Source organism: Candidatus Poseidoniia archaeon, from assembly GCA_030748895.1.
GTDB lineage: Archaea > Thermoplasmatota > Poseidoniia > MGIII > CG-Epi1 > UBA8886.
In genome coordinates this window covers 1-112167 of record JASMLC010000003.1, presented here as the reverse complement: position 1 = coordinate 112167, position 112167 = coordinate 1, and the positions used below count along the sequence as shown (strand labels likewise).

Here is a 112167-nt window from a genome sequence, read left to right as displayed (position 1 = left end):
CCCTTGCCCTCACCGGCATAATAGCCGTAGACTGCCGATACCAGGCCATCACTGACAGTGTTGCCCTGGATGTCCAGCAGGTACCAGTGGACCGAGTTCACCGAGACTTGCGGGTTCAGCTTGATCATTTCTACGATCCAGACGTTCCCTGAGGTCTTGGTTGCCATGGTGCTGCCGGTCGGCGCGTTCTTAGTGGTGCCACCCAGGAAGCTGGAGGCCCACACATACAGCACAGCGGCTAGCACGACCGTAATTGCGACCATCAGGATGACCGCAATCACAGGTGAAACCGCCTGCTCATCGTTCACAATTCTGCGTTTCATGGTTATGTCCTCTGCCCGTAGGCAGGTATCAGGGACGTTTGTCGCCCGATATATACGTTGCGCCCGCGTCTCCGACGATAGCCGCTTCAGCCGCGCCGCAGCACGAATGCCGCAGCCAGTGCCAGGATCCCAGTCAGCGCGACGCCGCCCCATGCCAGTTGCAGCGCCCAAACGGGCGTCGCTTCCTCATCCTCGGCGTGGATTGGCGGCGGCCGCACGACCGTTTCGTAGCTGGCCCAGGTCGAGTCATCCTCGCCGGCGAAAGTGACGCTGAATTCCGCCTCGCCCTTGCCCAGTTCGTGTACGTCGGCGGGCGCCTGCCAGAAGAAGCTCCAGCCGTCGTCCGCGCCGAATTGCAGGTCGTGTGCCTCGCCTTCGCCGAACTCATCCGCGGCGGAGAGCGAGCCGTTAGTGGTCGTGATTGTGACCCCCGTCACCGCGTCGGGGTCGCTCACCGTCAGCGTGACCTCGTAGGTCGCGCCGAGGGCGTAGTCGAGCGGCAGTCCGTCGACGCGGTAGGTTGCCTCGCCGTGGGCCGCCGTGGCGACGAGTAACAGCACCAGCGTGCCGTAGAGAATTCGCATCATCCGTCGATTTAGTTCCCCTATTTAATGTTCAGCGGGCGAGCCCGCGCTGCTCTAGCCCCGTCAGCAGCAGCCGTACCTCGGCTTCGCGCAGCCCCAGCGCGGCGGCAGCGCCCTCGATGGTGTAGCTCGGGTTCTGGAGCATGTGGTGCAGCATCCGCCGCTCGTCGTAGCTGCAGTCCGCCTTGCGGCTGCAGCGCCCCACTTCGCGGTTCAACTCGCTGATTAGCGCCAGCAGCTGCTGCCGCTCCTGCTCGTGGGCATGCAGCGAGTGGCGCAAATCCTCGCCGACGCGCGCCAGCAGGTCCATGCGGGCGCTCGGCTCCATATTGCGCGCCTCGGAGATAGCGCTGCGGATGCGCAGCTGCTCGGCGCTCAGTTTGGCATCCTCGGCCATCGGTGCCGCCTGCTCACGGAAAGTCGTCGGCCCAACGTCGATATGCAGCGAGACCGAGCGCGAAGCGCGGTAGACGCGCCGGTTGGGCCCCCTGTCGCTCGGTTCGTCGCGCGAAGCGACCATGCCGTGCTCCTCGAGGATGCGCAGGTGCTTGACCACCGCCTGCTGGCTGACGTCAATTTCGCGCGACAGCTGCAGCGGGTAGAGCCGCTCGCGGGAGAGCAGCTTCAGGATGCGCCGCCGCGTCGGGTTTTCGAGTAGGTAGAACAGGTCATCGATTTCTTCCAGCGACATATCAACCTCCGGTTGTCTACCGTATGTTGTAATGCGCTTTATAAGATTGCGTCAGCGCTTCAGGAAGGGGGTGGCCCGACCTGCCCGCAGCCGGGGCAGTGTAGCGTCTCCCCCTCGTCGGGGGCGAAGACGGTTCCGCATCCGTCGCACGCCAGTTCTGCCCCGGCGGCGGTGAAAGGCGACGCGACACTCGTCAGCACCGGCGCGATGGCCACGGGCGGCGGCCGGGTGAACCACCAGGCCGCCGCTCCACCGCCCAGCACCAGCGCCGCGCCCGCCAGCAGCGTCATCAGCGGCAGCCCCGCTTCATCGTCGCCGTCCGTCAGTGGCTGCACCGCTGGTGTCAGATCGACCGTCGCCTCGACCGCTGGCGAGAGCTGCCCCCTGCGGTCGACCGCTATGACACGGTAAATCCAGAGCTGTTCGCCCGGCGGCTGGTCGACGTACGTCAGGTACCCCTCGCTGTGGGCGAGTGTCGTGAGCAGGTCGCCGGTAGCGTTGGGCGAATCCTTGCGGATGATGCGATACTCGACCACGTCGTCCGAGGCTGAATAGAGGAACCGCAGCTGCGCCGTCGTCCCCCCGACCGCCAGCGTCAGCTCGAAGCTGCGCGGGGCGGAGGGCGGGGTGCGGTCAACCAGCGTCGCGGCGTCGTAGCCGCTCCAGGCGATGGTAATAGACTCCCCCTCGGTCGGCAGGTAGCCGCTCGCGCCGTTCCCGAATTGGATGGTGGCGGTCGCCGTGTCGTAGTAGAATTGGTTGCTGAGAACCATCCCCGGCGCGTTGCTGCGCGCCAGTTCCGTCAGGCCAGCGTGCACGGTGAGTTGCAGGTCGCCCTGCTGGATGATAGCGGGGAGCAGCAGTGGGAACGACTGGCCCGGGTTTCCGTCGCCGCTGTAAGTTGCGCTGAGGGAGTCGCGGTCGGCGACGTTGCCCGCCGCGTCGACCGGCGTGTAGCGGAAGTAGTAGGCGTAGCCGTCGACGACGTCGAAGTCGTGCGACTGCGTTGCGTTCCAGCTGCCGAGCTCCTGCCACGCCCAGATGGCGGTCAGCAGCTGTTCCTCGGCAATCCGCGCGTAGCTCAGGTTGTAGCTGCTGGCGTTGTCCTGCGATGGCAGCAACGTCACCGCCAGCGCGCCGGTCAGCGGCTCCAGCGACGCGAGCCTCCCCGTCGGGGCTGCGGTGTCGATGACCATGCTGATTTGGGGCGTGTCGGGCACGTCGCGGTTGCCCGCGTCATCGCTCGCGATGACGCGGAAGGCGTGGCTACCGTCGGCCGTGACGTAGTAGTCGTAGCGCGTCGCGAGCGAGTCGGCCAGCAGCGTTTCCCACGCGCCGCCGTCAAACGAATGTTGCAGGTCGTAGCCAGCAAGGTCGCTGGTGCTGCTCTCCCAGCTCAGCTCGAGATAGTCGGTGCTGAGCAGCGCGCCGGCCGGGTCGCTAGAAACGGCGACCGTCGGCGGGGTCGTGTCGACCAGCGTCTCGGTGTCATTGCGTCCCGTCTTGTCCTCCAGCAGCCCGTCGTCGTCGAGGCCGGTTGCCCGGAACTGGAAGCTGCGGCCGTCCTCACCCAGCGAGAAGGTTCCGCTCCCGCTGCCGAGCGGATTGTCCTCGTCCTCGGCCGTGAAGACCTGCCACACCTGCCACTCCTCCCAGCCGCCGCTGCCGTTGTCGCGCCGGTATTCGACGGTTACCACCAAGGTGTCGTTGCCGAGCACCTCATCGAGGCGATACCATTCGGCTACTTCCCACCCTACCTGGAACGAGGTCGAGTTGACGAGTGGATCTGTTATAGCCTCCGTAACAGGACGCAGTGTGTCAGGCACGATATAGAGCCTTGCAGTCAGCTCAATCCATTTAGTGAGTTGTTCGGTCGAGTTGCGCGAAATTACAGTAACATTGAAACCGCCACGCGCGTCTTCCTCGATAAGGTCGCGCATGGTGACATTAATGTAACCTATTGCCCCCTCTCCAACAACGCTGTGCATTTCAGTGGTGGTGTAGTTAAGAATTGTGAAGTTGTAGGTGTCGTTTAGTGTGACTACCATCTCATAGGTATCTCCGATGTTTCCCAGATTGGTAATCCAGACTTGAAAGGTGTAGTTAGTGTCGTCCGGAATCTGCTTGTTGCTAATGGGAGCCGAGAGCGAGAAATTATAGGTCGGCAGTACCTCCATTTCCAGTTCCAGTGGTAGCGGAACGAAATCCCAGGCTGCGGATTGGGAGAAAACAGCCACCACTTCCTCATCAAACCACTGGGTGTTTCCAGTTTCCCGGACTACTGACGCCAGGATATTTTCGCCCTCCTGCAGGAGTTCGGGTCCAAACAGGGTTTCATCGTTCCAGTAATTCGCGGTGTGTCCCTGACCCTGCCGCATGTCATTGAACACTATCTGGCTGTTCAGGTAGTAGGTCCCGTAGTTGTTTGCCGCAGTATTCAGGCTCAGGCTGCCCCCTTCGTAAGCCGAGATATTATCGATAGTGAATATATGGCGGAAGTAGGCGTAACTGTTGCCTTGCCAGACCGTGTTGTTGTCTACATTGCCTATGTCGGTATCTCCGAAGGGTGCCGGGTCAAGGGTCCAGTTGTCATCATAGTCGAAGTCCAGTTCGGTCCAGCTGATATCGCATTCATAATCTGGGTCGTCGGGTTCATCATTGTCCGTGCAATAGTAGAGTCGCGTGTTACTGCTATTGGAATGGGCCCACCACCATTCTGTCTCGTTATCCCGGCCACTCAGGACTACGCTCTCCCTGAATTCACTATAGTACTGAGACCTGGCACTCATGAACACGGAGTAATTCCCAGCCAACGTCTCTCTGTCCGGAACTATTTCAAGAGTCGCATTCCCGCCCTCTCCGGGTTGCAGGTGAAGTACGCTGGGCGTAAGGGTCCAATCCCAATTGTAGAAAATACCTGAGGCTGAGAGGGTGAAATTGTCTTCCACGTCGCCTTCGTTAGTGACAGTTAGATTGTACCTGAAAATCTCTGTAACATTTCCTACAACATGGTTTGATTCCACAGTAAGATTGTACGCATAGAACCCAATATGTATTGTGCGATTCAGGGTATTGTTGTTCTCATCGCTTTCCCCAACATCTTGCCCAGCATCAGCAAAAGCCATGAGATTAAAGTCTCCGAGCGCCTCCGGAGTCCAGTAGAACACACTTTCAGCCGTAGCATTAGGTGCCAGTTCAGTTATGGTAGTATTCCCCAGCTCCTCACCCTCGATTTCCAGCGTGACACTGAAGTTCTCAGCGGTTTCGTTTCCCACGTTGGAAGTAATCACCCTCAGCCACAGGTCATCACCGAGGATAATCGGTTTTTCCCTCCAGGACTGGACGTTGACCACGAGTTCGACATCAAGCCACTGATCAGGGTCCCCACCCCAAGTACTATCTCTCCCTAGTATGGCAAGTACGTTGTCACCTTCGACTAGCCAATCTTGATTAGGCCCTGACTGGGAGCCTCCGTCATAGGTCAGTTCATTGTTCCAGTATGCAGCGTCGCCTTGATAACAATTGTTGTTGTTTTGGTAAGAATAGCAGTCTCGAATAAGGTTCCCGTTCAGGTAGGCGACATAGTAGTTATTGTAGGCCAGGTTCAGGGTTGCACTGATTGCATCATACTCATCATTGTAAGTAAAGTGATGGCGAATTATGACGTGGTCATTCAGATCATCCTCTGTTTGCCACATCGTGCCCGGACTGGCGCCGGCCTGATCATTATTGCCGAATGGTGCGGCTCCTGAATCCCAGATTGCGTCGTCAAAATTCTTCGCATACCAGTTCTCGGGGATACACCGCTGCTCACCACAGTTATCATCATCATCGTCGTAAAAATTGTATTTGTATACAGTGCCAGCATCCCGCCCGCTCTGGACGATGGTAACGGGATCTCCCGTCTCAAAGTCGTTCGTGTAGTCCAGGGAAGTAATTGTCAGGTCCACCCCCTCGCCCGTTACGGTCGTGGCCGCCAGTGAAAACAGGATTACAGACGCAAGTACGGCGAGTGCATTTCTGAGATGTTGGCGCATGATAATCCTCTTCCCGGGGAGCGCGGTAGGGCGCATGGGGATATAAGCAAGTTCTATCCCGCCGGTTTTGCCGGCGCAGCATCCTGATATCACCCCCTCGCCTGCGGGGCCGGTGAAGCCGCTCCACATCCTGATGCTGACGATGTTCATCGACCTTGCGGGGTTCGCGATGTTCATCCCGTTGCTGAATTACATCGTGGCCGAACTGGGCGGTACAATCCTCACCGTCGGCCTGCTGATTACCGCCTTCTCGCTGGCGCAGTTCGTCTGCCTTCCGGCGTGGGGGCGGCTGAGCGACCGTATCGGCCGCCGGCCGGTCATCATGCTCGGCCTCGGTGGTGCGGCGGTCGCCTACGCGGTGTTCGGGCTGGCCGACCCGGCGCTGGGATTGAGCGACGACAACCGCCTCCTGCTGGGGGTGCTGTTCCTGTCGCGCATCATGCTGGGGGTGATGAGCGCCAACTACGCCGCCGCGTACGCCTACGTGGCGGACGTGACGCCGCCCGAGGAGCGCGCGCAGGGGATGGGGATGCTCGGCGTCGCCTTCGGGCTGGGTTTTGTCTGCGGGCCGGCGCTGGGCGGGCTGCTGGGGCAGTGGGGCTTCTGGCTGCCGGCGTTTTTCGGGTCGGGGCTGGCGCTGCTGAACCTCTTCTGCGCCTGGCGCTGGCTGCCCGAGTCGCTCCCGTCAGACCACATGGTGCGGCCGCGCGTCTCGCCGGGGGAAGCGCTGCGCGAGACGCTCGCCTACCTGCGCCAGCCGCGGCTGGGACTGCTGCTGGTTATCTTCACGCTCTACCTGCTGGCGTTCTCAATCATCTTCGGCACCTTCGTCGAGTTCTCGAAGGAGCGCATCGGGCTGCCGGTGCGGCTATCCGGGGTATTGTTCGCCTACATGGGCGGCGTCAGCATCGTGACGCAGGGCGGCCTCGTCGGCCCCGCGGTGCGCCGCTGCGGCGAAGCATGGACCTCGCGCGCGGGGGCGTTGTTGATGCTGCTCGGTATGGGCTATATTCCCTACACGACGACGCTCGAAGGCGTTGCGCTGGCAACGACGATTTTCTCGCTCGGCAGTGGCTTCATCCAGCCGACGCTCAACGCGCTGATTTCGCGCGCGGTGGGGCCGCAGGAGCAGGGGACAGTGCTGGGACTGAGCCAGTCGCTGGGCGCACTGTCGCGTGCCATCGGGCCGCTGCTCGGCACCAGCCTCTGGACGCTGCTCGGCTACGCGGCGCCGTTCCGCCTCGCGTCGCTCACTTTCACGCTGGTGCTGGTGCTGATGCTGCAGGTGGGACAGTCGCGCCGCGCCGTGGTGCAGCAGAGCGCGCTGCTCTTCGCCGGCTTCAGCCTCGCGCTCTGGGCCATCTCGCCCTCACCAGGACTGGACCGGCTGGCGCTGGTCGCGGCCGCGGCGGCGTTGCTGGGCGCGCTACTAACGCGGAAGCAATAATTCCAGCAAACCGTCGAGTGACTCGTCGGGCAGGTGGTGCGTCGCCGCCGCGATGACCTGCTCGTCGTCGGTGTTGACTGCGACGCTGGTCCCCGCGAGTGCGAACAGGTCCAGGTCAACCACCGTGTCGCCGACCGCCGCTACCTCGTCGCGCGCGGCGTGATGGCGCGCCATCACGCCGCGCATCACCGGCGCCTTGGCGTGGCCGCTGACGCGAATATCGCCCTGCAGCCCCGCGGGCGAGTCAAACAGCGGGTTGGCGTGCGCTTCCGCCATGCCCCACTCCGCCGCCAGCTTTTGGGCGAGATAATCGATGCCGCCCGAGATAATCGCAGTCGCGATTCCCGTCGTGTGCAGGCCGGCGACCGCCTCGGCAGCGCCCGGCAGCAGTTCGGCGCGGTCGAGCGCGGCGTTGACCGTCGCCGCATCAACCGGGCCGCCGTTGGCGGCGGCCCAGAGCGCAAGGTCGGTGGCGACGAACTCGGTGTCGCTCACCTCGTGCCGCAGGTAGCGCGCGAGCATCTCGGAATTGTCGGTGCCGAAATGGTCGTGCAGCAGCCCCCACGACGACTTGGGGCGCAGCAGCGTTCCGTCCATGTCGAAGACGACGAGCTTCAGCGCCATGGCTACCCGAAGCTGGAGCTGAAGCGGTCGCCCTGCCCCGACTCGCGCTCGAACATCTGCTTCATCTGCTCGCGCGAGACCGAGTGCGCCTTCTCGGCCATCTCGAACGACTCCTTGGCGCCTTTCTCGTCCATCTCGATGCGGAAGCTCAGGCCGGAGAAGACCAGCGCCTCCTTGCCTTCGCCGGGGAAAACCGCCAGCACCCCCACCTCGGGGTTCGACTGGAACTTCACTTTCTCGAAGACCTGCGTCTCGCCGTCGCCCGGCAGGAACACGGTAATCCTCTTCGCCCTGAACACGGAGCGCGGCAGCCTCCATGCTAAATTAGGGTTTGCGCCTCGCCCCTCATGCGAGCCGGCCTCTGCGCCGAGTGTGGCGCGCCCGCCCTCACCGCTTGCCGCGGCTGTTCAGCGATGCTTTGCCGTGATTGCCGCAGCGCCCACAGCTGTAGCGCGAAGCTGGGCTGAACCGCGAATCCCCGTCAGGCGACCCGCCGCCCCTGATGGATAGCCGCATCTTTTAGCGCTGCGCGCTTGCGCGGGCGATGGAGCGGCTCAAGCTGGGCGACTGCGCGCTCGCCATCTTCCCGACCGTCAAGGGGCTCGCGAGCGAGCTGCCGGAGCTGGAGGCGGCGTGGGCCTCTGCGAAGCCAGAGGCGCTGGCGCTGGCCGTCAGCCCCGGCGAAGTGGCGGGGCTGCGCGAGTGGGACGGCGAGCCGTTCGACATCTCGGGCTGGGAGGAATTATATGGCTTGGCGCTGCGCCAGGTGGCGGGCGCCGCCGGCGTGCGCCTTCCGCCGCCCGCCCTCCGCCGCGCACTATCGCTGGCCGATGACGCCGGCGTCCCCGTGGAGCCACTCGACCTGCCCGAGGAGGAGTTCACAGCGCTGTTCACGGAATCGGTCTCGACCTGGCAGTGGTTCCGCTGCGACCGGCTCGAGAAGCGGCTCCGCAAACGCGGCTTCGAAGCCGGGACGCCGCAGGAACTCGCGCTCGAAATGGACCGCCACCTGTGCGGCCTCAGCGGCTACGCCGCCGTCGAGCGCGGCCGCGAGACGGAGATGGCGCAACGACTGCGCGAGGCGTGCGCGGAGCGGCAGCGCGTGCTGGCGGTCATTGAGCTGCCGCGCGTCGCGGGGGTCGTGGCGCGCCTCCCCCAAGCCTAAAGCACCCCCCATAATCCGCGCCCGGGCCCGTGAGGTAGTCCGGAATCCTGCTGGGCTTCGGACCCAGATACGGGGGTTCAAATCCCCCCGGGCCCGCCAGCGACTATAGAAGTTTAATTTTCTGCGCGGCCGAACTCCGGCTCGCGCTTCTCGAGGAAGGCGGTGATGCCCTCGACCGCGTCGCCTTCGTTGCCTGAATCGCGGTTGCGCTCGCTCTCCAGCTCGAGCTGCTCCTCGGCGGTGAGGTTGTCGGCCGCCGCCAGCAGCCGCTTGGTTTCGCCCATCGCCTGCGTCGGCCCGGCGGCGAGCCGCTGCGCCTCCGCCATCGCGAACTCCGCCAGCTCCCCGTCGGGGACTAGGTGGTGCACCAGCCCCCACTCGCGCATCTCGGCGCTGGTGAGGGTGCGCCCGCCGAAGAAGAGCGCCTGCGTGCGGCTGAGGCCGATGAGACGCGGCAGCAGGTAGGTCGCGCCGCCCGCCGGGACGAAGCCGCGCTTGAGGTGCGCCGAGAGCAACTGCGCCGACTCGGCGGCGATGCGCACATCGCCCGCCAGCGCTATGCCGATAGCGCCGCCGGCGACGATGCCGTTGATGGCGGTGACGACCGGCTTTCGCATCGTCAGCATCGCGCTGACAGTGTCGTGCAGCTGGTCGGTCAGCTGGTAGAACAGCTCGCCCGCGCGCGGCAGGTGCTCGCCCATCTCGTCGACGTCACCGCCGCTCGAGAAGGCGCGGCCGCTGCCGGTCAGCAGCAGGCAGCGCACCGACGCGTCGGCCGCCGCGGCTTCGACCGCGTTGCAGATATCAATCGCCATTTCCAGTGTCAGCGCGTTCAGCTTCGCGGGCCGGTTGAGCGTGATGACTCGCACCGTCCCTTCGTCGCGTGTCTCGATAGGCATGCAGCGGCCGCAGGGCAGGGGGTCAAAAAGGCTGACGGCGCGCTGCGCTAACGTCGCCGCCGCCAGCGCAGTCAGCAACCGCTGGCCGAGCAGGGCGAGGCCAGAGAGGTTGCGCTATCGCCGCCGCCCCGCGGCGGCGAGCCCGACCGCCGCCAGCGCGGTCAGCAGCGAGACCGCCGGCGCCGGCTGGTTCGGGATATCTGGAAGCGGCGTGCCGACTTCGAGCAGCACCACCCCGTCGGCGTCCACGTCGCGCTCCGCGCTGCGCAGGATGCGCTCGTAGCGCAGCTGCGAGTCGTGCCAGTCGACCGTGGCGGTCTCGCCCGGCTCCAGTCGCGCAAGGATAATGCCGCCGGCCGAGAGATTGTAGGCGGCGCCCCAGCCGTCGTTGCGCACCGTGATTTCACCGGGGCCGGTGGCGACGACCACCGGGCGGCCGCCCAGTTTCAGCAGATTTTCCCACGCCATGTCGTACATCAGCAGCTCGTTCGCCAGCTCCTGCCGCAGCGTCGAATCCTCGATGGGCGACCACTGCAGGGTGGTAACTTCGACAATCAGGCTGATGGCGCCGCGGGCGCCGTAGCCCCACGCAATCGATTCGCCGGCGCCCGACGGGTCGCGGTAGGAGAGCCCCGAGACGTTGGCCGACTCGTTCAGGAAGCGTTCGTAGAGCGCCCAGTCGGCAATTGGCACCGCGAAATCGCCGGTAATCTTCCACGGCAGCACGATGTCGTTGGAGCCGGTGTGGCCCGAGAAGTAGGCGTAGACGTTCAGGCTGCGCATCAGCGCCATGTTGTCCTGCGTCTCACCCTCGCTCCCGGCGCTGGGACCACGGTAGGTGCCCGACGCGGGGCAGGAGCCGCGGGTGTCGCTGGTGCCGTAGGCGCCCCACATCCAGGGGTAGTTGCGGTTCAGGTCGACGCCGTTCCAGTTGTTGCGGCAGTCCTGCAGGTGGCCGTCGGTATTCATGATAGGCGTCACCACCAGCCGCTTGCCCGCCAGGTAGGCGGGGTCGGCCGTCGACCGCTCGAGCACGTCCTGCAGGAACAGGAACGCCGCTTCGGAGGACATGCCTTCATTGCCGTGGTGCGCGCCGTCGATGTAGAAGGTCGGCAGCGCCGCCAGCTCCGCCTCGGGGAGCGTGGTAATGTTCAGCGCGACGTCGACCGAAAAGATGGCGAGCCCGAGCGGCCCGGCGCTGCTGCCGTGCTCGCTGTAGACTGCCAGTTCAGGGTACTGCGCCGCCAGCGCCTCGGTGTCGTCGCGCAGCTCGTAGTAGCTGTGCAGCCGCTCGAGCGCCTCGGCCTGCGGCGCGAGCGCCAGCAGCGCCAGCCCGAGCAGCGTTGCCAACAGCAGGAATCGCACACTCCGCCAGCCTGCGCCGGGGATTAACCTTGTCCCGCACGGCGGTGCGGCGAGTTCGCCGCGCCGCCTTTATGACAGGGCGCGCTGGCGCAGCATGGGCGGAACGCTCGACGGCAAGGTCGCGCTCGTGACCGGCGGCGGCACCGGCATCGGCCGCGCCATCGCCGAGCGGTTCGCCGCGGAAGGCGCGCGCGTCGCCATCTGCGGCCGGCGCGACGCGCCACTGCGCGAAACCGTGGCCGCCTGCGGGGCGCAGTGGATGGTCGCCGACGTCTCTGACCGCGACAGCGTCGCGACGCTGGCGAAATGGCTCGAAGCGGAGTTCGAGCGGGTCGATATAGTCGTCAACAACGCTGGGCTGTTCCTGCCGGGCTCTGCCACGACGACCAGCGAAGCGGACTGGGACACGGTTGTCGACACCAACCTGAAGGGGCCGTGGCTCGTATCGCGGGCGCTGCTGCCGCTGGTGCCGGACGGCGGCTGCATCCTGAACATCGGCTCGACGCTCGGCCTGCGCGGCATCCCCGACGCGGCCGCCTACTGCGCCGCTAAGGGCGGGCTCGTGAACCTGACGCGCGCGATGGCGCTTGAGCTGGCGCCGCGCGTGCGTGTCAACTGCATCTGCCCCGCGGTGGTCGAGACGCCGATGGCGACCGACCGCATTGACGCCGGGACCGAAGACCGCGCCGAAATGGAGGGCGTGCAGCCGATGGGGTGCATGGGCCAGCCGGCAGAAATCGCCGCGATGGCGCTGCACCTTTGCGGCCCGGAAGCGGGCTGGACCACCGGGTCGATTGTCGCGGTCGATGGCGGCGTGACGGCCGAATAGTTCTCGACGACCGCTATAAAAGTAGAACTGGTCCCGCCTCCCGGATTTGAACCGGGGACCTGCCGGTATCTGCGGCCTCCCGTTCTCACGGGACTTCAGGTTTAACCCCTACAGCCGGCCGCTCTAGCCAGTCTGAGCTAAGGCGGGCTGGGCTGCATTTACCGGCACTATATCAGGGTTCAGGCTGCGGCGGCTGCGGCTCGTCATACGCCAGCCCGCGGCGGAGCAGCTCGCGCACCAGCAGCAGGCAGGCGACCAGTACCAGCCCCAGCGCGACCCACGAGTTGGTCGCCATCTGCGGGTCGTCGGGGAAGATGAACGGCAGCGTCGCGGCGCCGTTCCAGGCGCCGTGGATGATGACACCGCCGAGATAGGCGGCCGGCACGACCCGGTTCGCCGGCCAGTCGCCGTTGCGCGACAGCGCCAGCGCGAAGCCGACCAGCGCCGGGCCGACCGCGTGCAGCACGGTCGAGCCGACGCCGCGCGCGAAGGCGTTGATGGTCCAGGCGTCGGCGCCGTACCATATCAGCACCAGCAGGTCGTACAGCATGTTCTCCATCATCGCGAACCCCATCCCGCACGCGGCGCCGTAGAGCACCCCCTCGTACGGCGTCCGCAGCCGGCTCATCACGAACAGCAGGCCGAGCGGCTTTAGCGCCTCCTCGACCAGCGGCGCGACTACCGTCACCAGCAGGATTTCGGCCCGGCCGAGCGCGCCGCCCTCGAGCATCAGCATCGGGTCGGCGCCCAGCAGCCGCCCGCCGGCATCGTTCAGCAGGCTCGCCGGCAGCGTCGCGAACATGCCCCACGAGAGCGCAATCAGCACCATCCGCTGCGGCTCGGGCCCGCTGTGCGTGCGGCGGTAGATATAGCTCACCCAGAGTAGCGCCGGGAAGGAGAAGGCGGCGACGAACGCCAGCGGAAAGAGCAACAGGAATTCGCCCTTTTCGGCCAGCACCGCGACCCCCAGCGCAATCGCCATCAGGAAGCCGAGCAGCAGCCATTTCGCCGCCGGCAGCTCGAGTGGCTGGCTCGGGACGGGCTGAATCCAGGGCGGCTCCGCCAGCTCCTCGGGCGGCGCCATCTCGGGCAGTGGCAGGTCGTCCTCGGGGAGTTCGCGATGGTAGTAGCGCTCGCCCTGCCCCGGCAGGAAGTAGCCGCGGAAGGGCGGCAGCCCGCCGCCCTTCCGCGACGGGATGAAGAGCAGCGGCCGCGGCATCTTCTGTAGCAGCGCCCCGACGATGAGCGCGCCCGAGCAGAGCATGATGAGCATGAAGTAGGGCAGCAGCGGCACCGCGGGCAGCAGCAGCGGCGTGCCGTCCTGCTCCAGCGGGACGAAATAGAGATACGCCAGCTGCCCCCCCATCAGCAGCAGCAGGTTGCCCAGCACGAGACCGTAGATGCGGAATAGTCCTCGCGGCAGCACCCTGCGCCAGCTGCCCCCCGGTTAAGCGCCTTCGGCTAGCGATTTCAGCTGCGCGATGCACTCTCGCCGCGCCATCGCCAGCAGCGCGTCGGGGTCGCCCCGCGCCTGGAAGCCGGCCGCCCCCGGATGGCCACCAGCCGAGCCGGACTGCTCGTCGGCCAGCGCCTCGAGCAGCTGCGCCAGGTTCAGCCCCGCCTCGATGGCCGCGCTCGACGCACGGCTCGAAATTCGCACCTGCCCTTTCCTGTTGCCCGAAGCGGCGAGCGCGACGTCGGCGCCCAGCGCCACCATCAGCCGCGCCGTCCCCGACTCGAACGAGCCGGTGCGGGTCGTCGCCAGCAGCCACTTGCCCTCTTGCGAAAACTTGAGCCGTTGCGCCGCCTTCAGGAACGTCGTGCGCTGCTGCTGCGGCCGCACGCGGTCGAGCAGCACCATCGCCTGACGGGGCTCCCCGCCGGCGGCGGTGAGCGCCTGCGCCGCCGCGAAGCTGTCGTGCGTCGCGTGGCGGAAGTGGCCGGTATCGGCGTAGACGCCGGCGAGTAACGGCAACGCCATCTGCGGCGTCAGCTCGATGCCCAGCTCCGGAATCAGGCGCGTCACGATTTCGGCGGTGCTCTTCGCCTCCGGCTCGTGTATTAGCAACGTTCCCGCAGGCCATTCGCCCGCGGTCTGGTGATGGTCAATCACCACTACGCTGCGGCAGGTGGGCAGCGGCGCGCAGTGCTCCGGGCTGGATGTATCGATGACGACCACGGTGCCGTCCCAGCTCGCGGGCGGTCCGGGCTCGATTTCGACCTCGAGCCGCTCTGCCATCACCTTGCCGGCGGCGCTCAGCCCGTCGGTGGCGGAGATGCGCGCGCCGGGGAACGCTTCCGCGAGCGCGATGGCGCAGCCGACCGAGTCGGCGTCACCGTGGTGGTGGACCAGCAGCAGCAGCTCGCGCGCGAGCGCCGCCTCCAGCGCGGCAGGGTCAGGAGCCGGCACCGGGACCACCCGGACCCTGCAGCCGCTGTAGCACCGGCGTCAGCCGTGTCTGCATCTCCTGCAACTGGGTATTCAGCTTATCGATTTGCGTTTTGAGCGTTTTCGTCCGCAGCTCGAGCGTCTCCTGCTCTTCCTTCAGGTCGCTCTTCAGCTTCTTCAGGTCGTCGACGCGCACCATGATGGCGCCGCTGGCGCGGTAGAGCGGCGTATCGGCCGCGACCTCATCCAGCTCCTCGAGCGTGCGCACCGCCTCGCGCACCGCCATCTCGACCTGCGACTGCTGCTGTGCCAGCGCCTGCGCCTGCTGCCGCAGCTGCTCGAACTGCTCCAGCTGCTGCCGCACGTCGTCGGGAATCGGGTCAGTCGCCATTTTCAGCCACCTGCTGCGCGCAGGCGGCCCAGCCTAAAAAGGAATTGAGCGCGGCGCGCAGGCTGACAAGGTCTTCGGCCTCGAGCTCGAGCCGCAGTCGCTCGCCGGCGCTGCTCATCTCCAGCTTGACTTTGGGGACGCCCGCCTCGACTTCGGGAGCGAGCGCAGCCGCGACCGCCGCCGTGCGGGGGCCGGTGCGCAGGTCGAGCGACGCGCGCATCAGTCAGATATGACTGTCTTCTTGGTCGAAGGGCGCTTCTTGTAGAAAATCTTGTTGCCGCACTTGCGACAGGTCAGCCCGAGCGTCTCAAGGTCCATCTCGAGCGAAGTGCCGCAGACCGAGCATTTGTAGTTGACCATTACTTCTCCACCGGAGTCGGGTAGTAGGCGCCGCTGGCGAACTCGAGTCCGCAGCTGCGGCAGCGATAGATGCCAGTCGAGACGCGCCGCACGCGCGGTTTGGTGCACTCGGGGCAGTCGTGCCATTTGCGTTGCTTTGCCTCGACCGAGCCGATGCGTCGCCTGACGGAGACGCCGTAGCGCGGGCCGAAGCGGCCGGTGCTGCCAACCTTACGGGTTCCCTGACTCATTTCGTGGCCTCTTTCAGCGCCTTGCGTAAAACCTTATCGGCGGTACGCGCGGTCTTGACTGAAGCCTTGATTTCATCGGGGGTGAAGGCGCCGCTGTAGCCCTTCTGCATCGCCCGCAGGTTGCCGTTCTCATCGTGCGCCACGGTCAGCCGTGCGCTCATCACCGTCTCCTCGTCGTGGTTCGGGTCGAGCACGATGGCTTCCCCGAGCTTGGCGAAGGTGCAGGAGATGGGCCAGCAACTGATGGGCAGGTCGACGTCCTTGTCGGCGATGCCGTGCTGGACGTTGGGGATTTTCGCGTTCGAAAGCGCTGACGCGGCGGCAAGCGTGCAGCAGTCGAACAGGTTGCCGCCGTGGTCCAGGATGTGCATGTCGATGAAGACAATCCACACCTTTGCACCATGCTCGATGCAGAGACCCTCGAAGTCAATCATCTGCGACTCGCGGATGCCACGGTCGACGACGCGTGCCAGCTCGATAGCGGGCTCACGCGGCGGCCCGGGCTCGAACTGCTCCGAAGCGAGGCACGCCAGCTCGGCGGTGGTGGTCATGCTGCCGCGTCCCGGGGAATCGGGGTAGGGCGTGCCGACCAGCAGCTTGACGCCGCACATCACCGTGGTATCGCCCAGGCTGACGCGCGAAGACCCCTCGGCGGTGCCGATGAGTCCGGTCTCGATGCTGACGCCGCGGAACTCGTTGGTCTCGCGTCCGTCGGTGCGCTTGCCGTCTGCGGCGAGCTTCTCGATGTGCCCGCGCATCAGGTTGGCTACGGTAGCAGAGCTCATGCGTTGCCTCCGTAGCGGTTGGCAAGTGCAGCCCGCTGGATTTCGTAAAGGTCCATACAGCCGTTATACGCCATGTCGAGCGCCTGCTCGAACTCCTCGGGAGTCAGGTGGCCGTCCAGCTGGAGCAGCACCACTTCGCCCGTCGAAGGCACGATGGCGAGCGGAAGGTCCGCCTGCCCGTAGTTATCTTCTTCCTTGTTCAGGTCGAGCACGACGGTGTCGCTCACCTTGCCCGCCGCGCAGGACGGGATGATGTCGCGCATCGGGATGCCGGCGTCAGCCAGCGCGACCGATGCCGCCGTCAGCGCCGCGCAGCGGGTGCCGGCGTGCGCCTCGACGACCTGCATGTCCACCCGGATGGCGGCACGCGGGAACTGCTCGACCATCACGACGCGCTCCAGCGCCTGCGAAACGATGTAGGAAATCTCGCTCGAGCGGCGGTCGTAGCCGGGCCGCTTGCGGTCGTTGACGCTGAAAGGCGCCATGGTGTAGCGCGCCTGAACGATGGCGCGGTCCTGCTGCTGCTTGTGGCGCGGGTGGCACTCGATGGGGCCGAAAACCCCGGCGTACACCTTGTTGTTGCCCCACTCCAGGTAGCATGACCCGTCGGCGCGGTTCAGCACGCCGGCCTCGATGCGTACGTCGCGCAACTCGTCTGGCTTACGACCGTCGAGCCGCTTGCCTTTCTTGTTGATAAATTCGATATCGCTGTCTCCGCCTGCCATGTTTTCACTCCAGTAGTTTTTCGATTTTCTCCGTCAGCCCGCTGCTAGTTGCCTCGCGGGAAATAGTCTCGACTGCCTGCTGGGCGCGGGCAATCTGGTCGGGTTCGCCATCTATCCAGATTAAGCCGTTCTGGCCGGCCTGGATGCGGCATCCCGTCTTTTCGCGAATTAGTGTAATCATCGATCCCTGCTTGCCAATCACGCGGTTCACGCACGTGGGCGCAACATGGACGATGGTACCGGCATAGAGTTTGCGGCAGTCGTTCTTCTTCAGGGTGACCTGGTGGCTGCCGCTGCCGTCGACCATGTATACCTCGGCCAGCGCCGCGTCACCGATGCCGATGAAGCTGGCGGTATCGCCGAAGTCCACCTTCCAGTCAGTCTCGCTGTGGTGCAGCATCGAGTTCTGGAACGCGCCGATGTCCATGCGCCAGAGCGAAGGGCCGGTCTCGACACAGACCGCGACGACCTTGTCGCCGACGCGCGGGCTGTAGCGCCCCGCTATCGGCTGGACGTTGGTGTAGCCGGAACTCTCGCTCGAAAAGCCGAGCACGGCGGTGTGCGCCTCTCCGTCGCGGCGGAAGGTTCCGGAACCGGCCTTCTGGTCGGCTTCCAGCTTGTCGCCCGGCAGCAGGACAGACCTGCCGCTGGCTTGTTTAGATGAAGATTTTGTCATAAGAAATCACTCCTTTCTTTGCCTTGCGTGTGTCGGCGCGGACTTCGTGCGGTATTTGAAGCTTGGCCTGTTGCGCCGTCCCCGTCGCCCGCGCCTCGCGCTAAAGCTGCTTCGTCTCGGCGGTGCCGTGCGTCAGCGAGCCGAGCCGGTCGAGCAGGTCGGCGTGCGCGCCAGCCGCCAGTTCAAGCACCGCAATCCAGCTGCCGTCCGACTGGTATTCCTCCTGCGTGATGCTGGCGAGCGCCTTCATCTCGCCGTAGCAGCGGCCGACGTGCTGCGCCGGAATCCGCACGGCGACACGCATCTTCTCGAACGAAATCGGCAGCAGCGGCCGCAGTGCCTTCACCGCGCGCTCGACCTGCCGCTCGAGCGCTTCGAGCGGGTCGACCGCGAACTTTGCTTCGGCCAAGGCATTTTCGATGCGCTGCGGCGGGTGTGGCGCGCCGGTCTGCGGATTCATCGCTGCCGAGGCGATGTGCGCCACTAGCTGCCTGTGCCGCCGCTCGACCATTTCCTTGCGCTGCGCCGCGGTGAGCTGGATGTCGCCTCGCTCGAGGATGGCAGTGCAGACCGCCTCAAGCTCGAGCGTGCCGAACACTTCCTGCACCGCTTCGTCGCCAGCGTGTTCGCCCTTGGCCGAGTCGCTCCAGACGCCTTCGGTCGCGAGCGCGTCGTCCCAGTCAATTTCGCCATTTTCGCGGAACGCCTGCGCCGCTTCGGGGTCAATCAGGATTTCGAACTTGTGGCCGCCGGATTCGAGGCGCGCAATTACCGCCTCGTCCAGCGATACCATTACTTGGTTTTGGAGACTGCCTTCTTCACGTCAGCCTTGGAAAGGGTGTGGAATTCCTGCTTGGCGGAGACCACCGCAATCTCGATGATTTCGGGCTTCAGCTTATGTTCGTTGGCTGCTGCCAGCGCCTTCAGGCCGAGGGCGATTGCCTGCGCCTGCGTCATCCCTTCCTTGTAGTTATCCTCGAAGACTTCCATGACTTCGTTGCGCCCGGCACCGATGCCGCCCGCCTTGTACGCCATCATCGCGCCCGAGGGGTCGGTTTCGTAGAGGTGCGGTCCCGTCTCATCGACGCCCGCCATCAGCAGCGCAGTCCCGAAAGGCCGCACGCCGCCGTACTGGGTGTAGCTCTGCTTGAAGTCACAGAGCTTCTTGACCAGCGCCTCGACTGGGATTTTCTCCTCGTAGTTGAAGGCGTTAACCTGACACTCGACCCGCGCGCGGTCGACCAGCGCCCGCGCGTCGGCGACCAGCCCCGAAGTGGCGCAGCCGACATGGTTGTCAATCTTGAACATTTTCTCAATCGAGTCGGGCTCGATGAGCTTCGAGCTGAGCCGTTTGTCGACAATCAGTACTACTCCATCCTTGAACTTGATACCAACGGTCGTGGTACCGCGCTTGACCGCTTCGCGGGCGTATTCGACCTGGAAGAGCCGCCCGTCGGGCGAGAATACGGTGATGGCGCGGTCATACGCCATGTGGCCTGCCTGCATTGAAATCGGCGCGCCACCGCCGCTGGAGTGCTAAATAGGTATGGTCGCGCACAATCCTTTAACGCCATGCGGCTGCGCCCGCGTGCGCCCTGCCCTGCTGCTCGCTGCCCTCCTGCTCGCCGCCGGCTGCCTCGACGCCGGACCGGGGACGCTGGAGGACGTCGAGATTATGGTGCCGGAAGGTGTTATCGAGGGCGACCCGGCGCAATTCAGTCTGCTCGGCCCGCAGCCATCCGGCACGAAATATTACTGGGAATTCGGCGACGGCAACGGTATTGTTGGTGCGGCGCCAGCCCACACCTACGCTGGCGAAGGCACCTACGCGGTGCGGCTGACTGCCGTCGCCCCGGATGGCGCGACCGGCGCGGCGAGCGCCAGCGTCGAAATCCTGCACCGCAACCTGCCGCCGACCGCCGACGCCGGCCCCGGACTGGCGGCACGCGTGCACGAGCAGCTGCGGTTCGACGGCTCCAACTCGAGCGACCCCGAAGGCGTCCTCGCCTGGGCGTGGGACTTCGGCGACGGCGCGCTTGGTTCGGGGGCGCGACCGTTCCACAACTACTCGGCACCCGGCAACTACTCGGTCACGCTGGTCGTCACCGATGCCGAAGGGCTGAACGCCACGGCATCGACCTGGGCCGAGGTGCGGCTGCGCAACTACAGCATCGGCTTCACCGAGACCACCCGCACGGTGAACGTCCCGGGCTACACCGCGGAGGGCGACATGACCGAATGGCTCGAGACGCTGCCCTACAACGTCACCAGCGTCACACTCCGCCTCGAGTGGAGCGAGGACGAAGCGGCGGATGCGCTGGGGCTCTTCCCCGATGATTTCGAGCTGCGGGGCAACAGCGCCTGGGGCGCCCGCGAGACGGCGCGCTCGACTAGCGGCGACCTCTCGGTCAACTTCACGGTCCTCGACTCAATCCCAGCCGCGCGCGAGATAGAGGGTGAATCGGGCGCCGATGTCTACGCGCAGCTGCTGGCGGGAGGCGACTTCAGCGCCAAGGGCCGCGGCGACTGGACGCTGGCGGTAACCTGCCATAACGCCCCCTCCGTCGGCCTGATACTGGATCTGGACGGCGGCAACGACTGGGTACTGACGCTCCAGTACAGCTACTACTTCGCGACCGTGGTCGAGCTGACCTGAAATTACTTGCTATCTTCTTCCAGCTTCAGCAGCTCGGCAAAATACTCAAGTGTCGCGAGCGCCGGCCCGTACTGTGTATTGCTACGGTTGGCGCTGCGCAGCGGCTCGTAAGCCTGCCGTACCGCTCCCTCGATGTCGTCCGGGTTGGACTTGCGCGCGAGGTAGTAGCGGCAGACCGCCAGATTGTGCCAGCCGCGCGGCTCGTCCGGCGCGACCTGCGTCGCCCGCTCGTAATGCTCGGCCGCGCGCGCGAAGCGGCCCCCCCGCCAGGCGACGTTCCCGAGCCGCAGGTAGTTGCGTACATCCTCCTTGACCATCTCGGCGGCGAATTCACGGAATTCGCCGCCTTCACCCGCGGTGCCGATTGCCGGTGGCGTGGCGGCGGTGCCGGGCACGTAGTCGCCCAGCCCGCTGGTGTCGGGCTCGATGTCGCCGAACATCCCGAAGCCGAACAGGTTGTCCTCCTCGGGCTGCGCCGCCGGGGCTGGCGCCGCTGCCGGCGCGGCCGTGTCAGCCGCGTCCATACTGTAGGCGACGACGTCGGTGCCGGTGCCGGCGACTGCCAGTGCGAGGCTGGCGCTACAGCCCACCGAGGTCAGCTCGCCGCCCGGCCTCCGCACCGCCAGCGCGTCGCCGGCCGGTGAGAGCCGGTAGATGCAACCGTCGTGCGAGGCGGCCAGCACCCCGCCGTCGGCGGTCGGGCAGACTGCGCGCACGTAACCGTCGGTAAGGTATTCCCAGCGCTCATCGCCGCTACCATCAAGGCAGTGCACCTTGCGGTCCCAGCCGCCGAGGAAGACGCGACCGCCATCCTCGCTGATGGCGGCGTCCCAGAGCGAGTCGCCGCGCTTCTTCTGCCACAGCAACGCCCCATCGCCATCGAGGCAGAAGAGCTGCTCATCTCCGCAGGCGATAATCCGCGACCCGGCCCGCGAGATGCTGACGCCGACCATCGCGCGCGCGGTCTCGTATTCCCACACGAGTATGCCGCCGTCGGTGTAGAACGCGACCGAGTCGCCGGTACCTGTGGCGAGGAAGCTGCCGCCGGGGTCCATCGCTAAAGACCAGACCGACTTGCCGAGCGGCTGCTCCCACTCGAGCTCGCCCGCGCGGGTGAACATCCGTAGCTGGCAATCCTTGCTGCCGCAGACAATCCGCTGCCCGTCGCGCGAGACTGCGACGCCGTGGATGCCTTCGCCCAGCTTGCGCTGCCACAGCAGCGCCCCATCCCCGTCGGAGACGGTGAGGTTTCCATTGCGGTCCCCCGCAACGATGGTCGAGCCATCGGCGGCGACCGCCAGGCTGAGGGCCGGACCGGGCAGGACCAGCCGGAATCGGGACGTTTCGGGCATGGCGGCGGCGCAAGCCCTGAGCTATTTATCCGCTTGCCCCGCCACCTGTTTCCTGCGCGCCGGGAAGACGCTTTACCGAACAAGTAAATTTAAATAAAGTCCTTGGGTATGAAGGCGCTACGAGAGAGGTCAGTCCGCCCATTACGGAGGACTTCCGTCTCACGCAAAAAAGGTGTAAATATGCTGACACGTCGGCCGGAACAACTATTGGCAGGTATCATGATTGTGACGGTGATAGTCATCATCGCTGCAGGTTATGTGCAGGGACATCAGGGCGGAGATCTTGACCCAGGCTATTCCAGCGCGCCGGGCGATGGTGACTGCACGTCGTCCGCATGCCACACCGACGCTAATCCCAACGATGGTGAGAGTTCGCTGGACGTAACGCTCAGCGTTGAAGAGTACGTGCCCGGCGAGGACGTAGACATCGACGTAGTTGTGAGTGGCAGCGGTCACGACAAGTTCGGTTTTGAGATGGTGGTTATCAACGGTAATGGCGACTCAGTCGGCAATTTCTCGATTGAGGTGGGTGATACAACCCTCGTTACCGCTTCGGATGGTTACGACTACATCATGAGCAACTCCGAAGATGACGGAGACGAATCTTTGTCGTGGGAATTTGCTTGGGCACCCTCAGAGCACCATGGGGACGTCACCTTCTACATAGCCAGCATGAGCTGTATCTGGCTCGTCGGCCCCACCGAGGAGTGTCAGGTCGGAGACGAGGAAGCATGGGACCTGAGCCTTCCGCTGGTCCAGCAGAACCGCGCCCCGACTCTCACGGGCGGCCAGGTTTCTCCGGGAGAGTCCAACTGGCCCATCTCCGCGAGTGACTCGGTGGGCTTCCAGGTCACTTACACCGACCTTGACGGCGACGCTCCTTCAGGTGATGAGGTGATTTTGCACATTGACGGCGAGACTCCGGCTTACGTAATGTCCTCCTCCAGCAGTAACGATGGAGATTTCACTAATGGTGAGGTTTACGAGCATTCGTTCACTCAGGCAGACGACCTTGGCTTGGGGATGCATAGCTTCTACTTCACTAGTTCTGACGGGGAGGCCGACGCAACCTCCGATACCTACGATGGCCCTCGCGTTAATGACGAACCGGTCCTGAGCTCCATTGCGGCGACGCCTTCAACGGTGCAGCTGCCGATTAATCCAGCTACGGTGACCGTTACTTACACCGATGTCAATGGTCAGGCGCCCAGCTCGATTACGCTCTGTGTCGGTGACGATGACCTGAGTGATGGCTGTAGCGGGACCGAGGTCACCATGACGGCTTCCGCAGGTGGTGATGGTGACTATACCAACGGTGAGCAGTACGAGCACAGCCAGGTATTCGCAGCTGGTAAGACGGTGTTCGCTGCCAGTTCGAACGACAGCATGGACGCCTCTAACGTGGAGACGGGCTCGGTTTGGGTACGCACAGATGTTCCGTGGCTGACTGACTCTTCGGTTTCCCCGACGAGTGCCGGTGAGAACAATGACTTCAACTTCTCGGTCCGCTACCACGAGTACAACGGCACTAACGCCTCGACCATTACCGTCACTGTCGGTGGCAGCTCCTTCTCGCTCTCGCGGACCAACGACTCGGAGAGCCCGGCTGACGCTGCTGGCGCCGAGTACGCCTACAATGGCACTATGGCATGGGGCTCCCACAGCGTGGCTTTCGACGCCAACAATGGTGCCAACGACGCCGCACAGCTTTCGGGCGGCTCGATTGCGGTCAACGACGCGCCGGCCTTCACGGCCAACGGGACTGCAGAACGTGCCGGTGACACCTACACCTTCACTGCCAGCGCCAGTGACATTAACGAGGACGATGGGGATTCACTTACAGTTTCGGCCGACCTCCAGCACTATGGAATCCTCACGCTCAACGACAACAGTGATGGTACCTATTCAGCCACGCTTGACCTGGCAGACCTCATTGACCGTGGTGGCACTCGCACTGTTACCTTCAGTGCCACCGATAGTTTCGGTGTGCCCGCAACCGGCGATGCCGGCACTGCGAGCTTCTTCGTCGACTATGTGGGTGGCGCCGATATGGATGAGCCGGCTGACACCTCAGGCGCGCCGGGTGACCGCACCGTTACCTTCACGATTACTAACAGCGGCAATGCCGATGACATTTACACCATCGGCGCCAGCAACTTTGCAAGCTGGGACCTTAGCTTCCCGGCGACGGTTGATGTTGCCTACAACAGCTCGGCCACCTTCGACGTCACTATCACCGTCCCCTTCCTGACCTACGGCGTTATGAACCAGCTTGACGTCGATATCGCCTCGCAGAACGACGGCACCGCGACCGATTCGCACAGCATGGGCTACTCAGTCGGGCTAGTGCAGGGTGTCGCAGTTACCGCAGTCTCCAGCGCGCAGGAAGGTGCACCGGGCAGTTCGACGACCCACACCTTCACGGTGCAGAATACTGGCAACTATGACAATACTTACTCAATCTCGACCAGCAGCAGCTGGGCTTCAGATGCTTCCTCCAGCGGGATGAGCCTCGGCATGGGCGAGGTGCGGCTAGTTACGGTCACGCACGACGTCCCCGCAGGCGCAGCGCACGGTGCGGGCGACACGGTAACGCTCACCGCGACCGGCGGCGCTTCCGACAGCGACTCGGCCGACAGCAGCGCCGGGCTGGTGACTGGCTCGAGCATCTCGCTCGGTGCAGTTTCAGCAGCGTATCCCGGTGATTCTTTCCAGATTTCGGGCACCGTCACCAGCACCGGTAACGGCGACGCGAGCTACAGCTTCGACATCAGCGGCAACAGCGAGGCCAATGGCTGGGCGACGCTGAATACCACCTCTACCGGTGTAATCGCCGCGGGAGCCAGCTTCGACTTCCGCGTCTGGATTAGCGTCCCCGAAGATACTCCGGCTGGCAGCAGCTACTCAATATCGGTTGCCACCGACGATGACAGCGCGAGCGCGACGCTCGACATCGCCAGCGACGCGCGTAGCGCGGGCGTGAGCGCGGCTGACGACAGCTTCCTGCTCAACCCCGGCACCTCGGCGACCACGGTCGTCACGGTGACCAACACCGGCAGCGTCGCGACCAACTACGCCATCGTGGTCACCACCGGCCACGACAACCTGCGCTTCTCGACGACCAGCTTCCGCATCGCCAAGGGCGGCTTCCAGACGGTCCAGATGACGGTCATGGTCCCGGCTGGCGCGACCGCGGCGAGCTCCGCTGGCTTCACGGTCACGCCGTCGATTGACGGCACCGGCGCTTCGCAGGCGATTTCGATTACTCCCAACCTGCCGCAGGACACCTCAGGCTGGTCGCTCAGCACGGGCGGCACCCTGGCTGGCTCCGCGCACACCTTTACGCTGAGCGGCGCCGACGGCGCGCTAACGATTGACTGGGACTTTGGCGACGGCAGCAGCATGGCTGACGGCGGCGCCTCGCAGGACTACACCTATGCGGCGGCAGGTGACTACACAATCTCGCTAACCGCCACCGATGGCCTCGGGCAGGTCACGAGCTTTAGCGCGGCGGTAACTGCAGCCAACAGCGCGCCTTTGGTCCCGGCACCGTCGGTGAGCGAGGATGAGGGCATCACGATTGACGGCAACACCGTCAGCGTGGTCGAGGAGCACACAGTCGAGTTTGTTCTGGCAGTCCCGAGCGATGACGACGGCAGCATCGCGATGCTGGTGGTTGACTTCGGCGATGGCTCGCAAATTTCCTTCAGCGGCAGTGACCTGACTGGTCAGAGCACGCTGAACCTGAAGCACGCCTATGCGGCGCCCGGGACCTATCAGGTGCAGGTCACCGCAGTTGACAACTCTGGCGCGGTGACTACCACTGTGGCTCAGGAAGTGGTGGTGGCGGAAGCCCAGAGTGTGATGGTGGCAGATAATTGGAACCGCAGTTTCATCGTCCTGGTGGGCGGACTGGTTCTCGGCCTCCTGATGGCTGCTGCAGCGTATAACGTCCGCACGAGCGGATTTACTGGTGAAAGTATGAACAAGCAAGAAAGAGCCCGTCTGTCAGATGTCGAACAGCGCCTTGAGACCTCCAAGGGTCGCGAGGAACTGCTCGAGGTAGCAGCTTACGACGCATCCCGCGTCGCGACCAAGCTGGAGGCCCACCTTTCGGCCTTCAACGAAATCCTGGTCAAGGCCCAGCAGATTGCCGCCACAGAGCGGCTAGCCGAACTCGAGGCTGCCGAGGCAGCCGAAACTGCGGCAGAGGAACAGCTCAAGCTTGACCTGGCTGAGCCAGACATGGAGCTCCTCGCCAACCGGTTCCACGGCACGCTGACCCGACTGGTCGACACTCGCACCGAACTGGGGCAGATTGAGGAACAGCTGGCGTACGTGCTCAAGATGGAGCGCGACGAGCAGTTCTCCAAGCTGACTGAGATTACCGAGGCATACGAGTCAACCCAGCGCAAGATTGAGGCTATCGAGTCTGTCCGCACCGCGCGCGAGGAGGCGCGGGAGGAGAGCAGCCTGATGGACCTCCTGAGCGGTAGCGGTGCCGCGGCTTCCACTGATGAGGACTTCGGCTTTACTGACGACTACGATGACGAGCTGGGCGATGACGAAGAGGAGTACGAGGTCGAAATCTACGAGGACGAGGATGGCTCGTTCTATTACATCGACCCCGACTCGGGCGAAGAAGTTCCCTGCGACGAAGACGGCAACCCGCTCTGAACCTGGAGTGGTGGTGGCCGCTGCAGGCGCGCCTTGAACGTGAGTTCGGTCACGACCCGCGACGCGAAACGGTAGCGCTGCGGCTGCTGCAGCGGCTGGGACGCCCGTCAGGCGAGCTGCCGCGATTCGGGGGCCGCAGCGTGGTCGTCGTGGGCGCGGGGCTGCGCCCGGGCGAGGCGCTTCCGCGCGGCGCGCTGGTCGCCGCCGATGGCGCAGTGCGCGCCTGCCGCGAGCGCGACCGCGTGCCGGCGCTGGTGGTGAGCGACCTCGACGGCTACCGCGACGACCTGCGCTGGGCCGTCGCTGGCGGCGCGGCGCTGGTGGTCCACGGCCACGGCGACAACCTCGCCGCGCTGGGTGAATGGCTGCCGCGGCTGCGTCCGGCGGCGCTGACCGCGGTGCGCCCTGCCCCGGGCGTCGCGTGCTGGGGTGGTTTCACCGATGGTGACCGCGCCGCGCTGGCGGCGCTCGCCCTCGGCGCGCGCCGCGTGCGGCTGGCGGGCTTCAGCTTCGACACCGTCGGCCCCTACTCGGGGCGCAGCCGGGGGCGGCTCAAGCGACGCAAGCTGGCGTGGGCGCAGCGTATCCTGCGCGTAGCTGCGCGGGAATACCCGGCGCTGGAGTTCTAGCCCACCAGCCGGATGAAAGCATCCTCGAGCGTGGCGCTGGAGGTCGAGCTTAGCAGCTCTGGCACCGTCCCGACCGAGAGCAGCCGCCCATGGTCGATGACCGCGATGCGGTCGCAGAGCGACGCCGCCATCTCGGTAATGTGGGTCGAGAGCAGCACCGTATGGCCGCCCTGCGAGAGGTTGCGCACCCACTCCTTCAGCAGCCGCGTGTAGCGCGGGTCGAGCCCGGCGGCCGGCTCGTCGAGCAGCACCGCCTCGGGGTCGTGCACCAGCGTCATCGCAATCGCCAGCTTCTGCCGCATCCCCTTGGAGTAGGTGCCGACCTCGGACTGCATCTGGCCGCCCAGCCCCAGCGCCTCGCCGTAGTATTTCGCACGCTGCGCCAGTAGCTTGGGCGAGAGCTTGCGCAGCGCCCCCACCAGTTCGAGCATTTCCATCCCGGTCAGTCGGTCGTAGAGCACCGGATTTTCGGGGAGGTACCCCAGCATCGCCTTGGCCTGCAGCGGTTTGCGTGCCATGTCCACCCCCGCGATGCTGACGCTGCCGCGGGTCGGCTTGAGCAGCCCGCAGAGCATCTTGATGGTGGTCGACTTCCCGGCGCCATTGCTCCCGAGCAGCCCGAAGACTTCACCGCGGTGGACCTCGAAGCTGACGTCGCGCACCGCACACAATTTTCCATAATAGCGCGTAAGGCCCCGGACCTGAATCACCGCAGCCCATTCCTGCCCGGCTAAATAGGCGCGGCCCATTCAGGACCAATGGCCGGGGCTGCGCTCCAGGCGATTGAGGGTGGGACGCTGCTCACGCTGCGCGTGGTCCCCGGCGCCAGCCGCGACGCCCTCGGGGAATTCGACGAGTGGCGCGGGGCATTCACCGTCGCGGTCAGCGCGCCCGCCCACAGCGGGCGCGCCAACGTGGCGCTGCTGGCGCTGCTGGAGCACGAACTGGAGCTGGAGCCCGGCAGCGCCGAACTGCTGCGCGGTCACCGCTCGCGCTCGAAGCAGGTTGCCATCCCGCTCGAGCGTGACGCGCTGCTGGCACGGCTGGAGGCACGATAGCGATGATGCACGACCGGGAGGCGCGGCTCGCCGCGCTGGAGCAGTGGTTCGAAAAAATCGTGGAGTTCCCGGGACCGGTAATCATCGAGGGCCAGCGCGACATCGCCGCGCTGGCCCAGTTCTGCGAATTGCAACTGGTTTCGCTCAACAGCGGCAACTCGGTGCTACAGACTGTCGAGGCGCTGGTTACGCAACTGGGGTCGCGCGGCCGCTTCGCTATCCTGACCGACTGGGACCGCACCGGCGGCCGGCTGGCGCGCAAGCTCGCCGACCTCGGCCGCGCCAGCGACTTGCGGCCCGACCTGGAACTGCGGCGCGAGCTGGCGCTGATTTCGCGCGGTGATATCAGCTGCGTCGAGGAGCTGCCGGCGCTGGCGCGCAAGCTGCGCAGCCGTCAGGCTTAAACCGTATCAGGCCTCCGCCGGGCCGGTCCCAATGGAAGCGTCCTCATCTGGAGCAGCCACGACAGTTGCGCACGGTATCGCGGCGACCGACGTCCACGAAGTGCTGCGGCGGTACCAGCTGGTTGACGGCTACGACGTCGTGCTTGACCTGGAGCGCTCGCACGGTGCCTGGCTCTACGACGCCCGCACCGAGTCGGAGTTCCTGGACTGCTTCACCTGCTTCGCCTCATGGCCGGTCGGGTACAACCACCCGATGCTACAGGCGCCGGAATTCCTCGCGAAAGTGCGCGCGGTCGGCACCGCCAACCCGGCCAACTCCGACATCTACACCCGGGAAATGGCCGGCTTCGTCGAGGCGTTCGCAACCCGCGCCACTCCCCCGGGCTTTCCGTACCACTTCTGGGTTGCTGGCGGCGCGCTGGCAGTCGAGAACGCGCTGAAGGTAGCGTTCGACTGGAAGGCGCGCAAGCTGGGGCGCACCGACCTCGAGGCGGACGTAAACGACCTCGTAATACTGCACCTGCGCGACGCGTTCCACGGCCGCAGCGGCTACACCCTCTCGCTCACCAACACCGTGCCCGACAAGATTGGCCTCTTCCCCAAGTTCGACTGGCCGCGGGTCCACAACCCGACCATCGAGTTCGGCCCTGACGGCGGAATTGCGAACGACATCGCCGCCGAGGAGGCGCGCGCCTGCGCTGAAATCGAGGCCGCTTTCGCGCAGCACGACGACCGCATTGCCGCCATAATCCTCGAGCCACTACAGGGCGAGGGCGGCGACAACCACTTTCGCCCCGAGTTCTTCGAGGCGTTGCGGGGCTACGCCGACTCCCGCGAGGCGCTGCTGATTTACGACGAGGTGCAGACCGGCTTCTGGGGCTCGGGCAAGCCGTGGTTCTGGCAGCACCACGGTGTTGCCCCGGATATCGTCGCCTTCGGCAAGAAGACGCAGGTTTGCGGTATCTACTGCTCCGAGCGCATCGACGAGGTCGCTGACAACGTCTTCCAGATGTCGGGCCGTATCAACTCGACCTTCGGTGGCAACTTGATGGACATGGTGCGCTGCCACCGTTTCCTCGACATCATCGAAGCCGAAAGCCTCGGTGAGAACGCCGCCGTGCGGGGCGCCGAACTGCTGGCAGGGCTGCGTGCTCTCGCGCGCGAGACTGGCGGCTTCAGCAACGTGCGCGGCGTCGGCAGCCTCATCGCCTTCACGCTGCCTTCGGCAGCGGAGCGCGACGCGCTGATGGCGGCGCTGGCGGCGCAGAAGGTGATGGCGCTCAAATCGGGCTCCAGCTCAATTCGCTTCCGGCTGCCGCTGGTGATTGCGGCCGACGAGATTGCGGAGCTGCTCTCGCGCGTTCGCGCCGCGCTCTAGGCCAGTTTACCGACGGCCGCCTCGACCGCGCTGGTGATATCGGGCGAGCGCAGCAGCGGCACCAGCCGGTTGTGGTCGCGGTAGAGCGGCCGGTCCTCGTCCAGATGCGATACGTGCTCGCGGATTACGCCGCGTGCGGCAGCGGTGCCGGCCGCCGGCTCGTCGCCACGCAGGTCGAGCGCCTGCGCGGCGGCCATCATCTCGATGGCGAGCACGCCGAAGCAGTTATCCAGAATCTGCTGCGTCTTCTGCATAGTCGTCAGCCCCATCGAGACGAAGTCCTCCTGGTCGGCGGCAGCGGGGATGGACTGGTTGACGGCGGGGTGCGACAGGATGCGCGCCTCGGCAATCAGCGCGTCGGCGGTGTACTGCGCCAGCATCATCCCCGAGTGGAGCCCCGGCTTCTCGGCCAGGAAGGGCGGCAGCCCCGCCGAGAGCGCCGGGTTGGTGAGCCGGTTCAGGCGCCGCTCGCTCAGTACGGCAATCATGCTGAGCCCGGTCGCGACCATCTCCAGCGGCAGCGCGACCGGCGTGCCCTGGAAGTTGGCGCCGGTGAGCACCTCCTTCTCCTCGGTAAGGAATATGGGATTGTCGCCGACGCCGTTCAATTCGGTCTCCACTTCGCCGACGGCGTGGCGCACTGCGTCGCGCAGTGCGCCCGCTACCTGCGGTGTCGAGCGCATCGAGTAGGCGTCCTGTACCTTCTCGCCGTGCGCCGCCAGGATGGGGCTGTCTGCCATTAGCTTGCGCAAGTTGGCCGCCACTTCCTGTGCGCCGCGGAAGCCGCGCAGTTCGTGCAGCCGCGCGTCGTACGGCTTCTGGTTAGCGAGCAACGCCTCGAGAGTCATTGCTGCGGCGATGTCGTGCAGCCTGAACCAGTGCTGCGCATCGTGGAGCAGCAGCGCCGCCCACGCAGTCAGCACGTTGGAGCCGTTAATCAGCGCCAGTCCGTCGCGTGCCTCGAGCGCCAGCGGCTCGAGCCCCGCCTTCGCCAGCGCTGCCGCGGCGTCCATCCGCTCTCCGCGGTAGAACGCCTCTCCCTCGCCCATCAGGCAGAGCGCCACCTGCGACATCGGCGCCAGGTCGCCGCACGCGCCGACCGAGCCTTTCTCGCACGCGACCGGCGTCACCCCCGCGTTGAGCGCACCGACCAGCGCGTCGGTCACCGCCGGGCGCCCCCCGGAATGGCCGTGGCAGTGGACGTTGGCGCGGCCGCACATCGCGCCGCGCACGACCGCCGCCGGCAGCGGCTCGCCGATACCGGCGGCGTGCGAGTAGACCAGGAAGCGCTGGAAGTCGCGCAACTCCCTGGGGGAAAGCGTATGTTCGGAGAACTCGCCGATGCCGGTGGTAATGCCGTACATGATTTCATGCGCGGCGATTTTCTCTTCCAGCATGGCGCGGCTGGCAGCGATGCGCTTCCGGGCCGCGGGCGCCAGCGCAACGCTCGCCTCGTCGCACGCGACTCCCGCAAGTAGCCCAATCGTGAGCGAACTGCCGTCAAGCTCGACTTTCACGCGCGGCCACCTCGCCCGGATTATAAAGCGCTGTTCGGCGCAGCGGATTTTAACTGCCCCCCGCTGGCGGGCCGTGCCTATCGACGACAGCAACCACGCCGACGAGCTGCGCGCGGAAGGGCTGGCCGAGCTCAAGCTGGGCCACTACCGCCGTGCCCGCCGCACGCTCGAGAAGGCGCTGGCCGCCAAGCCGGAGAGCAAGCGGCTACGACACGACCTCGGCAAAGTGCACCTCGCGGCCGGCCGGCCAGAGGCGGCGCTGGAAGAGCTGGAGCAGATTCACGACGGCGTCTCGCACTCGGAAATCATGTGGAAGGACCGCGCGCTGGCGCAGCTTCTGCTCGGCGACCCTGAAGAAGCATTGGCTTGCGCCGGGCGGTCGCTCGAAATCCGGCCGCGCTACATTGCGGCGCACGTGCTGAAGGCGCGTGCCCAACAGGCGCTCGGTGACGGCGAGGCGGCGTTGGCGACGCTCAACGCTGCCGACGGGCGCGGGAAACCGGACCGCGAGCTGCTCTACCGCCGCGGCAAGCTGCTCCACGCGCTGGGGCGCTACAACGACGCTTTGCAGGATTTTGACGCTATCCTCGCCCGGCGTCCGCGCGATACGGCGGCGCTCGAGGCGAAGGGGCTGGCGCACGACCAGCTCGACGAGCCGGGCGCCGCGGCAGAGGCGCTGCAGCAGAGCCTCGAAGCCGAGGATGAGGTGGTCTACAACGACCGCGGCGTCGCGCTCTCGCGGCTCGGCTACAACCATCGCGCCATCGAGAGCTACCGACGGGCCTTGGCGGCCAACCCGCGCTACGCCACCTGCTGGTTCAACCTCGGCAAGGGACTATTCCGCGTCGGGAACCTGAAGGAGGCGTTGCAGGCGTTCACCCGCGCGACCGAGCTCAACCCCAAAAACCGCTCGGCGTGGAACAACCGCGGCGTGACGCTGCGACAGCTCAACCGTATCGAGGAGACCATTCCGTGCTACGAGCGCGCCATCGAGCTGAAGGCGGATTACGCCTGGGCGTGGCACAACAAGGGCTACGCGCTCGAGCTGCTCGACCGTCCCCGCGAGGCGCTCGAATGCTACCAGAACACGCTGGCACACGAGTCGGGCCACGAACACCACGACGGCTCTGAGTGGGAGCGGCTGATGAAGGATACCCATAAGGCGATAGCGCGCATCGAGCTAATCCTGGAACGTTAATGCCCGACGTCAACGAACTGGTGGAACAGGGCGAGGCACTGGTCCGCGAAAGGAAGCTCCGCAAGGCGATTAGTTGCTTCCGCAGGGCGGTGGACCTGGCGCCGGAGGACCCTTCGCTCCACAACAGCATCGGCATGGCCGAGATGGCGCGTCGCAACCCCGCCCGGGCGCTGCACGCCTTCCAGCAGGCGTGCGAGCTGGCGCCCGATATCGCGCGCTACCACGTACGCCGCGGCGACGCGCTGCAACGGATGGAGCGCTACGCGCAGGCGGTCGAGTCGTACGCGCGAGCGCTGGAGCTGGAGCCGCGCAACGCGCCAGCGTGGAACAACCGCGGCTTCGCCAACTTCATGCTCGACCGCTGGAACGAAGCGCTGCGCTGCTACGACGAGTCAATGCGTGCCGACCCGACTTACGCGGTGGCGTGGTATAACTACGGCTACACGCTACAGCTCTCGGGGCGGCTGGCGGATGCCAAGGATTACTACCAGCGCGCAGTCGAACTGGACCCGCGCGACAAGATTGCGTGGAACAACCTGGCCAACGTGCAGTATAACCAGGGCGAATACGAGCTATCCATCGAGTTCTACCAGAAGTCGCTCGATATCGACCCGGAATACGTCATCGCCATCAACAACATCGGCAACGCGCTGGACCACCTGGACCGCTACGAGGAGGCCATCGAGTACCACGAGCAGGCGCTCGAAATGAATCCCACATTCCACTACGCCTGGATGGCTAAGGGCCGTGCGCTGGCGCGGCTCGGCCGTCCCGAGGAGGGGCTCGAGTTCCTGGAGACTGCGCTCGAGCTCGAGGACGGAGACTCCGATTACCACGAGGCGCTGGCGCGCTGCCTGCTGGCGCTCGGCCGCCCCGACGAGGCGCGCCGCATCCTGAACCTTGGTCTGGCGGCCGACGGCCAGCACGTTCTCTGCTGGGTCGCGCTGGGCGACAGCAGCCGCGCGCGCGGCGACAGCCGGCACGCGCTGCAGTGCTACGACGAGGCGGTGCGCGCGATGGACAATCAGGCGCGCAACCGCATGCGTGACCTGGACTGGATGGAGAAAGGCAAAATCCTGGTCAACGCCGGGATGACGGGCGAGGCGGAGCGGCAGTACACCAACGCGCTGGTCGCGCATCCCGAGTCGGCGCGCGCGCGCTTCAAGCTGGCGGAGTCGCTGCTCGAGCTGGACCGCAACGAGCAGGCGCTGCCGCTCATCGAACATGGGCTCGAGCTGCAGCCCGGCTCCCGCGCCGGCCGGCTGTTGCTGGCGCGCGCACAGGAGTGGGACGCAGCACGCGAAACGCTCGCTGATTTGCAGGCGGAGTTTCCCGACGACAAGAATATAAAGCGCCAGCTGGGGCTGCACCTTGCCCCACGCGAGCCGGAAGCGGCGCTCGCGCACCTGTCGCTCGATGACCCCGACTCGGCGCTGGCGCGCTGCGGCTGCCTGCGCGCGCTCGACCGCAGTCGCGAAGCACAGGCGTCCGCGGAAGCCGCGACAGCGCTCGCGCCGTCGCGGCTTGAAGCGTGGCTGGCGCTGGGCTGGTCCGCGCTCGAAGCGGGCGATGCGGAGCGCGCCGGCGAAGCATTCGACGGCGCGCTTGGCTGTGGGGAAGCCGACCCGGAAGCGCTGGCGGGCAAGGCGGCGACGCTCGAAGCAGTGGGTAAGCCAGCCGACGAACTGCGGCGCTTATTGGCCGAGACGGAACCGGAACTGGCCTAGCCCAGGGCGGCTTCCAGCACCTGCTCGACCTTCTCCGCGACACGCGGCCACGCGAATTCACGCTCGGCGCGCTCGCGTCCGCGTGCGCCCATCTGCCGCGCGCGCTCGGGGTAATCCCAGATGTCTTCCAGCGCGCCAGCGAGTGCGTCGGGGTCGAGCGGCTCGACGATGTGCCCCTCTTCGCCGGTGATGACGTCGCGCACGCCGGGGATGTCGCTCAGTACGAGCGGCTTGCCCGACGCCATGCCTTCAAGGCCGACGATGCCGAACGCCTCGAGTCGCGACGTCGACGGCAGCACGACGGTGTCGCAGGCGGCGTAGTAGGCGGGCAGCCATGCGTCGCCGATGGGGCCGGTGAAAACCACCCGCTCCCCGAGCCCCTTGCTGCGCACCAGCCCCTCGAGCCAGCCGCGATAGGGGCCGTCGCCCACCACCACCAGCCGCCCCCGCTCGAGCCGCGACAGCGCCCTGACCAGGATGCCGACTCCCTTGTGCGGCACCAGCCGCCCGACGAAGAGCGCCAGCGGCTCGCCTGCGGGCGAGAGCCGGCTGCGGATGTGCTCGCCGTTATTCGAAGGGTGGAAGCGGTCGGTGTCGACGGCGTTGGGCACCACATCCACCTCCCGGTTCCAGAGCGCGCGCGAAGTGGCGGCGTAGCTCTCGGTGGTCGAGATAATGCGCTTCGCAGCCTGTAGCGGCCGCTGCCCGGCGTAGCGCTGGTAGCCGCGCACCATCAGCGAGCCGAGCCGCCCGCGCAATTCCAGGTCGCAGTGGTAGGTGATGACCAGCGGCTTCCCCGCCTTGCGGGCGCCGCGTGCGGCGAACAGTTCGGTGAAGGGCGGCGGCGAGTGGACATGCACCATGTCTGCCCCGCTCGCGGCGACATGTCCGCCAAAATCGGGGGCGACCGGGGTGTTGAACAGGTTCAGCCACTGCGTCACCCGGTTCACCGGCAGGCCACGCACCGTCTCGCGCTCGGGCATGCGCGCGTAGCGCGCGGTAAGCACCTCGATAGTGTGGCCGCGCTGTTGCAGGTGTTGCGCCAGCCCCAGCACGTGAGATTCGACGCCACCGTAGTGGGGGTGGAAGTAGGGCGTCACTTCGAGAATTCGCATCAGAGTATCCGGGAGCCGGCCGCCCAGCTGCCGGAGACGACGCGTCCGGGGCCGACTATGGTCCCTTCGCCCAGAATGGTACCGACGTTCAGCGAAGCGTTGATGCCGGTCTTCACGTCATCGCCCAGGATGACTCCCAGCTTGCGCAGCCCGCTGTCGACCCGCTCGCCGCGGATGATGGCGTAGACGTTAGCGCTGTCGTGCCGCAGGTTGGCAACCTTGGTCCCCGAGCCAAGGTTGCAGTTGCGCCCCAGGATGGAATCGCCGACGTAGTTGTGGTGCGGCGCTTTCGCACCGTCCATCAGGATTGAATTCTTCACTTCCGAAGCACCGCCCACCTTCGCCCCGGCGCCCAGCATGGTTGCGCCGCGAATACAGGCGTTAGGCCCGACGGTCGCGCCGGGGCCAATCCAGACCGGGCCTTCGATGCGGCTGCCCGCCTTGACTATCGCGCCAGTGGCGACGTGAACTGCGCCCTCCAGCACCACGCCCTCCTCAACGGTCCCCTCGATAGCGGGCTCCATGCGGGCGAGCAATAGCGCATTGGCAGCGAGCAAATCCCACGGCCGCCCCAGGTCGAGCCAGTTGCCCTCAACGTCGACGACAGCGACGTCTGGCGCGACCGCCTCGAGTGCGGCGGTCAGCTCGAATTCACCACGCGGCGACCGCTCCAGCGCCTCCAGCGCCTCGAAGATGGAAGGTGCGAAACGGTAGATGCCGGCGTTGATACCACCCGCTCCTTCAGCGCCTTTCTCGATGATACTCGCCAGCTTGCCCTTGCGTGCCTCAACCAGTCCGTAGCTGCTGCAATCTGCGACCTGCGCGACCGCCATCGCATGCTCGCTGCGGGCCGTGGCCAGCGCGCGCAGCGTTCCGGTCGTGACGAGCGTATCACCATTCAGGCAGAAGAAATCGCCATCCAGCTTCCCGGCCGCCTGCGCCACCGCATGGCCAGTGCCGAGCTGCTCTTCCTGCACCAGGAATTCCAGCGTGAGCCCGAAGCGCTCGCCGCCGCCGAGCGCTTCGTGCACCTCGCGCATGCGGTAGCCCACCAGCACCGCCACGCGCTTGACGCCAGTCTCGGCCAGCGCGCGCAGCTGGTGCTCCAGGAACGGTGCACCGCCGGCCGGCAGCAGCGGCTTCGGCAGCCGCGCGGTCAGTGGCCGCATGCGGGTGCCCCGGCCAGCGGCGAGAATCAGCGCCTGTTCAGCCAAGGAATTCCCCCAGCTTCACCCGCAGCCGCTCGCTCACCAGCGCGCCGTCGACCCGGCCGCGGAATTCGCCCATCACGGCTCCCATCAGTGGTCCCACTGCCTCCATCCCGCGCTGCTGCACAAAGTCCTTGCGCTCCGCAAGCAGCGCGTCGATAAACGTGTCCAGCTCCTCCGCACCGCCCGCCGCCTGCTCCGGCAGCGGCTCGCCGCGCGCCAGCGCCGCCAGCGCGTCCTCGACGCCTTCCTTCGCTAGCTCTCCGCTAGCCACAGCCGCGAGCAATTCCTCGAGCGCCGCCTCGCCCGGCACCGGCAGCCCTGCCTTGCACAGCTCGGGCAGCTGGTGCAGCAGCAGTCGCGCCACCGCCTTCGGCGGGCCACCCGCCGCGACGAGCGCGTGGAAGCGTGCGTCAAGTCTGGCGCGCACCAGCTGTTCCGCCTGCTGCGCCCCCAGCGGCAGCGTCGCGGTGCGCTCCTCAAGCGTTGGCGGCAGCTCAACTTCGCTCCCGGCCAGCCGCAGCGGTGGAATGTCGGTCTCGGGATACATTCGTGCCGCTCCCGGCATGGGGCGCAGGTAGCGGCTGCCGCCTTCGGCCAGCACTCGCCGCACCTCGTGTGGCACGCCGCCCTGCCGGGCGCGGCTGGCAGCGCGCTCCAGCGCCGCTATAGCAACCTCTTTTTTCTCGAAGACCAGTATAAAAGCGTCCGCTCCCCCGCAACCGAGCTCCGCGGCAATCGCCGCCGCCTCTTTTTCCGAGACGCCGTGCGCCGGTAGTTCGTCGCTCTGCAGCAGCCCCGCCACGCCGGCGCGGCGTGCGTGGTCGGCCAGCTCGCGCCCCAGCCGCGGGTGGCCTGCCGGGGATTCGGGTGAGCCGAGCAGCCCCGCCCAGCCCGGCAGCCGGCAGCCCCATGCCTCGCGCGGTTTCTTTAGAAGCGAAGTGACCTCAGCGACGGGGCCGGGCTCGCACGCTTCGATGGCGGCTAGCGTCGCCTGCCGCTCCATCTCGCGCTCGACGACCTGCGGCATTGTGCCAAGATCCTGAAAGCCCTTCAGCTCGACCCGCACGCCCTGGGGAATCGAGACGTTCACGTCCTGCCGGATGGTGCCGAGCCCGCGCCGGACGCGGCAGGCACGCAGCAGCTGCCCCAGCGCACGCGCTGCCACCTGCACCGCCTCGGGGGAGTGGAGCTGCGGCGCGGTCGTGATTTCGAGCAGCGGCACCCCCAGCCGGTCGAGCAGGAACTGGTCGTTACCGTCGCCCCGCCGGCAGGAGTCCTCCTCCAGGCAGAGCTGTTCTATATCGACGCTGCCGCCGTCGTATTCGAGCCGGCCGCCGGTGGCGACCAGCGCAGTGCGCTGGAAGCCGGTGGTGTTGGAGCCATCGACGACCACCTTACGCATGAAATGCACCTCCTCGAGCGGCTGCGCGCCGAGCAGCCCGGCGACCTGCAGTGCAACCTCGACCGCCGCGGGGTTGGGGCCGCGCGGCGGCTCCTCGTCCGCCTCGACCAGGCAGTTGCCGTCGCCCTGATGGTAGCCGAAATCGCGCACGTTTTCGGCCGCGGCCGCCGCATCGACCTGCCCCATCTCGCTGGCGGTCGCGTGCAGCCGCCGGCTGAAGCCGGGGTCGGGGCTGCCGTCGGTGGCGGGGCAGCTACAGAAGAGCTTGCCGCAGTCGAGCTGCTGGTGCACCTCAAGGCCTGCCGTCAGCGTCACGGTGGCGGATGCTCGCCCGTTTTAAAGGAAAAGGCGTGCTTCTGTCGCTGCAGGAGTATAAGCGCCGCCAGTCCCAGAATGGGTCCTATCAGCAGGAAGCCGAGCGCGAGCGCGCTGAAGAGCGCCCCGAGTTGCGCCGCCAGGAACGAAGTGCGCTGCCACGCCGCCCACGCACCGCCGAGCCCGATGAGCGAGAAGGCGAGCATCAGGAACGGGCACCAGGAAAACATACTGCGCCAGAGCCCCTGCACCGGCTGCTCCTGCTCAGTCGCGCTGCCCTCGCCCTCGAGCAGTTTGAAGCTGAACAGATTCACGCCGGGGGTGGGGTCCATTCCGGGGTCCTGCTCAGCGATGAACACCTCGCTGGTGGCATTGCGATACCCCGCCGCCGCGACCTCGAGTGAGCGCATGCCGCTGCTCACCACGGTCGTGTAAACCCCCGGCTCGCCCGCCGTAAGGTTGGCGGGCGCGCCGTCGACCAGCAGCGTCGCGTTCGCCAGCGGGCTGGTGGAGTTAGTGACCTCGACCGTGATTTCGACCTGCTGGATCCCATCATATTCCTCTGGCATGACGTGGATGCCCCATGCGGTCGCCAGCCCGGTGAGCGACGCCACCAGGATGAGCAGCGCAATCGCGACGGTGCTGCCCCGCGCCGGTGGCGCGCGCAGCGGCGGCCCGCGGTAGGGCGGATAATCGTCCGGCACCGCTGCGGGCGCGGTGTCTGTTGCGGGCGCGCCCGGCGATTCGCCAGCCGCGCCCGGTCGCCGTGCAGATGGCTGGCGTCCGCCGGCCGGGACCACCCTGACCGCGTCGCCATCCGGCAGGAACTCGAGCTCGCTGCGGCATTCGCGGCAGCTGCTGGTCGCGCCGGTGTCGCCGTCGGGCAGCAGGATTGATTGCTCGCTCTGGCAGACCGGGCATTCGAAAGCGTGGCGGTGCATCTACGCCACTTCGGGGCCGGCGGTGCTTCCGCTGGTCTTGCCCTTGCCCTTCTGGAACTTGACCTGCGGCACCTCGACCTTGACCGGCGGCGGCAGGCCGAGCTTGCGCGCCAGCACGAAAACCTCGAACGAGCCCTGCGACAGGACGGCGTTGTGCACCTCTTCGGCGGCAGCGTCGGGCATCTTGTGCTCGCGCTCCCAGAGCTTCTGCACTTCCCGCGCGCTCCCGCTGTCGCCGCTGGCGTAGGTGATTTCACCGTCGAGCTGGACCATTCCCAGCCCGCCATAGGTCACGCTGTAGCGATATTCGACCGTCACGCGCTCCTTGCCAGCGTCGCGAATAATCGAGAGCACGGTGGTGTTGTGGTCAATGCGCACCTGTTTTGGTCGTCCGCTGCGGCGATGGCGCCGCGCCTCGATGCCGGTGATGCGGAAGCCGCTGACGCCCATGCGGGCGCCACCCGCACCGGTTTAATCACCTTTGCGCCGCCAGCCACCTTTTTTTTAAGCCGTACCCGTCCGCCGCGTATGGACCCGCGCCTCGTGGCGGTCAGCCTGCTGCTGCTGACCGCGACGCCGAGCTGTCAGGAACCAAACCCGGCACGCACCATCGTCAGCCTGCAGCTGGACTGGGATGGCGAGCAGGCGTGGGTCTATCTCTACTCGACACCGCGGGTGCGGATGGACAACCTGACTATCGCCTTCGGGAACGATACGCTGCGCGAGCCTGGGGTCTATACGCTCCAGCGTGCGACCGACGCTGTCGAGTTCAGCCTGACGGTCGAGGCGGAGCTCTTGGGCGTCTTCTGGGGCTTCAGCGGTAACATCATACTCGAGGATCAGGGGCTTGAGGAACCGGAGTATCACGCGCTGGTCGAAATCCCGGTTGAAGACTCCGAACCACGCGAAGAGGACTGGGGGCTGCCACGCAGCCGCCCGCTGGAGCGACTGCCATGAACCTGCTGCGCGCGCCGCTCAGCTTCCAGCTCACGATTGCCGCCGTGGTTTCCTTCCTGATTTATCTGGTGCTGTTCCAGCTCGGTTTCATCAATTACTCAGTCGGTTGGCTACTCACGTTTTACACCTTCGAGGTGTTCACTGTCGCACTCTTCGCGGTGCTGGGCGGCGTGCTGCTGGGGATGTTCATCGCCACGCGCGCGCTCTCGAGTCAGGGCTTCACGCCGTTCGAGGTTTCGATGCTCAAGCTGCGCGATGACGTGCACAACCTGCGCGAGGAGGTCCGTGCGTTGCGGGAGCCGGAACAGGCGGAATCTGAAGAGGAATCTTCGGAGTAACCATTTTATAAAAATCGCGGGGGGTGGCCGCGCATGTCTCACGCGACTCTGTCTGGCGTCATCTTCATTCTGGCGCTGATGCTGCTCTCACCCCTGGCTGGCCTCAGCCTGCCCGGTTCCGACAGCGGACTGCACCCGACCAGCAACCCGGACGCAGGCCGTGACCACGGTTCGTACAGCGTCGATATCTACCCGGTCGGCGAAATCGGCCCCGGCGATAACCAGCTGACGCGTAACCAGAGCCGCACTTTCGAGTTCACGGTCGAAAACACCGGTGGCGATGCAGATACCTATGAAATCACGGTGGTCTGGACCGACAATAACAATCTGGGCTGGGAATGCGTAGCCGACGTAGATTCGGTTTCGCTCGCGGCTGGCGCGACCGCGTCGGTCGAGTTCACTTTCTCGACCCCGCGCGCCGGCGTTTACGACGGCGCCGAGAAGCAGTTCAAGCTGAATGCCACTTCCACCAATGAAACCACGGTGAGCGACAGCGAGGATTTCAACATCCTTATTGACATGAGCCATGCGGTCGACCTCACCATCCGCGGCGACGAATCCCAGTCGGCCGAACGCGGCGACATGGTGCGTTTCCAGCTCGACCTGACCAATGTTGGCGACAATAGCGACAGCTACCGCGTCTCGCTGACCCACGTACCGTGGGACTGGGTCGCAGACCCAGACACGGTCAACATCAACAATGTTGCGGTCGACGAGATGCGCAGTTTCTACGTCGATGTCAACGTTCCCGATTCGGCCGAGGAAGACGAGTATGCGCTCATTACCGTGCTAGTAACCTCCAAGGCGACCGGCTTCGACCATATTGACGCCGTCCAGCAGGTCAACACCACCGTTACCGACGGCCGCACCTACGGGCTGACGCTCACGATTGATACAGGCTCGCAGGAGACCATCCCCGGCAAGGCAGCCAGCTACTCGCTGACGCTACGCAACGACGGCAACGAGCCGGACAGCTTCGCGCTGGACGCGTCTGCCCTGCCGGCTGGCTGGAGTGGCTCGGTAAACCCCGATTCGGTCGCCGACCTCGGCCCGGGCGTCACCGCTGATATTTCCTTCAGTGTCACGCCTCCCGCGGATGCCGAGGAGGACGACTGGGCGGCCGCTGACGTCAGTGCGTGGTCGACAGGCCGTAACCACCACCGCGACTCGGTCGCGACCAACACTACGGTCCGCATCCCGGTGCGCGACGTCGACCTGACTAGCGATGCGGCGGGCAAGGGCGGCACCCCTGGCACGACAGTCAGCTTCACGCTTACGCTGGAGAACACCGGCAGCGACCCCGACAGCTACGACCTCTCGCTCACCAAGCCGCCCACCTGGGACATCTCGCTTTCGCAGGTTTCAGTTGAGGACCTGGCCGACGGCGGCAGCGCCACTATTATCCTCGCGGGAGTCATTCCCGGCTTCGCGCACGATACCGATTCGGCTGACGCGACCGTTACCGCCACTTCGCGCGGCAACAGCTCGGTCTCGCAGGCGATTACGGCAACATTCACAGTCGACACGGTTTACTCCATGTCGCTCTCGGTCGACGGCTGGCAGCGCACCGTCAACCCCGGCAATAGCACCACTTTCACCTTCACGGTTACCAACCTCGGTAACGGCGTCGAGGACTTCACGATAGACCATACTACTCTGCCGGTGGGCTGGGACGTCGACGGCCTGCCGCATGGTGACCTCGCTGGCGTCAGTGCGTACGGCGGTACCGCCTCCTTCCAGGCTATCCTGACTGTCCCAAATGACGAAACCCCGGGCTGGAACAATTTCACGGTCAGTGTCGCCGTCAAGGATAGTTCCTCTATCGAGCAGCTGCAGTCAATTGCCATCGAGGTCGAGAACTTCGCCGCGATGACTGTCGCGGTCGACCCTGCCGCCGCCAGCGGCGACCCGGGCGCGACCGCCAGCTACGCTTTCAGCATCACCAATATCGGCAATTCGGACGACACCTTCAGCTTCTACATCGATGACCTGCCGCCCAGCTGGCAGGTGCAGTACCGGCTTCCGGACGGGGGCGCCTACATCAGCCAGCTTTCGGTCCCGGTCGGCGCGACAGGGTCGGTCGACGTCTTCGTGACCACGCTTACTACCGACAGTCCGGGCGAGCGCAGCCTGACGCTCACCGTGCGCTCCGGGCTGAACCAGCGCATCACCCGCGATTCAACGCTTACGCTGACGATTGCCGAGACGTACGGCCTCGAAGTCACGACCGGCACCACGGCCAAGGATGGCGGCTCCAACGAGGCGATTCCGTTCTCCTTCACGGTCAGGAACAACGGCAACGCACTGGACTATGTTTCGCTGCCCATTCCGACCCCGCCGCTGAACTGGGAGGCGACGCTTTCGGACACACAGTTCACCCTCAACCCCGGCGCGAGCAAGACTATCTACTTGAATCTCCGCACCCCTGAAGGAGTGTGGGGCGGCAGCCACACCGTCATGGTCACCATTAACTCTGACGAGACCGGCGAGAAGCACACGCTGAATTTCACGGTCACGATTCCGGCCAGCCCCGGCCTGACGGTAACGCTGGTGCAGAAGAACGACGACATCAAGGCGGGTGAGGATGGCAGTTTCACCTTCAACCTCTCCAACACCGGCAACACCTTCGAGCAGGTTTCGCTGAAGGTGCAGGGCAAGTACTCCAGCTGGTTCAACCTCCCGCAGGCGTCGGTCGACATGGCCCCGGGCGATACGCGCGAGATAACAGTCATCGCGAGCCCGCCCGGCAACACCCCCTCGATGGATACCACCGCCAGTTTCAACGTCACGCTCAGCAGCAACGGCGAGTCGATTCTCAAGTCAATGACCCTCAGCGTCGAGGGCGCCCCGCCTCCGCCGCCGCCCGAGAATGGCGATGACGGTGGCTTCTCGATTCCGGGCCCCGGCCTGCTGGCCGCTTTCGGTGTGGCTGGCGCGGTCGCGCTGCTGCGCCGAAGGCGGTGAGGTCCCCGCCCGGCGAACTGGCAGCGCTGCGCGAAGCGACGCTCGAGCAGGCTCGCGCTGCGCTGGCGGAAGCGGTGACGCCCGACCGCGGGCTGCTACAGGGGGTCAGGGCGCTCGACGAGGCGCTTGAAGCTGAAAACAGGCTCGCCGAACGGCTGGCGCGCTGGGCGGCGGAGGCGGCTGGCGCGGCGCGGCAGCCGCCCACCGCGGAGCTGCCGCCCGACGCGCCGGAGCCGCTGCGCGAGCTGCAGGTCGCCTGGCGGGAGTCCGTCGCCCGGGGGGAGCGGCTGCGCGACTGGCTCGAGGCGCAAGCGCCCGATGTGGCGCCGTCGCTGGCGGTGCTGCTGGGGCCGCTGCTGGCGGCGCGCGTGATTGCCGCGGCGGGGTCGCTGCCACGGCTGGCGCGGCTGCCTGGCTCGACTATCCAGACGTTGGGGGCAGAGCGGGCGCTCTTCGCGCATCGGGGCGGCGGCGCGCCACCGCCGAAGCACGGGCTGCTGCTGGCGCATCCGCTGGTGCGCGACGGACCGCGCCGGGAGCGCGGCCGCATGGCGCGGAGGCTGGCGGCCAAGGCGGCGATTGCGGCGCGCGTCGACTGCTACGGCGGGGAGCCGTGCGGGGCTGAATTGCTGGCAGCCCTGCAAGCAGGTGGCTGCTGACGCGCCACGAGTGGCCCGACGACCCGGTTAAATAACGGCGGTACTCGGCGCGCGTGCGGATTCCCCCTTTCGCCGCCGGGCTGCTGATGGGCTCGGCCGACGCGGTGCCCGGCATCAGTGGCGGTACGGTCGCGCTGGTGATTGGCCTCTATCGCCGACTGATTGACGCGATTGCGACCGTGCTGGAATACCCGCGCCGGCGCGATTTTGAGGCATTGCGCGCGCCGCTGGCCTTCCTGCTGCCGCTCGGCCTCGGGATGGCGACCGCCTACTGGCTGGTGTCGCGGCTGCTCATCGGCCCCGAGGGCAGCCCCGGAATCCTGCTGCGCCCGGAGACGGCGCCGCTCTGCTACGGCCTATTCAGCGGGCTCGTGGCGGTCTCGCTACGCGAGCCGTGGCGTCGCATCGACGCGCCGGGGCGCGAGCATCTGGCGTTCGCCGGGGCCGGCGCGGTCGCGACCTTCGTCGTGCTGGGACTGCCGTTCGCGACGAGCGCGCCGGCCGACTGGATGCTGCCCGTCGGCGGTGCGCTGGCGCTGACGGCGATGCTACTGCCGGGGGTGAGCGGCTCGCTGGTGCTGGTAATGCTGGGGCAGTACGCCGCGATTGCCGGTGCGGTACACGATTTGCGGCTGGCGCCGCTGCTCTGGTTCGGCAGCGGCGGCCTCGTCGCGGCGCTGGTGGTGGTACCGCGGCTGCAGCGGCTGCTCGCCGAGCGGCCGGGGCGCACGCTCGCCGTGCTCACGGGCGTCATGGCCGGCTCGCTGCGCGCGCTCTGGCCGTGGAAGGCGAGCTACGACGTGCGCGCGGGCGACCTTTCGCCGCTGGGAGTGGGCGCAAACTGGCCTGAAGTGGCGCTGGCGGCGCTGCTCGGGGGCGCGCTGGTACTGGCACTGGAAAGGCTTTCTCGTCGATAGACAAACCGCAGCGCTTAAATCGCGCCTTCGGTGAAGGCGCAAAATGCGCGTGGTCATAGCGGGCGCGGGTGACGTAGGTTACCGGGTGGCCCGGGACCTGATCAATCGCGGCCACGGCGTCAGCATGATAGACTCCAACCCAGCCGCTGTCAAGCGAGCGCAGGGGCTCGACGCACAGGTGCTGCACGGTCACGCTGCGGCGCCGAAGCTGCTCGTCGAGCAGCTGACGGGGGCTGACCTGTTCATTGGCGTGACCGGCAATGACATGGTCAACATCATCGGTTGCACCTTCGCCAAGGCGATGGGCTGCCGCACGATTGCGCGTATCAATGCGCCTGAGTTGCTCGACTGGCCGCTCGAGCCAGACCCGCAGCAGGTTTACGGGATTGACGCCTGCATCAGCCCCGACGAGCTGGCGATGCACCGCATCTGGCAAATCCTGTCGCGGCCAGCGCTGACGCGGCTCGAGCATTTCTCGGTCGGCAAGCTACGTATCCTCGAAGTCAGGCTGGACGACAGCTCGCCCGCGGTGGGCCGCACGCTCGACAGCGTCGAGCTGCCGCCGCACTGCCGCGTCGTGCTGGTTTCGCGCGATGAGGGCGTGATTATCCCGCGCAGCGAGGAAGTCTTGCTGCCACGCGACCGGCTACTGGTGCTGCTGAGCGACGTCAATGAACTCGAGGAGCTTTCAGAGTCGCTTGGCGCGCCGAAGGAAGTTACGGGCGAGGGGAACATCAAGCGGCTCATGATTGCCGGCAGCACGCAGGTTGCCTTGCGGCTGGCCGAACAGGTTTCGCGCCGCTACGACGGGGTGCAGGTCTATCTAGTCGAGCCGGACCGCGCACGCGCCGAGGAGGTCAGCGAGCAACTACCCGACGACGTTACTGTGCTGGTGGGGTCGCCGACCGACCGCCATTTCCTGCGCGAGGAAGGTATTCGCCACGAAGATTTATTCGTCGCGGCGACCGAGCGCGAGGACCTGAACATGCTCAGTTGCCTGCTCGCCAAGCGCGAGGGGGCGCGTCGCACGGTGGCGCTGGTCTACCAGACCGAGCTGGAGCACGTCGTGCAGAACACCGGCGTTGACACGCTCATCAACCCCAAGCGGGTCGCGGTGACCGCTATCCTCAACCGCGCCACGGCGACCGAGGAAATCGAGGCGCTGGAGGAATTGCAGGGTGGCGAGGCGTCGATTCGCGAGTTCCTGGTCAAGGCTGACAATGGCCTGGCGGAGAAGTCCATCGCGAAGCTCGGGCTCCCCGAAGGGAGCATGGTGGCACTCATCAACCGCGGCGGCGAGCCGCTCTTCCCCGACGAGGACGAAGTCCTGCAGGGAGGCGACCACTTGCTGGTATTCACGCTCAAGGGGCAGCTACCGGCGCTGGAGAAGCTCTTCCGCTGACATGCGCGGACGCCTGTTGCTGAGCCTGCTGGGAGTGCTGCTGGCGCTGTTCGGCAGCACCTTCCTGCTGCCGCTGTTCGCGGGACTGCTGCTGGGCGAACCGCGCGAACAGGTGGCGTGGCTCTACGGGCTGCCGCTGCTGCTCTCGGTCGGTGGGGGACTTCTGCTCTACTACCGCTTCCGCAGTGACGAGGAGCTGCGCGACCGTGAGGCGTTCGCGCTGGTGAGCGCGGCGTGGTTGCTCTTCGCGGTGTTTGGCGCGATTCCTTACGTGATGGCGGGCGACATGGCGGGCAGTGACGGCGAGCCGCTGCTGGCGTACGACCTGACGCTGGCCGAGGCGTACTTCGAGTCAATCTCGGGGCTGACGACGACCGGTGCAACCGTCTTCGACGCCTCGGTCGCCAACGGCACCACTGACGACGGCTACTTCGCAGCGCCCAAGTCGCTGCTGCTGTGGCGCTCGCAGTCGCAGTGGCTGGGTGGTATGGGGATTATCGTGCTCGCGACGGTGGTGCTGTCGCGGCTGCTCGGTGGCGGCATCCAGGTGCTGCGCGCCGAGATGCCCGGCACCGGCGTCACGCGCGTCAAGCCGCAGATGGCGCAGACGGCGCGGCTGCTGTGGGGGCTCTACGCCGGCCTAACGGTCGCTGAGATGCTGCTGCTGCGCTTCGTCGGCGAGCTGCCGCTCTACGACGCGGTCTGCACCGCTTTCTCCAATCTCTCGACCGGCGGTTTCTCGCCGCAAGCGGGCTCGATTGGCGCCTACGATAGTGGCCTTGTCGAAGGCATCGTCATCGCCTTCATGCTGCTGGCGGGAATCAATTTCGTGCTGCTCTACGGCTTTTTCATCAGCTTGCGCCGCAACGACGAGCAACGGCTTTTGCGGGGGTGGCAGCACCTCTGGACCAGCGGCGAGTTCCGCTACTACCTCAGTTTCGTGGGTATCGCGATTGCGCTGGTGGTCGTCGGCCTCTGGGCGCCGCTACGGGGCAACGGCTGGGCCTTTGGCGAGGCGCTGCGGCCGGCGCTGTTTCAGGTGGTCTCCATCCTGACCGGCACCGGCTTCACCTCGCAGGACTACGGTAGCTGGGCGGTGGCGGCGCAGTTCGTGCTGCTGCTGCTGATGTTCATTGGCGGCTGCGCCGGCTCGACCACCGGCGGCCTCAAGGTCATCCGCATCGAAATCCTGCTCAAGGCGCTCTGGCGCGAACTGTTCCTCGTGGTCCACCCGCGCGCGGTGCGCAAGCTGCGGCTGGGCGCCAAGGTGCTCGACGAGACGCTGGTGCGCAACGTCGCCGTCTTCTTCTTCATCTACATAATCCTGTTCCTGACCGGCGCGCTGGTGCTGCTCTACCTCGAGCCGGGCTGGGGGCTGGTTGATGCGATGGCCGCCTCGATTGCGTGCCTCAGCAATGTCGGCCCCGGCCTCGGCGCGGTCGGCCCCGGCGCCAGCTACGCCGGCCTCTCGAACGGCACGCTTAGCGTGCTATCGCTGCTGATGTGGCTCGGCAGGCTGGAGATTATCACCGGCCTGCTGCTATTCTTCCCCGGGACTTACCGCGATTAGGTCCCGCCAGCCGCACCTGATTTAGCCGCTGTCCGCTGCCGCGTCGTGGGCAAGCAGGCGTGGGCGCGCTACGGGATGAACAAGGCGCGCGGCATGGCGCAGAAGCAGGCGCGCTTCGACGAGGGCGAGGCGGACGGCCGTGCGGCGGCGCTCGCGGCCGAGGTGGGGGCGGACCGCGACGCGCTTCAGCGGGCGGCGACCGGCGCCGCATGGCGCGAGGCCGAGGCGGCGACCGACGCCGCACGCGGGGAGGCGGAGCGACTGGCCGCGCTGGTCACGCCGCAGCCGCGTTCGCGCACGCTGCCGTGGCTGGCGCTGGCGTGCGCGCTGCTACTTGCGCTGGCGGCGTGGCTCGCCGCTTCTGCGATGGTCGCCGTGCTGGCGGCGCTCGGCGGTGTCGGCGCGCTGCTGGTCGCCATCCACGGCTTGCGGCAGCCGACGCGGCTGCCGCAAGTATCACGCGAGCAGCGCGACAAAATATTGCAGCAGGCGCAGGCGGCCGCACGCGAGGCGGGGATGAAGGCAGCGTGGGTTGCCGGCTGGGAGCAGGGCTGGGCCGCGGGCTGGAAAGAGCGCGACTGAAGCGCTACATCAGCCGTAGCTGCGGCTGCGCGAAGTGGCCGTCGGCGGCGAGGTCGAGCGCGCTCGACATGAAAGAGTCGTCGCTGATAATCGGCTGGAGTTCGCTGAATGGCACCGCGGTCGAGATGAAACGGGTGCGGCCGTGGCGACCGAGGCTGGCGACGCGCGCCGAGATGACGCCCTGCATGTCCAGCTCGGAAATGATGCCGCCGATGCGGCGCTGCGTCAGCGCGTCGAGTTCGAAGCGGTTGCACATGCGGTAGTAGGTATCGTAGACGTCGCCGGTGGTCTGCCGGTCGAGCCGCGACTGCGACTCGTTGGCGAGTATCGATGCGAGCACCGCCTTGTGCTGCAACGGCAGCTGGAGCACCATCTTGCGCACCTGGTCCTGCTCCATCATGCTCTCGGCGCGGTCGACATAGTCGACCGTCACCGGCCGCGAGCCGTCGCGTTCGGCCATCTCGGCCGCGATGCGCAGCAGGTCGAGCGCCTTGCGGGCGTCGCCGTGCTCCTGCGCGGCACGGCCGGCGCAGAGCGAGAGGACCTGCGGGTCGAGCGCTCCTTCGTGGAATGCCTGCCCGGTGCGCTGTTCGAGGATGTCGCGCAGCTGTAGCGCGTTGTAGGGCGGAAAAGTCAGCGATTCCTCGCCGAGGCGCGACTTGACGCGCGGGTCGAGGAAGGTGGTGAACTTGGTGTCGTTGGAGATGCCGATGAGCGACATACGGGCGTTCCCGAGGTCGGCGTTGATGCCGGTGAGGTGGTAGAGCACCTCGTCGCCCGATTTCTTCACCAGTGCGTCGACTTCATCGAGCACCACCAGCGCGATGCCGCCCGCCTCCTCCGCCTTGCGGCAGAGCGCCGCGTAGACCTGCTCCAGTCGCCAGCCGGTGTGCGGAATCGAGTCCTCCCAGTTGGTGGTGTAGGTCTGCCCGATATTGGCGAGGATGCCATAGGGCGTGTTGACCCGCTTGCAGTTGATGTGCGCGGTGTGGATAGCCCCCCCGTTAGCGGTGACCTTGTCCTTCAGCTGGTCGCAGATATACCTGGCGACCGCGGTCTTGCCGGTGCCGGTCTGCCCGTAAATCAGGATGTTGCTCGGCCGCGAACCTTCTAGCGCCGGGCGCAGGATATGCGCCACCTGGTCTATCTCGTCGTTACGGTGCGGGAAGTCCTTCGGAATGTAGTCTGAGGAGAGCACGCCGCGGTTGCGGAATATGCGTCCTTCGCCCGCGAGGGCGTCGAAAACGTTACGGGAAGCTTGCGCTGACTGCATTAGTGGGAACCCGCTCAACCGCGGGACCGCAGGTATAGCAGTCCGCGTATAAACGCTGTGGACCGGCGCGGCGCGGGGTGCTGATTTTTAACCCCCCTCTCGCCGCCGCGGCCGGCTGTCCGGGGCGCAGGTGGAGCGCGACTAAATACCGGCCGCCGCGCGTTCTCGAGGGCTTCAGCGAGGGAGGTTGACGCGGAGCAATTTCCAGCGCACGCGCCCCTCCGCGACAAGCGCCTCGAGCCGCCGCTGGACCGCGGTCGGCCGTGCGTTGCCTGACTTGACCTCGACAAAGACGATTTCGCGCGGATTGCCTTCCGCGAGCCCGGGGAAGACGACCAGGTCGACCGGGCTGCCGAGGAAGCGCGCTTCCGTGGGGTCGGCGGGGAAGTCGGGCAGGAACGGCGCCAGCTGCTCGGCGAACTTGCCGCCCAGCACGCTGCGCGAGCGGCTGATGGCCACCTGCTCTAGCTGCCGCTTCCGCAGCCGCCACACCACTTCGCGCCACGCTGCGCCAGCAAACAGCGCTAGCAGCAGCAGGCCAGCGATTTCGAGGGGAGTCATGGCGCGCCAGCCGTGGAGGGGAAAAAGGGACAACTGTTTTGCCGACTCCCCCATTGGGGCTGAACTTGGCCGCGGACGAGCAGGAGGTGGTAGCATGGCTTTCGCAGCGCAACATGCTGCCGTCGCCGGAATTGGTTGAGCGCGTCGTCGCGCATCCCAACGGCCTCGGCTGGCTCGAGCAGTCGCTACTGGCGCTCGATTCGCCGCAGCTTTTCCTCGGCCTCGGCGACCTGCTCCCTGAGCCGGAAGAGCCGACGCCGATTGTCCGCGAGGCGACCGGTGCGCTGCCGCCGGTCATCATCCAGCGGCAAATCGGGCGCACCCGCGCCGACGGCCAATTACAGAGCTATGTCGCGCTCTTCAACGACCGCTTCCGCACGCTGGCGCGGCTGGTGCGACGCGACCCGGCGATGCGCGACGCGAGCGGGCTGCGGCAGGTCGACCCCGACGGCGAGAGCACGGTGGTCGGGATGGTCGCCGAGGTGCGACAGCTGCAGGGCGGCCGCGTGCATGCGGTGCTGGAGGACCCGGACGGCCGCCTGGCGGTGATGTTTGGCGAGGCGGACGAGGCGAGCCACAACCTGCTGCACGACGAGGTTATCGGGATTTCGGGCCGCCTGAGCCGCCGCGGTGACATGCTGTTCGCCAACGGCCCCATCGTACGCCCCTACCAGGGTCGCGCCCGCGAGCCGGGGCGCGCGGCGGAGCCGTGGACCGCGCTCTTCATCTCCGACCTGCATATCGGCAGCAACACCTTCCAGCAGGCGCAGTGGGACCGCTTCGTGGCGTGGCTGAATGGTGACGTCGACTACCACCGCGAGTGGATTCCACGCCCGGGCTACCTGGTGCTGGCGGGCGACGTGGTTGACGGCATCGATGCCTACCCCGGGCAGGAGGCGGAGCTGGAGATTACCGACGTCTGGGAGCAGTATGCGGTGATGCAGCGCGAGCTGGAGAAGCTGCCGCCCGACATTCAGGTCATCGTCCTGCCGGGCAACCACGACGCCGTGCGGCTGATGGAGCCGCAGCTACCGCTGCCGGAGCGCGTGCAGGAGCGCTACCCGCCCGGCGTCACCTTCACCGCCAACCCGGCTCTGCTCGACCTGGCCGGGGTCAATGTGCTCTGCTACCATGGCAAGTCGTTCGACGACCTCGTGAGCCTGCGCGACCTGACCTACGACAAGCCCATCCTGATGATGAAGGAGCTGCTGCTGCGCCGCCACCTGGCGCCGATTTACGGCGGCAAGACCCCGCTCGCGCCGGAGGATCAGGACCACATGCTGATTCGTGAAATGCCCGACATCTTTGTCACCGGCCACGTCCATTCGTGCGGGGTCGAGCGGCATCAGGGGATGCTGCTGCTCAACCCGGGAACCTGGCAGTCGCAGACCGACTTCCAGCGCATGATGGGCTTCCAGCCCGACCCCAACCGCGCCATCGCGGTCAACTTGCAGAGCTTCGAGACGCAGGTATTGGACTTCAACACTTAATACCGGCCCAAGCGTGCACGGCCGATGAAGATCCTGGTCACCGGCATCGGCGGAAATATCGGCATGGACCTCGCGCGCAGCCTGCGCCAGGCGGGGCACGCGGTCGTCGGTACCGACATGGACCCGCGCAACCTGCTCATCGGCAAGCAGGTCGCCGACGCGGTGCACCCCGCACCGCCGGCGCGCGACCCCGGCTACTACGATGCGCTCAACGCGATTATCGCCGACGAGGGCATCGGGCTGGTGCTCTGCAACCCGGACGGCGAGCTGGGGCTGGTTTCGCCGCAGCGCGACCGCCTTGCGGCGCCGCTCTTCGCGCTGCCGGAGAGCCTCGTTGCGACTTTCCTCGACAAGGGGCGCACGGTCAAGTTCCTCGACGGGCTGGTGGCGACTCCGCGCACGCTCGCAGTGCGCACCGCAGCGGACCTCGCGCACGCCTTCGACGAGCTGGAGCCGCCGCTCTGGCTGCGCGCCGCGTCGGGCGCGGGCGGCCGCGGGTCAATCCTGGTGCGCGAGCTGGACGAGGCGACGGCGTGGCTGCATTACTGGCGCGAGCGGCGCTGGAAGTGGCTGGTGCAGGAATACCTGCCGTGCCGCAATTTCAACTGGACCGGCATCCTGTGGGAAGGCGAGCTGGTTACCTCCGGTTCGTCGGAGCGGCTCGACTACCTGATGGCAGCCGCGGCGGTCTCCGGCATCACCGGCAACATTCGCACCGGCCGCACGCTCCACGACGAGCGGCTCAATACCATCGGCGCCGCAATCTGCGAACGACTCGACGGCTCGGGCACGGTCTCGGTTGACCTGCGCGAGGACCGCGACGGCCGACCACTCGTTACCGAAATCAACGCTCGCTTCGCGGCGCGCCCCTGGCTCTACACCGGCGCCGGCGCCAACTTTGCCGCCGCGATTGTCGACCTTGTTGAGGGGCGCCGGCCGCAAATGCCGCAATTCGACGCGCCGCGGGCCGGTATGCTCGAAATCCGGCAGGTCGATGCCGAGCCGGTCATCGTCCCCGAAGCGGAGCTGGATGACTACCGTTTCAGCACCGAGTCATAGAGCCGCGCCAGCCGCTCGGCAGCCGCGTCCCAGTGGAATCCCGACTCAGCCAGCGCGCGGCCGCGGCGTCCCATCGCGTCGCGCGTGGCAGGGGAGTCGCGCAGCTCGCGGGCGCTGCGGCGCAGCGCCCGCCAGTCGCCCCACGCGAAGGTGGCGCCGATTTGTTCGTCGGCGACAAAATGCCCCATCAGCAGCTCGCTGCAGGTAATGACCGGTACGCCGGCGCACATCGCTTCGAACAGCTTGTTGGGTGCGCTGAGCCGGCTGTTGAGGTTGGCTGGGTCGAGCGCCATCAGCACCGCGTCCGCTTCCAGCGTCAACCGTGCCACATCGCCGGGCGGGACCGGGCCGAGGTAGCGGCTGTGGCGCAGCCGCCGGCAGAGCCGTTCGAGCTGCGGCACCAGCGTTCCGAAGCCGCCAATCTGAAACTCGACGTCGCGCAGCCCTTCGATAGCGAGCGCGGTTTCGAGGATTCCGCGCGACGGCCGTTTCTCGAGGACACCTATATAAAGAACTTTTAGCTGTTTTCCGGGTTTCCGTGCCGCGATCGTCGCGGCTGGATAATCCTCCAGCCGTTTCAGGTTGCCGACCAGCGCAACCCCGTCGCGAACCAGCTCCGGCTGCGGCAGTTTCAGGACTGCGAGCGCTTCCTCCAGCGGCGCGCTGAACGGCGCGCCGCCCCCCTCGTGTCGCATCGCGGTCAGCCGTGCGAAGCCCTGCGGTCCCGCTGCCAGCACGCCATCGCAGCGGCGCAGCAGCCGCGCCTCGAGCTGGTGCAGCCGCAGCGCCGCACGGTGCGATACGGCGCCTTCGACCAGCGCCGGATAATTCTCGTGGCAGTCGTAGACCAGCGGCGCGCGCAGCAGTCGCGCCGCAAACAGACCGAGCGGCAGCGTGTCGAGGTCGTGCGCGTGAATTACGAGATCACCTCCCCGCAAGGCAATAATCCGCCGCAGACACCAGCACCAGAAGCGCGGCAGCTCGCGCACGAACGCCAGCGGTGCGTTGAGCGAGCAGGCGCGCCGGTAGCGCACGAGGCGCCCCCACCCGGCCTGCGCTTCGCAGTCGCTATCACCGTCGCGGTCCCATGCCAGCAGCGTCACTTCGTGGTCCAGCGCAGCGAGCGAAGCGGCGGTGTCGGCGACGACCGGCTCGGGCTGCGCGCCGCTGGTGAGGCGGGTGCGCAGCATCACGACATGGGCCACGCCGCGGGAGCCTGCGCCGGTTAAAGAGCGCGTTGCTACGGGCGAGCGAGTTCAGCGGCGACGAACTTTTCGCGCGTTTCATCGTCGGTGGCGAGCACGATGCGATGCAGCGCGGCTACCATCTGTGCGATGCCGGCGACGCCTTCACGGTAGTTCTGTACAGGCGACCGCGCTCCCGACTCGATAATCGCCTCGGCCGCCAACTGTCCGCTCTCGATGGCCAGCCGGATGCCCTCCCCCGAGAGTGGGTTGCAGAGCCCTGCCGCGTCGCCGACGAGCAGCGCACCCGCAGCGTCGAGCCGCGGTTCCCCGAAGGGGATTGCCCAGCCCTCCTGCTGGACCACTTCGCCGAGCTTGGCTATGCCGTTCTGCTCGAGCCATTCGCTGAAGCGGTCGAGCGATGGCATCAGGTCGGTCCGTTCCTCCTCAGTCATCCCGCTCCCGATCTTGAGCAGCCCGCCCTTCGGTACGGTGTAGGCGTAGAACGGGCTGAGCATCCCGGCGAAAACGCAGTGGAAGTCGGCCGGCAATTCACCAGCGACCCGCACCAGCCGCTGGCCGACGAGCATTTTCGGCGCGGCCGCGTCTGGCGCGAGCCTGCGCCGAACCAGTGAGTGGACTCCGTCACCGCCCACCAGCTGTGCAGCCGTTGCTTGCCGCTCCTTGCCACGCTGGCTGTAGCTGATGCTGAATCCGCCGTTCGCTTCCACGTCCGAAACCCGCGCGTCATGCTGCACGGTCGCGCCCGCGAGCGCCGCGCGGTCGCGCAGCCACTGGTCGAAATGGTCTCGCTTCACGTTGAGCAGGCGACTCTCCCGCACGCGTCCGCCGTTCGCCTCGCCGCTCGGGGGGGTGTAGCGCAGGCGAAGCTCCCCCTGCTCCGCCAGCACCTCGGGCGGCAGCGGGGCGCCAAACACTTCCTCGATGAGTTCCTCGGTGATTTCGGGCAGGATTCCGCCGCATGGCTTGTGCCGCAACGTCCCGCCGCGCTCGAGTAACAGCGTCTCCAGTCCCGCCACGGCCGCAACGGCGGCCGCGGCGGCGCCCCCGGGGCCGCCACCGACCACGATTAGGTCCCACTCCAGGGGCATCAGTGCCTCATACGCTGAAATTCCGCTCGGCGCTGGCATGCTGGTCGGCGGTCGTAGTAGGCGTCGTGGGTTGAATGAACCTGGCGTTGAATTCCGGGTTGACGTTGTCCATTACCGCCTCCAGCAGCGGCAGCTTCAGGTCCGCCTGCGCCTCGAAGGTGCCAGCGTACGCCTCGCCCTCCTCGCCCAGCTGGTAGCAAGTCTTGCCAACGATATCCAGCACCACGCCGGGAATCCCGGCGTCACGGAACGCCTCGTTGCGCTTGATGAAGAACGCCTCGCAAGCGCAACCAATCCAGGACTTGACGCCTTGCGCCTTCATTTCAGCGAGTGTTGCCTTGAGATGCTTGAACTTGACGATGGTGACCGCTTCCAGCCCATTCTCCCGCGCCATGCGGTAGGCATCACCCATACTACAGAGACCGCACTCGTCGCATCCCTGCTTGAAGCGGTAGTCGCAATCAGGCAGCTTTGCGCAATAGGGGAGCAACATGACGGTCGCGTCCGACATAACCTGCTCGATGCTCTTGCCTTCGGGGACGTTTACGGGATAGACCGAGCTCGAGTCCGCCTCCGCAATCCCGATGCCACTGTAGGTGGTCTGCTCCAGCGCAAGCTTGACCGCGTCGCAGAAATCCCCCGGGGTGAGCCCGACCAGATCCACCTTGTGCTTTTCGAAGAAGCGCATGATGACCGGGCGCACCTGGGGAAACGGGGTGTTCATCAACTCCGCCTCCAGGTCCATGATTGCCCGGCGGGGATTGATGAAGAAGTCGCCCGTAATCAGGACCTGCCGCAGCCACGAGCGCTTGACGTCGACCGCGGCGTGAATGCGCAGCATCCCTCCCGGTCGCTTGTGGATTGAAGTGTAGATTTGCTTGTCCTCGGCCGGCGCCGTGATGGCGTTTATCCAGTCGTCCGACTCGATTTCAGGCAGTTTTGACGCAAATCGCTCCTGCTCCCATGCCGTCAGCTCGCCGGTTTCGAACTCGATTTCGAAGGCGTGCGCGAAGGCGCTGGCGAGCGCCGCCTGGATTTGCTCCCTCGCGGGAACCTGCGACAGCAGGTCCGAAAGGCAGGAGACCCGCTCGCGAGCGGTCTCGAGCCCTCGCGGCGTGAGTTTCTCGTTCGGAATGCGTAGCGCCAGCAGCATCGCCTCGATGTCGAACTCGACCAGCACCGTCCCCTGGTAGAGGAAGACCCCGTCGTCGGCGACCCCGCCGGTGCCCGAGATTTTGCGTCCCTCGACCTCAATGTCGTTGCGCGGCCTGAACTCCGCCGCCACTCCGAGTTCCTGCAGGCCGGCGGCGGCCGCCTCGCAGATGGTACGGGTCAGCCCGGTCATGTCCCGGCCCGTAAAATCGTCGAGGGAGCCGACCAGTTCCCACCCAATCTGGGTCGCGTCAAAGTAAATCGCGCCGCCGCCAGTCAATCGCCGGTTGATATCGACACTGTGCTTCGCGCACCAGTCAACCCGTGCCTCTTGGGCAACTACTTGGTGGTGGCCAACGAGCACCGCCGAAGGTGAGAATTGCATGAAGCGCAGCGTGTTCGGGACCTCGCCGGCAACGCGCGCGTCGAAGAGTGCCTGGTCCAGCGCCATGTTCTCGGCGGCGGTGTGGACGCCGGTGTCGAGCAACCGCCACTTTCCCGCTTCGCGGCTCAATTGCAGCAGCCTCCCTTCGCTTCGTCATCCATCAGGCAGCAGCAGCCCGACGAGACCGAGATGTCGAGCCCCAGCTCGCGCGCAAAGTCGTGCCCTTCCTCGGAAGGGTACGCCATCCCGTTCACCCCGGCCCGGATGACCAGTCGGTCGGTCTCGACCTTGTGCTCCCCCGGCGGGCGCGCGCAGCCCATGATGACCGTCGTATCCGGCATCGCCAGCCGGCAGGCGAGCACTACGCGGGCAATCTCCAGCGGGGTGCTGGTGGGCGAGTTCTCCATCGGTGTCCCGAGCAGTGGCTTGAACGCGACTACCATCACCCGCTCCGGGTTGTGGCGGGCAATCATGCGCACTGCTTCGGCTTCGCCCCGCAACTCACCGCGCTGCAGCCCGACCACGATGTGCGGCATCAGCGGCACTCCGTACCTGTTGAGCAGCTCCATCGAATGCTCGAACGCCTCCTTCATGAGGTCGAGGTGGTAGATTTCGCGGATGGTGTCGTTCGAGCCCATGATATCGAGCATCGCCCCGTCGATACCTGCTTCTCCCAGCGCGGCGGCCACCTCCTCGTAGACGACGCCCGTATGGACGACAATCGCGAGCCCCAGCTCCTGCTTGGCGCGCTTGATGGTCGGGATGAACCGCAGTAGCGGCACATCGCCCGCGAGGGTCGAGCCACCGCTCACAAGGCAGCCGGTGCCCCCCCGCTCGACGGTTTTGAGAAACATATCCCAGAGCGCCTCCGGAGTGGTGGCTGGTATCATGGTCTCAACCATCTTCGCATCGCAATGCTCGCAGCCGAGGGAGCAGGCGGGGCCGGTAATCGAAATCGAGGGGAACCGGAAGGGGTCGTCTTCGGCAATGTGCTCAGTCTCGTACGAGACCATTCCGGGAACATTGAGTGAGATGCTGTTGCCAAAACGCTGGCGGGACTGCGTCCACGCCTGCTCGAAAAGCGGCTCGAGCTCCGCCTCGGGGGCAGTCATACAGAAATCGATGATATCCTGGCGAGTTTCAGTCATCGTCAAAGGGATCAATTTCCTCATCCTCCTTTCCGTCGTAGTCCAGCAGCTGCCGCCGCGCGTGGACGATATCGGATTCCTCGGGTGGAATCGGGAAGTTGCGCCAGCGTCCCTGCGCCGCCTGGTAGGGCGTGCAGTTCCCGAACGGTCGATTGCAGGCGCAATCGACCGTTTTCCCGGCACAGCCCGATGTCATGAACGCCTTCCCCTCGTCAATGAGCTGCTTGAGCAGTTCCGACTCGAGGTCGAAGTCCACGATATTCCCCTTGTCATCAAAGGCCATCGCGTCGCCGCGGCCGAAATGCTCGTTGATGATGTAGCGCGCGAGCTGTATGCGGCGGTAGGAACCGATTGGCGGCTGCGGCCACTCGCCGAGGGCCGTTCCAGGCTCGGGGTTGAACGAGAAAAGGTGCGTCAGCGCGCCCATGTCGTACGCCTCCTGCATGGTCGCCACCATCTCCTGCTCGGTCTCGCCCAGCCCTGCGACAAGGTGGATGCCGGCGTTGCGCGGGCCGAAGACCTCGATGGTGTCGACGACGATTTCCCAGTACTGATCCCAGTCCAGCGGCCCCTGCACGTCCTTGCCGCGCACGGAGTTGAACACCTTACGGGTCGCCGCGTCAAGCGCAGTGGCGACCATGTCGGCCCCTGCCTCTTTCGCCCGGATTAGCCATTCCTTGTCAATTACCGTTGGCATCAGCAGGATTGAGATGCGTGAGGTGGATTCCGAGAGCTTGCGGACCGCGTCAATCGTATCCTCCCGCGCCCCGCGATTGAGTACCATCGAGACGCAGACGCGTTCGATGTCCGGCACCGAGCCGCTGCTGATGGACTCGTTTACCTGATCGAGAGAGACCAGCGGCCAGTTGACCCGGATGAATGAGCGGTCGGTCCAGTCATCCTCCGATTCGCGCGACTTGGCCAGGCCGCAGTAGCCGCACCGCGCATGGCAGCCATCCTCATAGTCGAGCAGGACGTTAATCGAGTGCAGTTTCGCCCCGCGGTAGAACTGCCCCTTCTCGGCCCCCATCACCAGCGCTGCTGCCTGACTCGTGCGCACATGCGTTATCGTCCCTCCCGCATCGCTTTCGCAATTCTTCCCGGCCGCGGCTGCTATCGGCAGTTCAATCATCGCAGCTCCATCGACCGTTTTCCATTCTCCACCACATCATTCCTCCCGGCTATTTAGCCAGAACTGCCCTTTGGCGGGCGTCAGCGGGCGCCCCATCCAGAGCGGCCTGCGCAAGCCGTCGGGATGCGTTTCGGTATCCTTGGCCCACTGGTTCCACTCCTTGAAGTATGCGAATGACCGGTCGGTATCGACCTCGATATCACCGTATTCGTCGTCGAGGCCCGGTTTCGTGAGCTTAACTTTCTGGAGCCAGCAGTGCGCCCCAGAAATGGGGTCGGGCTGCACCGCGTGCGTCAGGTTCTGGTGGACGCCACCGTCACGCCACCACACGCGTCGGGTGTCGGCGTCCTTCGATTTCCACGGGCGGATACCAGCGAGCGTGCGCATGCGCCAGCGCCCCGGCTCCGGGTTCGTGATGTCGACCCTGGCCGACATGTAGCGGTTGCCGGCGTCCTGCTGCCGCCGCCACCTCCCGATGTGGTGCGAGCAGCCGACGATGCCGGGCTTGATGGATTCGGTGACCCACACCTTGTCGACGAAATGCCCAATTTCGGTCTCGATTTTCAGCAGGTCCCCGTCGCTGACGCCCAGTTCGCGGGCGTCCTGCGGATGGAGCCAGACCGGGTTGCGGTGCGCAATCTCGGCCAGCCATTTCGAGTTGGCCGAGCGCGAGTGGATGTGCGTCGGCAGCCGGAAATTGGGCAGCAGCACATACTCGCCCGCCTCGTGGTTGAGACGCTCGGGGTGGATGTGCGAGCGGATGCGATAGTCGGGGATTGCGTGCTCGGGATGGCCGAAGTCTACCATCGTCTGCGAGTAGAACTCCTGCTTGCGGCTCGGCGTCGGGAAGCCGAGCCGCTGAGTGCCTTCGATTTCAACGCCTCCGTCGGCAACTTCAGTCTCGTGCTTGTCGTAGACCGCCGGCTCGACCAGGAAGGCGCCATGCTTGCGCATGTAGTCCAGCGGCGACAACTCCTCTTCCGCGGCCGCCTCGGGCAAGCCCTTGACGTGCTCGAAGATGTAGCGGTAGTATTCGTCGACGGTGATACACTCGCCCGCCCGGTACGGCGACTCGAAGTGCTTGCGGATGCCGAGCGAGCCGTCATGGTCGATGTGCCAGGAGAGCTCAATCCAGAACTCGTCCTCCTCCCACACTTCGCCCGGGTTGGCCTCGTGGGTGAAGCGCACCGGCTTCCCCTGCCGACGGGCGAACTCGCGCAGTACCGGCTGGCGGAACGCTATCCACATCCCGGCGTGCGTTTCGTAGGAGTTGATGTCGTGCCGCTCGCTGGCGTGCCCCATTGGGAGCACGTAGTCGGCGAAGAAGGCGGTCTCGTTCCAGGTCGGGGTGAGCGCGATGTGACAGCCGACCGCCTCCGCATTCGAGAGCATCTCAATCCAGGAGAAGCCGTCGGGGAATGTCCAGACCGGGTTGAAGACCCGCGTGAAGTAGACGTCCATGCTGCCGCGCCCGTCCTTGATCAGGTGCGGCAGTATCTGGCTCATCTCGTAGTGGGAGAGTGTGTATTCGGGCGGCCAGATGAGTTCGTTCCACGCCTCCTGCGGCGGCGGTACGTCGAAGAAGGTGGGGTGGAACTTGGTCCAGGCGCTGGGCGAGGTCCCCCCTTCGGTGCCGACCGAGCCGGTGAGCACGTTCAGGAAATGCAGCGTGCGTGCCACCTGCCAGCCGCCGAGGTTGCCGATGGCGCCCGCCCGCCAGACATGGGTCGAGAGTCGGCTGCCGGCGCTGGCGACCACCTTTGCGACTTCGGCGACCTGCTCGACCGGCACCTGGCATTCCGCGGCGGCGAACTCGAAGGTGTATTCCGCGTATTGCTCAATCAGCCGCGTGACGAAGTGCTCGAACGTCGCGTCGTCATCGGGGTGTGCGGCTGCCATCCACTCCGGCCAGTTGACCCATTCCTCGAGGAAACGACGGTCGTAGAGCTCCTCGACGAGTATATAACGAGCGATGGCGAGGAACAGCGCCGGCTCGGAGCCGGGATAGACCGGCAGCCAGTGGTCGGCCATCGAAGCGGTGTTCGAGAGCCGCGGGTCGAGCACGATGAGCTTGGCGCCGTTCATCATGCCTTCGACGATGCGCTGTGCGTGCGGATTGAAGTAGTGGCCGGTCTCGAGATGTGAGCTGACGAGCAGGATGACCTTCGCGCTGGAATGGTCGGGGCTCGGCCGGTCGAACTTATGCCACAGCGCGTAGCCGCAGCGGGCTCCCGCCGAGCAGATGGTGGTGTGCGAGTTATGGCCATCGACGCCCCATGCCTTCAGCACCCGCTCGGCGTAGCCTTCGTGCCCGGGGCGGCCGACGTGGTAGACCACCCGCTCGCGTGCGCCGGTGTTGAGCGAGTCGCGAATTTTCGTCGAGATTTCGTCCAGCGCCTGCTCCCACGAGATGCGCTCCCACTCTCCCGCGCCACGGTCGCCCTTGCGCTTCAGCGGGTGCAGGATGCGTTCGGTATCGTTAATCTGGTTGATGGTCGCCGGCCCCTTAGCGCAGTTGCGGCCGCGGCTGGCGGGATGCGCCGGGTTGCCCTCGAACTTGCGCACCCGGCCGGTCTCCTTGTCAACCCAGGCGAGCATCCCGCAGGCTGATTCGCAGTTGAAGCAGGTGGTTGGCACTAGCGAGTAGCGATGCTCGACACGCTCCGGCCAGGCGTTGGCGTCGAGTTCGATATGGTCGTCCCACTCTTCCGGGCCGGGGTAGTGGCGCAAGGGGCGCGTCGCCCCTTGCGCCTCTTCGCGGTCGATGCGGGGAATGATACCAATTCCCTCGGCCATCCGCTCGATAAACGTCTTTTCGGACTTCATATCAGGCTCTCCAGTTGCGGCTCCTGCACCACTTTCCGGCCGTGCAGCAGGGCTGCCGCCAGTACTGCCAGTGCCGCCAGGATGTAGAGCGGCGCGGGGCTGGTAAGTATCAGCAGCGTGGCGGAGCCGATGACAATAGTCTCGAGCATGAACTTCGCCGGCAGCGCGGCGTCGCGCGACCACGAGCGTCCCTTCGCCTGCTGGAACAGCCACGCCGTGTAGACGGCGGTGAGCGCGGAGAGCGGGATGCCGGCGTAGGCGAGCCAGCGCAGGAGCGATTCGTCAAGTTCGAAGAACAGCACCGCGGTGGTGGCGGCCAGGATTCCACCGAAGCTCGCCAGCAGGTAGGCGCCCCTGACGAGCCACGAGCTCCAGTTGGGCCGCAGCATGATGTAAAGAAAGCGGTCGGGCCGGTCAAGGTCGAGCACGAGCAGCGCGCCGGTGATGCCCAGGAATGCAAGCCCGGTTCCCACCACCAGCCACCAGAGCTGTGTTTCCATCTCGAGATAGTCGCCGAGCCAGAGCAGCGTCGCGACCAGATAGGTCCCTGACGCAATCGCCTTGGTCCAGATGTAGGCGGAGACTTCCCAGCCCCAAAGGACGCCTTTCGACGGCGCGTCGTAGGCGCGTTTAGCCTGCGGGGATTCGTCGGCCAGCTTGGCGGCGACGTCGCAGATGATGGCGCGGTCGCGCGGCGGCGCCTCGCTCGCCTTCTTTTCCAGCGCGAGCTGGATTAGCAGCGAGTTGTTGTCGGCAGCTTCGAGCCGCTGCTCGGCGTATTTCGCGAAATGGCCGACGCCGGCGACCTGCTCGCTCCACATCCCGGTCCCGGTGCGCGCGGTGGCGGTGGGGTCGAGCATCTCCTCGCTCGCATCGATGTAGAAGACATTTGGTTTCGCTCCCGAATCGGGCTTGCGCACCGTCGTCTCATGGATGGCAACAAGCTGCGCTATCCTCGAGCCGGGGTCGTCAAGGTCGCCCGAGATGATGGCCTCGGTGGGGCAGACGATAACGCAGGCTGGCTCGTAGGAATTCTCGAGCCGGTGGACGCAGTAGTTGCACTTCGCCGCGGTGCCCTGATTGGGGTCTATGTAGAGCGCGTCGTAGGGGCACGCCTGCATGCAGGACTTGCAGCCGATGCAGCGGGCATCGTCGAAATCGACGATGCCGTCATCGCGGGTGAAGAGTGCGGTGGTGGGGCAGAGGGTGGTGCAGGGCGCGTCCTCGCAATGGTTGCAGCGGTGGACGCTGAATTCGCGGCTGCTGTTTGGGAAGGTCCCTTTCTCGATGTACTTGACGTGGGTACGGTTCACCCCGATGGGGACATCGTGCTCCGACTTGCAGGCGACCGTGCAGGCGTGGCAGCCGATGCAGGACCGGTTGTCGATGACGAAGCCGTAGTTGGTCATGCGGCAACACCCTCGATTCCCATTGCCGAGTGGACCAGGTCGATGATATCCTCGACGGCAATTTCCTCCTCGTGTCCGCTAGTCTTGGCCGCGTCGGAATACATGGTCATATCCTTGGGGCAGGCGACCAGGAAGCGCGAGACACCGACCGAAAGCGCTTCCTCGATGCGCATCTCCGAAGGGCGCTGCGTCATGTCGTCATGGTCGTTGAGCCAGATTTGCCCGCCGCCAGCGCCGCAGCAGAACGAGTTCTCGCGGTTGCGCGGCATCTCGACCAGCTTTAGCCCGCATCCCTCGATGACCTGCCGCGGTGCGTCGTAGATGTTGTTGTAGCGCCCGAGATAGCAAGGGTCATGGAAGGTAGCGTTGCCTGCCAGCGGCTGCTCCAGCCGGATGGCCCCAGCCTCGATGAGTTCGACCAGCAGGGTCGAGTAGTGCACCACCTCGTATTCGCCGCCGAGCGCCGGATACTCGTTCTTGAGCGCGTTGTAGGTGTGCGGGTCAGTGGTCATGATGCGGTTGAATTCGCACTTCGCGAGCAGCTCGATATTCTGTTCCGCGAGCGACTCGAAGAGTCCCTCCTCACCCACCCGCCGCACGTCGTTGCCGGCGCTGCGCTCGCCCTTGCGGATGACGCCAAAGTCGACTCCGGCGGCGGCCAGTACTTCGGCCACCTTGCGGGTAGTGGCGGTGCAGGACTGGTTGAACGAAGCGAAGTCGCCGACGAACCAGAGCAAGTCGACCGGCTCCTTGCGGGCGTCCTTGAGCTCGAGCTTCTTCGCCCACTTGCTCCGCTTGCGGTTCGATTCGCCGAAGGAGTTGCCCTGCTCGTCAAGGCTGCGCAGCACCTCGCCCAGCTCGTCGGGCATCTTGCCGTCGAAAACCAGGTTGCGGCGCAACTCCAGAATGTCGTGCATCGGTTCGTTGCCGACCGGGCAGACCTGCACGCAGGCGTAGCAGGCGGTGCAGGACCAGGTCGCGTCGGGCGAGATAGCGTAATCCAGCAGGCTCTCCCGCGCACCGCCCGCCGCCACTTCCGCCGCATTGGCGTTGATGTGGTAGCGCTTGTTAATTTCCAGTGCTGACGGCGAGAGCGGTGTGCCGCTCTCGTGCGCCGGGCAGACTTCGTGGCAGCGGGTGCACATGATGCAGGCGAACGGGTCGAGCACCTGCGGCCACGGCAGCCCCGTCAGCGTCGTGCTGCCCGGCTGCGCGGGGTCCTGCACAGCGTCGAGCGCACCGCGCGGAGTCTCGCGCCGCAGCGCCAGGTTCACCGGCGCCACCATCAGGTGGATGTGCTTGCTGCGCGGGAAGTAGGGAATGAACAGCAGGATGAGCCCCAGCGCCAGCCACCACGTGGCGCGAATCGCCTGCTCCAGCAGCCCCGGCTCCATTCCAGTGAAGAGCGGCAGCAGCAGGCTGGCGGTCGGCATCCAGGGGTCGGGGCCGCCCGCTTCCGCCAGCCGCAGCGCGCTGCCCACCCAGCGCGAGCCGACGTGCAGCAGGATGAAGCCGCCGACGATGAGTGAGTCGCGCCGCACACCGCCCGCGGCGACGCCGGGGTGCAGCAGCACGTTGGAGTTGAACCCCAGCACCTTTGGTTTCGTGATGAAGCGGCGGTGCAGGAAGAAGAGCATCCCCACCAGCACGAAGACGCTGAAGAGGTCGGTCAGCAGATTGAAGCCGTCCGCCACCGACCCCTGCCAGACCGTTTCCCAGTCGGGGACGAACGCTTCCAGCACGTCTACCACGTTAACCAGCAGGTAGAAGCTGAAGCCGAAGAAGATGAAGGCGTGGAAGATGTTCACCAGCGGCCGCGCGCTCGCGAGTGGCTTCTGCATCGCCACTTCCAGCAACGCCCGCGCGAAGCGGCCCGGCAGGTTGTCCGACCGGTCCGCCGGCTGCCCTTGCCTCACCGTCGCGAAAATCCGCGCGAAGCCCGGCCACGCCAGCGCCAGGCAGGCGCCCAGCAGCGCCAGGAACGCCAGCCGGTCAGCGAGCGGGAGCAGCGCGGCCGCCCTCCCGGCTCATTCCAGCTCCTCGACCAGTTCTTCGCAGACGTCGAACAGGTCCTCGGCGAGGCCGTAGTGGGCGACGTCGAAGATAGGCGCGTCCTCGTCGCTGTTGATGGCGATAATCGTCGCTGAATCCTTCATCCCTTCGATGTGCTCCGGCGCGCCGGAGATACCGAGGGCGATGTAGACACGTGGCTTGACCTTGAAGCCCGATTTACCAATCTGCCGTGATTTTTCCATCCAGCCGGCGTCGACGATGGGCCGCGAGCAGGCGAGGTCGGCGTCGAGCAGCTCGGCCAGCTCTTCCGCCAGCTCGATATCGTCCTTGCTCCCGATTCCGCGGCCGACCGCCACCAGCACTCCCGACTGGGTGATGTCAACGTCCCCCGCCTCGGGCTCGATGAGCCGGCTGAAGCGCACCTTCCCGGCCAACTCCGGGACGGCGAGCTCGCTCACCGAAGGCGACCCGGTAACGCGACCCGTGTCCCCGTCGCAGGCGCCCGGCAGTAGCATCGCCACTGCCGGGCTGGAGACCTGCGAGCTGACGCCCAGCTTGCCGCCGTAGAGCGAACTGCTGCAGGCGAACCCCCCGTTGGCGCCCTCGACGGCGGTGCAGTAGGCGACCAGCGGCAGCCCGCGCGCGGCGGCGACCGGGCCGGCAATATCCATCCCCATCGAGGTCGAGCCGACCAGCAGCAGGTCGGGCGAGTACGCCTCGACCGCCGCACTGACGGCTGCTGCGTAGCCCTCCGGGTTGTAGTCGTCGTCGCCACCAGCGTCGATGACGCTGCCGGCGGCGCCCAGTTCGCCCGCCTTGCCCGCCATGGAGCCGAAGGTGACCGCGCTCACCTCGCCCGCCCCGAGACCAGCGGCGAGCCCGAGTAGCTCGAAAGTAATATCGGCGAACTCGCCCGAGAGATGCTCGCAGACGACCATCACGCCGCCCATTACGCCACCCCCTCGCCGCGCAGTACTTCCAGCAGCGCGGTCGCGTCGTCGAGCATCTTCGCCCCCGCACCGGTCTCGGGCGGCGCCATCGCGGTGATTTGGCTGCCCGTTCCGGCTTCGCCAGCGTTAACCGCCAGCGTCTCGAGCGTCGCCGATTGCTGCACCTGCCGCACCTTGCTGACCGGCGCGTAGCGCGGCGGCTGCCGCGCCGCCTGGATGCCGAGCACCGCCGGGAGCGTGACCTCGAACTCGGCCATCACGCCGTCGGAATACTCCTTGTTTACCGTCGCGACGCCATCGGCGACAGATACGCCGGTGACGACCGAAACGCACGGAAGTCCCATTTGCGCCGCTAGCAGCGGCCCCAGCTGCCCTTCGCGGTCATCGACCGACTGGACGCCGGTCAGGATCAAATCGAAGCTGCTTTCTGCTAGCGCAGCGGCGAAGGCTGTCGCCTGTTCGCCCGAGCCCCCCGGCTGCACGCCGGTGAGTTGCACTGCACGGTTGGCTCCCTTTGCGAGCGCGGTGAAAAGCAGCTTTTCGTTTTCCTCACCCTCCAGCGCAAGGGCAACGACCTCGTCTTCCTCGCCACCGAGCAGCAGTGCCTCTTCCAGCGCGTGGTCGTCGAATTCGTTAAGCTTGAACTTTAGCTCATCTGTGTCGAGCGCCTTCCCCGAAGCGTCAACCTCGAGTTCCTCGACCAGGTCGGGCACCATTTTCAGCAGGACTGCGATTTTCATATTTGCTCCTTCAGCCGTCTCCAAGGCAGCTGGCAATGATTTCGATGATATCGAGCACCTCCAGCTTGCCATCGTTCCCGGTCGATTTCACCGCGTCCTCGAAGCGCGAGACCTCGTAGGGACAGCAGACTACCAGCACCTCGGCGCCGACCTCGACCGCCTCCCGGACCCGGTTCTCGGACAGCCGCTCGGTGGTGTGGTCGGCGACCATCCCGTCGAGCCACATCCCGCCTCCGCCACCGCCGCAGCAGTAGCCCTGCTGCTTGCAGCAGAACATCTCGACGAACTCGATGCCGGGGACCGCCTCGATGAGCGTGCGGGGAGCTTCGTATTCGTTGTTGTGCCGCCCGAGGTAGCAGGGGTCGTGGAAGGTGACTTTGCGGGCAAACTCGCCGGTGAACATTTCCGTCAGCTGCTCCACCTTTTCGGCCAGGAACTGCGTGTAGTGCTGGACGTTGTATTCGGTCCCGGTCAGCTTCGGGTACTCGTTCCGGAAGGCGTTGTAGGCGTGCGGGTCGCTCACCACCAGCCGCTCGTGCGGGTTCTGCTCGAACAGCGCGTGGTTGTGCTCCGCCAGCTCCTCGAAAAGCCCGCTCTCGCCGCAGAGCCGCTGCGAATCCCCGTCGCAGCGCTCGTCGCGCCCGAGGATGCCGAAATCGACCCCCAGCCGGTTGAAGACGCGCACCATCGCCTTCGCGGCGTCGTTGCCGCGCGGGTGGTAGCTGAAGTAGTCGCTGACGTACCAGAGCACATCCACCTCGCCCGGCTCCTTCGAGAGGTCGCGCACCGGCTCGTCGAACTTCTTCAACCAGCGCATCCGCTTGCGCGCTGACTCGCCCATCGGGTTGCCGTACTCGGCGACGTTCTGTAGCATCTCCTGCAATTCACCGGGGACGTTGCCGTCGAGTATCGCCTGCTCGCGTACAGCCGGCATAATCTGCATCATGTCCACCTCCTTGGGGCAGACCCGCAGGCAGTTGTTGCAGGTGGTGCAGAGCCAGAGGTCGGGGTGGTTGAACAGGTCCAGCCCGGTCTGCAGCTTGCGGTAGAGCTTGCGCGGGCCATACGAGCCGACGTTGTCCACCGGGCAGACGCCGATGCACTCGGCGCACTGGTAGCACCAGCCCATAGACTCGCCGCCCGACAGGTCGGTGACCCGGTCGAGGAAAGTAAAATCATACTCGGTCAGTTCGCGCGGCACCCACATCCGGTTCCAGGCGCCGGAGACGTCGATACCTTCGATGACAGCCTCCTCTTTCTCGACGAATTCCTGATACTTGTGGTCACCCACGTGCAGCCACCTCCAGCCCGCGCACGCCGAGCACCCGCTCGACAAGCTCGGGGAGTTCCGGCAGGATGCGGTTGAATTCGTCCGAAAGCTTGAGCCGGAAGACGGTGTACATGTAGACGGCGTGGACGCAGGCGAGGAGCAGGTTGGTGCCCAGCATGCCGGCGGCGTTCCCGGAGAGGTTCCGCGCCTGCCCGACCTCGTTCACCAGCCGCACTGCGGCGCCGACGTTGCGGTACCGCTCCGCGGGGCTTGCACCGCCGATTTCGACCCCTTCCTGCACGACCATCGGCAGCGCGCCCGAGCCGGTGGCGGGGTCCCAGACCCAGCTGGTCCAGAGGCAGTACTGCTCGGGGTCGTGGAAGTGGAGCAGTTCGCTGGCGAGGTTGATGGACCGGCGCTCATCGAGCTTCCCCTCGAACGCGGTCAGGAAGCGCTCGAAGCGGTCGCCCACGTCGCCCTCGCCGTAGAGCAGCTCCTGCGTTTGTTGGCGGAAGGGCTCGACGCCGACCAGCCGCAGCAGCCTGCGTGCCTTGCGCCGGATTGAGAAGACGTGGCTCAGCAGCAGGACGAAGTCCGCCTTCGCCAAAGCTGCGAGCCGTTTAGGGGCGAGCAGCTCTGCGAACAGCTCCTGTTTCGCCTCCAGTCGCTGGGCGATGTTTTCGAGCTCGCGCAAAGTGGCGAGCTTGGTCGCCTCCTTCAGGAATTCTGCCGAAGATTCGGAGTCGACCACTTCCTGGACGGTCAACGAATCGTAGAGCATGTTATTCGACTACCGGCAGCTGGATGCGGCGCACGAACGCGCATGCCTTGAGCGCTGCGGCACCCCCCATTGAGATGGAATCCTCGAGGTCGGCCGGTCCCGCGGCCGCGCCGGCGACGAAAATTCCGTCGACCGGGGTCTGCACTGTGTTCAGCGCACCACCCACGGTCTCTATCCAGCCGTGACATTCGAGCGGCAGGTTGAACATTTCGGCCATCGCGATGGTGCCGTCGCTGGGCTCCATCCCGACGGACAGGATGACGACGTCCATCAACACCTCCATCGGCCGCCCCATAGTGGTATCCTCGCCCTTGACCATGACCGAGTCCCCCCGCATGGTGACTTCGCTGACGATACCGCGGATGAAGGCGACTTTCTCCTCCTCCTGCGCCTTCCAGTAGAGTTCATCCTCCCAGAAGCCGTACATGCGCATGTCGATGTAGAATACGATTACTTTGCAGTCCGGCAGCAGCTGCCGGATTTCAATGGCCTCTTTGGTGGCGATACCGCAGCAGACCTTCGAGCACCACTTGTTCCCCAGCTGGCGGTCGCGGCTGCCGACGCACTGGATGAAGCAGACCTGCTTCGGCGGCTCCCCTGTCGACGGCCGGACAAACTTGCCCGCCTTGAGCATCTTCTCGGCGTCGACCAGCGTGATTACGTCGTCGTACTCGTAGTAACCGTAGCGCTGCGTCTCCTTGCCGGGGTCGAAGTGCTTGAATCCGGTGGCGACGACCACGGCGCCGACCTCGACCACTTCGGACCCGCCCTCCGTCTCGAGCGTAACGCTCAGGTCGGGCGCGGTCCCCTCGACGGCCGTAATAGTGCTGTCGAGCCGGATGTCCGCGAGCGAATCGTTCGTGACGGCGTTAACCATGCGCGCCATTGCCACTTCGGTATCTTCCATGTCGGGCGTCAGCGCCGCGTAGCTGGCCGAGATGGGGGTGCCGCCCAATTCGTTCCGTTGCTCCACCAGCACCAGCTCGTATCCCAGCTCGACGACGCCACGCGCCGCTTCAAGGCCGGCCGGCCCGCCGCCGATGACCATTATTCTGTTATTGCTCATCCAGGCATTCCTCCCAGGTAAGGTACTCTTCTGGATTGTCCTTCAGGTGGTCCGCAATTCCTTCGAACTCCTTCCACGCCTTTACGTGGTCAATCCCCATCAGTTCCAGCAGCGGCTTCATGTCGACGCCATGCCAGTGCAGCTGGCAGACCAGGTAGGGGTGCGCCCCCATCGAGAGCGCGGCGAACTGTGCGTCGGACATCACCGGGATGCCGACGTTGCGGCCGTGCGCCTGCGTCGAGAACTGGCTTTTGTCGAGCGTTGTGACGCAGCCGGTATCGTGGGTCAGCGTGACATCCGGGTCGGCCTCTATCTTCATGCGTTCAATCTTGCGGATGGTCGCGAACGAGCGGGAGAAGTCGCGGCTGACCAGAATGTGCCGGAAACCGAAGCCGCAGCAGTCGTGCCAGGTCGAGTAGTCCGCTACCTTGGCGCCCAGCGCCTTGACCAGCCCGGAGACGATGGCGGTACGCTGTCCATCATACAGGTCGCGGTCGTAGATGGCGTCCTCGACAACCAGCTTGTGGTAGTGGCAGGCGGGATGCACGGTCGCGGTGATTCTGGAGAAGTCGTAAACCTGTTTTTTGGCGATATCGTCCCGCATAACATGCACCCATTCGGAGTAGTGCACAATCTCCTCCGGGAAGACGAAGGGCAGCCCGAGTCGTTCCAGGATTTGTCGCACCTGCGCGCGCAGCTCGGGGTGGTGCAGCAGCTCGTTGCGCACCTCCTTGTAATGGCCGTAACTGGTGCCGCAGTGGATGAGCGGGAAGTAGCCGTCCAGCTTCGCCTGCGCGAAGTTGCGGCAGGCGACCGCCGCCTGCGCGGCCGGGTTCGAGGTGGAGGAGGCGTAGTAGTTCCAGGCGGTGCAGGAGGTCTGGTCACGCGGGTCGTGGTAGTCGAGGCCGAACTGGCGATTCAGCCAGAATATGGAGGTCGAGTAGCCGGGGATGTGCCCGCACTGGCCGCACGACTTGTGGTGCCAGGTGTTCTCGATGGGGATTTTCTTCTTGCGGCCATATTTCGTATCGACCTCCACGTAGGGTTCGGGGACTCGCTGCACCTCCAGTTCGCCCGCCGCCTCCAGCTCGAACAGCAGTTCCCGCAGGTCCTCGGTTGGCGGCTCCGCAGGCCGCTCGAATTCGCGCTCCGCCGCCTTGAGGGGGACGGATTTGTCAGCCATCTCCAGCTGGACCTGTGCGCTTGCCATCCTCAGTCAGCCCTCCAGTATGTTGTCAAAATCATCGATATCATAGCCGTGCTCCTCCAGCAATTCCTCCATGACCTCCTCCAGAATCATGAAGAGCCCCTCGTCGATATTCTCAATCATCTCGAGGTTGCCGGTCAGCTTCCAGATCATGTAGAGCTCCAGCCGGGTCTTCTCGCTGACGTCCCAAGCCAGCTCGACAGTGTGCATTGTCTCCGGGGGTATCGCCCGGCGCCAGATATCGAGGTTCTCCGAGACGTCGCGCACGTCCGGCCCCCAGTCCGGGAAGAAGTCAGGTTGCAACATATCGGGCGAGACCTGGGTACCGGTCGACATCACCTTGAAGATAATGCGGGAGTAGGCCTGGAGCGCCTCCTTGGCGGAAGCGAGCCCGTTGTTCACCGCCACTTCGCGCATGATGGTGATGATGGCTCCGGGATTGTTCTCGCGCGGACAGCAGGTGCAGGAGAAGCACTGCGAGCAGTCCCAGACCGAGTCGTTGAGCAACTCGTAGAAGGTGTGGACATCCTCGCGCGCCATCACCTGTGCGAAGACGCGCGGGCTGAAATCGTAGAAACGCGCTGAGGGGCAGGCAGCGACACAGATACCGCATTCGTAGCAGCCGTAGAGCTCGTGCGGATAGCGCATGTCCTGCGCCACTTGGTCAAAAAGTGCCTGTTTCTCCCCGACCAGCACGTCCTGGTATCCAGCATCCTTGTAGAGTGAGAGCACGCGTTATTCCTCGAAGCCCTCGCAGTGGATGCAGCTCGCCAGCTCCTTTTCCTGCATGTAATCCTCGTAGAGCGTAATCGCCTCCTCGACGCCGACCAGCCCCGCCCGGCCCCCCTCCAGGTCGGCGGGCGCAATGCGCACAATCCAGCCTTCCCCGTAGGGACTGCGATTCAGGATGGTGGCGTCGTCGGCGACCGCGTCGTTGCGCTCTGCGATATTGCCGGCGAAGGGCGAGCGCACCGGGCCGACCCACTTACCGCTCTCGACGGTCGCCACGCTTTTGCCTTTCTTGACTTTCTTGCCCACCTTCTTGGGGCGGCAGTGGATAATTGACCCTGCCAGCGTCTGCGCGATATCGGTCATCCCGATTTCGACCGTGCCGTCATCCAGTTCCCGTACCCAGATGTTGGTCGGCACGTCGTATAACAGGTCCGACGGCAGCAGGCAGTTCCGGACCAGCGCCATCAGTAAGTCAGCACCATGTCGCTCTCCAGCCCCGCCTCGGTCATGTAGGCTGCACCCACCACGTCGTCGCACTCCTCGATGAGGTCCTCCTTGGTCATGCCGTGCAACGCCAGCGAAGCGGAGCAGACGTACATTTCCACGCCCATCTCCTTCGCCTCGCGGATGAAATCAATAATCTTCTTGCCTCCTTCCACGGCGTCGAGGTTTTCGGCGACGCCTCTCTTCAGCAGCAGGGTACCATCAATCTGGAACACCATCTGCGCTTCACTGTCCATCGCTGCTGCCATGGTCGCCATATAGAATGGCGTCGCGCAGCGCTGCGGCGTGGCGGGGCCGGTAGTCATGAAAATTATTACACTACCATCGTCGTCGTCCATGTTTGCCTCGTGCGTTAATTCCCTTTCAGGAATGAATCTGTCCCCCCTCCCCGGTTTTCTGGTGCACGACGCCAAAGTCAAAATCCCATTCTCCCGAATCCAGTTTCTCCTGTACCTCGGCCATGCAATCCAGAATCTTGATGATGAAATTGTTAGCCAGGGAGTAATAGTACCGGGTTCCCTCCTGCCGGAAGGTGACGATATCCCTCTCGAACAGTATCCTGAGGTGCTGGCTGGTCACCGGCTGGAGCAGGTCGAATTTCCGCTGAATCTGCCCCACGGTCTTCTCCCCATGCTCGAGGAACTCGACTATTTTCAACCGGTCGGGATGGCCAAGGGTCTTCAGGATACGGGCAGCAGTCTGGATGAATTCAGTCGAAATTGTAGTTGCCACGGTTCACCGCTCAATCTTTGGCCGGCCACTATATACAAAAACCTGTATATAATATAATCTGCATATTCCGGACACTGCCAGTTCCGATGCCGTGCAGCCCGTAGTCAGGCTCAGACGAACAGCTGGATGTCGGCGTCCGCCGCGAACTCGAGGAAGGTCGCCGCGCCGCCGATATCGACGCCATCGATGAATTCTTCCTTCTTGAAGCCGAAGACGTCCATCGTCATCTGGCAGCCAATCAGCTTCACGCCGCTCTCGAGGCAGATATCGCGCAGCTCCTCGACGGTTGCAACGCCCTTGTTCTTGAAGGTCTTCTTCATCAGCGAAGTGGCGACCGTCTCGAAGCCGGGGACGTTGCCGCTCACGATGTTGGGGATGGGCCAGCTGAGGTTCTGGAACCCTTCCGGGCCGAAAGGCATCTTCATCGGCATCGCAGGGTTGCCCGCTGGCGAAACGCCCGCCTTGATTTTTTTCTTGAGCAGCGTCAGTCCGTAGAAGGTGAAGAAGACCGCCACCTCCATCTCCATCGCCACTGCGGTCGAGGCGAGGATGAAGGGGGGGTAGGCCCAGTCCAGCGTGCCCTTGGAGGCAATCAGTGCCATGCGCTTGGTTCCGTTTCCACTCATTTTTCTACTCGATGTATATTTAAGTTAGTTATTTCTTGCGGATGAAGAAAATGTAATCGCCGTCGTCCTCCGCTGTATCGAGCAGTGGATTGCCGGTGCGGTTGGTCCAGGCGGTGACGTCGCTAAGGGAACCGGGGTCGGTCGAGACCATCCGGAGCACCTCCCCGCTCCCGAGGCCATCCATGGTTTTCTTGGTCTTCAGGATTGGTAGCGGACAGCTGAGGCCGCTGCAATCCAGCTGGTGGTCCGCCTGCAAATCAGTCATTGCAGCCCACCCCTGAATCGGCTGCAAAAGTTTCGCCCCGCATCATACGTATCGGCCGCGGGATGGCTACAACTGTATTAATCTTTTCCAGCCCCAGCTCCGGCCGGGTGCTAGCGGCGCCGCTGCATGTACGCCGCCGCCGCTCGCGTTGCAGAGCAGCTCGCCGTGCAGTCATCCGCTCACGAAGCCTTTAAGCAAGGGGTGAAAAGGGGGGCGACGGTGCCGTCGTAGCTCAGTTGGCCAGAGCACCCGGCTGTTAACCGGGCGGTCAGCGGTTCGAATCCGCTCGACGGCGCCACGGCGCGCCACGCTCGCCAGCACGCACGCACGGGCCCGTAGCTTAGTCCGGTTAGAGCGCTCGGCTCATAACCGAGTGGTCGCCAGTTCGAATCTGGTCGGGCCCACCATTTACAGCGCCGCCCGCCGCCGCGCTGCTTCCTCCGCCGAGAGCGCCAGCAGCGCGGTCGTGCCAAGCCCCTCGACCGTCGCTGACGCGAGCGCCGAGCCGTGGTGCAGCGCCTCGACCAGCGTTTCGGCGTCGAGGGTGCGTTCCGCCAGCCAGCCGCACGCGGCGCCGGCGAAGGTGTCGCCGGCGCCGGTCGGGTCGATGAACTGCGCGGCGGGGTGCGCCGGGATGGTCGCGTCACCGCCGGCGTGGTAGAGCGTCGCGCCGGCCGCGCCGCGCTTGATGACGACGAAGCGCGGCCCCGCGTCGAGCAGCGCCACGCCCGCCGCGTCGAGTGAGGCGGCGCCGCTGTATGCCAGCGCCTCGGCGTCGTTCAGGAACAGCAGGTCGGTCTGCGCGACAACCTGTTCGAGCGCGTCGCGCTGAATCTCAATCCATAGGTTCATCGAGTCGGTAGCGACCCAGTCTGCTTGCACCTGCTCGAGGAGGCGCAACTGGATGGAGGGGTCGTTGTTGCAGAGCAACAGCGCCGCTGGCTGGCGCCACTCCGCGGGAACGTCCCAGCTGAAGGCGGCGAGGATTTCGACACGCGTCTGGTGGGTAATCGCCTGCGCCATGTCGCCGCGGTATTCTCCCGACCAGTGGAAGCTGCGCTCGCGCAGCCGCGGCACGCCGTCGAGCGCGACGCCGCGCTCGCGCAGCGTCGCCAGCGTATGCGGCGGGAAGTCGATGCCGGCGGGGCCGACCAGCCCCGGCTGCGTGAAGAAGCTCGCCGCGACCGAGGCGTAGATTCCGGCGCCGCCCACGATGGCTTCGCCGCTGGCGTGCGGCGTCCGCAAGTCGTCGAGCGCCAGGATGCCGCCAACCAGCAGCTTCAATCGATGACCACCTTCGCGCCCTCGACGTGCACCTGAAGCAGGATTTCAATTTCCACTCCCAGTTCGGCCGAAAGCTCGACCGGGTCAACCTTGCTGAAGACAATCAGCACCCGGTCAATCAGCGCTCCCGCTGCGGTGAGTGCGCTGCACATCGCGCGCAATGTCCCCCCGGTCGAGAGTACGTCGTCGACGATGGTGACGTGCCGCCCCTCGACTGGCGCATTCAGGTGAAGTTCGGCGCCGCCGTAGCCGGTCTTCTGCGTCACGACCCGCTCTCCCGGCAGGCCGTAGGCGCGCTTGCGCAGCGTCGTGTAGGGCAGCCCGGTGCGCAGCGTCACGGCGGCCGCCAGCGGCAGCCCGATCGCCTCGGCGGTGACGAGGATTTCGCTCTCCGGCGGCACTCGCGCGGCGAGTGCCGCCGCCGCCTCATCCAGGATGGCGGCCTCGACCAGCGGCACCCCGTCGGAGAGCGGATGCACGAAGTACTGGTACTCGCCCTTGGAGACAATCAGCGACTCCGCCAGCGAGGCGCGCAACAGCTCGAGTTCGGCCATGGGCGCGCCATGCCGCAACCGTATTTGCGTCTGGTGCCGCTTTAAACCGGCACGGCCGTCGCGCAGCGTGGCGACCTCCCGCAAGGTGATGCTGCTCTTCACGGTCGAGAACCTCAATGCCATCCTGGGGTGGGCCGCCATCATGCTGGTCGCGCGCCGCATGGGTGCTGGCGCGCTGGGGGAACTCGGCTACGCGCTCTCGCTCGTCGGGGGCTTCACCTTCATCGCCTTCCTCGGCTTCCGCATGGCGCACGTCAAGCGCGTCTCCGAGGGGATGGACCTCGGCAAGTGCACCGGCACCTTCCTCGCCGTGCGGGTGGGCCTGCTGGCGCTGATGCTGGCAGTTTTCGGCCTCGCGTACTGGGCCTGGACCGGACTGCTCGGCAAGCAGCTCTACGACATCCAGACCGAGGGCATGCTCGGGACCATCCTCGCCTACTACGTCGTGTTCCTGCTGACGGGGGTGATGGTTGCGACCTTTACCGGCCGGCAGGAAGGCGCGCGCGTGGCGGTGCCGAACCTGCTCGGCACTTCGCTGCGGTCGCTGCTGATGATTTTCGCCGCGCTCTCGGGGCTGGGCGTAATCTGGCTGGCGCGCTCGTACCTGCTCGGCGCGCTGGTGATTGCGCTGGTCTCGCTCTGGTACTTTCGCGACTACCCGGTTTCGCGCCCCGACCGCGAAACCTTCCGCTCCTACTCGACCTACGCGCTGCCGGTCGCCATCACCTCTATCTTCGCGGTGCTGCGGACGCACCTCGACAAGCTGCTGATTGGTATCTTCTGGGCCGCCGAGGACGTTGGGCTCTATTTCGGCGTCCAGCGCATCGCGCTCTTCATCGGGGCGCTGGCGCTCTCGCTAGAGGGGATGCTGCTGCCGTCGGTCTCGCAGCTCCACGCTCGCGGCGGGACGCGGGCGGCCGCCAGCAGCATCATCCGCGCCGAGCGGTATACTGCGCTGGTCGCGATTCCGGTCGTGCTGCTGACCGTCATCTGGGCCGAGGAAGTCATCCTGGTCTTCATCAGCCGCGAGTTCCTCCCCGCGACGCGCGTCCTGCAATTGCTGGCGCTGGTGGCGCTGATGCGCATCCTGAACCGCCCGTGGTCGATTGCGCTACGCGGCGCCGACCGCCCAGCCCTGACAACGCGCGTCAACCTCGCCACCGGTATGCTCTCGGTGCTGCTGATGCTCCTGCTCGTCCCGCGGAGCATTCCGCAGCTCGGCCTCGATGACCTGCCGGGGCTGGGCGGCGAAGGCGCGGCGCTGGCGCTGCTCGGGCCGGAGCTGCTGGCGGGCGTCTGGCTGCGCTGGTATTGCTACCGCGAGCTGGCGCTGCCGCCCTCACGGCAGGTGCTGCGGCAGCTGGCGGCGGCGCTGCTGGTGGCGGCGCTATTCTGGCAGCTCGACCCGTTGCTGGCGGTCGAGCGCTGGTTCGAGCTTTTCGGCCTCGTAGCGTTGGGCGGGCTGCTCTACTACTGCCTGCTGGCGGTCATCGGCGGACTGAAGTGGGCGGACATCCACTTCGCGTGGGACGTACTCAACCCCGGCGCGATGGGGCGCTACCTGCGCGACGAGCTAAGGCGCTAGCGCCGCGAGCAGCTCTGCCATGCGTGGCCGTGCGCTGAGCCGCTCCAGCAGCGCCTCGCGCTCTCCGGTCGCCTGGCGGGTGCGCGTCTTCTCGCCGCGCGCGTAGTGTTCGACAAGTCGCTGGCGAAACTCTGTTGCGGAGCTGAAGACCCCGTCGGGCGGCACCACTTCCTCCGCGCCAGCCCAGCCGCGGCTCAGCGCGCGACAGCCGCTGGCGACTCCTTCGACCAGCGAGGTCTGTAGCCCCTCGGCCCGCGAGTTGGAGACGATGAGGTCGAGCGAATGGTACCACGCCTGGAGGTCGGGGACGAATCCCTCCAGCGTCACTCGCCCTTCGAGACCGGCCGCCGCGATGGCCTGCTCGACGCGCTGCCGGTAGCGCGCGTCGGGCGTCCCGCCTGCAATCGAGAGGCTCAGCGCCGGCAGCTCTTCGGCAACCGCTGCAAAGAATTCGACCGCTTCGCGGACGCCCTTGCGCGGGATGACCTGCCCCAGCATCCCCAGCCGGTGGGTCGCGCCGCGTTCGCGGGGGCTGAATTTCGCGAAGTCGATATTTTCGTAAACGACCGCGGTCTGCCCGCCGTAGTCGGGGACTGCGGTGCGGAAGGCGCGCTCCATCGCCTCGCTGACGAAAAGCACCAGCGCAACGTTGTCCCAGTTGACGCGGCTGGCGTGCCGCTCGAGCTCGTAGCGGTGCATGCGCGTCGCCAGCTTCGCGCGTCCGGGGTGGTGGCTCAGCCACTCGAGGTAGTGGGTGGCCCACTCGCAGAAGACGACGTCAGCCCACTCGGCCAGCGGCGGCAGTTCGCGGCTGCGCAACCGGCGGTTGCGCAGCCCCGCCAGCAGGTCGCGCGGGCCACGGATGCGCGGCGGCGGCTTGGGCGGGTTGAGGACGCGCAGGTCGAATTGCTGTTCCCATGCGGGGAGCAGGTGCTGCAGGAAGTGGAGGTCGTCGGAGACCAGCGCCAGCCGCGCCATCAACCGCTCCCGTAAGTTATCTTTCCGGCATTCGCGAGCGCGTCGGCAATCAGCCGCTCCTCGGCGTCGCCTCCCTCGAACAGCGACGCCGCGCCATGCAGGAAGTCGGCCGCCGGCTGCATCCGCTTCTGGAGGAAATCCTCCTCGTCGTTCACCGACCGCAGCCGCCGCGCGAGGTCGTCCAGTTCAAGCTCCGGCAGCGGCGCCAGCACGTGGAACGTGCCGAGCGGCACCGGCGCGTCGGCGACCGGGATTTCCAGTTCCTCAGGGCGGTAGCGGTTGTGGAGGCCGGTCTTGGTCACGTATTCGACTGACTCCCAGCCGCCGCGCAGCGGCCCCTTGTTCCAGGGGCGGCGCAGTGCGCCCTGCGCGCGGCGGTTCCACCAGCTGAGCCAGTGGTAGCGCGCCGGCCGGAACGCGCGCTTCACCAGCCAGGGGTGCTGCTCGAAGTTGTAGCCGAAGAGGTTGAGCCGCAGCAGGCAGGGATGGATGCGTCCTTCGCGGTCGATGACGACCTTGTCGTCGCCGAGGTAGCGCCCCCCGTCACGCAGCATGCCGAGCAGCGAGCTGGTCTTGCCGGCGTGTGCCCAGCCGCAGTAAACTTCCGCCCGCCCGTCGACCTCGGCCGCCGAGGCGTGGAGCAGCGCCTTCCCCTCGCGGCGCAGGTGGCGGCGCAGCAGCGGCGGGAAGAGCGTGTTGAAGAGGAACGCCAGCGGCATTTCCGGCTCGAACTCGACTACCGTGCGGTCGCCCATCGCCAGCGGCAGCGAGGCGCGGGTGCCGTTCCACGCGCGCACCAGCATGCGGTCGCCGTCGAGAGTGAATTGCGGTGCGCCCTTGACGAATTTGAGCCGGGCGCGGTCGGGCGACCCGACCGCGCCGCCCCCGCCGCTGAGCACGGCGGTCTCGCGAAAGAAAATCTCCTGTCGCTCGCCACCGGCGTCGGCGCCGTGCGGGAGCAGTTCGGCGTCGAAGTGCGCGGCAGCGGCAGCGCTTTCGGACTCGAGGGCGACCCGGAGTCCGTCGAAAAGCGTGTAGGATTTCAACTGTTTTGCATTCGCTCCGATTATAAAGGGCTGTGGCCCTGAAACATCGTGCTGCCAAATCTGTTCCTCGCCGGCTTCCCCAAGGCGGGCACGACCTCGCTCTTCAGCTGGCTCGCTGCGCATCCCGAAGTATGCGGCGCGCGCCCCAAGGAGCCAGGTCACTTCCTGCCGCTGCGCTGGGGCGACCCGCTCCCGCCGCCGGATTACGCGCGCAACTTCGCGCACGCGCGAAGTGAGCGGTGGCGGCTCGACGGCACCCCCGGCTACGGCTACGGCGGCGCGGCTGTCGCGGAGGCGATTCGCGCCGTGGCGCCCGACGCGCACGTCATCCTGCTGCTGCGCGAGCCGGTCGGCCGCGCCTTCTCGTACTACCGCTACCGGCAGTCGCAGGGTCGCCTGACGGGGGTCGCCTTCAGCGACTACGTCGACCGCTGCCTCGCGCTCCCGGAGGCGGAGCTGGAGCGGCGCGAAAATCAGGATTTGTTCGGCGTCGCCGGCGGCTGCTACGCGCGCTGGCTGCCGGAGTGGCAGGCCACCTGCGTCGACGCGCTGCGGGTCGAGTTCTTCGACACGCTGGTCGCCGACCGCGACGCGCTGCTCGCGGGCATCTGTAACTGGCTCGACCTTGACGCCGGAGGGATTCCGCTGGCGCAAACGGGCGCCGAGAACGTCTCGCTGCTCTACCGCAGCCGCGCGGTGCAGCGGCTGGCGATTGCGGTCGACCACGGCTGCGCGCCGCTCTGGCGCTGGGCACCGTGGAGCAAGCGGCTGCTGTCGGGCGCGCACCGGCTGCTGAACGCGAAACCGCACCCCGCCGTACTCGACGACGCGAGCCGGCGCCAGCTCGAGGAGTATTACGCGCCGCACAACCGCGCGCTGGCGCAATTGTTGGGCGACCGCGAGCTGCCGGGGTGGCTCGCATGACCCACTACGACGTCTTCAACGGCGACGCCGACGGCATCTGCGCGCTGCAACAGCTGCGGCTGGCGCGCCCCCGCACGGCGACACTCGTGACGGGAGTCAAGCGCGACAACGCGCTGCTCGCCCGCGTCGACGCGGGCGCGGGCGATACGGTGACGGTGCTCGACGTCTCCTACCGCCGCAACGGCGACGACGTCGAGCGGCTGCTCGCGGCCGGCGCGCGCATCCGCTACATCGACCACCACGACCCGGGCGCGGTCGCCGAGCATCCGCGTCTCGAAACGCACATCGACACCGCGCCGCGAATGTCCACCGGGCTGATTGTCGACCGGCTGCTGGGCGGCGCGCACCATCGCTGGGCCATCGTCTCGGCGTTCGGTGACAACCACCTGCGGCTCGCGACGCGGCTCTGCGCCGACGCGGGGCTGTCGGACGACGAAACCGGGGCGCTGCGGCGGCTCGGCATCGCGCTCAACTACAACAGCTACGGCCTGCGCGTCGTCGACCTGCACGTCGCACCCGACGCGCTCTACCGCGCGCTGGCGCCGTTCGCCGACCCGCTGGAGTTCGCGCGCCAGCCGCTCCCCGGCGAGTTGTGGGAGCGCTACCGCGCTGACATCGCCCACGCCGAAAGAACCGAACCCTTGCTTGATACGCAGACCGTAGCTGCGTGGCAGCTGCCCGCCGAAAAATGGGCGCAGCGCATCGCCGGCCCGCTGGGAAACCGGCTGGCGCAGGCGCAGCGCGGCCGTGCGCACGCGGTGCTGGTCGCGAACGGCGACGGCAGCTTGCGCGTTTCGCTGCGCGCGCCGCTCGCGGCGCCGGAGGGCGCCGGCACACTCTGCGCGCGCTTCGGCGGCGGCGGGAGGCCCAAGGCGGCCGGCATCGACGCGCTGCCCGACGGGGAGCTCGCGGGATTCCTCGCGGCGTTCAGCGCCGCTTATCGCTAAAACAGGGTGTCCCCCGGTCGTAACGGGCACCATCATTAGTCCGGGCCCTGACCCTGACCGGGCGACGTGTGCGACGCCTGGGTTGTCCCGTCCATCACGAATCCGGCGGGGACCCTAGAGGCGTCATTTGCGCGGCCGTTTGCACTCCACTTCATGTGTCGGCAGAGCCTTCGACAGCCGCCCGTTTCCATTGGCTGCCGCATATAATGGCTTCGGCCGCAGACGGCCGTTGACTGCGCTCCGCCGTTCGGCGTCGCTTCGTCAAGCGCAGCCTGGCGTGCCTCGCCCTACTCGACACGCGGCTGCTTCGGTTCGGCGTCCCGCCGCCGAGCGCGACGCCGACGTCGCGCTTTAATCCGGGGGTGGATGGCGCCGCGTGTCCGAGGACGAGGATGAGCTGAAGCAGCTCGTGGATACGCTGGCGCAGGTCGAGCAGCAGGTGCGCGCGTGGGAGGCGCAGCTCGAGACGCTCGCCGCGGTGCGCGCCGAAATCTGGCAGGCGCGCACGACGCTCGACGGCCTACAGGAGGAGCCGGAAGGGCGCGAGATGCTGGTCCCCGTCGGCTACAACACTTCGCTCTTTGCGAGCCTCGGCTCGCAGGAGCGGGTGCTGACTGGGCTCGGCTCGCGCGTCTACATGGAGGCGCCGCTCGAGCAGGCGCTCGAGCGGCTCCAGTCGCGGCTGGACGAGGTCGAGAAGGCGACACGCGACTACCGCGAGTCGCTGGCGCAGCTCCAGCAGCAGCACGCGCAGCTGCGCGAACGCGCCGAGGCACTCTATGCGCAGGCCGAGGCGGCGAAGGAGGTCGGCTCCGACTTCCTGCTCCCGGGAGGCAGGTGATGTTCAAGTCGCTGCGCGACCGCTTCCGGCGCGCTGGCAAGCAGGCGGAAGCCGAAATCGAGCCGCAGCTCGATTTGAGCTACGAAGCGTATCGCCCCGAGGAGCGCGAGAAGGGCGCCGTGGTGCAGGAAAAGCATCTCGAGAACGTGATGTGGGAGCTGGAGCTAGCACTGCTCGAGAGCGACGTCGCGATGGAGGCGGTCGAGGCGCTGAAGGCGAAGCTACGCGAGCGACTGGTCGGCCTGCGCGTCGCCTCGCGGGGCGAAATCGCGCCGACCATCGAGAAGGCGCTCAAGGCGAGCCTCGTCGAGCTGCTCTCGCTCGAGAGCTTCGACCCGCAGCGGCTGCTCGCCCGCGCCGACGGACCGCTGGTAATCGCCTTTGTCGGAGTGAACGGCACCGGCAAGACCACCACCATCGCGCGGCTGGCGCACTGGCTGCAGGCGCAGGGGCGCAGCGTCGTCCTCGCGGCGGCCGACACGTTCCGCGCCGGCGCTATCGAACAGCTGGAGATTCACGCCAACAAGCTGGGATGCAAGTTCATCGCGCACCAGGCGGGCGGCGACCCGGCGGCGGTCGCGTTCGACGCAGTCGCGCACGCCAGGGCGAAGCACCGCGACGTGGTGCTGATTGATACTGCCGGCCGGATGCAGACCAATACCAACCTGATGGACGAGATGGCCAAGATACAGCGCGTCGCGAAGCCCGATATGGTCATGTTCGTCGGCGATGCGCTCGCCGGCAACGACGCGGTCGAGCAGGCGCGCAAGTTCCACGCCACGGTCGGCATCGACGCGGTCATCCTGACCAAGTTGGACGTCGATGCCAAGGGGGGCGCCGCGCTCTCGATTGCGAGCGCCATCGGTCGCCCCATCGCGTTCGTCGGCATCGGGCAGGACTACGAAGATTTGATGCCGTTCGACGCGGCGTGGATTGTCGAGCGCATATTCGCCGCATGATAATCTACGAAGTCAACCTCACCGTCGACCCCGACATTGCTGACGAATACGCGGCGTGGCTGAAGCCACATATTGCGCACATCCTCGAAATCGACGGCTTCCTCGGCGCCGAGTGGTTCGAGCGCGATGCGGCGGCCGATGGCGCCACATCGCGCGGTGGCGACAAAGTACGCTGGACCATCCAGTACCGGCTGCGCGACCGCGTCGCGCTCGAAGCCTATCAGCGCGACCACGCGCCGACGCTCATCCACGAAGGGCAGGCGCGCTTCGGCGGCCGCTTCCGCGCCAGCCGGCGAGTGCTGGAGCCGATGAAAATATTCAGCCCCAGCCGAAATACGGGTAGCGGATGACGTTGCGCAGGGCGCGGGCGACCGGCTTGCGCTTGCCGAGTCCGCCGGGGGTCACGCCGAGAAACAGGTCGGCGAAGATTTCGCACATCTTCGGGTCGCGGGTGCCGTAGTAGACCATCCGTTCGGGGAACTTCAGCGCCAGTTTGGCGAAGAACGACAGGTCGCGCAGCTCCTGCCCGAAAGCGTGCTGCCACGCGCGGTGGTAGCTGTCGAGCGCCCGCTGCGAGAAGTCACCGCTCGCGAGCGCCTGCTGGATGGTCTCGACCGCCAGCTTGCCGGCGTGCATGCCGTAGTAGATGCCTTCGCCCGAGAGCGGCGAGACCATCCCGGCCGAGTCGCCGACAATCAGCGTCCGCTCGGCGGTTGTCGCGCGCAGTGGACCGCCAAGCGGCAGCGGCGCGCCCTTCACCGGCGGGTCCGGGTCGCCTGCGGGGAAGTAGCCGTCGTTGCGCAGCAGCTCAAGGTAGTCCTTCCAGATTTCGCGCACGTTGATGGATTTGATGGTGCGGTTGTAGCCGCCAAAGCCGATGTTCAGGATGGTGTCCTTGGGGAAGACCCAGCCGTAGCCCTCGATGCCGGCCGGCCGGAAGTGGACCAGCAGCGACCGCTTGTCGCCGAAGGCGTGCTCCATGAAGTCGCGACCCACCTCGGGCTCCCACATCAGCGCGGTCCCGATTTCCCCGTCGTGCCACGGCGCCACCCCGCGCGCCTCGCGCACGCGCTGTGCCAGTGCGTCGTTGGCCCCCATCGCGCCGACCACTACCTGCGCACTCAGGTCGCCTTGCGGGGTCGCGACGGTGACGCCGCCGTTGAAGTCGAAGCTGCTGGCGCGGGTTCCGGTGAACACCTCCGCGCCGGCTTCGCGCGCCGCCTCGAGCAGCGCGTTGTCGAAGATTTCGCGCCGGATATTCCACGGCGTGTACGGGCCGAAGTCGAAGTCGATGCGGTATTTCAGCGACGGCGAATAGAGTCGCACGTCGTGTGAAGCGCACTCGATAACCGGCTCGATGAACGGCGCCAGTTCTGGCAGCTCGCTGAGCACACGCGGCGTCAGCAGTCCGCCGCACGCCTTGTCGCGCGGGAACTTCGCGCGGTCGACCAGCGCGACGCGCAGCCCCGCTCGCGCGGCGTAGAAGGCGGTCGTCGTCCCGCTCGGCCCGCCGCCACAGACGACGACGTCGTAGTCGCTCATGCCCCCTCGACCCAGTCGCGGAACGGCGCGTGCGCTGCTTCCCACGGCAGCGCGACGATGGCGGGCAGCGAATAGGGGTGGTTTTCCTTGATGAACTGCTCCAGCTGCTCCCATTTCTCGCGCCCGCACTTTAGCAGCAGCAACTGCTCAGCGTCGTCGCGCAGCTCGCCCTCCCAGCGATACATCGTCCGCACCGGCCAGAAATTGACGCACGCCGCAAGGCCCGCCTCGAGTGCACCGCGCGCCAGCTTTTCGGCGGTCTCCTCGTCGGGAGCAGTGGTGTAGACGGTGAGCGCCACGCGCGGCGCATCCGGGGATGCTTAAATAGGCCCCGTTTCGTGGCGCGCAGCCCCCGTGAATAATGAGGACTTCGGTCCGAAGGAGGAAATATGGCAAACCCGATTTACGTAACGTATGAGGCTCCCAAGGAGTTGAGCGAGAAGGCGTATCTGGCCGTCGAGGCCGCACGCGACACCGGCAAGGTCCACAAGGGCGCCAATGAAGTCACGAAGCGCGTCGAGCGCAGCCAGGCCAAGCTGGTCGTGATGGCGCTCGACATCAGCCCGCCCGAAATCATGGCGCACATGCCGATGCTCTGCGCTGAGAAGCAGATACCCTACACCTACGTCCCCTCCCGCGAGGAGCTGGGCAAGGCGTCCGGCCTCAAGGTTCCGACCGCTGCGGTAGCGATTTCCGATGTCGGCAAGAAGAAGGCGTCGCTGACCGAAGTCACGAAGGCGATTAGCGAAGCGCAGAAGGCATGATAGAGGGCGTTCCGGCGCAGGTTGTCGAGGTGCTGGGCCGCACCGGCATGCGTGGCGAGGCGAGTTCCGTCAAGGTGCGCGTGCTCGACGGCGATGACCGCGGCCGCATTATCCGGCGCAACGTGCTGGGACCGATCGAGGTCGGTGACATGCTGCTGCTGATGGACTCATCGCGAGAAGCGAAGGCGCTGGACCGCAAGAGGTAATCATGGCTGAGCTGCGAAACTGTTCTTTCTGCGATAAGCGCATACTGCCCGGAACGGGAATGATCTACGTCCGCAAGACCGGCCAGACCTTCGATTTCTGCAGCTCCAAGTGCCGCCGGAACCTGATTGAGCTGAAGCGGGTTCCGGGGCGCACCGAGTGGACCGGGAAGGCCCGCAAGGCGAAGAAATGAGCGAGCGGACCTACGTGATGCTCAAGCCGGACGCGGTGCGACGCGGCTTTGCCGGGCGCATCCTGCAACGCTTCGAGGACGCCGGCCTGCGCATGGCCGCCATGCAGCGGCTCGACGTAAGCGAGGCGCAATCGCAGGCGCTTTACGCTGAACACGAGGGCAAGCCGTTCTACGACAGCTTGCTCACCTACATCCACTCCGGGCCGGTCGTCGCGACCGTTTGGGAAGGGACCGGCGCGGTCGCGCTGGCGCGCAAGCTGATTGGCGCAACCGACCCCGCGCAGGCGGCGCCGGGGACCATCCGCGGCGATTTCGGGTTGGTTATGGACGAGAACGTAGTCCACGGCTCCGACTCGGTGCAGAGCGCGGAGCGCGAAATCCCGATTTTCTTTCCCGGGCTGGACTAGCTTTTTACGGCTGCCACCATCGGCCGCCGATGACTTCCCCGCAGGAGCTCAACGTCGCGGTGCTGCGCATCGAGGGCACCAACTGCGAAGACGAGGCGGCGGCGGCATTCAGCCAGCTCGGCTGCAACGCCGAACAGGTACACCTGAAGCAGCTGCTGGGCGAGGCGCAGCCGCACCGGAAACTGGCAGACTATGACGCGCTTTTCCTGCCGGGCGGATTCTCCGCCGGGGACTACGTCCGCGCCGGCGCAATCTTCGCCGCGCGGCTGCGGGCGGGCTTGCGCGATTCACTCGATGAGTATATAAATTCCGGCGCCCCGGTCCTGGGGGTCTGCAACGGCTTCCAGATACTGGTCGAGACCGGCGCGCTGCCGGGCACCCTGAACGGCCTGAGCGAAGGCCCGGAGGCGGTGTTGCACACCAACGACTCAAACCGTTTCGAAGCCCGCACGGTGATGCTGAAGGTTGAGGGCAACGGCGGCTCTCCCTTCACTTCACGCTACGCGCGCGGGCAGGTTATCGCGGTCCCCAACGCGCACGCCGAGGGGAAGCTGCAGCTGCCCGACGAGCGGCTCGCGGCGCTGGAGACGTCGGGGCAAGTGGCGTTCCGTTACTGTGACCCGGAAGGCAGCACCGGCGCCGGCTACCCCTGGAATCCCAATGGCGCGCCGGGCGATATCGCCGGCATCACCAACCCGCGTGGCAACGTGCTGGGAATGATGCCGCACCCCGAGCGGGTGTTCCACGGCTGGCAGCACTCTGACTGGGCCAGCAACGGCCGTGACCCCGACGGGCCGGGCGACGGGCGGCCGCTCTTTCAGGGCATAGTCGAGCACCTGTGCCGCTGAGCGACATGGAGGTTGCCGCCGCCGCCGCGCAAGCCGGCGCGGAGGCCATCCGCGCCGGCTTCGGCCGCCCGCAGCAGGTCGAGATGAAGGGGCCGGTCGACCTTGTGACGGAGACCGACCGCGCTGCCGAGGCGGTGATGGTGGCGCTGCTCGAGCGCGAGCGGCCGCAGGATGGCATCCATGCCGAGGAGGGTACGCAGCGCGATGGCCGTGCGGGTGACCGCACCTGGGTCGTCGACCCGATTGACGGGACGACCAACTTTGCGCACGCGGTTCCGCACTGCTGTAGCACGCTGGCGCTGCTGGAGGGCGGTGAAGTCACCGCCGGCGCAATTGCGAATCCCTTCACCGACGAGCTTTGCATTGCTGCTCGCGGGGAGGGCGCCTGGCTCGAGTCGGGCGGCAAGCGACGCCGGCTGGCGGTAACAGCGAACGCGGAATTCGTGAACGGGCTCTTTGCGACCGGCTTTCCCTACGACCGTGACGGAGCCGATTACCGGCTGGTTAGCTCGGTGTGGGACAAGCTCTGCCGCGTTTCCCGTGCAACGCGACGTACCGGCTCCGCCGCGCTCGATATCGCCTACGTTGGTGCGGGCAGGTATGACGGCTACGTAGTATCGGGCGCGAAAGTGTGGGACATCGCGGCCGGAATCATACTAGTCACGGAGGCGGGCGGCCGCGTCAGCGACCTGACGGGCGAGCCGTGGACGCCCGACAGCGTGGGGTGCGTCGCGAGCAATGGCGTGCTGCACGACGCGCTGCTGGCGCTGGTTTCGGAATAGCGGGCTGCCAGCACTCACTGCGGCGCGCGTCGGCTCAATTTGCTCGACGAGAACCATCACATTAGCCGGAATTAGTCTGACTCGTCCTATTTCTGTATGCATATTGCATAATAATACATATTGCATACATTTTTATACGGTGCTGCCCAGTGTGGCTCATGCCCGACTACACGTCGATACGCGTCACGAAAGAGGTGCACCAGCAGTTGCAGGGCTATGCCGAGTCGTGCTACGACGGCCTTTCGCTCACGGCTGCGCTGGGCCAGCTGCTCGCCGACCTGGGCGAGGGGCACGTCCGGTTTCCGGAATACGGGCTGTTCCAGTGTCCGGCCCACCGCCGCGAGCGGCTGCGCGCCGTAGTCGGCGCGCAGCCGGCGACCGGAGCCGTGCCGGATGTTGCCGCAGGCGCGGGGGCGCTGCCGGCCGACCCCTACACGCGCGTCGAGCAGGACACGATGGGCGAGATGGAGGTACCGGCCGACGCCCTGTGGGGGGCTTCGACGCAACGCGCGGTGCTGAACTTCCCGGTCAGTGGCCTGCGCATGGGCCGCAGCTTCATCCGCGCGCTGGGCTGCATCAAGGTCGCCGCCGCGCGCGCCAACCGGCAGCTGGGGCTGCTCGACAGCGGGATTGCGGAAGCGGTCGAGCAGGTGGCGCTGGCCGTGGCTGAGGGGGAGCACGACGCGCATTTCCCGGTCGACGTTTTCCAGACCGGGTCGGGGACGTCGAGCAACATGAACGCTAACGAGGTCATCGCGCGGCTGGCGAGCGAGTCGCTCGGCAGCAAGGTGCACCCCAACGATCACGTTAATCTGGGGCAGAGTTCCAACGATGTCGTCCCGACCGCGCTGCACGTCGCTGCGCTCCTTGAGCTGCACGGCCAGTTGCTGCCAGCGCTGCTGGCGCTGCAGGCGGCGCTCGAAGCCAAGGCGCAGGAGTTCCACGACGTCATCAAGACCGGCCGCACCCACTTGATGGACGCCACCCCCATCCGGCTGGGGCAGGAATTCCAGGGCTACGCGGGGCTCGTCGAGCGGGCGCTCGACCGACTGCTGGTGGCGCAGGATGAGCTGGCGCCGCTGGCGCTGGGCGGCACAGCGGTCGGCACCGGCGTCAACACCCACCCCGAGTTTGCCGGGCTGGCGTGCGAAGAGCTCTCGCAACTGGTCGGAATAGATGTCCATGAAACCGACAACCACTTCCTGGCGCAGTCGTCGCTCGACGGGGTACTGGCGCTGGGCGGCGCGCTGCGCTGCCTGGCGGTGGCTTTGCAGAAGGTCGCCAATGACATCCGCTGGCTCGGCTCGGGGCCGCGCTGCGGGCTGGCCGAACTCAGGCTGCCGTCGGTGCAGCCCGGCTCGTCCATCATGCCGGGCAAGGTCAACCCCGTGATTCCCGAAGCGGTCATCCAGGCGTCCGCGCAGGCGATTGCGTGCGACACCGCGCTGCTGCACGCGGCGCAGGGCGGCTACCTCGAGCTGAACACGATGCTGCCGCTCGCCGCCCACAACCTGCTACAGGCAATCCAGCTGCTCGCCGCTTCCGCGACCATCTTCGGCGAGAAGTGCATCGCCGGGCTGGAAGCGACCGGCCGCGGTCCCGAGCTGCTCCAGTCGGGGCTGATGCTCGCCACGGCGCTCGCCCCCGCGGTCGGCTACGAGCAGGCCGCCAAGATTGCCAAGGCGGCGCACGCGTCCGGGCGCACCGTGCTGGAAGAAGCGCTGGAGCTCACCGACCTGTCCGAGCAGGAGCTGCGCGAACTGCTCGACCCGGCAGGAATGGTCGCGCCGGCGGGCTAAACCCGCCCCGCGACCAGGCTCTCAACGACTGCCGGGTCTGCCAGCGTGCTGGTATCGCCCAGGTCGCTCACGTCGCCGCTGGCGATGCTGCGCAGGATGCGGCGCATAATCTTGCCGCTGCGCGTCTTCGGCAGTCCGTCGGTGAACTGGATTTTTCCGGGCGCCGCGTGTGGCCCGATATCGGCGCGCACTTGCTTCACGATTTCCACCTGCGTCGTATCGGTGGGCGTCTGCCCGGTGCGCAGCGTCACGAAGGCGTAGATGCCCTGGCCCTTGATGTCGTGCGGATAGCCGACGACGGCCGCCTCGGCGACCGCCGGGTGGCCGCCGATGGCGCCCTCGATTTCGGCCGTGCCAAGGTTGTGGCCACTGACGATGATTACGTCGTCGACGCGGCCGGTAATCCAGTAGTAGCCGTCCTCGTCGCGGCGGCAGCCGTCGCCCGAAAAGTACTTGCCGGGGAACCGCGCGAAATAGGTTTCGAAAAATCGCTCCGCGTCGCCGTAGATGGTACGCATCTGCCCCGGCCACGACTCCGCGATGCAGAGATTGCCGGCGACGTTGTTGCCCTCGAGCAGGTTGCCGTCGTCGTCGACCAGCGCCGGCTGTACGCCGAAGAACGGTAGCGTGGCGCTGCCGGGTTTCGTGGGAGTGGCGCCCGGCAGCGGCGTAATCAGGATGCCGCCGGTCTCGGTCTGCCACCAGGTGTCGACGATGGGGCAGTGCCCTTCGCCAATGGTTTCGCGATACCAGTTCCACTCCGGCTCCTTGATGGGCTCGCCGACGGTGCCGAGCAGCCGCAGGCTCGAGCGGTCGTGCTGCTGCGGCCACGCGTCGCCCTCCTTCATCAGCGCGCGCAGCGCGGTCGGTGCGGTGTAGAATATGTTGACGCGATGCTTGGCGACCACTTGCCAGAAGCGGCCGAAGTCCGGGAAATTTGGAACGCCTTCGAACATCAGCGTCACGGCGCGGTTGGCGAGCGGCCCGTAAATAATGTAGGAGTGGCCGGTAACCCAGCCGATGTCGGCGGTGCACCAGTAGACGTCGCCCGGGCGGTAGTCGAAGATGTAGTGGTGTGTCGTCGCGACGTAGACGAGATAGCCGCCGGTGGTGTGCAGCACCCCCTTCGGCTTACCAGTGCTGCCGGAAGTATAGAGAATGAACAGCGGGGCCTCGGCGTCCATCTCCGCTGGCGGGCACTCGGCGCCGGCGGCGCCGAGTGCGTCGTGCCACCAGACGTCGCGCCCCGACTCCATGACGACTGTGCCGCCGGTGCGCCGCACCACCAGCATGTGCTCGACGCTCGGCGTCTGCGCAATCGCCGTGTCGGCGTTTGCCTTCATCGAGATATCGGCCTTGGAACCGCGCACGCCGGTGTCCTGCGTGATAATCAGCTTGCACTCGGAATCGTTGATGCGCGAGACCAGGCTGTCGGCCGAGAACGCGCCGAAGACGATGGAATGCACCGCACCAATCCGCGTGCACGCCAGCATCGCAATCGCCAGTTCCGGGACCATCTGCAGGTAGATGCAGACGCGGTCGCCCTTGCCGACGCCGAGCGCCTTCAGCGCATTGGCGGCCTTCTGCACTTCGGTGTGCAGTTCCGCGTAGGTGAAGCTTTGGCTCTCGTCGGGGTCGTTGCCCTCCCAGATGATGGCGATCGCGTCGCCGTGCCCCGCCTCGACGTGGCGGTCGACGCAGTTGTAGCAGGCGTTGAGCTTCCCGCCCTCGAACCATGCGATTCTGGCCGTGCGGTAGTCGCAGTCGCGTACGCGGTCCCACTTGCGCGACCAGCTGATGCGCTCCGCTTCCCCGGCCCAGAATCCTTCGGGGTCGGCGACCGAGCGGTCGTAGAGCTGCTGATATTCCGCAAGGCTCGAAATGTGTGCCTGTTCCGATGCTGCCTTCGACGGGGGGAATACTTGCACCATTGCTCTCACCGCGAAGCAGCGCAGCTTCGCGCTGCTTAAGAAGCGTGCGTCGCGCAAATAGCATAACCGGCCGTCGCTGCCGCGCCGTGCAGCAATGCCTGAAATGCGGCGCTCCGCCGCCGCTCGCGCGCAGCGTGTGCCATGCCTGCTTCAGCGCCGCCCATAGCCCGGCCGAGTTCCCGCAGGCGGTGCAGGCCATCTGCTGCCGCCACTGCGCGGCGCGCGAAGTGCCGGGCGGCTGGGAGCTGCACGACTCGCCGGCGGACGCGGCTGGCGCGGCGCTGCGCGGGGCGCTGGCGTGGGCGGATGGCCTGACGGGGAACCAGCTTGACTTCGAGCTGCGCGAGCTCGACCCGCACCGCTTCCGCGCCGACGGCAGCGCGAGCGGCAGTCTCGACGGCGTCGCGCTCGAGCAGCGCTTCGAGCGCGATATCCTGCTCGAGTTCCGCGCCTGCACCAGCTGCTCGCGGCAGGCGGGCGGCTACTACGAGGCGACGCTCCAGCTGCGGACCCCCCGCGAGGCGGTGCTCGCGGCGGCGGTTACGCGCGTCAATGCCGCGCTGGAGGAAGGCGCGCCGCAATTCTTTGCGACCGAGGACGGGCCGGTGCGCGGTGGCTACGACTTCCAGCTTTCGTCGACCGACCGCGCGCGGGCGCTAGCGCGGGCGCTGCTGCTGGTGATGGGCGGCGAAGTCAAGGAGACGTCGTCGCTGGTCGGCCGCCGCGAGGGGCGCGACGTGCTACGGCACACCTTCGGCGTGCGGCTGCCGCCGGTGCTGGCGGACGACGTCGTGCTCCACGATAGCGCAGCGTGGCGCGTCGCCGCCATCGAGCAGCGACGCGCCCGCCTTCGCTGCGCGTCGGAAACGCGGCCGGACTGGAAGCCGAAGCTCTCCGGGCTGGAGGCGGCGCGCCGGCTGGGCGAGGAGCGCGAGGTGCAGGTGGTGAGCCGGCGCGGACGCGAACTGCAGCTGCTCGACCCATTCACGCTGCGCACGGTCGAGGCGCGCGCGCCCGATGCGTGGGGCGGCAACGTGAGCGCGGTGCGCGACGGTGGCGACACCTGGTTTTTGTGGGAATAGGCGACGCAACAGGCGACACGCAAAATTCTGTACCAGCCCCCTAATATAGCTTGTAGGGCTTGAAACGGTGGTGAAAACCATGAATTCCCGCTACGCACAGGGCTCCAGCATCCTGCTGGCGCTGATGCTTGCCGTCGGCCTGCTCCCCGCAGTGCTCGGTGGTGAAGGCAGCTCGGACAACGGCTACCTGGAAATCCGGGTCGAGAGCGACTTCGACGACCAGTGGGGCGACCTCTACATTGGCGACGACTTCATCGACGAATACTGGGTCGAGGCGTCCGACGAGGCGTACTTGCTCGACACGCTCGAGCTGTACGCGGGCGACTATGTCGTCACGCTTGAGCTGGAGAACGACGCCAGCTGCCAGGAGGAGGCGACGGTCATGGCCAACCACACCAGCGAGGTGCTGCTGGTGCCCGTGCTGGAGAACCGCGCACCAACGCTCCACGAGCCGTGGGTAACACCGCAGGAAGGCAGCTCGGAGACCGAATTCACTTTCAAGGTCTACTACCGTGACGCCGACAACGACGCGCCGGAGTATGTCAAGCTGCGGCTGGACAGCGCCTACAACGAATACCACATGGAGCAGTCTGGCGATTCGGACGACTACGTCGAGGGTGTCTGGTACGTGCGCACCCTCTCCGAGCTGGAGGAGGGCGAGCATTCCTACCAGTACATCGCCAGCGACGGCGACGCGATGGCCGAGACCGAGTGGCAGGAAGGCCCCTGGGTCGATAACGGCGACGACGGCTATGGCTCGCTCGAAGTGTGGGTCGAAAGCAGCTTCGAGGACCAGTGGGGCTGGCTCAAGCTGGATGGCGAAGTAGTCGGAGAATACGAGGTAGAGCAGACCGAGCATGCCTACCTGCTCGATACAATTTACGAAATCGAGGCGGGCGGCCACTCGGTCAAGCTCATCCTCGAGAACGACGCCTGGAGCGAGAAGGAGGTCGAAATCCACGACGGCGAGACCAGCGAGGTGTTGCTCACGCCCGAGCAGGATGACGACGACTACGGCTGGCTAAAGGTCTGGAGTATCAACGACTTCGACGGGCAGTGGGGTGCGCTCTACATCAGCGATGACCTGCTCGGCGAATACGAGGTCCCGCACGGCGACCACCTGCTCGATGAGTTTGAGCTCGAGGAAGGCTGGTACTACATCGGCCTCTCGCTGGAGAACGAGGCATGGGACGGTGACGAAATATACGTCGAGGCGGGCGAAACGACTGGCGTCGAGCTGCGTCCCGAGCACGACGAGGAAGAGCACGGCGACCCGTGGTTCCGAATGGTCGAGCTTTACGTGCTCGACACCGACGAGGACGGCAAGGACGACACCGCGCGCATCTGGTTCAACGGTGATACGGAACATGAGGCGCTGGATGTGTGGGTGATGCTGCGCGTATGGCAGGGTGACCACAAGGTTGGCCACATATTCGAGGAATTCGTGCTCTACGGCGAATCGGGGGAAGACACCCACTACTTTGACTGGTCGCCCGAGGAAGCGGGCCACTATGCTCTTGACCTGCTAATCGGCCCCGAAGAGGGCGATGATGGCGGCGATGGCGGCGATGGTGGAGATGGTGGAGATGGTGGAGATGGCGGAGATGGTGGCGACGGTGGCGATGGCGACCGTTCGGGTGACCGTGAAGCGACCGACTGGTGGGAGCACGAGGCAGTCGCGCTCTACCCGCGCGGTGGCGGCGAGAACCACGCGCCGGAGCTCCGCGACGGCATGGTCGAGCCGGAATCGGGCAGTCCCGAAACCGAGTTCACCTTCAGCGTAATCTACAGCGACGCCGACGGCGATGCACCGCATTACGTCAAGCTGCGACTCGATGACGCCAAGCACGTCATGTCGCGCGACTCCGACGGCGACGGCGGCTTCGGCGAGGGCGTGCGCTACGCCGTCGCGGTGGATGGCCTGGCGGTGGGCAGCCACGAATACAGCTTCCTCGCCAGCGACGGCAAGCAGGCGGTCGATACCGACTGGCGTGACGGCCCCGTAGTTTACTCCGGCGCATACGGCGTCGCGGTCTCGATGGAACCGCTGGTGCGCGCAGTCGCGCCGGGCGAAAACGCCAGCTTCAGCGTGACGGTGCTCAACACCGGCGGGCAGGAAGATACCTTCGACCTGCTGGCGCAGATGGTCTACACCAATTCCAGCGCCGACGGATGGTCGGTGACGCTCTCCGAGGATTCAGTGACGCTCGGCGCGGGCGACTTCACGACCGTAACTGCGACCGTAACTGTCCCGGCCGACGCGGCCGAGAAGGACACGCTCGTGTTCTCGGTAAGTGCCGCCTCGCGCGGCGACAGCACGGTCGCAGGCCAGGCAGTGGCATCGGTCATCGCGACCGAGGATGGCGGCAGCTTCCTGCCCGGGCCGAGCGCGGCGATGGTCATCGCCACACTGGGCGGAACGGGGGTGGTCGCCTCCTTTCGCCGCCGTCTACGCGACTGACAGAGGTCGGTCATGGCTCTGGCTGCTCTGCCTTCCGCTCTACGTCAGGCTCCGCAAGGACGAAGTGCTGGACCAGTTCGTGCGCGGGCAGATTTACGGCTACGTGCGCGCTAACCCGGGCGACTGCTACTCATCCATTCGCGACAACCTCGAGCTCTCGAACGGCGTCGTGACCTACCATCTCGATATCCTCGAGACCGAAGGATTCCTTCGCACCGAAATCGAAGGGACGCACAAGCGCTTCTTCCCGGTCGGCGTCAAGGTGGAGCCGGGGCCGCTGCTGCACCGGCTCCAGCAGCAAATCCTGGCGCTGCTGACCGACCGCAGCGGGCTGAGTCAGAAGGAGATTGCCGAGAACCTGGAGGTAAGCCGGCAGCTGGCCAGTTACCACCTCGGGGAACTGGAGCGACGCGGAGAACTGGAGTCGCGTTTCTGGGGTCGCTTCAAGCGCTACTATCTGGTCGCGCTCTAACCTACGCCTCGAACTCTTCCAGTGTTGCCTGTCCGCGTATCCGCTCACCCGGGATCGGGACCGGGTATTCCTCGCTGATGCAGCCGAGGCAGAGCTCGTCGTGCGGCTTGCCGACTGCACGCACCAGCCCGTCGATAGATATATAAGCGACAGAGTCGGCGCCGACGTCGCGCGTGATTTCGGCCGCGCTCTTGCCGGGGGCGATGAATTCCTCGCGGCTGGGCATGTCGATGCCGAGGTAGCAGGGGGCAATTATTGGCGGGCAGCCGACCCGCAGGTGCACCTCGCGCGCGCCCGCCTCGCGGACGCGCGCAACGATGCGGCGCGAAGTGTTGCCGCGCACGATGGAGTCGTCGATGAGTACCACTCGCTGCCCCTCGAGGAACTCGCGCATCGGGTTCAGCTTCTCGTTGATGGTCGCCTTGCGCTGCGCGTCATGCGGCTGGATGAACGAGCGCCAGACGTAGCGGTTCTTGATGAGCCCCTCGCGGTACGGAATTCCAGCCGCCTCGGCGAAGCCCAGTGCGTGCGCGATGCCGGAGTCGGGCACCGGCACCACGACGTCGGCCTCGACCGGGTGCTCGCGCCAGAGCTGGCGCCCCAGTTCCTGTCGCACGGAGTAGGCCAGCGTCCCGTCCATGCGCGAGTCGGGTCGCGCGAAGTAGACGTATTCGAACATGCAGAACGCCCGCTCGCCCCCGGCGGGGGGCGGATGCGAAACGACGCTGTCGGGCGTCAGCTGGACAATCTCGCCCGGCGTAATGTCGCGCACGAAAGTGGCGCCCATCGCGTCGAGTGCGACGCTCTCGGAGGCGACGACATGGCCGTCGGGCAGCTCGCCGAGGCAGAGCGGCTTGATGCCGAGCGGGTCGCGGAAGGCGAAGAGCTCGTCGTTGTGCAGCAACGTAATCGAATAGCTGCCGACCATGCGCCCCATAGCCTCGCGGATGGCGCCGACCATCGAGCCGGCGTGCGGCAGCCGGTGCGCGATGAGCCGCACGATGATTTCCGAGTCGGTGTCGGACATGAAGGCGGAGCCCTCGGCTTCCCACTGCTCGCGCAGCTCCTGCTGGTTGGAGATGGTGCCGTTGTGCGCCAGGCTCAGCTCGCCGGTCGCGAAGCTGGCGGTAATCGGCTGCGCGTTACGCAGCGAGGAGCCGCCGGCGGTCGAGTAGCGCACGTGGCCGATGCCGGTCGCGGCGTCGTGGAAGCGCGTCTCGAAGTTGGTGAGCGCTTCCGACACCAGCCCCATCCCGCGCCGCGTCAGGTGCTCGCCGTCGAAGAGCGCGACGCCGGCTGATTCCTGCCCGCGGTGCTGCAACGCCCGGAGGCCGACGAGCAGGTTGTGGAGTACCGGCGTCGCGGTGGTGATGCCGACGACGCCGCACGCCTCCCGGAGGGGCATCAGTGCGACTTGGCCCAGCTGTAGCTGCGCTGGCGCGCGGAGGCGCCGAAGCCGCAGGCGGCGCAGCGCTTCTTGCGAACGTGGTAAGCGTGACGACCGCAGCGCCGGCAGATGATGTGGGTCTTCTTCTGCCGCTTTCCGAATGATGCCGTGCCTTTGGTCATGGTGTTTCACCAGATTCCGCAGTCCACGGACCGCGGGGAGACGGCGGACTTGGGTGGCATATTAAAGAATTTACTCGCTCCCGCCGAGCCCGATAGCGCGATACTCGACGCCCGCTTCGCGCATCGCCGCCGCGTCGCAGGCGCGGCGGCCGTCGAGCAGCAGCGGTCGCGCCATACGCTCCGCGAAGACGGCTGGCGGCAGCGCCGCGTACTCGGGCCACTCGGTCATCAGGATGGCGCAGTCGGCGCCCGCGAGCGCCGCCTCTGCGGAAGGCGCAATCTCGATGTCGCACAGTGCGCCGAAGTTGGCGGCCGCCTGCGGGTCGCAGCCCACCACGGCGGCGCCGGCTTCGAGCAGGGCGCGCGCCACCACGGCGGCGCGCGCCTCGCGCACGTCGTCGGTGTCGGGCTTGAACGCCAGGCCGAGCAGCGCGACGCGCTTGCCGCGCAGCGAGCCGAGCGCGTCGCGGGCCCACGCGACCAGCAGCAGCGGCTGCGAGTCGTTCACGGCGAGCGTCGCGTCGAGCATCGCCGCCGGCAAGTCTTCTGCGGCGGCGGCGGCGCGCAATGCCTTGACGTCCTTGGGGAAGCAGGAGCCGCCGTAGCCGGCGCCGGCGCGCAGGAAGCGGGGCGAGATGCGGTCGTCGAGCCCCATCCCCTCCGCGACCGTAACGAAATCAATACCCCATGCCTCGCACAGGTTCGCGACCTCGTTGGCGTAGGAGACCTTGGCGGCGAGGAACGCGTTGCTGGCATACTTGACCATCTCCGCCGTGCGGGGGTCGCACTCGAGCACCGGGCACTCCGCGCCCGCGTAAAGTTCGCGCAGCTTCGCCAGCGCCAGCCCGTCGGCAGCGCCGATGACGATGCGGTCCGGCTGCAGGGCATCGGCGACCGCCGTGCCTTCGCGCAGGAACTCGGGGTTCATCGCGAAGCCCACGGCCTTTCGGTCGCGGCCGCTGCGCTCGAGCACGCGGGGCAGCACCAGTTCCTCGGTCGTCCGCGGCAGAACCGTTGATTTCACGACGACGACATGCTCGCGCTCGCCAGCGGCGAGCGCGTCGCCGATGGCCGCTGCAGCCGACTCGACCTGTGCCATGTCCATCGAGCCGTCGTCGCGCGACGGGGTGCCGACGCAGATGAAGGTCAGGTCGGCCGCCGCGATTTCAGCGTCCATCTCGCCCGAGCCGCGCAGCTTCCCCGACGCGAGGCCGGCGGCGAGCAGCTCGGGGAGCCCCGGCTCGAAAATCGGGCAGTCGCCGGCGTTGAGCGCTGCGACCCGCTCGGGGAGGATATCGAGGCACGCCACGTCGTGGCCGCCGGCCGCGAAAGTGGCTCCCGTGACGAGTCCGACGTAGCCAGTTCCCATGACTGCGATGCGCATCGCGCGCCCAGCGCGGTCCGCTAAAAGACCCCCTGTCCTGCGGCCGCATGGCGCAGTTCAACCTCCGTCGCCGCCACCCGGTCAACAAGCGCGAGGCGCGCACGCTGAACGCGGCGCTGGGCGAGGCGCACGGGCTGGAATTCAGCTACCGCCCCGGCGAGGTCGAGCTGGCGCAGTCCCCGACGGGGCAGGCGCTGTTGCGCGACGGCCGCGTGATTGCGCTTGAGCGCGGCGACCGCTGGCACCTCGCGGTGCGCGGCCTGCTGGTGGTGACACCGCCGGGCGGCTGGGTGCAGGTGGACATGGGCGCGGTGCCATTCCTGCGCAACGGCGCCAACGTGATGGCGGCCGGAATCAACGCTGTCGCAGAGGCGGTCGCGAAGGGCGACCTGGTCTGGGTGCGCGAGGAAAATCACCAGCGGCCGCTGGCAGTGGGCGAGGCGAGCATGGATGGCGCGGAGATGGTCGCCGCCACTCGCGGCAAGGCGGTGAAGACGCTCCATTTTATCGGTGACAGCATCTGGGATTTCGGCGGCGACGATTAACGCAAGTTAAATATGGAAACAGATATCGCCGTTGCCTGATGCACCTCTCCCGTTCACTGCTGTTGCTGGGTAGCCTGGCACTGCTGCTGCTGCTGCCGGCGCTCCCCGCTGAGGAGGCTCCCGTCGCGTTCTACATGGACGAAGACGCCTCTACCGAAGCCCCGGGCGCCCTGGATGTCGACCGCCCGCCCGACGCCAGCCCGCACACGGCGCAGGTCGACTCGAACCCGACCGGCAACAGCTACGTCCATGTCGCCGACTGGGAGTCATCCAGCCTCGGCTTCTCGATTAACGCCTCGGGTGAATGGAGTGGTAAGGTGACGGTCCACTCGTCGCATGATATCAACATCAAGTTGCAGTTCAGCATCGTTGTCGCCGACGAGGTGCAGGGCAGCTTCGAGACTGCTACCGAGATGGTCAACGACGGCGAGACGCTCCTCGAGGGGAGCGGGACGCTGGCGCACACCGCGCTGCCGACCGCCGGTTTCACGCTGCGTGTCGAGGCGCAGTGGAACCTCAACGTGGGCCAGCAGCCGCCCGGCAACGCCACTATCGAGCTGCGCTATGGCTCGCGCGCCTCGCCCGATCTCGAAGGCGGTATCATCCTGCCGGTGGGCCACGCCCGCGCCACCGCTGACGGGGCAGCCAACCACGACGAGACCGGCCGCAAGGTGACAGTCTATGCCCGTGTTGAGGACGCCTTCAGCAACGACTACCTGCCCGGCGGCAAGGCGGGCTACACGATGCGCATGGGCCCGCAGGGCGACCCGCCCTGGGAAGGCAGCTGCGAGCTGGTGACCAGCAAGGGTACCTGGATGCAGGCGCGCTTCGACTGGTCCTACGAGGGCCATACGCTGCCGGCGGGCAACAACGCCTACTCGGTCGAGGTGACCTTCACCGACACGCTCAGCGACCACGAATGGAGCGCCGATTTCACGGTCTGGGTCGACATCCCGGCCAAGCCCGAGCTGGAGGTCGATGCCGGCACCACTTCGCGTAACGTCAACCCCGGCAAGTCGTATACCTACACGCTGACGGTCTACAACAGCGGCAGCGGCGACGACAACGTCCTGCTCTCGACCGCCGCCACGATTGATGGCTGGACCGCCGAACTGGGTGATGACGATTTCTTCCTTGCCGCTGGCGACAGCAAGTCGGTCCAGCTGACGATTACCGCCCCCTCCAGCGCGGGCGACGGCGAGGAGGATAACACCGTCGTTACTGCGCGCGCCGAGAGCGATGCTGGCATCCACGACAGTCAGGTCTTCTCGACGACCGCGCGTATTCCTGACCCTGACTGGAGCTTCCGGCTCGACCTGCTCGGCAGCCCTGATATTAGCATCCGCGACCGCGGGGAAGTGCAGTTCCAGGTTGCAGTCACCAACAAGGGCAACCAGGATGCGAGCTACACATTCAGCTCAGTCTCCAACCCCTCCGGGGCGTTCACGGCCAGCTTCAGCCCCAGTATGGTGAGCGGCCTCGCGCCGGACGAGGCGCAACAGGTGCAGGTGACCCTCTCGGTCAGCCCCAGTTACGGCGGTGGCACCGGGACCGCCACCATCAGTGCGTCACTCACGGGCGGCGGCAGTGGCAGCGAGAGCGCGACGGTCGACATCGAGCTGGTGCAGTCCGGCTTAATCGACCTGCGCCACTCCAACCTGCAACTGAGCGCAGAGCAGGGGGGCTCGGTGAGCCACCAGTTCGAGGTGCGCAACACCAACTCCGAAGAGCCAATCCGGATTTATTTCGCTTCAGAATCATTGACCGACCCCGCCGCCTCGAGCTGGCTCAGCTTCAGCGACCGCGACGGTCAGCCGGTCTCGGCGCAGTCGCTAATCCTGATTCCGCCCGGCGGCACGCAGACAGTGACGCTGCGCGTCAGCGTTCCCGGCAGCGCAGCTACTGGTCACTACACCATGGAAGTCTGGATTTCGAACGACCAGCACGCGCGCATCTCCGAAAAGCGCGCTTTCTCGGTCGAGGCGGTGACAGCGGCCGAAGAAACCAGTTCCAGCCTGCTGCTCTACGGAGTCGCGGCGGTACTCTTCGCCGGGATTGCCGGCGGCGGCTACTGGTATGTCTCGCGCGACGATGAGGATTACGATGACGAGGAAGAGGAAGGCGACCCTGACGAGCCACCCGCGGTTGCCGCTGCGGAGGGGCTGCCGGTCGCCTCTGCCGAGGCGCCCCCGGTAGCGGCAGCCGAAGCGGCGCCGCCCGCCGCGATTACTGCGCCCGTGCCGGAACCTGCGCCGGTGCAGCCGGTAGCGGCCGCGCTAGCCGTAACGCCAGCCCCCGTCGCCGCGCAGCCAGTAGTGGCGCAACCAGTTGCGGCCGAACCGGTAGCCGTGCAGCCGGTCGTAGCGGCGCCAGTCGTGGCGCAGCCTGTGGAGGCGACACCGGTCGAGGCAGTCGCGGTCGAGCCGGTCGCAGTGCAGCCCGTGGAGGCAACGCCGGTCGAAGCTGTAGCGGTACAACCGGTCGAGGCCGGGGCAGTCGAAGCGACGCCAGTCGTGGTGAAGGCACAAGTTGTCGAGGACGAAGACGAGATGGAGTTCAGCTGATTTGTCGCCCGGGCCAATAATTATATATAGCAGTAAGCAACATGAGGTTTACAACTTAAAGTTGTATACTGATACGAGGTAATTATGAACTGGAAACGAGACGAGAAAGATGACTGGTTCAGTCAGGACTGGAACCTGGACGACCTGTTCGGCAGCCTGGACGCCGAGTTCAGGCGCATGCGCAAGACGATGGACGAAATGATGCGCGACGCTGCCGAAGGCAATATGCCCGAGGCGGACGGCAAGTCTCCCTTCGTCTGGGGCTTCAGCATGCGCTCCGGCCCCGACGGCCGTCCGCAGTTCGAGGAGTTCGGCAACACCAGCCACGGGCTGTTTGGCCCGGCTGGCCAGAAGGCGACGGTGGAAGCCGGCAGCCGCGAGCCGCTAACCGACACCAACGAGACAGAGGAGGAGGTCGCCATTACGGTCGAGCTTCCCGGCGTCTCGAAAGCCGATATTGACATCGACGCCAGCGAGCAGGAAGTCGTAATCAAGGTCGAGACCGACGCGCGCAACTACTACAAGCGGCTGCCGCTGCGCTGCAAGGTCATTCCCGACTCGGCCAAGGCAACTTACACCAACGGTATCCTCGACCTCGTGCTCAAGAAGCAGGAGTCGGAAAAACCGCAGGGCACTCGAGTCAAGGTCGACTGAAACGGGCCCTGCCTTAGTTTATATGCATATCTTTGAGAGCCACGAGGCTGTTCGCAGCGCTATCCCGGCGCCAGCGCGCGCAGCCGTTCCGGGCCGCCATAGCCGCGTACCAGCGCTGCCACTTCGGGCTGCAGCGCCGCTTCCCATGCCCCCGCCGCGGCCAAAGCCTGACGGATGGCGGCGCCCTCCCACGCCCGGCGGTTCTGTAGCTCCGGCGCGATAACGGGGTAGCCTGCCGCGCCGAAAAGCCGTTGCACTAGTGTGTTGGCGGAATAGACGCAGTCGAACGGCCCCAGCCGCGCGACGACGTGGGCGACCCAGCGGTCGTAGTCGTTGAGGTCCTCGACCGCCATGATTGCGCGTGGCGCGAGGCCGGCCGCCGCCATTCCGGCTGCGACCATTTCGCGCCGCTCGTCGGCCGAGAAGGGGTTCTCCCAAGTTCCCGCCTCCTGCGCCGAGCCAATCATCACCAGCAGTTCGTGGCCGTCGGCGACTGCGGCTTGCGCGATGGCGACATGGCCGCGGTGGAAGGGCTGGAAGCGCCCCGGCAGCAGCGCGACGCTCATGCCGGCGTCAGCGCTTCCGCGTCGCCCATCCACTTGCGCAACGGTTCGGGAATGGCGACCGAGCCGTCGGCTCGCTGGCAGTTCTCGAGGATGGCGGCCAGCGTGCGCGTGGTGGCGATGCCGGTCGCATTGAGTGTGTGCGGCGTCGCGGTCCCGTCGGGGGTGCGGTAGCGCATGTTCAGCCGCAGGGACTGGTAGGCGGTGCAGTTGCTGGCGCTGACGACCTCCTTCCACTCTCCCACGCTGGGCATCCACGCCTCGAGGTCGAACTTGCGTGCGGCGACGGTACCAATGTCACCGGTGCAGATATCGATGACGCGGAACGGCACTTCCAGCCCAGCGAGGAGGTCGACCGCGTTCTGCAGCAGCTCCTCGTGCAGCGCGGCCGAATCCTCGGGTTTGCAGATGGCGACCTGCTCGACCTTGGCGAACTGGTGGACGCGCCAGATGCCGCGGTCGGAGAGGCCGTGCGCGCCCACCTCGCGCCGGAAGTTGGTCGAGAGTCCGCAGAACTTTAGTGGTAGCGATTTCGGCTCGAGGATTTCGTCGCGGAACCGCGCAGTCAGAGGATGTTCCGAGGTGGCAATCAGGTAGAGGTCGTGGTCCTCGATTTTGTACATTACCTCCTCGAAGTCGCCCAAATCGACGACACCTTCGTACGCCTCGCGGTTCATCACGAAAGGCGGCACCACCGGCTCGTAGCCGCGTTCCGCCAGCAGCTCGACCGCGTAGTTCACCAGCGCCAGCTCGAGCCGCGCCAGTCCCCCGGTAAGGAAGTAGAAGCGGCGCCCGGCGACCTTCGCGGCGCGCTCTAGGTCGGCGCCCGCCAGCGTTTCGAGCAGCTCGTTGTGCGATTTCGGCTCGAAGCCGAAATCGCCCCGTTCGCCATGCTGCGCCAGCTCGACGTTGCCGTCGGGGCCGTTGCCTTGCGGTACCGCCTCGTCGAGCAGGTTGGGGACGCGCATGCGTGCTGTATCGCGCTCCGCCAGCGCGGCGGCAGTCTCCTGCTCGAGTTGCGGCAGCCGCTGCTTCAGCGTTTGCATCTGCTCGAGCAGCGGCTGCGTATCGCCGCCCGCCTTTTTGGCGGTGCCAATTTCGCGCGAGATGCGGTTGCGGTCGCTGCGCAGCTTGTTGCCTTCGTCGATGAGGCTGCGCCAGCGTTCGTCAGCGGCGATGACCGTCTCAGCCGCGGCGCGGTCAAGCCCGCGCCACTCGAGGTCGGCGAATATCGCTGCGGGCGAGTCGCGGAACCGCGCCATCTCGAGCATCAAGTCGGCAACGCCAGCGGGCTTTATGGCTTCGCGCTCTGGGCGCCCATGCTGTTGCTGAAGGGTGCGACGCAGGTCGCTTCGCCCCCCGCATCGGAATCGCCGCTGGCGGGCGACGCAATGGGACGTATCGAACTGCACACCCGTAGCGACGTCGCGATTCGCAACGGCCGCATCGTCGAGGTGGGGCGCAAGCTGGACTACCCTGAGGCTGAAGTCATCGACGCGCGCGGCAAGGTGGTGGTGCCCGGTTTCGTTGACCCGCACACCCATCTTGTCTGGGCCGGCTCGCGCGAGCACGAGCTGGAGTGGAAGCTGCAGGGGCGCAGCTACCAGGACATCCTGGCTGACGGCGGCGGCATCCTGCGCACCGTCCGCGAGACCCGCGCCGCCAACGAGGAGGAGCTGCGCGAGCAGTCGCTGAAGCGGTTGCACAACGCGACCCGCACCGGAACGACGACCATCGAGATAAAATCGGGCTACGGACTCCAGCGCGAGGAGGAGCTGAAGCAGCTGCGCGTCGCGCGCTGGCTCGGCGAGCAGGGGCTGGCCGAGGTGGTTTCGACCTTCATGGGCGCGCACGCGCTCCCCGACGACGCGAGCCGCGGCGAATACCTGGAGCAGCTGGAGCAGATGCTGCCCGAGGCGGCGGCGCTGGCCGAATACTGCGACGTCTTCTGCGAGGAGGGCGCTTTCACCGTCGACGAGTCGCGCCGCCTGCTGGAGGCGGCGCGCGAGGCGGGGATGGGCTTGCGCATCCACGCCGACGAGTTCGGTGACAGCGGCGGCGGCGCGCTCGGCGCCGAGTTGCGCGTCGCGTCGGCCGACCATCTCGCCGGCTCGACGCTCGAGGCCATCGAGGCGCTGCGCGATTCGGGGGCGACCGGCATCCTGCTGCCGGGAACGCCGCTGGCGCTGCTCTCGTCGGAGTTCGCGCCGGCGCGCAAGATGGTCGCCGCCGGCCTTCCGCTCGCATTGGCGACCGACTGCAATCCCAACTGCTACACTGAGTCGATGCAGATGGTGATGCAGCTCGCCGTTTTCCGCATGGGGCTGACGCCGGGCGAGGCGCTGACCGCCGCGACGCTCAACGGCGCGCTGGCGCTGGGGCGCAGTAACCGCGGTGCGATTGCGCCGGGCTGGCGCGCCGACCTGCTGGTGTGCGACGTCCCCGACTACCGCCATTTGACCTACCATTTTGGTATCAACCACGTCGAGACCGTGATTATCGGCGGCCGGGTTGTCAATGCCTGAACCGCTGCGGCGCGCCGGCGAGGCGCTCTGGGAGGGGGCGCTCTACACCATCTCGCTGCCGGAGCGCTACCTGCGCGGCCTTACGGCGCTGCTGGGCGGGATGCTGAAGGAGACTACCGACCTGCTGGTACCGGACTTCGTCAAGGACACCACCAGCTACAACCTGTTCGTCGGCAACATCCTGCGCTTCGCGGTCGAGAACGTCGGCGGCGTCGAGGGCGTCTACGAGGACGAAGGCCTTACGGGCGACTACGCGACGCGCAAGCTGCTCGGCAACGCCATCGAGGGCATCGGCGTCGCAACGGTGCATCTCTCGCCGCTGTGGGTCTTCGCCTTCTTCGCCGACTCGGTCAAGGGCGGGCAGGTGTATCTCGACCGGCTCCACGGCGAGCTGGTCGCCAAGGGCTATCTCGACGAGGCGAGCGAGCCCGGCTCGCTCGCCGAACTCCTTGAAGGCCTTGAACGCACCACCGCCAGCTTCGCGCAGAACATCGACACGCCGCCGCTCTCGCACGAGCAGGTGCGCGAGAACATCGACGAAATCCGCGACTCCATCGGCGAGCTCTTCTCGACCACCGGCCGCGCCGCCGGCGACGTCACCGACGAAGTGACGACCGTCATGCAGGATTTCCTTGACACGGCGACCGACGAGGGGCAGTCGCTGCTCGAGCTGGGGGGCGTGATGACGCTACAGGCGACCGCGCGCGCCCGGCAGGCGGCGGGGCTCGCAGTCGCCGCGCCGCAAGTCGCGGGCGAGATGCTCTACGAAAACATCCTGGGCTACTACGGCGACACGCTGGCCGAGATTCACGAGCACGGCTACGCGACGGTCGCGAGCGAGACCATCGAGCCCTACGGCCACGCCATCATGAAGCAGTTCAGCGGCGAGCAGGAGACCTGGACCGGCAAGCTGTTTCGCGGCTCGGCGCGCGGCCTGAAGCGGGTTTTCGGCATGCAAAGCTCCAAATAGCTGCCCTGACGAAAGGGAGGGCTGAGCTTGGCCGGGGAGCTAGACGTACCCTGTGACCCCCAACCGCCTTCAGGGGGGGCGACAGCCGGCGGCGGCGCACCCAGTGGGTCGCCCAATCCGCAATCCGACCGTGAAGTCCTGTCCTCCGGGGTCGCAGGCGGTCAGTGCGGTCTGCCGGAGGGCAGGCCGTCGGCCTTCACCACGGGAATCGGGTCAGGCCCGGAAGGGAGCAGCCCCACCGTGGACTTCCGACGCTCGGATGGGTAGCGGGGCGGAGAAGGGGCGCGGCAGCGGGCGCTCCGTCAGGACGACAACGCCGGTGGCTTGGCACTCGAATTATTTAAATACCAATCGTCAGAAATTAAATTTGCGTAGCCATTGCTTCCCCGGCGCCCAGTCGGTGAACATCGTGAGCGCCATGCCGCCCGTCGTTAGCAGCGCTCCGGTCCAGACCAGCATGATGCCGGGAATCTGCCGCACGGTGAGCGTCGCGCGGCTCGGCTGGTCGCCCTCGCCGGGGACCGCCTCGTCAAGCGTGACGTAGATGTCGCGGTCGAGGCGGTGCTCGAGGTAGATGAGCGTGCGCCATTCGGCGCTGCCGGCGGTGTTGACCCGCGCCGCGGTGGCGTCAACCACGAGCTTGTCGCCGCGGTGCAGCCGGAACTGCGCCTCGAGCCGGTTCTCCTCGCCGGGGCGCATCGCGACTTCGTCGAGCGTCACCGTGAAGCCGGCCGCCTCCGCGGTTTCGCCCTCTTCCAGCTCGATGGTCTCAACCTGGTCCAGCCCGTAGGAAACGCCGTAGCCGAGCGCCACCAGGATGATGCCGAGATGCGCGATATACGGCCCCCACGCGCGCAGCCGCGGCAGCAATGGCTTCCCGCGGAAGCTCCAGAGATAGCGCAGCGCCGCGTAGCCGGCGAGCGCGGCCCACGGTAGTGCCGCGCCCGCCATCCACGAGCCGGGGCGTGCACCGAGCAGCAGCAGCCCCAGCACCACGCTCGCGCCAGCGGCGGCGCCGCACCAGCCGAGCAGCTGCCGCGGCGGATGCCAGCGCTGGAGCGTGTAGATGGCGAAGAACGCCGCCAGCAGCGCGACGAAGAGCGCCAGCCGGGTCTCGAAGACGAAGCCGGGCAGGTAGCCGTTGACTCCCGTCAGCAGCAGCACCAGCGTGACGGTCAGGATGAGCAGCTGGGTGTAGATTGCTCCAAAGTAGGTGGTGTCTTCGTCGAGCCATTCCTCGAGCTTTTCGCGCTGCCGCGGCTCGGGCGACGGCGCGCGCGAGTAGGCGCGCGCCGTCGTGAAACCGGTCGCTGCCAGACAGCTGCCGAGCAGCAGCACCAGCCCCTTCACCGAGCGGTCGTCAGCCATCACGGCCAGGAACCGCTGCGCGGCGCTATCGCCCTGCGACGGCAGAAAGGCGTGCACCGAGAGCCAGATGCCGCCGCGCGTGACGAACGACTCGAACAGCACCAGCAGCAGCACCATCATCGCCAGCAGCGGCCCCAGCAGTGCGTAGTGGTGCTTGCGCTTCCCCATCACCGCCGCGTGCAGGAAGGTGGTGCCCGCCAGCCACGGCAGCAGCCCCGACGTTTCCACGGGGTCCCACGCCCAGAAGCCGCCCCAGCCGAGCGTCGTGTAGGCCCAGTAGCCCCCCATCGTCAGCGCGCCCGCGGTCAGCAGCCAGAACCAGCGCGCCCAGCGCCGCCCTACATCGAGCCACGCGTCGCCGCGCGCCACCAGCGCCGCCAGCCCCGCCGCGTAGAGCGGCACCGCGAAGCCGTAGGCGGCGAAAACTATCGGCGGATGAATGGTCATCCACGGCGATTGCAGCAGCGGGTTCAGCCCGCGTCCTTCGGTCGGGAGCGGGTCGGAGAGCGTGAACGGGTTAATCGCGAGCTGGATGGCCGCCAGCGCCAGCAGGATACCCGAAGCGAAGAGCACCAATACTCGCTGTTGGTGCACGTCACCGCGGCGCCGCGCACCAGCCGCGTCGCCGCCCGCCGCGCCGCTCCCGCGCCACAGCTCCCAGTTGAGCGCCAGCGCGGCGGCCCAGCACCAGATGAGCAGCGTCCCGTCGCGCCCAGCCCACACCCCGGCCAGCTTGTAGCGCAGCGGCAGCTCGACCGCCGAGTAGTCGGCGACGTACGCAAACTCGAGCGCGGTGCGGTAGAAGTAGGAGCCGAGCAGCAGCAGGCTGGCGGTCAGCGACGCCAGCAGCAGCCCCAGCGAAACGCGCTGTAGCAGCCGCTTCTCCGCGTCGCCGTCGCGCAGGTGCAGCGCCCCGGTCGCCAGCGACGCCAGTAGCAGCAGCGGGTTCAGGTGCAGCAGCAGGTCGCCCGGGTTCATCGGGTGGCGCAGGCGGGGGTGATATTACGGCTATTCCGCCGCTCACCGCCGCCGCGCGACCCACGCCACGGCGATGGCGGCGACCGGCAGCGCAACTGCTGGCAGTCCCTCATCCTCTTCAGCAGGTGGTGCGACCTTACGGTCTACTTTCACGTAGTAGCTGTCACCCATCTCCTGGATTGTAAGCCCGGGATAGCTTTCACCCTCGGTGGGTGCCTTTGTCTTGTTATCACCCTCGATAAGTTCGTAGCGATAGCCGGGGTAGACTCCGTCACCTACTTGGTGCGAGAAGCTGTAGCGGTAGCTGCCATCACCGTTGGCGTCTGCCTCGTCTCGCGTCACTTTCTGTGGCGCGTAGCAGGTATATGGCTCCTCCAGCGTGCAGACGTAGAATTTCACCTCTTCATAGATTTCGTCGGCGTCAATCCACGCCACGAAGGTGTCCCCCTCATCGACCTCGCGCGGGGCGTGGTCCACTTCGGCTGCTGCCGCTGGAATCAGCAGCATCAGCACAAACAGTGCGAGCAGGCGCATGGTGGCGGTCTCGCGGACGCGTCTTTAACGGTTGCGCCGCCGCCGCAGCGCGGCGACGCCCAGCAGCGGCAGCAGCGCGCCGGGCGCCGGCAGCCCCGCTTCGGGCTGTTCGGCGCGGTGGAATTCGGGGCCACTGAAGCCCGCCACCAGCACCTCCCGCGTCGCGTTGTTCTGGATGAACGCGACGACGCCCAGGTTCTCGCGGTCCCAGTCCGCGTCAAGCGCGACTGTGCGGTTGACCGCCTCCGCCGAGAGCGGCTCCGGCTCGGCGATGGCGCGGACGGTCCAGCGGTGCAGCCGCATCCCGTTCGAGCTGTTGCCTTCGCCGTCCCAGCCGTACCAGTAGCGGTGGTCTTCGTAGAGCACCAGCCGCAGCTCCCACCCGTTGCCCTCCGGCAGCGCGCCGGTCGCCTGCGCCGCCAGTGTCGCGCTGCCGGTGGCGACCGCCGGCGCAGCGACGCGCACGCCGACGCCTTCGGCCGGCGGGTTCGCCGCGATGAGCTGGCGGTACTGCTCCGCGGTGCCGGACTGGCTGCTGGCGCCCTCGAGCCGGCTGCCGCCGTTGACGAAGAAGGTCGGGAAGCCGGTGACGTCGTAAAGCTCCAGCCGCTGCTCGGTGGCGGCCGTCCCGAACGGGTCGTCCTCGACCGTGTGGTAGGCGAGCACCGCCACCTCGTCCATGTCAGCCACCGCCTCGAGCGCCAGCCCGCCCGGAAGGCAGGGCGGGCACCACGTCGCCGTGAACAATTCGACCAGCGCCAGTCGTTGCTCCGGCGCTTCTTCAGGGGGGCTGGCGGGGGCACCCGGCAGCGGAGCCAGCAACAGCGCCAGCGCGAACAGCAGCGCGCCCATGGTGCGCCGCGCCAGCGGCAGCATGGTTGTGTTGCGCCGCGTTAGCAGCAGCGCGCCGGCAGCCATGGTCCGGCCGCGCATCACGCCTCCTGCCGCCACCGAATCCAGCCGGCGGCGAGCAGCCCCGCCCCGGCCAGCACCAGCAGCGGATACATCGAGTAGAGAAAGAGCAGCACTGCCGAGCTGGCGCCGACGCCGAAAGTCCAGCCGAGCGCCGCGCCACCGTAGCAGCCGCACCCCAGTACCAGCAGCGGCAACGCCGCCCGCAGTCGCTCGTTCATGACGCGTTACCGGCGGCCGGCTAAAGTGGTCTTCGCCGTCGTGCCGCGATTGCCAGCGAATCCCCATCAGGATGCGCATCGCGGTCGCAGTGCCGGGTGGGTTTAGGTGTTTTTCGGGCGATCGAGGTAGTCAATCAGCCATATCAGGCCACCGAAGAACAGGCTGATGTAGGCCCTCAGTTCGCATCAGTAGCACGCTGCGCCGTACTTGAGGCGCCAGTAGTTGCACAAGTGGGTGGCTGTTTCAAAATGAATTTAGATTGTTCCCTTGAGGTATTTCTGCCTCTTGGTTTCAGGAAATTTTTCTATAGCGTACCTTAGCATTGTTCGGGGCATGGTTTTGTAGTGTTTTTTTAGAAAAGTTTCCTCTCTTTTTAGATCTCTTTTGCCTGCTTCCCTAAGCATCCATCCAACTGCTTTATGGATAAGATCATGTTCATCGTGAAGTAATTTATCTGCTATCTTGAAAGTGTCTTCTAAATCATTTCTTCTGATAAACCAAAAAGTTGAAATCATGGCTATTCTTCTTGTCCATAGGTCCTCGGATCTGGCCCATTTGTAGAGTATCTTACGATTTTTGTCCATGAGGTGTTTTCCAATTATATGTGGGCAGGTTACGTCAACCAAGTTCCAATTGTTGATATGTTTGAAACTGGAAACATAGATTTCGTACAGTTTGTTTCTATCTTTTCTATCTTTGCTTTTAGCGTATTTATTTACTATAATTATTAAGCCTAAAAATCTTTCTTCGTGATATTTAGAACATATGAGTGTTTTCATATCGGTTATAGAAATGTCAATGTGTTCTTTAGCAATCGATCTTATTTGGGGTGCTCTTACACCAAGAAAAAGATCGCCATGTCCGTATTCTCCTTTGTCTGTTTTAAAGAATCTCAGACTATGTTGAGCTATCTCTTTGTTTGCTAGTGCCCGTATTTCTTCTCTGGCTTTCATTCACTCCAGTGACTTGCTACGCCTAAACTCATTGCTACCACAGGGCCAATGCCAATCGCAAATATAATTGTCCCGATTCCAAAGGTTCCACCGAGAACAATCCCCAAACTTAAAACCAGAATCTCGATGCTAATTCTGACGCGGCCGATTGGCCAATCGGTTCTTCGCTGGATTCCTGTCATCCATCCATCTCTCGGGCCCGGACCCAGATTCGCAGTGAGATAGAAACCGCTACCGATCCCTGCCACTATGACTCCAATAATTGTCTGGATGAAGGCAAGGCCTGTTTCCGTGGGCTCTGGAAGGAAAGGTACCATCACGTCGATGGCCATAGCAATCAATATGGCATTTAGGATGGTCCCAATCCCTGGTGTTTCACGCAATGGTACCCACATAAAGAGAACCAGAATGCTGACAACGAAAGTTGCTTCACCCACTGAGAAACCAGTCTGTTTGCCAATTCCCTGAGCTAAAACCGTCCAGGGACTGACTCCAATCCCAGATGCAATGATTATTGCTTCTCCCGTACCAAATATCCAAAGGCCCGTAACCAGAAAAAATAAAGTGATGGGTTTTGGCTTCAATGTCAGAGGTGTATCTGAACTCCAAATAGTTCTAGGGACCTTGTGGGCAGGTCTGACAATATCGAAGATGGTTTTCAGTGACAAGCTTGACCGTACTTCTTCAGCCGCCAGTAGTTGTAGGGCCACGGTGTCA

General features: G+C 66.0%; 109 protein-coding genes, 4 tRNA genes and 1 other RNA gene (1 of these 114 only partly in view). 46 read left to right on the top strand and 68 right to left on the bottom strand.

The annotated features are described in order from the left end of the window. From QGG57_02105 to QGG57_02090, 4 genes are all read right to left on the bottom strand, one after another. Positions 1-323, bottom strand: partial view of a type IV pilin gene (locus QGG57_02105; GenBank protein MDP7006971.1) — the 5' portion only. Its footprint begins 178 nt before the window's first position; the window shows 323 of its 501 coding nt (coding positions 1-323); its start codon is at positions 321-323; the stop codon falls past the left edge of the window. An 86-nt stretch (positions 324-409) separates the two neighbouring features. Continuing rightward, positions 410-907 (bottom strand): hypothetical protein, encoded by a 498-nt coding sequence (locus QGG57_02100; GenBank protein ID MDP7006970.1) that lies wholly within the window; start codon positions 905-907, stop codon positions 410-412. 31 nt (positions 908-938) lie between these two features. Then, positions 939-1598 carry a helix-turn-helix domain-containing protein gene (locus QGG57_02095; GenBank protein MDP7006969.1) on the bottom strand — a complete coding sequence of 220 codons (660 nt, stop codon included), beginning with the start codon at positions 1596-1598 and terminating at the stop codon, positions 939-941. A gap of 59 nt (positions 1599-1657) precedes the next feature. Next, positions 1658-5671 carry a CARDB domain-containing protein gene (locus QGG57_02090; GenBank protein MDP7006968.1) on the bottom strand — a complete coding sequence of 1338 codons (4014 nt, stop codon included), beginning with the start codon at positions 5669-5671 and terminating at the stop codon, positions 1658-1660. 76 nt (positions 5672-5747) lie between these two features. Here QGG57_02090 and QGG57_02085 point away from each other — a divergent pair, with 76 nt between their 5' ends. Then, the gene (locus tag QGG57_02085; protein MDP7006967.1) at positions 5748-7082 is read left to right on the top strand and encodes an MFS transporter; all 1335 of its coding nucleotides are present in this window, start codon (positions 5748-5750) and stop codon (positions 7080-7082) included. Here QGG57_02085 and QGG57_02080 read toward each other — a convergent pair. Further along, a complete protein-coding gene (locus tag QGG57_02080) occupies positions 7065-7706 on the bottom strand; it encodes an HAD-IB family phosphatase (GenBank protein ID MDP7006966.1) in 642 nt (213 codons plus the stop codon). The two genes, QGG57_02085 and QGG57_02080, sit on opposite strands and share 18 nt — an antisense overlap. 2 nt (positions 7707-7708) lie before the next feature. Further along, positions 7709-8005, bottom strand: coding sequence for a hypothetical protein (locus tag QGG57_02075; protein MDP7006965.1), 297 nt, complete (start codon positions 8003-8005; stop codon positions 7709-7711). A 245-nt stretch (positions 8006-8250) separates the two neighbouring features. Here QGG57_02075 and QGG57_02070 point away from each other — a divergent pair, with 245 nt between their 5' ends. Then, complete coding sequence (locus tag QGG57_02070; protein MDP7006964.1) at positions 8251-8871, top strand: hypothetical protein; 621 nt, start codon at positions 8251-8253, stop codon at positions 8869-8871. A gap of 23 nt (positions 8872-8894) precedes the next feature. Beyond that, positions 8895-8970: transfer RNA gene (locus QGG57_02065), tRNA-Arg, on the top strand. A 14-nt stretch (positions 8971-8984) separates the two neighbouring features. Here QGG57_02065 and QGG57_02060 read toward each other — a convergent pair. Beyond that, positions 8985-9770 carry an enoyl-CoA hydratase-related protein gene (locus tag QGG57_02060; GenBank protein ID MDP7006963.1) on the bottom strand — a complete coding sequence of 262 codons (786 nt, stop codon included), beginning with the start codon at positions 9768-9770 and terminating at the stop codon, positions 8985-8987. Positions 9771-9884: 114 nt separating this feature from the next. Beyond that, complete coding sequence (locus tag QGG57_02055) at positions 9885-11135, bottom strand: M14 family zinc carboxypeptidase (GenBank protein ID MDP7006962.1); 1251 nt, start codon at positions 11133-11135, stop codon at positions 9885-9887. A gap of 94 nt (positions 11136-11229) precedes the next feature. Between QGG57_02055 and QGG57_02050 the strand changes: the two genes are divergently transcribed. Beyond that, entirely contained in the window at positions 11230-11964 is a 735-nt protein-coding gene (locus QGG57_02050; protein MDP7006961.1) for an SDR family oxidoreductase, read from the top strand. A gap of 28 nt (positions 11965-11992) precedes the next feature. Here the strand turns inward: QGG57_02050 and QGG57_02045 are convergent. The 12 genes from QGG57_02045 to psmA all read right to left on the bottom strand — a co-directional run bounded on the left by QGG57_02045 (position 11993) and on the right by psmA (position 19026). Then, positions 11993-12111: transfer RNA gene (locus tag QGG57_02045), tRNA-Tyr, on the bottom strand. 25 nt (positions 12112-12136) lie between these two features. After that, positions 12137-13390, bottom strand: coding sequence for a PrsW family intramembrane metalloprotease (locus tag QGG57_02040; protein MDP7006960.1), 1254 nt, complete (start codon positions 13388-13390; stop codon positions 12137-12139). Positions 13391-13411: 21 nt separating this feature from the next. Then, positions 13412-14383, bottom strand: a complete 972-nt coding sequence (locus QGG57_02035; protein ID MDP7006959.1) for a DHH family phosphoesterase — start codon at positions 14381-14383, stop codon at positions 13412-13414. Then, positions 14361-14744 (bottom strand): prefoldin subunit beta, encoded by a 384-nt coding sequence (locus QGG57_02030; protein MDP7006958.1) that lies wholly within the window; start codon positions 14742-14744, stop codon positions 14361-14363. The genes QGG57_02035 and QGG57_02030 overlap by 23 nt, the downstream gene beginning before the upstream one ends. After that, positions 14734-14964, bottom strand: coding sequence for a KEOPS complex subunit Pcc1 (locus QGG57_02025; GenBank protein MDP7006957.1), 231 nt, complete (start codon positions 14962-14964; stop codon positions 14734-14736). The genes QGG57_02030 and QGG57_02025 overlap by 11 nt, the downstream gene beginning before the upstream one ends. Continuing rightward, positions 14964-15104 (bottom strand): DNA-directed RNA polymerase subunit P, encoded by a 141-nt coding sequence (locus QGG57_02020; protein ID MDP7006956.1) that lies wholly within the window; start codon positions 15102-15104, stop codon positions 14964-14966. Before QGG57_02020 ends, QGG57_02025 begins: the two co-directional genes overlap by 1 nt. Beyond that, positions 15104-15334: a 50S ribosomal protein L37ae gene (locus QGG57_02015; protein ID MDP7006955.1), complete on the bottom strand. Its 231-nt coding sequence runs from the start codon at positions 15332-15334 to the stop codon at positions 15104-15106. Before QGG57_02015 ends, QGG57_02020 begins: the two co-directional genes overlap by 1 nt. Beyond that, positions 15331-16119, bottom strand: coding sequence for an exosome complex protein Rrp42 (rrp42, locus tag QGG57_02010; protein ID MDP7006954.1), 789 nt, complete (start codon positions 16117-16119; stop codon positions 15331-15333). The genes QGG57_02015 and rrp42 overlap by 4 nt, the downstream gene beginning before the upstream one ends. After that, entirely contained in the window at positions 16116-16844 is a 729-nt protein-coding gene (rrp41, locus tag QGG57_02005; GenBank protein ID MDP7006953.1) for an exosome complex exonuclease Rrp41, read from the bottom strand. Before rrp41 ends, rrp42 begins: the two co-directional genes overlap by 4 nt. Positions 16845-16848: 4 nt before the next feature. After that, positions 16849-17520, bottom strand: coding sequence for a KH domain-containing protein (locus QGG57_02000; GenBank protein MDP7006952.1), 672 nt, complete (start codon positions 17518-17520; stop codon positions 16849-16851). 100 nt (positions 17521-17620) lie between these two features. Continuing rightward, positions 17621-18313, bottom strand: a complete 693-nt coding sequence (locus tag QGG57_01995) for a ribosome assembly factor SBDS (protein MDP7006951.1) — start codon at positions 18311-18313, stop codon at positions 17621-17623. Continuing rightward, the gene (psmA, locus tag QGG57_01990) at positions 18313-19026 is read right to left on the bottom strand and encodes an archaeal proteasome endopeptidase complex subunit alpha (protein ID MDP7006950.1); all 714 of its coding nucleotides are present in this window, start codon (positions 19024-19026) and stop codon (positions 18313-18315) included. The genes QGG57_01995 and psmA overlap by 1 nt, the downstream gene beginning before the upstream one ends. An 82-nt stretch (positions 19027-19108) precedes the next feature. On the opposite strand from psmA, the gene QGG57_01985 reads away from it, so the two are divergent. Then, the gene (locus QGG57_01985) at positions 19109-20176 is read left to right on the top strand and encodes a PKD domain-containing protein (protein ID MDP7006949.1); all 1068 of its coding nucleotides are present in this window, start codon (positions 19109-19111) and stop codon (positions 20174-20176) included. Between the two features lie 2 nt (positions 20177-20178). Here the strand turns inward: QGG57_01985 and QGG57_01980 are convergent, their stop codons facing one another. Then, a complete protein-coding gene (locus QGG57_01980) occupies positions 20179-21528 on the bottom strand; it encodes a PQQ-binding-like beta-propeller repeat protein (protein MDP7006948.1) in 1350 nt (449 codons plus the stop codon). Positions 21529-21708: 180 nt separating this feature from the next. Between QGG57_01980 and QGG57_01975 the strand changes: the two genes are divergently transcribed. Both QGG57_01975 and QGG57_01970 read left to right on the top strand, forming a co-directional pair. Further along, on the top strand, positions 21709-26205 hold the full coding sequence (locus QGG57_01975) for a PKD domain-containing protein (protein MDP7006947.1): 4497 nt from the start codon (positions 21709-21711) through the stop codon (positions 26203-26205). Between the two features lie 140 nt (positions 26206-26345). After that, entirely contained in the window at positions 26346-26834 is a 489-nt protein-coding gene (locus tag QGG57_01970; GenBank protein MDP7006946.1) for a hypothetical protein, read from the top strand. Here the strand turns inward: QGG57_01970 and QGG57_01965 are convergent. Continuing rightward, positions 26831-27544 carry an ABC transporter ATP-binding protein gene (locus QGG57_01965; protein ID MDP7006945.1) on the bottom strand — a complete coding sequence of 238 codons (714 nt, stop codon included), beginning with the start codon at positions 27542-27544 and terminating at the stop codon, positions 26831-26833. The genes QGG57_01970 and QGG57_01965 overlap by 4 nt on opposite strands. 48 nt (positions 27545-27592) lie before the next feature. Here QGG57_01965 and QGG57_01960 point away from each other — a divergent pair, with 48 nt between their 5' ends. The 3 genes from QGG57_01960 to lat are packed head-to-tail and all read left to right on the top strand — an operon-like array spanning position 27593 to position 29674. Next, positions 27593-27892: a DUF167 family protein gene (locus tag QGG57_01960; GenBank protein MDP7006944.1), complete on the top strand. Its 300-nt coding sequence runs from the start codon at positions 27593-27595 to the stop codon at positions 27890-27892. 2 nt (positions 27893-27894) lie between these two features. Continuing rightward, positions 27895-28296, top strand: coding sequence for a hypothetical protein (locus QGG57_01955; GenBank protein ID MDP7006943.1), 402 nt, complete (start codon positions 27895-27897; stop codon positions 28294-28296). A gap of 31 nt (positions 28297-28327) precedes the next feature. Continuing rightward, positions 28328-29674, top strand: a complete 1347-nt coding sequence (lat, locus tag QGG57_01950; GenBank protein MDP7006942.1) for an L-lysine 6-transaminase — start codon at positions 28328-28330, stop codon at positions 29672-29674. Here the strand turns inward: lat and QGG57_01945 are convergent. Then, a complete protein-coding gene (locus QGG57_01945; GenBank protein MDP7006941.1) occupies positions 29671-31191 on the bottom strand; it encodes an aromatic amino acid ammonia-lyase in 1521 nt (506 codons plus the stop codon). The two genes, lat and QGG57_01945, sit on opposite strands and share 4 nt — an antisense overlap. A 73-nt stretch (positions 31192-31264) precedes the next feature. On the opposite strand from QGG57_01945, the gene QGG57_01940 reads away from it, so the two are divergent. Then, positions 31265-32389, top strand: coding sequence for a tetratricopeptide repeat protein (locus QGG57_01940; GenBank protein ID MDP7006940.1), 1125 nt, complete (start codon positions 31265-31267; stop codon positions 32387-32389). Continuing rightward, the gene (locus QGG57_01935) at positions 32389-34116 is read left to right on the top strand and encodes a tetratricopeptide repeat protein (protein MDP7006939.1); all 1728 of its coding nucleotides are present in this window, start codon (positions 32389-32391) and stop codon (positions 34114-34116) included. Before QGG57_01940 ends, QGG57_01935 begins: the two co-directional genes overlap by 1 nt. Here the strand turns inward: QGG57_01935 and QGG57_01930 are convergent. From QGG57_01930 to QGG57_01910, 5 genes are read right to left on the bottom strand one after another with little or no spacing between them, the layout of a single operon-like run. Beyond that, positions 34113-35231, bottom strand: coding sequence for a glycosyltransferase family 4 protein (locus tag QGG57_01930; protein MDP7006938.1), 1119 nt, complete (start codon positions 35229-35231; stop codon positions 34113-34115). The two genes, QGG57_01935 and QGG57_01930, sit on opposite strands and share 4 nt — an antisense overlap. After that, positions 35231-36445, bottom strand: a complete 1215-nt coding sequence (locus tag QGG57_01925) for a sugar phosphate nucleotidyltransferase (protein MDP7006937.1) — start codon at positions 36443-36445, stop codon at positions 35231-35233. The genes QGG57_01930 and QGG57_01925 overlap by 1 nt, the downstream gene beginning before the upstream one ends. Further along, positions 36438-38159, bottom strand: a complete 1722-nt coding sequence (gatE, locus tag QGG57_01920; GenBank protein MDP7006936.1) for a Glu-tRNA(Gln) amidotransferase subunit GatE — start codon at positions 38157-38159, stop codon at positions 36438-36440. Before gatE ends, QGG57_01925 begins: the two co-directional genes overlap by 8 nt. After that, positions 38156-39100, bottom strand: coding sequence for a hypothetical protein (locus QGG57_01915; GenBank protein MDP7006935.1), 945 nt, complete (start codon positions 39098-39100; stop codon positions 38156-38158). Before QGG57_01915 ends, gatE begins: the two co-directional genes overlap by 4 nt. Then, positions 39101-39550: a hypothetical protein gene (locus tag QGG57_01910; protein MDP7006934.1), complete on the bottom strand. Its 450-nt coding sequence runs from the start codon at positions 39548-39550 to the stop codon at positions 39101-39103. A 78-nt stretch (positions 39551-39628) separates the two neighbouring features. Between QGG57_01910 and QGG57_01905 the strand changes: the two genes are divergently transcribed. Genes QGG57_01905 through QGG57_01870 form a run of 8 tightly spaced genes read left to right on the top strand, consistent with a single transcriptional unit; the run spans position 39629 to position 48489 of the window. Then, positions 39629-40057 (top strand): hypothetical protein, encoded by a 429-nt coding sequence (locus QGG57_01905; protein ID MDP7006933.1) that lies wholly within the window; start codon positions 39629-39631, stop codon positions 40055-40057. Continuing rightward, the gene (locus QGG57_01900; protein ID MDP7006932.1) at positions 40054-40395 is read left to right on the top strand and encodes a hypothetical protein; all 342 of its coding nucleotides are present in this window, start codon (positions 40054-40056) and stop codon (positions 40393-40395) included. The genes QGG57_01905 and QGG57_01900 overlap by 4 nt, the downstream gene beginning before the upstream one ends. Positions 40396-40428: 33 nt before the next feature. Continuing rightward, entirely contained in the window at positions 40429-43359 is a 2931-nt protein-coding gene (locus tag QGG57_01895) for an NEW3 domain-containing protein (GenBank protein ID MDP7006931.1), read from the top strand. Then, on the top strand, positions 43356-44018 hold the full coding sequence (locus tag QGG57_01890; protein MDP7006930.1) for a hypothetical protein: 663 nt from the start codon (positions 43356-43358) through the stop codon (positions 44016-44018). The genes QGG57_01895 and QGG57_01890 overlap by 4 nt, the downstream gene beginning before the upstream one ends. Before the next feature lie 53 nt (positions 44019-44071). Beyond that, a complete protein-coding gene (locus QGG57_01885) occupies positions 44072-44935 on the top strand; it encodes a DUF368 domain-containing protein (protein MDP7006929.1) in 864 nt (287 codons plus the stop codon). 43 nt (positions 44936-44978) lie between these two features. Further along, a complete protein-coding gene (gene trkA, locus QGG57_01880) occupies positions 44979-46337 on the top strand; it encodes a Trk system potassium transporter TrkA (GenBank protein ID MDP7006928.1) in 1359 nt (452 codons plus the stop codon). A 1-nt stretch (position 46338) separates the two neighbouring features. Continuing rightward, positions 46339-47907: a TrkH family potassium uptake protein gene (locus tag QGG57_01875; protein MDP7006927.1), complete on the top strand. Its 1569-nt coding sequence runs from the start codon at positions 46339-46341 to the stop codon at positions 47905-47907. Between the two features lie 45 nt (positions 47908-47952). Beyond that, complete coding sequence (locus QGG57_01870; protein MDP7006926.1) at positions 47953-48489, top strand: hypothetical protein; 537 nt, start codon at positions 47953-47955, stop codon at positions 48487-48489. Positions 48490-48493: 4 nt separating this feature from the next. On the opposite strand, the gene QGG57_01865 is transcribed toward QGG57_01870, so the two are convergent. Together QGG57_01865 and QGG57_01860 are read right to left on the bottom strand one after the other, a co-directional pair. Further along, positions 48494-49762: an orc1/cdc6 family replication initiation protein gene (locus tag QGG57_01865; GenBank protein ID MDP7006925.1), complete on the bottom strand. Its 1269-nt coding sequence runs from the start codon at positions 49760-49762 to the stop codon at positions 48494-48496. Positions 49763-49936: 174 nt separating this feature from the next. Then, a complete protein-coding gene (locus tag QGG57_01860) occupies positions 49937-50323 on the bottom strand; it encodes a Holliday junction resolvase-like protein (protein ID MDP7006924.1) in 387 nt (128 codons plus the stop codon). A 65-nt stretch (positions 50324-50388) separates the two neighbouring features. Between QGG57_01860 and QGG57_01855 the strand changes: the two genes are divergently transcribed. Further along, positions 50389-51813 carry a DNA-directed DNA polymerase II small subunit gene (locus QGG57_01855; GenBank protein MDP7006923.1) on the top strand — a complete coding sequence of 475 codons (1425 nt, stop codon included), beginning with the start codon at positions 50389-50391 and terminating at the stop codon, positions 51811-51813. A gap of 24 nt (positions 51814-51837) precedes the next feature. After that, positions 51838-52872 carry an ATP-grasp domain-containing protein gene (locus QGG57_01850; protein MDP7006922.1) on the top strand — a complete coding sequence of 345 codons (1035 nt, stop codon included), beginning with the start codon at positions 51838-51840 and terminating at the stop codon, positions 52870-52872. Here QGG57_01850 and QGG57_01845 read toward each other — a convergent pair. The 20 genes from QGG57_01845 to QGG57_01750 all read right to left on the bottom strand — a co-directional run bounded on the left by QGG57_01845 (position 52848) and on the right by QGG57_01750 (position 74106). After that, positions 52848-54077, bottom strand: coding sequence for a glycosyltransferase (locus tag QGG57_01845; GenBank protein ID MDP7006921.1), 1230 nt, complete (start codon positions 54075-54077; stop codon positions 52848-52850). The two genes, QGG57_01850 and QGG57_01845, sit on opposite strands and share 25 nt — an antisense overlap. Before the next feature lie 35 nt (positions 54078-54112). Further along, positions 54113-55168 (bottom strand): NAD(P)/FAD-dependent oxidoreductase, encoded by a 1056-nt coding sequence (locus QGG57_01840; protein ID MDP7006920.1) that lies wholly within the window; start codon positions 55166-55168, stop codon positions 54113-54115. Positions 55169-55175: 7 nt separating this feature from the next. After that, positions 55176-56834, bottom strand: coding sequence for a DUF116 domain-containing protein (locus QGG57_01835; protein ID MDP7006919.1), 1659 nt, complete (start codon positions 56832-56834; stop codon positions 55176-55178). Continuing rightward, on the bottom strand, positions 56831-57853 hold the full coding sequence (locus tag QGG57_01830) for a radical SAM protein (GenBank protein ID MDP7006918.1): 1023 nt from the start codon (positions 57851-57853) through the stop codon (positions 56831-56833). Before QGG57_01830 ends, QGG57_01835 begins: the two co-directional genes overlap by 4 nt. Beyond that, positions 57846-58985, bottom strand: coding sequence for a radical SAM protein (locus tag QGG57_01825; GenBank protein MDP7006917.1), 1140 nt, complete (start codon positions 58983-58985; stop codon positions 57846-57848). The genes QGG57_01830 and QGG57_01825 overlap by 8 nt, the downstream gene beginning before the upstream one ends. A 36-nt stretch (positions 58986-59021) precedes the next feature. Further along, on the bottom strand, positions 59022-61811 hold the full coding sequence (locus tag QGG57_01820) for a molybdopterin-dependent oxidoreductase (protein MDP7006916.1): 2790 nt from the start codon (positions 61809-61811) through the stop codon (positions 59022-59024). After that, entirely contained in the window at positions 61808-63220 is a 1413-nt protein-coding gene (gene nrfD, locus QGG57_01815; GenBank protein ID MDP7006915.1) for a polysulfide reductase NrfD, read from the bottom strand. The genes QGG57_01820 and nrfD overlap by 4 nt, the downstream gene beginning before the upstream one ends. Further along, positions 63217-65136 carry a (Fe-S)-binding protein gene (locus tag QGG57_01810; protein ID MDP7006914.1) on the bottom strand — a complete coding sequence of 640 codons (1920 nt, stop codon included), beginning with the start codon at positions 65134-65136 and terminating at the stop codon, positions 63217-63219. Before QGG57_01810 ends, nrfD begins: the two co-directional genes overlap by 4 nt. 111 nt (positions 65137-65247) lie before the next feature. Beyond that, positions 65248-66183, bottom strand: a complete 936-nt coding sequence (locus tag QGG57_01805) for an electron transfer flavoprotein subunit alpha/FixB family protein (protein ID MDP7006913.1) — start codon at positions 66181-66183, stop codon at positions 65248-65250. Further along, complete coding sequence (locus tag QGG57_01800; GenBank protein ID MDP7006912.1) at positions 66183-66923, bottom strand: electron transfer flavoprotein subunit beta/FixA family protein; 741 nt, start codon at positions 66921-66923, stop codon at positions 66183-66185. The genes QGG57_01805 and QGG57_01800 overlap by 1 nt, the downstream gene beginning before the upstream one ends. A 10-nt stretch (positions 66924-66933) precedes the next feature. After that, entirely contained in the window at positions 66934-68214 is a 1281-nt protein-coding gene (locus tag QGG57_01795) for a (Fe-S)-binding protein (GenBank protein MDP7006911.1), read from the bottom strand. Further along, positions 68207-68974 (bottom strand): hypothetical protein, encoded by a 768-nt coding sequence (locus QGG57_01790; GenBank protein ID MDP7006910.1) that lies wholly within the window; start codon positions 68972-68974, stop codon positions 68207-68209. Before QGG57_01790 ends, QGG57_01795 begins: the two co-directional genes overlap by 8 nt. A 1-nt stretch (position 68975) precedes the next feature. Further along, the gene (locus QGG57_01785) at positions 68976-70040 is read right to left on the bottom strand and encodes an FAD-dependent oxidoreductase (GenBank protein MDP7006909.1); all 1065 of its coding nucleotides are present in this window, start codon (positions 70038-70040) and stop codon (positions 68976-68978) included. Beyond that, positions 70030-71250 (bottom strand): heterodisulfide reductase-related iron-sulfur binding cluster, encoded by a 1221-nt coding sequence (locus tag QGG57_01780; GenBank protein ID MDP7006908.1) that lies wholly within the window; start codon positions 71248-71250, stop codon positions 70030-70032. Before QGG57_01780 ends, QGG57_01785 begins: the two co-directional genes overlap by 11 nt. Positions 71251-71256: 6 nt before the next feature. Beyond that, entirely contained in the window at positions 71257-71979 is a 723-nt protein-coding gene (locus QGG57_01775; protein MDP7006907.1) for a 4Fe-4S dicluster domain-containing protein, read from the bottom strand. A gap of 3 nt (positions 71980-71982) precedes the next feature. After that, complete coding sequence (locus QGG57_01770) at positions 71983-72444, bottom strand: biotin/lipoyl-containing protein (GenBank protein MDP7006906.1); 462 nt, start codon at positions 72442-72444, stop codon at positions 71983-71985. After that, positions 72444-72821, bottom strand: a complete 378-nt coding sequence (locus QGG57_01765) for a DsrE family protein (GenBank protein MDP7006905.1) — start codon at positions 72819-72821, stop codon at positions 72444-72446. The genes QGG57_01770 and QGG57_01765 overlap by 1 nt, the downstream gene beginning before the upstream one ends. 25 nt (positions 72822-72846) lie before the next feature. Beyond that, positions 72847-73215, bottom strand: a complete 369-nt coding sequence (locus QGG57_01760; protein MDP7006904.1) for a metalloregulator ArsR/SmtB family transcription factor — start codon at positions 73213-73215, stop codon at positions 72847-72849. Positions 73216-73325: 110 nt separating this feature from the next. Then, on the bottom strand, positions 73326-73841 hold the full coding sequence (locus QGG57_01755; GenBank protein MDP7006903.1) for a DsrE/DsrF/DrsH-like family protein: 516 nt from the start codon (positions 73839-73841) through the stop codon (positions 73326-73328). A gap of 28 nt (positions 73842-73869) precedes the next feature. Next, positions 73870-74106: a sulfurtransferase TusA family protein gene (locus QGG57_01750; protein ID MDP7006902.1), complete on the bottom strand. Its 237-nt coding sequence runs from the start codon at positions 74104-74106 to the stop codon at positions 73870-73872. A 221-nt stretch (positions 74107-74327) separates the two neighbouring features. On the opposite strand from QGG57_01750, the gene QGG57_01745 reads away from it, so the two are divergent. Together QGG57_01745 and QGG57_01740 are read left to right on the top strand one after the other, a co-directional pair. Continuing rightward, positions 74328-74404 (top strand) — tRNA-Asn (locus QGG57_01745). 31 nt (positions 74405-74435) lie between these two features. After that, positions 74436-74513 (top strand) — tRNA-Ile (locus QGG57_01740). A 1-nt stretch (position 74514) separates the two neighbouring features. Here the strand turns inward: QGG57_01740 and QGG57_01735 are convergent. Both QGG57_01735 and QGG57_01730 read right to left on the bottom strand, forming a co-directional pair. Continuing rightward, positions 74515-75390, bottom strand: a complete 876-nt coding sequence (locus QGG57_01735; protein ID MDP7006901.1) for a PfkB family carbohydrate kinase — start codon at positions 75388-75390, stop codon at positions 74515-74517. Further along, positions 75387-75944: an adenine phosphoribosyltransferase gene (locus QGG57_01730; GenBank protein ID MDP7006900.1), complete on the bottom strand. Its 558-nt coding sequence runs from the start codon at positions 75942-75944 to the stop codon at positions 75387-75389. Before QGG57_01730 ends, QGG57_01735 begins: the two co-directional genes overlap by 4 nt. Before the next feature lie 67 nt (positions 75945-76011). Here QGG57_01730 and QGG57_01725 point away from each other — a divergent pair, with 67 nt between their 5' ends. Then, positions 76012-77529 (top strand): oligosaccharide flippase family protein, encoded by a 1518-nt coding sequence (locus QGG57_01725; protein MDP7006899.1) that lies wholly within the window; start codon positions 76012-76014, stop codon positions 77527-77529. Here QGG57_01725 and QGG57_01720 read toward each other — a convergent pair. Beyond that, positions 77518-78507 (bottom strand): glycosyltransferase family 4 protein, encoded by a 990-nt coding sequence (locus QGG57_01720; GenBank protein ID MDP7006898.1) that lies wholly within the window; start codon positions 78505-78507, stop codon positions 77518-77520. The genes QGG57_01725 and QGG57_01720 overlap by 12 nt on opposite strands. Beyond that, positions 78507-79553, bottom strand: coding sequence for a hypothetical protein (locus tag QGG57_01715; protein ID MDP7006897.1), 1047 nt, complete (start codon positions 79551-79553; stop codon positions 78507-78509). Before QGG57_01715 ends, QGG57_01720 begins: the two co-directional genes overlap by 1 nt. A 48-nt stretch (positions 79554-79601) precedes the next feature. Between QGG57_01715 and QGG57_01710 the strand changes: the two genes are divergently transcribed. The 5 genes from QGG57_01710 to QGG57_01690 all read left to right on the top strand — a co-directional run bounded on the left by QGG57_01710 (position 79602) and on the right by QGG57_01690 (position 83574). Next, the gene (locus QGG57_01710) at positions 79602-80477 is read left to right on the top strand and encodes a sulfotransferase (protein ID MDP7006896.1); all 876 of its coding nucleotides are present in this window, start codon (positions 79602-79604) and stop codon (positions 80475-80477) included. Next, on the top strand, positions 80474-81424 hold the full coding sequence (locus QGG57_01705; GenBank protein MDP7006895.1) for an acetyltransferase: 951 nt from the start codon (positions 80474-80476) through the stop codon (positions 81422-81424). Before QGG57_01710 ends, QGG57_01705 begins: the two co-directional genes overlap by 4 nt. Before the next feature lie 376 nt (positions 81425-81800). Further along, on the top strand, positions 81801-82265 hold the full coding sequence (gene pfdA / locus QGG57_01700; GenBank protein ID MDP7006894.1) for a prefoldin subunit alpha: 465 nt from the start codon (positions 81801-81803) through the stop codon (positions 82263-82265). Further along, a complete protein-coding gene (gene ftsY, locus QGG57_01695; GenBank protein MDP7006893.1) occupies positions 82265-83224 on the top strand; it encodes a signal recognition particle-docking protein FtsY in 960 nt (319 codons plus the stop codon). Before pfdA ends, ftsY begins: the two co-directional genes overlap by 1 nt. Beyond that, positions 83221-83574 (top strand): DUF4286 family protein, encoded by a 354-nt coding sequence (locus QGG57_01690; protein MDP7006892.1) that lies wholly within the window; start codon positions 83221-83223, stop codon positions 83572-83574. Before ftsY ends, QGG57_01690 begins: the two co-directional genes overlap by 4 nt. On the opposite strand, the gene QGG57_01685 is transcribed toward QGG57_01690, so the two are convergent. Then, positions 83543-84766, bottom strand: coding sequence for a geranylgeranyl reductase family protein (locus QGG57_01685; protein ID MDP7006891.1), 1224 nt, complete (start codon positions 84764-84766; stop codon positions 83543-83545). The genes QGG57_01690 and QGG57_01685 overlap by 32 nt on opposite strands. Further along, positions 84763-85065, bottom strand: coding sequence for a divalent-cation tolerance protein CutA (cutA, locus tag QGG57_01680; GenBank protein MDP7006890.1), 303 nt, complete (start codon positions 85063-85065; stop codon positions 84763-84765). Before cutA ends, QGG57_01685 begins: the two co-directional genes overlap by 4 nt. A gap of 90 nt (positions 85066-85155) precedes the next feature. Between cutA and rpl7ae the strand changes: the two genes are divergently transcribed. The 7 genes from rpl7ae to QGG57_01645 all read left to right on the top strand — a co-directional run bounded on the left by rpl7ae (position 85156) and on the right by QGG57_01645 (position 89763). After that, positions 85156-85530, top strand: coding sequence for a 50S ribosomal protein L7Ae (rpl7ae, locus tag QGG57_01675; protein ID MDP7006889.1), 375 nt, complete (start codon positions 85156-85158; stop codon positions 85528-85530). Next, positions 85527-85736: a 30S ribosomal protein S28e gene (locus tag QGG57_01670; protein ID MDP7006888.1), complete on the top strand. Its 210-nt coding sequence runs from the start codon at positions 85527-85529 to the stop codon at positions 85734-85736. The genes rpl7ae and QGG57_01670 overlap by 4 nt, the downstream gene beginning before the upstream one ends. Positions 85737-85738: 2 nt before the next feature. Then, positions 85739-85927: a 50S ribosomal protein L24e gene (locus QGG57_01665; GenBank protein MDP7006887.1), complete on the top strand. Its 189-nt coding sequence runs from the start codon at positions 85739-85741 to the stop codon at positions 85925-85927. Continuing rightward, positions 85924-86334 (top strand): nucleoside-diphosphate kinase, encoded by a 411-nt coding sequence (gene ndk / locus QGG57_01660; protein MDP7006886.1) that lies wholly within the window; start codon positions 85924-85926, stop codon positions 86332-86334. The genes QGG57_01665 and ndk overlap by 4 nt, the downstream gene beginning before the upstream one ends. 29 nt (positions 86335-86363) lie before the next feature. Continuing rightward, on the top strand, positions 86364-87182 hold the full coding sequence (purQ, locus tag QGG57_01655; GenBank protein ID MDP7006885.1) for a phosphoribosylformylglycinamidine synthase subunit PurQ: 819 nt from the start codon (positions 86364-86366) through the stop codon (positions 87180-87182). 5 nt (positions 87183-87187) lie between these two features. After that, positions 87188-87964: an inositol monophosphatase family protein gene (locus tag QGG57_01650; GenBank protein MDP7006884.1), complete on the top strand. Its 777-nt coding sequence runs from the start codon at positions 87188-87190 to the stop codon at positions 87962-87964. A gap of 455 nt (positions 87965-88419) precedes the next feature. Further along, positions 88420-89763: a class II fumarate hydratase gene (locus tag QGG57_01645; GenBank protein ID MDP7006883.1), complete on the top strand. Its 1344-nt coding sequence runs from the start codon at positions 88420-88422 to the stop codon at positions 89761-89763. On the opposite strand, the gene acs is transcribed toward QGG57_01645, so the two are convergent. After that, a complete protein-coding gene (acs, locus tag QGG57_01640; GenBank protein MDP7006882.1) occupies positions 89760-91691 on the bottom strand; it encodes an acetate--CoA ligase in 1932 nt (643 codons plus the stop codon). The genes QGG57_01645 and acs overlap by 4 nt on opposite strands. Here acs and QGG57_01635 point away from each other — a divergent pair. The 3 genes from QGG57_01635 (at position 91661) to QGG57_01625 (ending at position 95709) form a co-directional block, all read left to right on the top strand. Beyond that, complete coding sequence (locus QGG57_01635; protein ID MDP7006881.1) at positions 91661-92776, top strand: NMD3-related protein; 1116 nt, start codon at positions 91661-91663, stop codon at positions 92774-92776. The genes acs and QGG57_01635 overlap by 31 nt on opposite strands. A gap of 79 nt (positions 92777-92855) precedes the next feature. After that, positions 92856-95237 carry a hypothetical protein gene (locus tag QGG57_01630; protein ID MDP7006880.1) on the top strand — a complete coding sequence of 794 codons (2382 nt, stop codon included), beginning with the start codon at positions 92856-92858 and terminating at the stop codon, positions 95235-95237. Between the two features lie 64 nt (positions 95238-95301). Continuing rightward, positions 95302-95709: a winged helix-turn-helix transcriptional regulator gene (locus QGG57_01625; GenBank protein MDP7006879.1), complete on the top strand. Its 408-nt coding sequence runs from the start codon at positions 95302-95304 to the stop codon at positions 95707-95709. Between the two features lies 1 nt (position 95710). On the opposite strand, the gene purF is transcribed toward QGG57_01625, so the two are convergent. The 3 genes from purF to QGG57_01610 form a co-directional block, all read right to left on the bottom strand. Continuing rightward, a complete protein-coding gene (gene purF / locus QGG57_01620) occupies positions 95711-97114 on the bottom strand; it encodes an amidophosphoribosyltransferase (protein MDP7006878.1) in 1404 nt (467 codons plus the stop codon). Further along, positions 97114-97278: a 50S ribosomal protein L37e gene (locus QGG57_01615; protein MDP7006877.1), complete on the bottom strand. Its 165-nt coding sequence runs from the start codon at positions 97276-97278 to the stop codon at positions 97114-97116. Before QGG57_01615 ends, purF begins: the two co-directional genes overlap by 1 nt. Before the next feature lie 70 nt (positions 97279-97348). Then, positions 97349-98662 carry a UDP-glucose/GDP-mannose dehydrogenase family protein gene (locus QGG57_01610; GenBank protein MDP7006876.1) on the bottom strand — a complete coding sequence of 438 codons (1314 nt, stop codon included), beginning with the start codon at positions 98660-98662 and terminating at the stop codon, positions 97349-97351. Positions 98663-98709: 47 nt separating this feature from the next. Between QGG57_01610 and QGG57_01605 the strand changes: the two genes are divergently transcribed. The 3 genes from QGG57_01605 to QGG57_01595 all read left to right on the top strand — a co-directional run bounded on the left by QGG57_01605 (position 98710) and on the right by QGG57_01595 (position 102425). Beyond that, a complete protein-coding gene (locus QGG57_01605) occupies positions 98710-99207 on the top strand; it encodes an RNA-binding protein (protein MDP7006875.1) in 498 nt (165 codons plus the stop codon). 38 nt (positions 99208-99245) lie between these two features. After that, on the top strand, positions 99246-101771 hold the full coding sequence (locus QGG57_01600) for a hypothetical protein (protein MDP7006874.1): 2526 nt from the start codon (positions 99246-99248) through the stop codon (positions 101769-101771). An 84-nt stretch (positions 101772-101855) separates the two neighbouring features. Next, positions 101856-102425, top strand: a complete 570-nt coding sequence (locus tag QGG57_01595) for an Hsp20/alpha crystallin family protein (GenBank protein MDP7006873.1) — start codon at positions 101856-101858, stop codon at positions 102423-102425. A gap of 59 nt (positions 102426-102484) precedes the next feature. Here QGG57_01595 and QGG57_01590 read toward each other — a convergent pair whose 3' ends face one another. Beyond that, positions 102485-102991 (bottom strand): nicotinamide-nucleotide adenylyltransferase, encoded by a 507-nt coding sequence (locus tag QGG57_01590; GenBank protein ID MDP7006872.1) that lies wholly within the window; start codon positions 102989-102991, stop codon positions 102485-102487. Beyond that, positions 102988-104259, bottom strand: coding sequence for a serine--tRNA ligase (gene serS / locus QGG57_01585; GenBank protein MDP7006871.1), 1272 nt, complete (start codon positions 104257-104259; stop codon positions 102988-102990). Before serS ends, QGG57_01590 begins: the two co-directional genes overlap by 4 nt. Before the next feature lie 48 nt (positions 104260-104307). Here serS and hutI point away from each other — a divergent pair, with 48 nt between their 5' ends. The 3 genes from hutI to ffs all read left to right on the top strand — a co-directional run bounded on the left by hutI (position 104308) and on the right by ffs (position 106813). After that, positions 104308-105513: an imidazolonepropionase gene (gene hutI / locus QGG57_01580; GenBank protein ID MDP7006870.1), complete on the top strand. Its 1206-nt coding sequence runs from the start codon at positions 104308-104310 to the stop codon at positions 105511-105513. Continuing rightward, entirely contained in the window at positions 105506-106483 is a 978-nt protein-coding gene (locus QGG57_01575; GenBank protein MDP7006869.1) for a hypothetical protein, read from the top strand. The genes hutI and QGG57_01575 overlap by 8 nt, the downstream gene beginning before the upstream one ends. A 19-nt stretch (positions 106484-106502) precedes the next feature. Further along, positions 106503-106813, top strand: an RNA gene (gene ffs, locus QGG57_01570) — signal recognition particle sRNA. Between the two features lie 24 nt (positions 106814-106837). Here the strand turns inward: ffs and ccsA are convergent. The 6 genes from ccsA to QGG57_01540 all read right to left on the bottom strand — a co-directional run bounded on the left by ccsA (position 106838) and on the right by QGG57_01540 (position 112118). Further along, positions 106838-108829, bottom strand: coding sequence for a cytochrome c biogenesis protein CcsA (gene ccsA, locus QGG57_01565; protein ID MDP7006868.1), 1992 nt, complete (start codon positions 108827-108829; stop codon positions 106838-106840). Positions 108830-108871: 42 nt separating this feature from the next. Then, on the bottom strand, positions 108872-109363 hold the full coding sequence (locus tag QGG57_01560) for a hypothetical protein (protein MDP7006867.1): 492 nt from the start codon (positions 109361-109363) through the stop codon (positions 108872-108874). A 24-nt stretch (positions 109364-109387) separates the two neighbouring features. Then, positions 109388-110296 carry a hypothetical protein gene (locus QGG57_01555; GenBank protein ID MDP7006866.1) on the bottom strand — a complete coding sequence of 303 codons (909 nt, stop codon included), beginning with the start codon at positions 110294-110296 and terminating at the stop codon, positions 109388-109390. Further along, positions 110296-110496 (bottom strand): hypothetical protein, encoded by a 201-nt coding sequence (locus tag QGG57_01550; protein MDP7006865.1) that lies wholly within the window; start codon positions 110494-110496, stop codon positions 110296-110298. The genes QGG57_01555 and QGG57_01550 overlap by 1 nt, the downstream gene beginning before the upstream one ends. A gap of 255 nt (positions 110497-110751) precedes the next feature. Then, positions 110752-111450: a DNA alkylation repair protein gene (locus tag QGG57_01545; protein MDP7006864.1), complete on the bottom strand. Its 699-nt coding sequence runs from the start codon at positions 111448-111450 to the stop codon at positions 110752-110754. Further along, complete coding sequence (locus tag QGG57_01540) at positions 111447-112118, bottom strand: YitT family protein (protein MDP7006863.1); 672 nt, start codon at positions 112116-112118, stop codon at positions 111447-111449. The genes QGG57_01545 and QGG57_01540 overlap by 4 nt, the downstream gene beginning before the upstream one ends. Between the last annotated feature and the right edge of the window lie 49 nt (positions 112119-112167).

What these genes read in the sequence shown, in the direction of transcription:
- QGG57_02100 (MDP7006970.1), bottom strand. Translation starts at nt 907, where the DNA reads ATGCGAATTCTCTACGGCACGCTGGTGCTGTTACTCGTCGCCACGGCG.
- QGG57_02095 (MDP7006969.1), bottom strand. Translation starts at nt 1,598, where the DNA reads ATGTCGCTGGAAGAAATCGATGACCTGTTCTACCTACTCGAAAACCCG.
- QGG57_02090 (MDP7006968.1), bottom strand. Translation starts at nt 5,671, where the DNA reads ATGCGCCCTACCGCGCTCCCCGGGAAGAGGATTATCATGCGCCAACAT.
- QGG57_02080 (MDP7006966.1), bottom strand. Translation starts at nt 7,706, where the DNA reads ATGGCGCTGAAGCTCGTCGTCTTCGACATGGACGGAACGCTGCTGCGC.
- QGG57_02070 (MDP7006964.1), top strand. Translation starts at nt 8,251, where the DNA reads ATGGAGCGGCTCAAGCTGGGCGACTGCGCGCTCGCCATCTTCCCGACC.
- QGG57_02060 (MDP7006963.1), bottom strand. Translation starts at nt 9,770, where the DNA reads ATGCCTATCGAGACACGCGACGAAGGGACGGTGCGAGTCATCACGCTC.
- QGG57_02050 (MDP7006961.1), top strand. Translation starts at nt 11,230, where the DNA reads ATGGGCGGAACGCTCGACGGCAAGGTCGCGCTCGTGACCGGCGGCGGC.
- QGG57_02030 (MDP7006958.1), bottom strand. Translation starts at nt 14,744, where the DNA reads ATGGCGACTGACCCGATTCCCGACGACGTGCGGCAGCAGCTGGAGCAG.
- QGG57_02025 (MDP7006957.1), bottom strand. Translation starts at nt 14,964, where the DNA reads ATGCGCGCGTCGCTCGACCTGCGCACCGGCCCCCGCACGGCGGCGGTC.
- QGG57_02020 (MDP7006956.1), bottom strand. Translation starts at nt 15,104, where the DNA reads ATGGTCAACTACAAATGCTCGGTCTGCGGCACTTCGCTCGAGATGGAC.
- QGG57_02015 (MDP7006955.1), bottom strand. Translation starts at nt 15,334, where the DNA reads ATGAGTCAGGGAACCCGTAAGGTTGGCAGCACCGGCCGCTTCGGCCCG.
- rrp42 (MDP7006954.1), bottom strand. Translation starts at nt 16,119, where the DNA reads ATGAGCTCTGCTACCGTAGCCAACCTGATGCGCGGGCACATCGAGAAG.
- rrp41 (MDP7006953.1), bottom strand. Translation starts at nt 16,844, where the DNA reads ATGGCAGGCGGAGACAGCGATATCGAATTTATCAACAAGAAAGGCAAG.
- QGG57_02000 (MDP7006952.1), bottom strand. Translation starts at nt 17,520, where the DNA reads ATGACAAAATCTTCATCTAAACAAGCCAGCGGCAGGTCTGTCCTGCTG.
- QGG57_01995 (MDP7006951.1), bottom strand. Translation starts at nt 18,313, where the DNA reads ATGGTATCGCTGGACGAGGCGGTAATTGCGCGCCTCGAATCCGGCGGC.
- psmA (MDP7006950.1), bottom strand. Translation starts at nt 19,026, where the DNA reads ATGCAGGCAGGCCACATGGCGTATGACCGCGCCATCACCGTATTCTCG.
- QGG57_01980 (MDP7006948.1), bottom strand. Translation starts at nt 21,528, where the DNA reads ATGCCCGAAACGTCCCGATTCCGGCTGGTCCTGCCCGGTCCGGCCCTC.
- QGG57_01975 (MDP7006947.1), top strand. Translation starts at nt 21,709, where the DNA reads ATGCTGACACGTCGGCCGGAACAACTATTGGCAGGTATCATGATTGTG.
- QGG57_01960 (MDP7006944.1), top strand. Translation starts at nt 27,593, where the DNA reads ATGGCCGGGGCTGCGCTCCAGGCGATTGAGGGTGGGACGCTGCTCACG.
- QGG57_01955 (MDP7006943.1), top strand. Translation starts at nt 27,895, where the DNA reads ATGATGCACGACCGGGAGGCGCGGCTCGCCGCGCTGGAGCAGTGGTTC.
- lat (MDP7006942.1), top strand. Translation starts at nt 28,328, where the DNA reads ATGGAAGCGTCCTCATCTGGAGCAGCCACGACAGTTGCGCACGGTATC.
- QGG57_01935 (MDP7006939.1), top strand. Translation starts at nt 32,389, where the DNA reads ATGCCCGACGTCAACGAACTGGTGGAACAGGGCGAGGCACTGGTCCGC.
- QGG57_01930 (MDP7006938.1), bottom strand. Translation starts at nt 35,231, where the DNA reads ATGCGAATTCTCGAAGTGACGCCCTACTTCCACCCCCACTACGGTGGC.
- QGG57_01915 (MDP7006935.1), bottom strand. Translation starts at nt 39,100, where the DNA reads ATGCACCGCCACGCTTTCGAATGCCCGGTCTGCCAGAGCGAGCAATCA.
- QGG57_01910 (MDP7006934.1), bottom strand. Translation starts at nt 39,550, where the DNA reads ATGGGCGTCAGCGGCTTCCGCATCACCGGCATCGAGGCGCGGCGCCAT.
- QGG57_01905 (MDP7006933.1), top strand. Translation starts at nt 39,629, where the DNA reads ATGGACCCGCGCCTCGTGGCGGTCAGCCTGCTGCTGCTGACCGCGACG.
- QGG57_01900 (MDP7006932.1), top strand. Translation starts at nt 40,054, where the DNA reads ATGAACCTGCTGCGCGCGCCGCTCAGCTTCCAGCTCACGATTGCCGCC.
- QGG57_01895 (MDP7006931.1), top strand. Translation starts at nt 40,429, where the DNA reads ATGTCTCACGCGACTCTGTCTGGCGTCATCTTCATTCTGGCGCTGATG.
- trkA (MDP7006928.1), top strand. Translation starts at nt 44,979, where the DNA reads ATGCGCGTGGTCATAGCGGGCGCGGGTGACGTAGGTTACCGGGTGGCC.
- QGG57_01875 (MDP7006927.1), top strand. Translation starts at nt 46,339, where the DNA reads ATGCGCGGACGCCTGTTGCTGAGCCTGCTGGGAGTGCTGCTGGCGCTG.
- QGG57_01865 (MDP7006925.1), bottom strand. Translation starts at nt 49,762, where the DNA reads ATGCAGTCAGCGCAAGCTTCCCGTAACGTTTTCGACGCCCTCGCGGGC.
- QGG57_01860 (MDP7006924.1), bottom strand. Translation starts at nt 50,323, where the DNA reads ATGACTCCCCTCGAAATCGCTGGCCTGCTGCTGCTAGCGCTGTTTGCT.
- QGG57_01850 (MDP7006922.1), top strand. Translation starts at nt 51,838, where the DNA reads ATGAAGATCCTGGTCACCGGCATCGGCGGAAATATCGGCATGGACCTC.
- QGG57_01840 (MDP7006920.1), bottom strand. Translation starts at nt 55,168, where the DNA reads ATGCCCCTGGAGTGGGACCTAATCGTGGTCGGTGGCGGCCCCGGGGGC.
- QGG57_01830 (MDP7006918.1), bottom strand. Translation starts at nt 57,853, where the DNA reads ATGACTGAAACTCGCCAGGATATCATCGATTTCTGTATGACTGCCCCC.
- QGG57_01825 (MDP7006917.1), bottom strand. Translation starts at nt 58,985, where the DNA reads ATGATTGAACTGCCGATAGCAGCCGCGGCCGGGAAGAATTGCGAAAGC.
- QGG57_01820 (MDP7006916.1), bottom strand. Translation starts at nt 61,811, where the DNA reads ATGAAGTCCGAAAAGACGTTTATCGAGCGGATGGCCGAGGGAATTGGT.
- nrfD (MDP7006915.1), bottom strand. Translation starts at nt 63,220, where the DNA reads ATGACCAACTACGGCTTCGTCATCGACAACCGGTCCTGCATCGGCTGC.
- QGG57_01805 (MDP7006913.1), bottom strand. Translation starts at nt 66,183, where the DNA reads ATGGGCGGCGTGATGGTCGTCTGCGAGCATCTCTCGGGCGAGTTCGCC.
- QGG57_01800 (MDP7006912.1), bottom strand. Translation starts at nt 66,923, where the DNA reads ATGAAAATCGCAGTCCTGCTGAAAATGGTGCCCGACCTGGTCGAGGAA.
- QGG57_01790 (MDP7006910.1), bottom strand. Translation starts at nt 68,974, where the DNA reads ATGCTCTACGATTCGTTGACCGTCCAGGAAGTGGTCGACTCCGAATCT.
- QGG57_01785 (MDP7006909.1), bottom strand. Translation starts at nt 70,040, where the DNA reads ATGAGCAATAACAGAATAATGGTCATCGGCGGCGGGCCGGCCGGCCTT.
- QGG57_01780 (MDP7006908.1), bottom strand. Translation starts at nt 71,250, where the DNA reads ATGGCAAGCGCACAGGTCCAGCTGGAGATGGCTGACAAATCCGTCCCC.
- QGG57_01770 (MDP7006906.1), bottom strand. Translation starts at nt 72,444, where the DNA reads ATGGCGCTGGTCCGGAACTGCCTGCTGCCGTCGGACCTGTTATACGAC.
- QGG57_01765 (MDP7006905.1), bottom strand. Translation starts at nt 72,821, where the DNA reads ATGGACGACGACGATGGTAGTGTAATAATTTTCATGACTACCGGCCCC.
- QGG57_01755 (MDP7006903.1), bottom strand. Translation starts at nt 73,841, where the DNA reads ATGAGTGGAAACGGAACCAAGCGCATGGCACTGATTGCCTCCAAGGGC.
- QGG57_01750 (MDP7006902.1), bottom strand. Translation starts at nt 74,106, where the DNA reads ATGACTGATTTGCAGGCGGACCACCAGCTGGATTGCAGCGGCCTCAGC.
- QGG57_01730 (MDP7006900.1), bottom strand. Translation starts at nt 75,944, where the DNA reads ATGGCCGAACTCGAGCTGTTGCGCGCCTCGCTGGCGGAGTCGCTGATT.
- QGG57_01720 (MDP7006898.1), bottom strand. Translation starts at nt 78,507, where the DNA reads ATGGCGCGGCTGGCGCTGGTCTCCGACGACCTCCACTTCCTGCAGCAC.
- QGG57_01705 (MDP7006895.1), top strand. Translation starts at nt 80,474, where the DNA reads ATGACCCACTACGACGTCTTCAACGGCGACGCCGACGGCATCTGCGCG.
- ftsY (MDP7006893.1), top strand. Translation starts at nt 82,265, where the DNA reads ATGTTCAAGTCGCTGCGCGACCGCTTCCGGCGCGCTGGCAAGCAGGCG.
- QGG57_01690 (MDP7006892.1), top strand. Translation starts at nt 83,221, where the DNA reads ATGATAATCTACGAAGTCAACCTCACCGTCGACCCCGACATTGCTGAC.
- QGG57_01685 (MDP7006891.1), bottom strand. Translation starts at nt 84,766, where the DNA reads ATGAGCGACTACGACGTCGTCGTCTGTGGCGGCGGGCCGAGCGGGACG.
- rpl7ae (MDP7006889.1), top strand. Translation starts at nt 85,156, where the DNA reads ATGGCAAACCCGATTTACGTAACGTATGAGGCTCCCAAGGAGTTGAGC.
- QGG57_01670 (MDP7006888.1), top strand. Translation starts at nt 85,527, where the DNA reads ATGATAGAGGGCGTTCCGGCGCAGGTTGTCGAGGTGCTGGGCCGCACC.
- QGG57_01665 (MDP7006887.1), top strand. Translation starts at nt 85,739, where the DNA reads ATGGCTGAGCTGCGAAACTGTTCTTTCTGCGATAAGCGCATACTGCCC.
- ndk (MDP7006886.1), top strand. Translation starts at nt 85,924, where the DNA reads ATGAGCGAGCGGACCTACGTGATGCTCAAGCCGGACGCGGTGCGACGC.
- purQ (MDP7006885.1), top strand. Translation starts at nt 86,364, where the DNA reads ATGACTTCCCCGCAGGAGCTCAACGTCGCGGTGCTGCGCATCGAGGGC.
- QGG57_01650 (MDP7006884.1), top strand. Translation starts at nt 87,188, where the DNA reads ATGGAGGTTGCCGCCGCCGCCGCGCAAGCCGGCGCGGAGGCCATCCGC.
- QGG57_01645 (MDP7006883.1), top strand. Translation starts at nt 88,420, where the DNA reads ATGGGCGAGATGGAGGTACCGGCCGACGCCCTGTGGGGGGCTTCGACG.
- QGG57_01635 (MDP7006881.1), top strand. Translation starts at nt 91,661, where the DNA reads ATGCTGCCTTCGACGGGGGGAATACTTGCACCATTGCTCTCACCGCGA.
- QGG57_01630 (MDP7006880.1), top strand. Translation starts at nt 92,856, where the DNA reads ATGAATTCCCGCTACGCACAGGGCTCCAGCATCCTGCTGGCGCTGATG.
- purF (MDP7006878.1), bottom strand. Translation starts at nt 97,114, where the DNA reads ATGCCCCTCCGGGAGGCGTGCGGCGTCGTCGGCATCACCACCGCGACG.
- QGG57_01615 (MDP7006877.1), bottom strand. Translation starts at nt 97,278, where the DNA reads ATGACCAAAGGCACGGCATCATTCGGAAAGCGGCAGAAGAAGACCCAC.
- QGG57_01610 (MDP7006876.1), bottom strand. Translation starts at nt 98,662, where the DNA reads ATGCGCATCGCAGTCATGGGAACTGGCTACGTCGGACTCGTCACGGGA.
- QGG57_01605 (MDP7006875.1), top strand. Translation starts at nt 98,710, where the DNA reads ATGGCGCAGTTCAACCTCCGTCGCCGCCACCCGGTCAACAAGCGCGAG.
- QGG57_01600 (MDP7006874.1), top strand. Translation starts at nt 99,246, where the DNA reads ATGCACCTCTCCCGTTCACTGCTGTTGCTGGGTAGCCTGGCACTGCTG.
- QGG57_01595 (MDP7006873.1), top strand. Translation starts at nt 101,856, where the DNA reads ATGAACTGGAAACGAGACGAGAAAGATGACTGGTTCAGTCAGGACTGG.
- QGG57_01590 (MDP7006872.1), bottom strand. Translation starts at nt 102,991, where the DNA reads ATGAGCGTCGCGCTGCTGCCGGGGCGCTTCCAGCCCTTCCACCGCGGC.
- serS (MDP7006871.1), bottom strand. Translation starts at nt 104,259, where the DNA reads ATGCTCGAGATGGCGCGGTTCCGCGACTCGCCCGCAGCGATATTCGCC.
- hutI (MDP7006870.1), top strand. Translation starts at nt 104,308, where the DNA reads ATGCTGTTGCTGAAGGGTGCGACGCAGGTCGCTTCGCCCCCCGCATCG.
- QGG57_01575 (MDP7006869.1), top strand. Translation starts at nt 105,506, where the DNA reads ATGCCTGAACCGCTGCGGCGCGCCGGCGAGGCGCTCTGGGAGGGGGCG.
- ccsA (MDP7006868.1), bottom strand. Translation starts at nt 108,829, where the DNA reads ATGAACCCGGGCGACCTGCTGCTGCACCTGAACCCGCTGCTGCTACTG.
- QGG57_01560 (MDP7006867.1), bottom strand. Translation starts at nt 109,363, where the DNA reads ATGCGCCTGCTCGCACTGTTTGTGCTGATGCTGCTGATTCCAGCGGCA.
- QGG57_01555 (MDP7006866.1), bottom strand. Translation starts at nt 110,296, where the DNA reads ATGCGCGGCCGGACCATGGCTGCCGGCGCGCTGCTGCTAACGCGGCGC.
- QGG57_01550 (MDP7006865.1), bottom strand. Translation starts at nt 110,496, where the DNA reads ATGAACGAGCGACTGCGGGCGGCGTTGCCGCTGCTGGTACTGGGGTGC.
- QGG57_01545 (MDP7006864.1), bottom strand. Translation starts at nt 111,450, where the DNA reads ATGAAAGCCAGAGAAGAAATACGGGCACTAGCAAACAAAGAGATAGCT.